Source organism: Yersinia kristensenii (assembly GCF_900460525.1).
Classification (GTDB): Bacteria; Pseudomonadota; Gammaproteobacteria; order Enterobacterales; family Enterobacteriaceae; genus Yersinia; species Yersinia kristensenii.
The window spans coordinates 3170140-3285482 of sequence record NZ_UHIY01000001.1 but is presented as its reverse complement, the minus strand read 5'-3'; the positions used below and the strand labels follow the sequence as shown (position 1 = coordinate 3285482).

The window sequence follows — 115343 nt, the reverse complement described above, 5'->3', positions numbered from 1 at the left end:
CAACCCCATCAGCCCTTTTATCTTGTCGAGGACCTGCCCTTCAGAGGCGGAAACCTTACGAATCGGCCTGATCTCAAGGCTCGGATATTGCTCGCGAAGATGGCTGGCAAAGGTTTCGACCTGCCCCACATCATTACTAACACTCAGTAATGCATTATTGATACGCCCCGGTTGATTCAGCCATTTCTGCGCCAGCTCAAGATTAATAATCAACATGTTATCGGTAGCGTCACCCGCTTCCACAATACCTTTAATTTGTAAACGCTGGCGCTCACTCCCATTAACCAAAGTGAGGGTATCGCCGACTTTGACGTGCAAGCGCTCGGCGAGTTTGACGCCAATCATGGCATTACGGTCATCAAAACTGACACCAATCCAGTTACCCGTCACTTGCCAATAAGGAACTAGCTGTTGTAAAGATTCAAACCACACCCCCATCAACACCACTTTTTCCAGCTCAGTGCGTGCCATCCCATAAATATAGGGGCTTGAGGCATTGATAAGCCCTTTCGGCGCAGCATCAATAATGGGCTGAAACTGATCTTGTTGAAGCACGTTACCGTGCCCTGGGCCGATATAGAAATTAGCACCGAATGTGCGTAATTCCTGGCTCATTTTGGCATTAATATCGAAATAAACTGCTGACATTGCCGTGACAATCGCTGCGCCAACAGTCAATGCAGCGAAGACTACACTGACCCGCTGCATACGCAGACGCAGTGCCCGTAACACTAAGCGCCAGAACATGCCATCCCGCCCTTTTGTGGCCCGATGATTAACGGCCATAGAGCACCTCCACCGGATAAAGACGAGCAATGCGCCGGGCGGGGAACCAGGTTCCAATCACTGCGATCAAAACGGAGATAACCAGCACGCAAGGCACCACCATCCAGGCAAAACTCAGTGGGGCACCAAACAGCATCAGGCCGATGGTTTTTGCTAACCCCCACCCAGCCAAACACCCTGCCAGGCCGCCAATCAAGCCGCTTATTGCCGCTTCAAGATAAAACAGCATCAAAATTTGCCACTGCCGAGCGCCCAAGGCTTTCATCAAACCGATCTCTTTGGCCCGTTCCATAATCGTGCTGGTCATCAGCGACGCTATCCCCATGGCGGCAGCAATCAGGGCCGCCAATGTAACCACCGCTAACAATAGCTGTATTTTCTCAATCACCAACCCTTCTGACGCGGCGACTTGCCAGATAGGCCGAACCACCGAGCCAGATATTGCCTCTTCTAATTGGTGTGCAATGGAAGAAACATAGGCAGTGCAATACCATAAGTCATATTCTTCGGCATTGAGAGCTTCAAGATTTTCGCGTGCTTTTCGCGATAATTCATTCTCTGGTACTGTCAGGGCCGAAACCCTGATAGCCTGAACCTTCCCCGGTAATCCAAGCAGCGATTGCACCGCAGCCAGCGGCAACACTACCCGGCCTTCTTCCTCCCCCCCACTGCTTAGCACGCCACTTATTTTTACTTTCAGCGGGCCAGAAGCACCGTTAAGATTTAACTCATCACCGATTTTCCAACCCGTTTGCTGTGCCAGTTGCTTACCCAATAAAGCCTGTACTTCTTTGGCATCAGGTTTGACCGGCTCTTGTGGCCAATCGCCAGTAACCTGCCAATAGGGGCTGATAATTTGCTGGCCAGTGTGATAATCCTCTTCATCAGGCACATCAACGGGTTGATTAAAATAAGTGCCTAATAACGGAATATCCTGGCCGTTGACGTCAGTTTCACCACTCAGTAATGGGGCGAAACCCACAATATTATTACGCCAAAAAATGTCTTTAATATTGGGTAATTCGGCTTGATCCAGAAAATCCTGTCCTGTGAGTGGGTTATTTTTCTCACCAAACAGTGAGGGTAATGCTACCTGACCGGCTGGTTCTATCAGGATATTCGCACCATACGACTTCAGTTCCCGGGACATTTTATCGCCAATGTCTATCGAAACCGCCAACAATGAAGAAATAAGCCCAGCGGCTAAAAACACCGTAAATACGGCCAGTGATTTACGCCGGACATTTCTGAACCAAGACTGCTTGAGCATTCTCCACAGCATAATTATGGGTTCTCCTGCGAATCATTGTCTTCAGCGTCGATAACTGGCGTGACAAATTGCTCCGGATGTGCGCGGAAACGGTTGTAATTAGCCTCGGATGAGAAAAAGTAGGTTTTATCCCCATAGCTATATTTGAATTCGGCCTTTTGGTTGGTCAGGTGAGTTTTATCCACCGGATCAATGACATCTAAGGTAACAACCGTCGTGAAATAATTGACACCCGCCTCAAGAGAAGCTTTGGGTATGACCAACTCTTTATCATCACTATTCCAATCTTCCAGTGGGATCGGGTTACATCCTCCCGCTTTGCCAATAGACGGGATGAAAATATGCACCGCACAAGCCACACAAATGACCTGATTACCCTCCATCACATAGCCCTGATCACCGCATAACAGGCAGGCATCAAAGACCACACTCAGGCGCAAACGGTCTGGATAGCGGTTGATAATAAAGAAACGAACGGCCTTACCATCATCAGCAACCCAGACAAAGCGGTGTAATTTACCATCCCGAACTTGCTCGACAGGAATATGCACTAAACCATCAGCGGCGAGTGTGACGGGTAAAGCTTCAGATAATTGAGGGGGTTGAGAGGCGACTTTATCCCAGTAAAGTTGGGCACCTGCGACTACAACCCAAGCCAGCAAGGCGAAAACAAAGACTCTGCGTAGGTTACGATAACGGGCCAGTGCTTTGCGGTGAGCAATAGGTTCCGAGTTTTCACGCACAACGTTGCCAGCATTCCGCAACGGCATTAAATAACACAGGGTCGTTATCGCCAATAACAGCGCACAAATGTAGCTCAACCAAGCATGTCCATTGGTGACTAAAGCAACATAACTGAGTAGTGATTTGGTTAACGGCAAGACCTGTAACTTCATCAACAGCAAGATTGCATCGCCGCTGAGTGGCAAAATCAGCAAGAACGTCAACAACATTAACAATGGCCAGCGACCACGTGGTAACTGCCTAATCATCATCAGCAATAATACCGCGCAGAAGATTACCCAAGTGAATGCCACCACAATGGCGGCCAGATTAAGCAGCAAATCGGTATTGATCACGTGAGTATTGGTAAAGGCCCCCAGATTAGGGTTATTCCCCCAATTAAAGGCGGCCCCTAATACCAGCAACGCTTGCCAGCAATAGCCGAATAATGAGCTGCGAGGCGTAAATTGACTTAATAAGAATAATAACAATGCGAGGAGTTGAACCCCTGCCAGAGCTAACTGCAATTGCTGCGATTTAGGGTAATGGGCACCGGCCCACATTCCCAAGACCACCATGAGTATTGTTATCCATACGACCCGATTTAGTGCAGGCGCGGGCCTAACCGCCCAACTTAGCCCCAGTAACATCGCCACGGGTAAAAAAGCTTGTAGTACGGAAACAAAAAAGTAACTCATTAGCACACCTTGGAGTGATCACAACACCTGCCAGTTATCACTGATCAACGTTACAGAAAACCGATAACATCCTTTACCTGACCGTTCACTATGAAGAAAAACCGCGATAACTGTTTTCATCATCGCGGTTATTGCTATCAATTCAGACCGGTATATTTAAAGTCGTAGCTCACATCAAAGGGTTTCCACCAGCGGCCAACACCGGTTTCGCTGTCAGTATGACGATGCAAACCTGCTTTGGATGGCTCGCTAATATGATAGGTGACTTTGTAATTGCCTACCCCCATCATTTTGATGTTAGCGCCATAGTGTGGGCCATCACTGGCCACCATTGGCATAAAAGTCCCTTCTTGTTTAGCACCAGTATCAGTATTTACCAGGGTATAAGCGATAGTCAGGTACGGCATCCATTCACCAGCACCAAAACCATTCTTATTACCTTCGGTGGCATGAATATCAGCTTCAAGGTGGATGTCGGCTTTCGCAGCTGGCAAGCCCATGCCGCGCGGTTCCATATCAATCGGCTGTAAGTAAACCGCGGCAATTTCCATATCATTAATCTTGATAGGTTCACCCGCTGGGTACTCTTTAAAGGCAAAGGCAGCCGGTGCTGCAAAAATGCTGGCAATGATGCTGCTGGCAATAATCGTTTTCTTCATAGTCATGTAGCACACCCTCAGGTATCAAATGATAAGTACATTTCGTTGTTTATACCGGCATCATGCCGGGCCACTATGTTTCGATATTACTAGTTGCGATATTCCTCAGCCGAGACGATCGCTAAACGGAAATATTACTGTGCCGAAATAGCGCGGCCACGCCGCTGCATGACATACAGAGCAACCAACGCGGCAATCAGCAGTATTCCTTGAGGAATCAAGGTTTCCAGATAGGGATAAATTCCCAACCAACTAATTTCTGGTACGCCAGGTAACAGGGTTGGCTCAAATAATTTGCCTTCAATCAATTCAAGAACACTCTTACCGGCGAACACAAATGCCATCAGGTACATAAAGCCGCCAGTAAACATAAAGAAAGGTTTAAGCGGTAACTTGACGACGGTAAAACGCATGACCAGATAAGCCACCAGCAAGATAACGCAGCCGACCCCAAAGCCTGCCAAAATCGATAAATGGCCGCTGGTAGTACTAGCATCACCCATCAGGGCCAGATAGAACAGGACGGTCTCCGCCCCTTCGCGATACACCGCCAGGAAACTGGTCAGCCACAACCCGACCATTGAACCACTGCTAAGTGATTTGGAGAATTTCCCTTCCAAATAAGCTTTCCACTGGCGCGCTTCTGTTTTGGATAGTAGCCAATAACTCATAGAGAACAGCATCACCACGGCGATCATCATGGTGAAACCTTCCAGTAATTCGCGACTTTGCCCTGAATTCGCAAATAGCCATTGGAAAACAAAGGCAGTTAACACACTGGCAATTAAGGCCACCACGACAGATTGGCGAATCAGTGGCAATTTATCGTGATGATTGTTTTTGACCAGATAGGCGATAATAGCGGCCACAATCAGCAAGGCTTCCAGCCCTTCCCGGACAATGATAAGCAGACTGTAAATGAACAGGCTCCAATCAGTTTCATCCCCGCCCCCGAGCATCTCGACCGCACTGGCTAAGTCTTTTTGCAAGGCCGCGGCTTCTGTTTGTAACTGTTCAACGGGTTGACCGGCTTTCATCAAACTGACCAAACGAGTGAAGTGGCCTTCTAATGTTGATTTAAACGCAGCATCGCGCGAGCCAACTTTGTTCTCCATGCCGCTGGCTTCGAATAAATCAAAATAAGTATCCTGAACCGCCATCATGGCTGGCGTGGTTTGCCCACTCTGGTACTGACTGATGGCTGCAAGAATGGCCTGATTTATTTTGCTCGAAACAGCCGCCCAATCGGCATTCACCTGCCCATCAGGATCGGCGCTTGATGCAGAAGATTGCCCTACAGCAGGTTGATCAGCGGTGATTTGTTGCTGTTCGCGCGTAGTTGGCAAGCCCGGTAACGTGTCTTCAATAGTTTGAAGTAACCCGGTGACACGATAAGCAACTTCTGTTATTTGGTCGGGTTTGCGGGTTAAATCGATGAGAGCCGTAAATTGTTGATTAATTGCTGCTGCTTGTTGCGCTGAGCGATTCCCGCGCACCGACATCTCCATTTCGGAGTTTTTAAACCCCTGATAGTGTGCCTGTTGCACACTTTGGCTGGCGGCGGCAAATTTGCCCTCTTGGTATTCACTAATAGCCTGCGCCAATAAGTCATCAATAATCTTGAAACTCTGCTGCCAGTAGAGCGCAATATCACTATTTTCATAGGCAGCATGTTGCTGCTCGGCGGTAAGTTTATGCCCATCAGTCAGGACTGGCAGCACGGCGGTTAACTCACTTTTCAGCCAGTTAATTTTATTATCAACCTCGGCTTGCGGTTTCCCCTCACCGATCATGCGCCGGATTTCACCAAAAGCGGCTTCCATTTGATAACTTTTCTGCGCCGAAATATTGATACGAATCGGCCCTTCCAGATTCTCAAACACTTCAAAATACGCCATCTGTACAGTAGCACGAGCTTCATCATTATTGTGCTGCTGGTACAACTGAGAGGTTTTATCGAGGCGGGATTGGATATCATTGACCCACTGCTGGTAATCTGGAGTCGCCCAAGCCATAGAAGTGGACAGCCACCAACAACAGCAAAGCAGAAAAAATTTGTACCAAATTCGCATAATGAGTAACGCACATGAAGTTGATAATGAGATTTATTAACATTAACACTAAACAACAGAAATGTGTCTTGATCCGTATCAAAAAACATTTAGTTTATTGAATTTTTGTTTAAAAAATGCGGCGCATCCCGCAAGATTAGACAGGGTTATGACAATGAACAAGGCGGTTTAGTGATGAATAACATTCAAACGGAATATGAACATATTCGCGCCACTATCGGTGGTAATCGTTTAATAACGTTGCTCTCTATTGACCATGAATCAACATCGGTGATCACCGATGATTCTGACATGATTGTCTCTAAACAGCTTCTTACTGTTGGCTCGAATAATGTTGCATTGAGCTATTTCAAACATACTCCCCCCACGGCAGATGAGATGGAAACTGCCATTATGGTGGTTGAAGATGAAGTGATTAGAATCAGTTCGGTTGTGAATAAAACCTCAAAATTGATTACTACCGACCATTATATGGCCGAAATTGCACTACTCGCGGGTTTACCTATGCAAACAGAAATAGTGATGTCACTGGAGTCGGTTGAGCGGATGTTTGATCGGCTGGCAACAGTTATGATGGGTAGACCAGCCGCTTCCGAGGGAATACCCGCAGACAATGAATTTGCTGCACGTTTGCTGATTTTACGCGAATTTATGCATCATTTGCAGTTTCCTTCAATCCGGATACTCACACTGGCACAATAAGTTCCCCACTATCTTGGCGCATAAGCGCCTTCCCCCTTAAACAGCCTTGCTCATCCATGTACGTCACGCACATCGATATTCTTGCTTTTCCTTTCATATATTTTATTTTCTTTTCCATTAGCGACAATAAAACAAAATCTGGCACAATGAATTGCTTGTTTTTCATACAACAAGAATAGTTCTCAATGCGATTTATTCACGCGATATTCAATAACACCTATGAATATTAACCATGGATTTGGCCAAAAATAAGCCTATAACGGATGGAGGCGATGATGAAAGGGCATTATTTTATTTTCATGACTATTTAAAATAATCACCCAGAATTTATCTTTTAAATATGCTAAAAGAACTTATTGAATCGTTAATCATTGATAATAAATTTTTCGCGCAATTAAAAACATCTTCGTGCTCACTTGAGGGAAATGAGGTTTTTTTTCACAGTTTGCCAAGAACAGAAGGAACCGTCATATCACCCACGTTATCTAAACCGGTGTCTATCGAATGGGATAAATTGGGTATCCCGACTATTTCCGGGGATAATATTGAGGATGTCAGCTATAGCCTGGGCTATATCCATGCACAAGAACGTTTTTTTCAAATGGATTTGTCACGGCGCCTTGCTGCCGGAGAACTGGCCGAACTATTAGGCAATGAAGAAAAGGTCATTGAAACCGATATCCAAAATCGTCGCTGGTTATTACGCTCACGGGCAATAAATACATTAAAAGACCTGTCGGTAGATGAAAGGAATATATTAGCGAAATATACCCAAGGTGTGAATGATGGCTTAAAGTCTAAAACAATAGTTTCATTTGAATATATTATTTTAATGACTGAAGCTACCCCATGGAAAGAAGAAGATTCTTTATTAGTCCTTTATGCGTTATCTTTGGAACTGCAACAGAAACAAATGGGCCGAGTTTATGCCCGAGGGTGGATTGAGGCACATACCAATCCAGCCCAGAAAGCGTTTCTATTGCCTGATAGCTCCTCTTGGGATACCCCTCTTTCTGGACAAGTTCCGCCTTCACCTCCGATTGCAAAAACTCCACCAGATTGGTGGGGGAAAGGCCATGAGAGTGCACGGGTACTGCCCTCCCAAGCCCCTTTTTATGGTAGTAACAGCTTTGCGATTGATGCCAAACACAGTAAAAATGGGCAAGCAATACTGGCAAATGATATGCATCTGTCGCTGATGTTACCGAATACCTGGTATCGCGCATCATTAAACTATCTGCTACAAGATAAAAAGGAAACACTCTCATTATCTGGCCTGACATTGCCGGGAGTGCCGGTCATTATCATTGGCTGCAATGAACATATCTCTTGGGGCTTTACACATTCCTATGCAGATACGCTGGATTGGGTAAAAACGCCCGAACCTTTATCACACTGGCCGGTAAAAACAGAATGTATTAAAGTTAAACGAGGTAAGGATATTAAAATTGATATCCACGTTAGCCCTTATGGCCCAGTGATATCAACCGCACAAGGTAATATGGCAATGCGATGGGCAATGCAATTACCCAATGCTATTGATCTACACTTTCTAACGATTAACCAAGCTATTACGGTTTCTCAGGCCATTGATATTGCGACAAACGCTGGTATGCCCGCGCTAAATATGTTTGTTGCTGATAAGAATGGTGATATTGGCTGGGCACTGGTGGGAACATTACCTGACCGTAATATAAAAGGTGACGTTAATACATTTCCCGTTGATGAAAGTAATCAATGGCAAGATGATGCTCTATCCGCCGCGCAGCACCCCCGTATTCTTAATCCTTCATCCGGCATCCTGTGGAATGCCAATAATCGCCAAAGTTTCAGTTCAGATTATGACAATATTGGTGACGGCGGTGCTGATATAGGTGTGCGAGCTTGGGAAATTAAACAGCGTCTTATTGAAGAAACCAAACTAAACGCTGATGATATGCGAGCAATACAGTTAGATAATACCGCCAATCTATTTATTGCTTGGCGAAGAACCATCTTGCCATTAATAACAGATGATTTCCTGATTAATCAGCCGCTACGTCGCCAGGCACTTGATTTAATATATCAATGGGGTGGGTGCGCGGATACCTCATCTGTCGGATATCGCATCATATCTGTGTGGCGAGATGCGATTTATAAAAATCTGTTCGGTAAGTTCGATAACCAGTTAGAGGCACAGTGGCCATCGGCAAATTATTTGACCGCCAATACTCGGTGGGACGAAACTGTCATGGCCTTAATTAATTCAGCGCAATATACGGAATGGGTGCCTCATGGGTTTAGCGGCTGGGATGATTTTATTATTAGCCAACTGGATACCGTGTTAACCGCACTGGTAACTCAAGAAGGTCAATTATTTGAAGCTACTTGGGGGAAAGCAAATAAGGCCGCTATCATGCACCCCTTTGCCAAAAACATCCCCGCATTAAGGCTGTTTTTAGCAGCACCTGCAGATGAACTTTCTGGTGATCACAATATGCCACATGTTTGCCGCCCTGATTTTGGTGCTTCATGCCGCCTTGTTGCCTATCCGGGTAATGCATCAAAAGGAACATTGACCATGCCTGGCGGCCAAAGTGGGCATCCCACTAGCCCGTGGTTTCTGGCCGGCCATAACTATTGGGTTCATGGATTATCTTTGCCCTTAGAACCGGGGCCAGTACAGAAAACGCTGACAATACAGCCACCGGAAAGTGATGCTGTTTAGTGAGCATTTTGGAGTTGGTCAATAAAAAAACTGACAGTGGCTGTATTCACAACACACTGTCAGTTTATAACAGATGAGCAGTCTCTTTTTACTGCCCGTTACTTCACTTTATCAACCGCTTATTTAGTGGGTTTTTTAACCAGATTATCCGCAGGTAATTCTCCTGGCAGATAATTAGGTAAACGGCCCGCAGGGAAGATAGCTAACAGTGATAATAACGCCATAATCAATAAGCCAAACTTCAGCGAACGAAGACGAGCTTCTTCATTGACTCGCACAGCTTCCGCAACCTGTTCAGGTGTCGCAGTGGTTTGCGCTAACACGCCTTGCAGGCGGTCATTACTCACGAAGTTAATGCTATCCATATTCACTTGCGCCTGAATTTCTGGCGTCAGGATAGGGGTTTCAGCCACACCGCGTATCACGTTGGCACTGAGCAAACCGACCAACAAAGCACCGGCTACTGCGGTACCGATGGCATTTGCCAAGTTGTTAGTGGTACCACGCAATGAACCGACATCGCCCGCTAATTCTTTCGGGGAAGCACTGACCAATACGTTGAACAGTAAAGTCACCAAAGCACCCTGAGCAAGGCCAAACACCACTAAGCCAAACAGTACCGCGAACTCACTCCAGTTATTGCGCACCACAAATGCCAGCCACAACAGAGCGATGGTACAGGTGATGAAACCATAACGACCAATTTTACGTGGTGTCAATTTCTTGTAGAAACGAACAATCAACATCGCGGAAAAGAACACCGACAAGTTAAATGGCATCATGGCAATGGCGGTCGCCATCGGCGTACTGCCCTGCACTATCTGGATATACAACGGAACCGAGAAGTTCAGCATAGCTTCCAACGCCACCACAGCGAACATAGCAAATACCGCGGCTTTTTCTGTCGGAGAGCTAAGCACTTCCAGTGCCAGCAACGGTGTTTTACCTTGTTCTTGACGACGGCGAGTCCAAACCACAAACGCCTGCCCCAGCACGATACCCAATACAATCATAAAGGGAGCCGGAGAGAAGCCCAGTAAATCAAATGGCGCACCGTCACGTACCAGACCGAAGCCCCAGCGGTTCAGGTTGTTAAAACCAAACGACAGCAAAATAATCGCCGATGCCGCCAGAATCACACCGAATATATCGATGCCCACTTCCGGACGACCTTGGTCAGATTTCAAACGGAAACTCAGCACAAAGATGATTGCAGATAACACAATCAAGATACCGAACGCCGGACGCCAGCCGATGTAAGTCCCCAGAACACCGCCGATCATGAATGCCGCTACACCCGCACCCGCACGGGCAGAACCCAAAGCGCCAAGTGCTGTAGCCTGTTGCGTGCCGCGGTAGTTTTCAGCAATCAAAGCCACCAACGCCGGCACCAAAGCTGCACCTGCCAGGCCACTGAGTGCCTGAGCACTGATCATCACGGTAACATTCGGGCTGAATGTCATCATGACCTGCGCGATACCAAATAACAGAACCGTGCTACGGAATACGACCAATGGCCCGAAGCGCTGGTTGAGTTTGGCACCCAACATAACGAAACCGGCAACAGAAAGTGAGTACATCACGATTGCGGTTGCAATCGTCGTCGGTGGCACATTAAAACTTTTGACCATTCCACCTAACGCTACCGGCAGGGAGGCAACGTTAAATGACATCAGAATCTGGGCCAGCGCGATGGTTATCATCGGTATCCAGGATTCTTTAACTTCCACACCTGCGCGGTGAGTTGATTGATTCGCCATAAATTCTTATATCCTTTTGAAAAACAATATTTTTTAAGCTCAATTCGGTTTCACAAAACACTTTCATATCAAATTAACCGGTTTTTTTGGGACTATACCTGACTGTTACGGCTCAACTTTTTTCGGTGTAAGGCTCAGAAACAAACATGTCCATCCCCAGACTGCGTGATAAGAACCGGGCAGCCAGTTGCCCCTTAACACTGTTACCCGCGCTATCCAATAACGGTGCAAAAGTTCCCAAGCCACCTTTACCCGGTGACACCGTCACAATTCCGCCACCAATACCGCTTTTCCCGGGAAGGCCAATGTCATAAAGCCAGTCCCCAGAAGTTTCGTACAACCCTGCAGTTACCATTACCGCTAATGCGTAATGGCAGACATCATTATCCACAACCCGCTCGCGAGTCAGTGGATTGACGCCCCCGTCAGCCAGTGTGGCACCCATGACAGCCAAATCACGCGCACTGACATTTAACGAACATTGGCGGGTATATAAATCGGTGGCGATGAGCGGATCACACCCCAGGCGGCCATAACCCTCTAAGACATTAGCAATGCCGCGGTTGCGGAAATTGGTTTCGCACGCCGATTGGTATACTTCTTCATTCAAGGTCAGTTCACGACCAGCAAAGCGGCATAAACCGTCATAAATGAATTTCCACTGCTCATCACTGGTCGCACCCGGTACCAAGCTAGTGGTGGCAATAGCGCCAGAGTTAACCATCGGATTGGTACGTCCATCAGGAGCGCGCTCAATAGCAGTCACTGAATTAAATGCCATACCTGTGCTGTTAACGCCCAGTTTTTCGCGCGCGACTTTCGCCCCAATGGCCTGACAGACCAAAGCAAAAACAAAAGGTTTGGAGACGCTCATGATGGTAAATTCATAATCTACATCGCCGGCTGAATGCACTTTACCGTTAGTGCCGACCATGCATACACCAAAGAGATTGGGAGGAATGCGTTCTAATGCTGGGTAAACCGTGGAAACTACACCGTCAGTATCAGTACCAAACCGCGTGTGGGCTTCTTGCACTAATTTAACCACAGTGTCTGGGTCCGGTAGATGCCCGGTTGATACATAGTTGATAATTCCATTTTTACTATCATCTGTAGGCATATCGTTATCTCCCGTTTGCCTTCTGTTTATTTTCTGTCTTTCTCTTGCCTCTATGGCTTATTTTAAGCGACAGAAATACCTCTACGTTTTAATTTATATGAAATAGTAATAATGATTTGTCGCTTCGTTGATCCTTAGCTTTATCAATTAACCATAAAATTCTTACAGTAAGATATCCTAGCTTAAGAAAGCTGTATATCAGTTGTTTTGAATAATGTGATTATGCTTATCGGGAGATAAAAAAACATCAGAACCATTGCAATATCATGACAATAAAGATAAGGGAGGTGGTTTTTTAACGGGGAGTATCTAATTGAAAACAGCAGATTGATATGTCAACTGGCATTAATTTGACATATTAGTCATTTATTATCGATAAAGAGTCCCGAATATCACTATACAGTGTATCTTGATACTCGGAACTGACCAGCAATTAACGACTTATGACTGAGTAGGGTTTTATCCAGCCCAACCCGGTAACGGTATCTGTACGGGGGTGATACTCGCAACCAATCCAGCCATTATAGTTAATTTCATCAAGTAGCCCGAATAAGTAAGTGTAATTAATCTCACCGTCATCTGGTTCATGTCGATTTGGTACGGATGCAATCTGAATATGACCATAACACCCCGCCAACGAGATAATTAAATGGCTGAGATTACCATCCACTATTTGTGCATGGAATAAATCTAACTGCATAAACACATTGGGTCGGTCGATGAGATTAACGCAATCCAACACGTCATACTGGCTAGAGAAAAGGTAATGAGGTTTTATATTCGGGTTTAATGCTTCAATCATGACATTAATATCATATTGGGCAAACCGGTCTGCGGCATAACGGATATTTTCAACAAATACCTGCTGATAATCTTCCCAAACGGCCCCCACAGGCACCACACCAGCCATAACATGAATAGACGGGCAGCCCAGAACCCGCGCATACTCTAACGCTAAATCAATATCGCGGCGGGCATCCTTTTCACGGCCTGGAAGTGCGGCCAACCCCCACTCGCCAGCATGCATATCGCCGGGAGAGGTATTAAACAACACCTGTTGCAAACTCTGGTCTTTCAGTTTCTCCGCCAATTGTTCGGCGGGATAATCATAGGGAAATAAAAACTCTACGGCAGAAAAACCCGCATTTTTCGCAGCCTGAAAACGCTCAAGGAAAGGCACTTCGGTAAACATCATGGATAGATTAGCGGCAAATTTAGGCATGACTAATTCCTTAATTCGGCAACTTCATTATCAGTCAGATAACGAATAGGCCGGTCGCTCAGGGTAAATACCAGACGCGCAGTTTCCTCTAATTCTTCCATATTATCCGCCGCCTCCCGCAAACTTGTCCCCACCACAACCGGGCCATGATTAGCTAATAAAAAAGCACGATATTGCGGGGCCAACTTTGCCAGCGCCTCACCTAACCGGCTATCTCCGGGGCGATAATAGGGCACCACTGGAACATCACCGACCCGCATCACCACGTAAGGTGTAAAGGGTTTAATGGCATTATGCTCATCCAGCCCTTGCAGACAAGAAAGTGCTGTTAGATAAAGAGAATGCAAATGAACGATGGCCCCACACGCGGAATTATTGAGATAAATGGCCCGATGAAAACTAATTTCTTTTGAGGGCTTATCACCGGAGATCCAATCACCCGCCAAACTAACCTTTGATAATCGCTCTGCATTCAGCTCACCTAAACAGGAGCCGGTCGGTGTGGCTAATAATGTACCGTCAGCCAGTTTTAATGACAGATTTCCGGCTGAACCGGTGGCGTAACCTCGCTGGAAAAAAGAGGCGCCCAACTTGACCATATCTTCCCGAGCCTGCTGCTCATTCATACTGCGAACTCCGTTTGTGCTCTGGCAAAAAAGTTTTCATCACCAAAATTACCCGACTTCAACGCCAGTGAAATGGCGTGATCGGTAGATTTTACCCAGGGAACCCCGGGGGAAATGGCAGGCCCAATATGGAAAGCCCGAATACCCAGCGATTGCGCGACCATACCCGACGTTTCGCCCCCCGCCACGATAAAACGTTGGACTCCCTGCTGCTGTAAAAGTCGTGCCAAAGTTCCGAACAGATGTTCAACAGCCTCACTACTGGCCGCCGCCCCCCATTGCTGCTGGATTTGCTGCAAGACCTCAGGTTCAGACGTGGCATATAATAAAGGAGCCAATGGCCCTGAGACATTTTCCATCACCCAGGCAGATAATGCTTTAGCATAAGATTCAGGGGCATTCAGGCTGCGGGCAATATCAATTGACTGACTAGGTGCCTGTTGAATATATCGAGCAACCTGTCGATTGGTCATCGCCGAACAAGAACCGGATAAAATAACACACAATTTACCTTGCGGAGCCCCGGCTAATGTCGCCGGTGAGGGATGTTGAATATCTTCCCTCCATTGCCGAGCCAGGCCGATGGCCAACCCCGAGCCGCCAGTCACCAACACCATATCGCGTACCGCTTCAGCCTGTATTAACAAGTGAGTCTCGTTTAAAGTGTCTAGCACCACATAGCGTACACCTTCATCTTTCAGGTTACGCAATTGTGATTTTACCGCCTCAACACCTTGATCCATCACGGTGTTGTTGATTAAACCACTACGTCCTCGGGCTTGTGTATCCATCATGCGCAAGAGGTTGCTGTCGGTCATTGGTGTCACCGGATGATGGCGCATCCCGGACTCAGACAATAATTGCCCCATTACAAATAAGTATCCTTGATATACCGTGCGGCCATTCACGGGCAGGGCTGGGCAAATAATGGTGTATTGCTGGTCGAGAGCATCCATTAATGCGTCAGTGACCGGGCCAATATTACCTTGCGCGGTACTGTCAAACGTCGAGCAATATTTAAAATAGAATTGTTGGCAGCCCTGAGTTTGTAACCACGCCAAAGCCGCCAGTGAGTCCGCTACAGCCTCTTCGGCTGGACAAGAGCGCGATTTCAAACTCACCACAACCGCATCTGCTTGCACCTGATAATCTGCATCAGGTACACCATTGATTTGCACCGTTGACATGCCATTCTCTACCAGAAAACTGGCGATATCCGTAGCACCGGTGAAATCATCTGCAATAACCCCTAATCGCATCCGATACTCTCCTATTTTTTATCAAGCCAGACCCAATAACACATACTGAGGGTGTTGCTGCGTAAGGCACACTTCGATGTGTTAATTTTAGTGACAATTTGATTTATTATGTTAATAGTAACAGATAAAACCTGATTAATTGTGAGTAAACCCACAAAAATCAACACAAATGAACTCTAAATCACATAAATTAACGTTATAATTAGCGGACTTATTAACATAATAAGCAGTGAAATGAATAAATTAGTGATTATTAGCGTTAAAATATGAGAAATATTCTCTAGCAGCTGGCGTATAATCACATTAATTACCATTGTCCCTGCAGCGAAAGAACTGGATAAGGAGCGAACGTGATACCCGTTGAACGTCACCAACAGATACTGGCACTGGTTGCCGAACGCGGGGTGGTCAGCATTACTGAACTGACTGAGCGGTTAGGCGTATCGCACATGACCATTCGGCGCGACGTGCAAAAACTAGAAGAGCAAGGTGCGGTGTTAGCTGTTTCCGGCGGGGTGAGATCAACTGAACGGCTGGCGGCTGAACCCTCCCATCAAGATAAAACTCAGATGTACAGCAGCCAGAAAAATGCCATTGGGATAGCGGCAGCACTGTATATTCCACGCAATAGCTGTATTTATCTCGATGCTGGCACCACCACACTGGCATTAGCTCGACAATTAGAGGCCAGAGATGATTTATTGGTGGTCACTAATGACTTTGTCATTGCTAATTTTCTGATTGAATCCTGCCAATGTAAAATGATCCATTCTGGTGGCACATTATGCCGAGATAACCGTTCTTGTGTCGGTGATGCGGCTGCTCGCTCACTGCGAAACCTATCTATCGATATCGCCTTTATCTCAGCATCCTGCTGGGGGCCGCGTGGCATATCGACACCGGACGAGGACAAAGTGGTGGTCAAACGGGCAGTCAGTGAGGTGAGCAGTAAGCGCGTGCTACTGGCTGATTCATCAAAATACGGCAAAATATCCACCTACTTAGCATTACCTCTTACCGATTTTGATGTGGTTATCACTGATGCCGGTTTGTCGTCGGTGGCCCGTGATGAACTGGCGACCAAAGAGATTGAATTGATTATCACCCAAGCCCCACGCCAATCTGATTAATTACAAATAGCCTAAGCCCCCTCATACACTGAGCGAATAGTCTCTCGAGGGGGTAAATTTGATAACTATATAAATCGTTATGTAGCTAAAGTAATTCTAAGTCTTAGCGCCCTCATAAATAAACAGCGTAAACTACCGGGTAATTTCGTTTGCATACTGATTTTTTTGCAACTATTTATACCGTCCCCCGGTCATCAATTTAGACGTCTGAAGATTACGCAGGCCGGTGTCCCTGGAGCATGACATGAACAACGCAACAACGGCTGGAAAGCAAAAAGTGCCGTTACGACTCAGTACGTCGATCACTCTCATGGTTTCAGGAGTTATTATTTCTGTGCTATTGGTGGTTCACTCGCTGTTTTTCATTCAACTCAGTCAGATGGCACAAGATGGTTTGCAAAACAAAGCAGTAGCCGTCGCACGGGCCTTATCATTTTCACCGACCATCATTAATGGATTAACTGATCCTGAAGCAGGCAGAAAAATTCAGGCTTATACCCGTGAAGTTCAACAGGCCAATGACCTGCTATTTATTGTTGTGACTAATATGGACGGCATTCGTTATTCACATCCTAATCCTGAGATGATCGGACAACATTTTATCGGCAATGATTTACAACCGGCTCTACAAGGCAAAGAAAATAGCGCGATAAACCGGGGTGTCCTGGAAAGAGCATTGCGTATCTTCATCCCTGTCTATGAGCCTCATGGAAAACAAATCGGCGTGGTGGCCATTGGGATTTCTCTTACCAGTATTGATTCGGTGGTGAGTGAAACCCGCTGGACTATCCCGTGGACCATATTATTTGGGGCGCTTATTGGCTCACTCGGCACCTGGTTTTTAGTGAAAGCCCTGAAAAGAATTATGTTGGGCTTCGAACCCTACGAGATATCTAACTTATTTGAACAGCGCAACGCTATGCTGCAATCGATTAAAGAAGGCGTCATCGCTGTTGATGCTAACTCACGTATTACTGTGGTTAATCACGAAGCCAGGCGTTTATTCAAGCAAAGTGGGCCAATGGAGAATTTACTACTCAGTAATGCCAGCAAATATTGGCCTGTACGTTTGTATTTGCAACAAGTTCTGGAAACCGGCATTGCCCGTCGTGATGAGGAAATAAACTTTAATGGCAGTATATTACTGACCAATACCGTTCCGGTGGTAGTGAAAGGTGATATTATTGGTGCCATCGCCACTTTCCGCGATAAAACTGAAGTCAGCCAATTGATGCAGCGCCTAACCGGTATGGTGCATTATGCCGATGCATTACGAGCCCAGTCGCACGAATTTATGAATAAGCTTCATGTGATTTTAGGCTTATTACATATGAAGTATTATCAACAACTTGAAGATTATATTGTTAAGACATCCAATAATTATCAGGCGGAAATCGGTTCGCTACTGCGCAAGATAAAATCCCCCGTGATTGCTGGTTTTTTACTGGGAAAAATCAATCGGGCGCGCGATTTGGGTATTACATTATCCATCAGTGACGATAGCCTGTTGCCGGATATTGATAATGAACAAATAACGACGACCTTAATTACAGTTTTAGGCAATCTGATTGAGAATGCCATGGAAGCCATTGGTAGCCAACCTCAACGGGAAATTAATGTCAGCTTCCATTATCAACATGGCCGGGTACATTGTGTTGTCAGTGATGATGGGCCGGGTATTGCAACAGAGCTACAAGGTAGTATTTTTGATAATGGTTTTTCCACCAAAGGGAATGAACACGGCATAGGTTTATGCCTGGTTCGGCAGAGTTTAGAAAGTATTGGCGGCAATATTGAGTTTGATTCTGAAGCTGGCGTTTTTACACAATTCTTTATTAGTCTTCCCTACGACATTACCTCGAATAACATGACTTCTAGTGACAATAATTTCAAACAACAGCGCGGTAAATCATGATTAATGTATTAATAGTGGATGATGACGCAATGGTCGCTGAGCTGAACAAATGTTATCTGAACCAGGTGGCAGGTTTCAACTGCTGTGGCTCGGTATCCAGTTTGCAGCAAGCCCGCGATCATTTAATGGCCGCAGAGCACCCCATTGACCTGGTGCTATTAGACGTTTTCATGCGCCAAGACAATGGACTAGACTTATTACCCGTCCTACGTGAATTCAGTGAACATACCGATGTTATTGTTATTTCATCTGCCACTGATGTAAATACTATCAAAAAAGCGCTGCAATATGGAGTTGTTGATTACTTAATTAAGCCATTCCAATTCTCGCGTTTTGAAGAAGCTCTATCGACTTATCGCGAAAAACAGAGTTTGCTGGGGCAACGCGAATATTGTGCCCAAGAAGATGTCGATTCCTTACTAAGACGGAGTAATGTCACCCCAGCCGAACGCAAAAAAATTGCCCAAAGGACTCACAATACAAACATTACGCACCGTTTGTGAATGGATTCAAGGAGTACAAGACGGAGAGTTTTCAACTGAACAGATGGCGAATGCAATTGGGATCTCACGTGTATCTTGCCGTAAGTATTTGATTTATTTATCTGATACTGAGGTTCTGAGCACTAAGGTATTGTATGGCGCAACAGGTCGCCCGGTTTATCTTTATAAACTCATGCCCAGCCAGCAGGAGGTATTGAAACAGTATTGCCAATAGTGTGGGGCTAAAACTCAATAACCAACGGCATCCGATAAGAAATACCGTTGGTTATATCATTCACGAAAAAGCTATTTACATTATCCAACCTAGCAGCAATGTAGCACCAATCACGGTGGATGCACCGCCGATACGGGTCGCTATCTGGGCAAAAGGCATCAATGACATCCGGTTAGATGCCGACAGAATCGCAACATCCCCCGTCCCCCCTAATCCACTGTGACAACTGGTCACGATGGAGGCCTCCACTGGATACATATTCAAATAAGGGGCGATAATAAAACTAACAGCAGCCATTGATAAAACGACAGAACCGCACACCACGACATAGCCAACGGAGAACACCGCGACAACACTTTCTAGCGGAACATACAGCATCCCAAGGCCAATCATCAGGGGCCAGACCAACGTAGCTGAGACAAACTTATACCAACTGTGTGCGCCCTGCTCCATTTTTGACGGAATAACTTGCGCATATTTACACATCACAGCAATCAAAATCATCAGTACCGGGCCGGGAATATGCACAATTTTTTCAAATAATCCGCCCACAATAAAGAAAGCGCAGGTCATCAATAATCCTCCGCCCATCAATTGGAAGTCAGCTTGTTTTGGCCCTTCTTGCGAAGTGAATATCGCATTGTCTTGTGCTGAACGAATTAACATTCCCTCGCCATTCAAATCTTTGCGCCAGAGACCAATACGGGCCAATATTCCCGCACAAATAATGGCAAAAATGTTACCCATTACCGCAGCTGGAGCCAATTGCGCGACATAAAGATCCGGGGTCTGTCCAAGAATGGCTGCATAGGCCAATGACAAAGGCAATATACCCTCACCAATACCTCCACCGATAATCGGTACGATAATAAAGAAAAAAGTGTGATAAAGGGTGAAACCGAATAACTTACCCACCAGCAAACCGGTTGCAACGGCCGTTAGGGTCCCCACCACCAGTGGAACAAACATTCGCGTCATCCCTTGAATAAGTACCACGCGATTCATACCAAGAATACTGCCAACCACCAGACTAGCAATGACGAAATAGAGTAAATTTGCTTCCTTCATCAGCAAGTGAACCGTCTCTAACGTATTGATTTGAAAAACACCAAAATAGACTAATACGGACGGCACCATGAGACACAATATAGCTGGGCCGCCAATATCTTTTAAGAGCGGTATATGGCGACCAATATGAGATAACACAAAACCCATCGTCATAATAACCGCCAAACCACCAATCATATTCTTGGGTAGGTAACTGGCATAAGCCGAAATAAACACAATGCCCGAAATGGTCATAAATAAGACCATCGGCATAGTATTGACATTCATTTGGTTTAAGCCAATGAACATTCTTTTGATAGCGGACTTATCCGCCATATCAACGTCTTCGATAGAGGTAAGCGTAATATCCTGATTTGTTTTTTTCATTTTGGACCTAATGTTGGGTAGCACCTAAGGAAATAGAGGTAATAACCTCGCCACTCTCGTTCAATAACTCGGCTAACCTGGCACGTAAAACTATTATCTATATCAACAATAGAGGATACAAATACACCTTCTAAAAATACCACCAAACCAGAGTGAAAGAATAGTAAACATATATATAATTATTGTATTTGTTAACAGCACTACAGGTTTATCTTAATTAACTTAACTCGGAGTTTTATAATTAAATAACTTGAATATATTAAATTTTTTTTGTTATGCTTTTTGTTTGGTAATCAGTAAATTACTATTTTAGTGTGGACATAAACATTTAAACATCCATTACCAACATCAATGAAAACACCGTTTAATGTAGAGCAAACCTACGAACAGTCTCAAAAGTTGTTCGTCAACCACTGTACTCCCCAGTTTTTATTCAATATCTGCTCCATATCGGGCGTAATCTATTATTGTCTTGATTTGTTACATATAATTTAATTATCATGTAAATACTATGGTTAACAATGTATTTTATGACAATATAAATAATTAATTTTAAAAAAAAGACACATTAAAACATTCATCCCACCCCACCGAGTTAAGACAAACTACAATTCAATGAAAACTATAATCACAACATATAAGATAAGTCTAAAAATAATTTTTATAACAAACATACGGAAGAGTTTTATAATTAAAAAACAAAGAATACCAAACTCACTTTATGTAACAAACAGTTACAAACTGCTCTTGATTTAATCAATATTAATAGTGAATGCGTCTATATAGAAGCATGTGACGTGATTATAAATTAATCTTAGCTATTCAATTACTGACTCCGGTAATACCATGAAAAAAATAATTTATATGTGAATATTATTTTGCCTCATCACGACAGAAACGATAGCATGCTCTCCCATAATTCAATAGTAGTGATATATACCATAACAAGTGAAGGCGCTAAGACGCTATTTATGCATTAACCTTTAGCAATCGGTTGCAGTAATACATTTACGATGATTGCACAACAGACAGGAAAATAGGGAATGTCTATGATGTCAGGAAAACACTCTGCAGAAACCAATCACGCAGCGAGAAAACGCTGGTTAGATTCTCATGATACGGGCTATCACAAAAGTATGGGCCGACGTCATATACAAATGATAGCGATCGGCGGTTCTATCGGCACTGGCTTATTTTTGGGCACCGGTGCTCGTTTACAAATGGCAGGCCCAGCATTAGCCTTGGTTTATTTGGTCTGTGGTCTTTTCTCTTTTCTCATTCTCAGAGCACTCGGTGAACTGATTTTACACCGCCCCTCAAGTGGCAGTTTTGTTTCTTATGCCCGCGAGTTTCTCGGTGAAAAAGCCTCATATGTGGCAGGATGGATGTATTTTCTCAACTGGGCAATGACTGGGATAGTCGATATCACCGCCGTTGCTCTTTATATGCATTATTGGGGGACTTTTTCTGATGTGCCCCAATGGTTATTTGCATTAGGCGCGCTTTCAATTGTCGCCACCATGAACATGATTGGCGTGAAATGGTTTGCAGAAATGGAGTTCTGGTTTGCATTGATCAAAGTCGCCGCCATTTCTATATTCTTGATCGTGGGTGTGGTGTTTCTCGGTACTGGCCAAAGTGTTGGCGGGCACCCATCGGGTATGCATCTGATTACTGATAATGGCGGGTTTTTCCCGCACGGATTACTCCCCGCACTGATATTAGTTCAAGGAGTCATATTTGCTTTTGCCGGTATCGAGTTAATTGGTACTGCCGCTGGGGAATGTAAAGACCCAGAAAAAATGCTCCCCAAAGCTATCAATAGCGTGATTTTACGCATTGGCCTGTTTTATGTCGGCTCTGTGGTGCTACTGGTATGCTTACTGCCGTGGAATGCCTATCAGGCGGGACAAAGCCCTTTCGTAACATTTTTCAGCAGCTTAGGAGTTCCTTACATTGGAACAATTATGAATATTGTGGTGCTCTCTGCCGCCCTTTCTAGCTTAAACTCAGGTCTTTATTCTACAGGGCGTATTCTGCGCTCATTATCGATGGGTGGCTCCGCACCGAAATTCATGTCGAAAATGAGCCCCCAATCTGTTCCTTATGCCGGGATACTGGTCACTGTTGGCATCTATGTCTTCGGTGTATTACTCAATTACCTTGTTCCCTCTCAAGTATTTGAAATTGTTTTGAATATTGCATCATTAGGGATTATTAGCTCATGGGCATTCATCATTGTGTGTCAGATGAAATTACGCCAAGCAGTTAAAAAAGGAACCGCCAAACCCGTCGCTTTCAAAATGCCCGGTGCTCCAGTGACTTCCTGGTTAACATTATTTTTTCTGGCAAGTGTATTAGTGATGATGGCGTTCGACTATCCGAATGGTACCTGGACCATTGCAGCTTTACCGGTGGTCGCTCTATTACTGGTCATTGGTTGGTTTAGTTTGCGTAAACGCGCCCGCGAAGTTGCCGCAGACCCGGTCGATACCTCTCTCAAAGAGGGTAAGGCGAAAATGATGCAGCCCACTGAGTTACATCAGCAAAAATCAGCAAGCTAGAGACTGATACTCAGTCCGTAATAAACCTACGGACTGAGTTTAATGCGAACACGATCAAACTTCGTATCAAGTATCCGCTGAAAACTGAGCAGTAAACTTATTTACATCCGTGGCAGCTTTCGTTCACTCTGCCCGGCCTCCGATTAAATCAATGACAGAGAGTAAATTCGTGAAAACTCGCCCCATGGGTGATAACCCACGCCGGTAAAGGTAAAACCATATTTTTCATAGAAACCAATATGGTCAGTACATAAATGCAATTCGTCAAAACCTAATTGTTTGGTCTCTTCAGCCAGGTGCTTTATTAGCAGCGCACCATAAGCATGGCCGCGAAAGTGTTCTTCAATATAAAGCGCACACAGCCAAGGGTATAAGTCCATGCGACTAATGAAATCATTAGTAATCAGGCCAGCACCGCCAATAACCTCTGAATTGAACTCCATTAAATACCATTGCGGTAACGGATTTTTTGCACTAATACATTGAGTAATGCAATCTTGATAAAGCATTTTGGTTTCATCCGTGGCCCACTTGCTTTGAAAATAATGAATAGCTTTATCTTTATATTCTGGCTGATTTCTCACCGAGATAATCTTTATCATAAATTTATCCCTATTATCGTTTTCACTTATCCCTATCCTCTACTTATCACCTACTATTTATCGCGTCGGTGATACTTTTAATATCCTATTTTACCAAGAGGTTAGCTGGTTACAGGTTCACAGCCCGTACAATATATGTTTTATTCATTCATTGATGTAATATTGCTATTTTTGGTAGAGATCCCAGCGGTTGCCGTAAATATCTTCAAATACGACCACCATGCCATAGGCTTCTTTGCGGGGTTCTTCACAGAAAGTCACCCCATTTGACTTCATTAATTCATAATCACGCCAGAAGTTCTCGGTCTCAAGGAAAAGGAATACCCTGCCACCGCACTGATTGCCAATAAATGTCGCTTGATGGTCATTAGATGCACGAGCCAACAATAAACGACATTCACTGTCTTCACTCGGCGAAACCGACACCCAGCGCTTACCCGGTTGTGGCTCATCTTCTATCAAAAAGAAGCCTAATTTTTCAGTATAATATTCGATCGCTTTATCGTAATCATCAACCACGATGGCAATGTACCCCATCCCTCTTTTTTTACTTGTCATACCTTACTCCTATCCACCGCCAGTTAATTTAGGTCAAACCCCACTGATATTGTATCTGTTACATGACAAATAAGGTTAGAGGTGAACGTAACAAAACGAAAAATGACTGAATGCCGTATCTCAACAAGACGATGGGATTACCGCAAAAAGCCAATCGCTATAACACAGAGTAAAACCATATAACTATTTCTTCATAAATACGAACATGTTATATTTAAATCAGTTAAATTATTGGTGAAAAAAATGACTACAGTGCTGATTAATACCACCAGACAGATGAAGAAAAAAAATATCATGCTGGTAACTAGCACATTAAAATCATTGGTATCTGCCACTAAAGGCGATATATCGGCTCAAACTGGATTAAGTTTGGCGACCTGCGGCACTATCCTAAATGAGCTATGTGCCGAGGGTGAGGTTATTGAAGAATCTCTTGATGAATCTCGTGGTGGACGGCCTGCTAAGCGCTATATATATAACTCCAATTACTTTAATATTTTAAGTGTTTATGCCGAAGGCACTGATGATGCAGGTGTCATTTCATCGTCAGTCACCTCTGCTGATGGCAAAAATATTGTGGAATATAATGAAATCTACAATAATCTGACTGTAGAGAAATTAATTAATCACATTCAAGAGGTTAAAGATAAACATCCTAATATCAAAGCATTAGGCCTTGGTCTTCCGGGCATTCTTGTTGATGGAAAAGTGCTAACTTGTGATATCACCCACTTTGAAGGACTGAATATTACTGAATTATTAAATAACCAATTTAGTATTTTTGTTCAAGTAGGTAATGATATGAATTACACTGCATTTGGCTTCTATCGGAATAATTGCCGCGATATTAATGACCCGATTGCTTACATTTTTATGCCCCCAAGACATTGCGCGGGTTGCGGTATCGTTATTTCGGGAAAAATGCTTCGTGGAGCGAGTCAATTTGCGGGTGAGGTGTCAAAACTCCCTTTCTATGATAATTTAACCACCGGCAAGAATACCCATCCTCATCATCCTCCTGAATTTGAAAAGCTTCTCCATATCACGTCATCTTTGATTCCGATTATTAACCCGGTCACCATAGCAATATCAGGTCATAATATCAGTGAGACGTGTATTGATGAATTATCCATTGAACTATTAAAAAGGTTTGATAGTAAACACATCCCACATTTTGTTTATCGGGATTGCATAAAAGCTGATTATCATAATGGCATATCAGAATATACCCTTGATGCCTATAATAATTTTAGAGTCTTTGACAGCTAACTCTCACCCATTGCAATGATGGTGGGGAACCCATTTTGATACTCGACTCTCACGTCAACCCTAGCCGTCTGAACCCCTAATCCATCCTCCTGAAAATATCTTTCCCAACAGAATACTCTTGACATGTTGAGTATTATCATATTATTTTATCACTTAATATAAGTCTTTTACTAAGTGGTTTTACATTGAAAATGCTCTTAGTTTCACCACAATTAACCAGAGTAAGGTAACTACTAAATGTCCAGCTATACACTCGATACCCCTCTGGATACTTACGCTAAGCGAGCATCTACCCGAGCTATTTTCTTTGTGGCTGGTTTTGCTATGGGGCTTTGGGCTGCACTAGTGCCCTACGCGCAAAATCGTCTGAATTTTGACGCAGGTTCATTAGGGTTGCTGTTACTTTGTCTGGGAACAGGTTCACTGCTTGCCATGCTGTTCTCAGGAAGACTTATCGGCCTTTTTGGCTGTAGAAGTATTATGTTATTAGGCATCGTTCTGACTTGTCTATTCCTGCCGACCTTGGCAATTATTGATCAATTTTCTTTTATGGCATTATGCCTATTCTTTTTTGGTGCGGGTATTGGCCTGGCGGATGTTGCAGTGAATGTCCAAGGTTCACTGGTTGAACAATCCTCGGATAAACCCTTAATGTCAGGTTTCCATTGCCTATTTAGTATTGGCTCAATTGCCGGTGCAGGCGGTGGTGCAATACTATTTACACTGGGTTTAATGCCTCTAACGGTAACATTCATTGCCATTGTGGTCATTGCCATTATTACCACCACGGTTTTCAATGAATTAATCCCCTTTGGTGATAATAAAGAACCTACTGAGCCGGTAATAACAAAACCGAGGCCCAATTTCCGGCTCATATTAATGGCTCTGATGTGCATGATTTGTTTTATGGCAGAAGGCGCAGTATTAGATTGGAGTGGCGTTTTTCTGACGAACGATCGGGGACTTGATATAAAACATGCTGGCTGGGGATTTGCAATTTTTGGTGGGACGATGTCAATCATGCGTTTCACTGGGGACAAAGTGGTTAGTCTCTTGGGGCGCAAGCGAATACTGATTCTTAGCAGTCTCATTGCGATGATCGGCTATGCCGTTGCGGTCATTATACCCGACTGGAAGTTCACACTGCTTGGTTTTGCACTGGTCGGAATTGGGGCCGCTAATATTGTTCCGGTTCTGATCACACTCGCGGGCCAGGAAAAAGTTATGCCGGTAAATATGTCCGTTGCCCTGGTTGCAACCCTGGGTTATTTCGGTGTACTGGGCGGGCCAGCACTGATTGGTTTTATTGCCCATTTAACGGATCTTTATACTGCATTTGCCATTGTCGCACTAACGTTTCTTGTCATTGCCATCGGTGCGTTTAAGCTGAAATATAATGGCGATGAGCCTCTGCCTTAAGAGGAAATATTCAGAATAGGTTATTTGTTAAAAAATTCTCGCAAGAGAAAAAGAGTGACTGAGTATGGTAATTTTACCAGCTAGCAAATTTTTGCTAGCTTTTTTTTAGATAAATGACGCTGAGATATTTTCTATCAAACTAATATCTTCGATATGTTAAAGAGGGAAACAAAATGAGCATTAAAATCGTTGCCGTTGATATGGATGGAACCTTTCTTAACGACCAGATGAATTTTGATAGGAAACGGTTTAGCACACAATATTTACAACTTAAAAATAACGGAATAAAATTTGTCGTTGCCAGTGGTAACCAATATTATCAGCTCATTTCCTTTTTCCCAGACATTGCCCATGAAATCGCATTTGTCGCTGAAAATGGTGCCTATGTCAGCAATGAAGATACAGAGATTTTTTGCGGGGCACTTTCGGAGGAAGGGTGTGACAAAGTTCTAAAAACAATATTACGCATACCCCATCTGGATATCATTGTGTGTGGAAAGAACGGCGCTTGTATGCTCAGCTCATCAGGTAATACATTTTTCACCACCATGAGCAAATATTACCATCGACTTAAGATTATTGATGACTTCAGCCAAGTCGAGGAACCTGCATTTAAGTTCGCAATCAGTTTACCCGATGAAGAATTGGCGGACTTTATGAAGTTCATTGAGGTTGAATTAGCCGGTATTGTCACTCCCGTGTCCAGTGGGCATGGTTCAGTTGACCTGATAATACCCGGTGTACACAAAGCCAATGGTATTAAAATACTCCAAAATATATGGGGTGTGAAAGATGAAGAAGTGGTGACTTTTGGTGATGGCGGCAATGATATAGAGATGTTACAACATGCCGGTTTTGGATTTGCCATGGCGAACGCGCCAGATCGTATTAAAAAAATAGCGAAATATCAGACTGATTCGAATAATGACTCAGGCGTATTAAATGTCATTGATAAAATTTTAAGAAAAGAACCTCCGTTTGCATAAAGTTTTGGGTTTACCGCAGCTCATAGTCATAACACCTGTTCGCGCTCATTACGAACAGGTGTTATGAATTATAAGCCCCGAAAGAGGCTAAGTAAGTCTATAGTTTCAGAGCCGAGGGGCTCTCATCGATGGTAATATCAGCTGCCAAAGAAGTACGAGCACTGCGGCCGCGGCAAGGGCGATGCCGGCAGGCGCGAGCGATGGCAGCCCCCAAATATGGATGACCATACTGCCAATACTGGAGCCGAGCACAACTCCGGCATTGAAAGCTGCGATATTCATTCCCGAAGCCACATCCATAGCATTTGGCTGATACCTTTTGGCCAACATTAGGATTCGAGATTGCAACGGCGGAATTGCACCATAAGTTGTGAGTGTAGCGGTCAACTAAAACCGGACACGGAGTTAGGCACATTGCTGTAGTCGACGTTCATATCCATCCGGCGATATATTTCCCAGCCGATAATGCCGATGCTTCAGATGATAAAAGCTGTCGATATCATCGATTGTGTCTACAATATCCTCATTAAAGCGCAGCCTGTTATCAGACTGCGCTTATATCCCTCAACGAAAGAGTTTGGGTGTGATTAGAAGTTAAACTTCCCACCCAGAGAAGCAGCAATATCGGAGTAGCTGTTACCGCCAATCTGCCCTGAAACGCCGCCCTGAATGCTCAGCCGCTCCGTCAGCTTAGCTTCCACCCCCGTTTTGAGTTCTCCGACATTACGCGCCCCTTTGATGTGGTCATCCACACCGTCAATTCGCACACCGTACTGGTTGGTATTATGTACCCAGTTAGCCTCTACATAAGGCTGGAACTTGCGCTCAGTATTCCGATCTAACTCACTTTTCCCATTCAGATAGGCACGCAGACCCAACTTGGTCTGCACGTTATTATTGCCCAGCCCCTCCACATACGAACCCTGATTTTCCGTATGACCGTCAGCCTTAACACCCATCCAGATTGCCTGAGCGTGCGGCTGCAACCAAAGGGTGTTTTGGATTCCGTGGGCCGTCGTCCAGCTATTGACCAACCAGTCATAGCCTGTTTCAAGTGATGCGGTCAGACCCCGGCTGTCATATTTTTCCTCTGCCATTTCCTGGCCATTCACCTGATTCCTGAACCAGTTGTATTGCAGCCAACTGTCAGTATACAAACCGCCTTTCACTTGGTCGTTTGCATACCAAGAGCTATAGATCCCCGTGCTGTAACCCGTTATGGTATTACGCGAGCTGTAGCCCTTCCGGCTGTTATAGGTCTGGCCTCTGGCATTAGCATACCCCGCCATCACCCCCAGATTGAATTTGCCCAATGGTTCGGATGATACCTGCAACACGTCACCACCCAGTTGCAATACATAACGGTTGGTGTTGGTATTGTTCTGACCATCCGTCATCGATACCTTACTGCGCCCACCTTCGTTACGCATCCACATTGAGGTTGAACGCGTTTCACCGGTAACCAGATCCTCGTACTGTGTTTCTCCCGCACGATCATGCAAGCTCAGCGTAAACAGCGTATTCGCCGCCTGAAGGTTAGCTGCGTAGCTGGCGGCTTCAGGCCTTATCTGGTTGGTATAGCTATCCAGATACCAGTCATTCTCTTTTTTCACAAGAGAGTAGTCATATAACCCGGCGGTGATCCTGTTACCCTGCGTAAAGACAGCATCCGAGGTCCCCTGTACAGTAATCAGCTTGAGACCCTGAAGAGTTTGCCCGCCGCGGCCTTTTTCATTGACCATGTAGAGTGTACTTGTGCCGGAGGAATTCCCCAGTATTGTCAACTGGTCGGTCAGCGAGTTATCGTCTGCCAGTACTGCGCCCAAGGAAAGTGAGCTGCCCTGCCCGCCCACGTAATCGCCGTTAATTGTCAGGTTATTCCCTGCGCTGGTTGATGAGGGATTAAGAACCAAACTGCCACGGTTAGTGAGGTTGCCGTCGATGAATGAGGTAACATATTGCTGGTTTGACAATGCCAAGACACCGCTATTGTCTGCGTTCCCTAACAACCTGCTCAAGTGACTGAGCACCAGGGTTCCTACGTTCGAAAAACCATTCCCGGCCTGCCACGCCTGAGAATCCAGCAGCGTCAGTTTACTGCCGGCGTCGATATTTACTGCGGACACTCGGGCCTCAGCATCAGCTCTGACCTCTGAACTACCAGAGAACGTGATGCTACCGGTCCCGTAGATGTTATGACTCAGTTCACCATTTGTGTTCCAAAAATGCATCTTATCATTGTTAGTGATATCTCCGGTTCCCGCCGCGTTCACTCCCTGCAGGATCAGTGTGCCCGAATTCACAACGGTACCACCAGAATAGGCGTTATTTCCTGTCAGGATCAGTACACCATTGCCAGCCTGAACCACAGAGCCTGAGCCGGATATCACACCGCTGTAGGTCAGTGCATCGCTGCGGTTAAATGACAGTGAGCCGTTGTTGATGATATTCCCGGCCATTGCCCCGGTGGTGCCGCCGTTACCGACTTGCAGAGTACCTGCGCTGATGGTGGTATCGCCGGTAAAGGTGTTGTTACCGGTCAGTGTCAGCACGTCGTTGCCAGCCTTAACCACAGAACCTGAACCGGATATCACACCGCTGTAGGTCAGTGCATCGCTGCGGTTAAATGACAGTGAGCCGTTGTTGATGATATTCCCGGCCATTGCCCCGGTGGTGCCACCGTTACCGACTTGCAGAGTACCTGCGCTGATGGTGGTATCGCCGGTAAAGGTGTTGTTACCGGTCAGTGTCAGCACGTCGTTGCCAGCCTTAACCACAGAACCTGAACCGGATATCACGCCACCGTAGGCCAGTGCATCGCTGCGGTTAAATGACAGCGCACTGTTGTTAATAATATCCCCGGCCACTGACCCGGTAGTACTGCCGTTGCCAATTTGCAGGGTACCCGCGCTGATGGTGGTGCCACCGGCGTAGGTGTTGTCACCGGTCAATGTCAGCACGTCATTGCCCGCCTGACTCAGAGAACCTGAGCCGGATATCACGCCGCTGTAGGTCAGTGCATCGCTGCGGTTAAACACCAGCGTACTGTTATTGATAATATTCCCTGCCACTGACCCGGTAGTACCGCCGTTACCGATTTGCAGAGTACCCGCGCTGATGGTAGTACCGCCGGTAAAGGTGTTGTCACCGGTCAGCGTCAGCACGCCGATAGCTGCCTGATTCAGAGAACCTGAGCCAGATATCACGCCGCCGTAGGTCAGTGCATCGCTGCGGTTAAACACCAGCGTACTGTTATTGATAATATTCCCTGCCACTGACCCGGTAGTACCGCCGTTGCCAATTTGCAGGGTACCCGCGCTGATGGTGGTGCCACCAGCGTAGGTGTTGTCACCAGTCAATGCCAGCACGTCATTGCCCGCCTGACTCAGAGAACCTGAGCCAGATATCACGCCGCTGTAGATCAGTGTATCGCTGCGGTTAAATGACAGTGCGCTGTTGTTGATGATATTCCCGGTCATTGCCCCAGTGGTGCCGCCGTTACCGACTTGCAGAGTACCTGCGCTGATGGTGGTATCGCCGGTAAAGGTATTGTCAGCGGTCAGTGTCAGCACGTCGTTGCCGGCCTTAACCACAGAACCTGAACCGGATATCGCACCACCGTAGGTCAGTGCATCGCTGCGATTAAATGACAGCGCACTGTTGTTGATGATATCCCCGGCCACTGACCCGGTAGTACCGCCGTTGCCAATTTGCAGGGCACCCGCGCTGATGGTAGTAGTGCCGGTAAAGGTGTTGTCACCGGTCAATGTCAGCACGTCGTTGCCAAACTTAACCAGAGAACCTGAGCCGGATATCACGCCGCCGTAGGTCAGTGCATCGCTGCGGTTAAACGACAGCGCACTGTTGTTGGTAATATCTCCAACCACTGATCCGGTGGTGCCGCCGTTACCGATTTGCAGAGTACCCGCGTTGATGGTGGTGCCACCGGCGTAAGTATTGTTATTCGTGAGGATAAGCCCTGCAGCGCCTGTTTTGACCAGCGAACCCAGACCTGAGATTTGCCCCGTCGCGGTTAAATTAGCGTCCGTCTTAAGTGTTCCACTGGTATTCAGCAGCATGTCTCGTGCCGTACTGATTACAGCGGTATTCTCTAGAGTACCGCTGCCGAAAGTCAGCGCGCGCTCTGCTGCCCCGAGGTTGCTATCACTCGACACTGATAGGGTGCCAGCATTGATGTTCCATGCTGTGGCTTCCGTGGTTGAACCGCTCAGTGTCCAAGTGCTGTTACCGGTTTTTACATAGTTGCTGAAGCCATAATATTGCACATCACCGGTCCATGAGGATGGTGATGACGCCGCGAGACTGGCGACAGAAAAACTGCTGTTGGTATCTCCGCCTAGCACCAGCGTGTCCCCACCACTGCTAATCACATTGCCAACAAAACTGTAGCCGGATTCAAGGGTCAGGGTGTTATTCCCGCCGGAAAGTTCAATCGCGTTAGCCTGCGTCTTTCTGTCGCCCGCGAGCCCCCCAGCGATAATATTCGATGTCGTGATGGTGCTTGAGCCAGTAGATATAACAGCGACCCCGCCAGCACCATAAGTTCCTGCAGTACCATCGGCACCCGCCTGTCCCGCTGCCCCCATAGTGCCTCCGGGCGCACCCGCAAGGTCTGTGCTACCCGCAGCCCCACCGGTCGCTAAACCGGCTCCCCCGCCATTTCCACCTCGGATAATACCCTGGCTGACCAGCTCGAAATGACTCCCTGTCACGGCAATGCCGCCCGCTGCCCCATTCCCGGCAATACCACCGGCAGTTCCATCACCCCCATCGCCGGAATGACCGAAATTGTTTGCACCTTGCCCTCCCCGGCCACCTGCACCGCCGAGAGCGTTACCACCAGCCCCCCCCGCCCCACCAAAGATTGAGCCGTCATTGTTTACGCTGAACCCGCTCCCCACAATCGCGTTGCCACCCATTCCGCCATTTTGGGCAACCCCAGACAAACCAGCATCGCCCCCATTTCCGCCGTTGGCGTTGCTTCCCTGTACAGGCCAGCCGCCGTTACCGCCGTTACCGCCATTGGCATTACCACCAGCCCCCCCCGCACCGCCCGCAAGTAAGCTACCTGTGGTGATATTGAGGGTACCACCTGTTGCGGCCACGTCACCTGCACCACCTGATGTTGCGGTATTGGTGGCATCTCCACCGTTATTACCATTAGTCCCGGCATTAGTTGGGTTTCCAGCCGTGTTACCATTACTCCCTGTAGTCCCCTCCGCGCCGGAGGCATTAATACCGGAAGTTCCTGCCTGACCCTGTATGCAGTTAGCGTAAGTGGTGCCGTTTACGCTGCAGTCAGCCGCACGCACGGGGAATGTGGTGGCTCCAAATGCCAATGCGGCAGCGCAAGCAAGCACCATCGGATGAAGTCGAAACTGAGATAGTGCCGGTAAAATATTAGGTTTTCCATTTAAAACAATAACGGGGGTGCTGTTCATGGTTTTCCTTCAAGTTCAAGAATGGTGATTCATCGGTTAGGGCTGAAATCGTTAAGGTGGCATAGGCATGGAAATGTCCATCATGAATCCCACTCCAATTACCTGAGTAATGACGTAAATAATGTTTTCTACCTTTATTTAGATCTTTATCGGCAGGGGAAAGGAAATATTTAAGTAGGAGAGCTAAGTTAGAGGTGAATATTCGTGCGCAAATGTATGAGAATGCCGACAATCCCCTGCCAGAATGACTGGCCGGTGAGGTTTTACCTCGAACTAACCAAAGCAATTGAAATGATGCGGACGATACGGACTCAACGTGGCCAGATGTCCGAGAGTTAGAACCTTTCAGGCCCGGTATCAGCGCCTGTCAATTATGAAAAATGACAAGAAGTGATCCTGATAGAATACCCACTCCACGGGAGTAGTCAGCTATAGTGGAACGAACAGATGGGCTGTCAGTACCACCTACATGATTAACGCAAATACGCCTCTCAAGGTATTGCGTAGAGCAGGATATCAGCAGTGTATACATCATCCGCCAACGAACAGAATTGCGGTATACACGCGACGGCTTTAATAGTCGCTGGCGCGAAGCCAAAGATAAAGATAAATACCCTGAATTAGAGTTTGACTTCACTTTCCACGACTTAAAGGTTAAAGGCATCTCTGGCTTGAGCGGCTCTCTTTACGATAAACAAGCAATTTCAGGACACAAGAACGCTGCTCAAACCGCTCGCTACGATAGAAAAATAGCAATAGTTCCAGCTGTGGGAGATCAGTAGAGCGGGGATAATATTATGAAAGTATATTATGAAGCGAGATTTCAGGCACAAAAAAACCGCCTCTCGGCGGTTAACGACATACTCATACTACTTTGTTTTACTTAGATTTGTTTCCATGGTGCCCGGGGCGGGACTTGAACCCGCACAGCCATAAGCCGAGGGATTTTAAATCCCTTGTGTCTACCGATTTCACCACCCGGGCTCTGGAAAACTGGAGGCGCGTCCCGGAGTCGAACCGAGGTAGACGGATTTGCAATCCGTAGCATGGCCACTCTGCCAACGCGCCTTATTCTTCTTTGCCTTACTACTGAGGTTCGCTTATAGCCAACCTACTAATTTGGAGCGGGAAACGAGACTCGAACTCGCGACCCCGACCTTGGCAAGGTCGTGCTCTACCAACTGAGCTATTCCCGCAACATCAGAACTTACTGATTCTTTTGCTATCTTTCGACATTTTGTTGCTGCCGTCTGATGCGATGCATTCTACTTACCTGACGCGATGAGTCAATAAAATTATCTGACTAATTCGTTCGTTTGCTGCTTTTTCCGGCGCTTCGATCAAGGTTCGAGCAAATCTTTCCAGGCAGCGTTTAAATATTGAAACATTGACCAAAATGTCAGTACCGCAGCAATGTAGAGTAGAACAATGCTCGCAAGTTCAATATTGTGGTCAGGACGCCAAAGTAGACCGACTAATGAACCCATTTGAGCGGTTGTTTTTACCTTACCAATCCATGAAACCGCAACACTGCTGCGTTTGCCAATTTCAGCCATCCATTCTCGGAGAGAGGAAATGATAATTTCACGGGCAATCATGGTCGCTGCCGGTAAAGTAATCCACCAGACATGGTAATATTCAGCAACCAGCACTAATGCGATGGCCACCATAACTTTATCCGCCACGGGATCAAGAAAAGCCCCAAAACGGGTTGTTTGCTTCCAGCGGCGGGCTAAAAAGCCATCAAACCAGTCGGTTGCTGCTGCAAACACGAAAATGATGGCACAAACCATCGGAGCCCAGACGAATGGCAGGTAAAACGCCAAAACGAAGAATGGGATGAGTACAACACGAAACAGGGTAAGCCAAGTCGGTATATTCAATTGCATAATGCTACGATAACTATCTGGCTGGTGTGGATATTATGAGTATGGTGCAACATTAGCCTCAGTGTTTCAATGCATTGTAGATTTTTTCTGCCAATGCTTGTGAAATACTCGGCACTTTTGCAATTTCCTCGACGCTAGCATTAAGTAAAGGTTGCAGTCCGCCCATATACTTCAGCAGTATTTGCCGCCGTTTAGGGCCAACTCCCTCTATCATTTCTAATGCGCTAGTATTTTTTACTTTTGAACGACGCTGCCTATGCCCAGTTATTGCATGATTGTGAGAATCGTCACGAATATGTTGAATCAAATGTAATGCAGGAGAGTCCGGCGGTAATGAAAAGCCCTCCCCTTCAGCAGCCAGGAACAATGTTTCCAACCCCGCTTTTCGGTCACTTCCTTTGGCAACCCCAACTAATAACGGCTTTTGCTTGTCCCACGAAACATTGAGTGAAGCAAAAACGTCAAAAGCTTGGGATAACTGACCTTTACCGCCATCAATAAAGATAACGTCAGGGATCTTTTTATCATCTAATGCTTTGCCGTATCGGCGTTTCAGCACTTGAGACATAGCCGCATAATCATCACCCGGAGTGATACCACTAATATTGTAGCGTCTATATTCCGAACGTACAGGGCCATTTGCATCAAATACTACGCAAGATGCTACCGTCTGCTCTCCCATCGTATGGCTGATATCAAAACATTCCATCCGATTTATCTCATCAAGATTAAGAATCTTAGCCAACTCTTTCATACGTTGATGGATAGTTGACTGCTGCGATAAACGTGTCACCAGTGCTGTTGAAGCATTCGTCCGAGCAAGCTTGAGGTAGCGAGCACGATCACCACGAGGACGACTTTGGATCTGGATTTTTCTTCCCGCCAGTTCAGAAAGAGAAGATGCCAACAGATCCTTTTCCTCAAGTGTGAAATCTAACAAAATTTCACCAGGGAGCGTACGCCCCTGGCTTCCTTGTAAATAAAACTGCCCGACGAATGTCTGAACAACTTCACTCAATTCAGTTCCAGCAGGGACTTTCGGGAAATAACTTCGGCTTCCCAGAACCTTTCCCTGCCGGATAAATAACACGTGTACACAAGCTAATCCGGCATCAAACGCCACACCTATCACATCAAGATCTTCACTGTCGCCGGAAACAAACTGCTGCTCAGTAACACGTCTTACCGCTTGTATTTGATCACGAATACGCGCCGCATCTTCAAAATGAAGCAGTCGACTGGCATCTTCCATACGTGAAATCAATTGCGTCAATACTTGTTGATCTTTGCCCGAGAGGAACAGACGCACATAATCGACCTGACGCTGATACTCCTCTTCAGTCACTAATCCGGTAACACAGGGCCCAGAACAACGGCCAATTTGGTATTGCAAACAAGGCCGTGAGCGATTGCGATAAACACTATTTTCACATTGCCTAACAGGAAAAAGCTTCTGTAATAATGCTAAGGTTTCGCGAACAGCATAGGAATTCGGGAATGGCCCAAAATATTCCCCTTTTTCATGCTTTGCACCACGATGAATCGCCAGACGAGGATGCTTATCTGCACTGAGGAAAATGAGTGGGTACGATTTATCATCCCGCAACAACACATTGTAACGGGGCTGATAAAGTTTGATGTAATTATGCTCAAGCAAGAGCGCTTCCGTCTCCGTATGAGTGACGGTTACATCAATCTGGGCAATATTCTTAACTAAGGTTTCCGTTTTACGGCTCGCAACCTGAGCACGGAAATAGCTGGTCAGGCGCTTCTTAAGATCTTTTGCTTTGCCGACATAAATAACTGTTCCCGCCTTATCATACATGCGGTAAACACCAGGTTGACTGGTGACAGTTTTCAAAAACTCTTTAGAATCAAAACAATCAGTCACTATTTGATAACATCTCCGCGTTAAACAGCCCATGGCGGATAGCCAAGTGGGTTAATTCAACGTCACCACTAATATTAAGCTTACTAAACATCCGGTAACGGTAACTGTTCACCGTTTTTGGGCTCAGATGAAGTTGCTCCGATATCTCATTCACCTTTTGGCCTTTTGTTATCATGAGCATAATTTGTAACTCACGCTCAGACAAACAACTAAAAGGTGTTTCCGTCGGGGGTTCCAACTGCCCTAGCGCCATTTGTTGTGCAATATCTGAAGCTATGTAACGTTGCCCTGAATGGACAGCACGGATAGCAGTAACAACATCCTGAGGTGCAGCACCTTTACTTAAGTACCCACTTGCACCCGCCTGCATAACTTTTGCAGGTAATGGATTCTCAGTATGAATAGTCAACATGATAACTTTAGTATCCGGAGAGAAGCGTAAAATTTTACGTGTGGCTTCCAACCCGCCGATACCGGGCATATTCATATCCATCAATACGATATCAACAATATGGCTACGGCACCATTTTACCGCATCTTCGCCACACTGCATCTCATCCGCTACTTTGATACCCTTGATGTCTTCAAGAATGCGTCGTATCCCTGCGCGCACCAGTTCGTGGTCATCAACAAGAAGAACGCTAATCAAAGAAAATTCCCCAAAAATAAGGGAGTAACCTAATCACGCTTTACTTACAGTAATGATATTACTTGTTTTCGGGCAAACAATGAATACAGAATAATTGCAAATTCACATCTATATTGTTTGACAGATATTGTTTTCATCAACATTTTTACTATGTACATAAATTTTCAGGTGTATAAATTAATAACAAGATAAAAAAGAAAAGTTTTTTTAAGATTTTTCTTGGAGTTAGCCATTTGTTCATAAAAAAAATAATTTTCACCCTCAGAAAAATTATTTTTATGCAATAAAACCCAACATATTGATACAACTAACAATCAGATAGCTTTGTTCTATTTTTAAGTATAGGAATTATTCTTATTTTTTTATTTATTACTGATCTCTTATTCACTATGAAAATGAGTGGTTTTTGACATAAATTACCCGTTATCAGAAAAACGTGGATATTATGAACAAAATTAACTTAATTAAGTTTATACAACCAGCGCGAATAGGGGCATAGATTAACCGTGGTATTGACATAAATACCCTCTTGGTTCGTGCTACTCATTAGAGATTGCGCACATGTTATCAAAGCTAATCATCAGTTTATGGTATAATGCAATAACTGTTTAATAATGCCGCTTATGTTCACTGTCGTGCGGGCCTATCTGCATCACCTTGTCCACAAGCAAGTGACTACTTCAGGAAAAAAAATGAGTAATCCAGACTTTACCACTTCTGCTGACCCAGAAACTTTAGCCAATGAAGTTGCATGTTTGAAAGCGACTGTAACCCTGCTGCTTAAAGCGATCGGCCAAGCCGATGCGGGGAAAGTAATCTTAAATATCGAACGTTCCATTGCCGATATCAAAGACACTGCTCAAGCTGAAGTTTTCGCCAATACACTGGCTCAAATTAAAAGCGGCTATCGTCAATAACCACAGGTGATAACCAGTAGTCTCCCTATTCTGTCATACTGCCGATATAGAAAATTCTTTTCTTTCATTGAAATATACTCTATCGGCAGCTTATTTTATGGTCGTTCGAGACAATGATGAGCCTGTTACTCAAAGCATTAATCGGTGCCAGCGTTGTGGTCTTAATTGGAATATTATCGAAAACGCGTAATTACTATATTGCGGGCTTAATCCCATTGTTTCCAACATTTGCACTTATTGCGCATTATATTGTCGGCAGTGAAAGGAGCATCCAAGCATTACGCGTAACAATTGTTTTTGGCTTATGGGCAATCATTCCTTACTTTATCTATCTGATATCACTTTATTTTTTTCTTGACCATCTACGTTTACCCATTGCGTTAAGTGCGGCTGTTTTATGTTGGATTATTGCCGCCTGGCTACTCATATCAGCTTGGAGTCAATGGCACAGTTAGAACCTCGACTAATCAGCGTAATAACAACAAAATAAGGGCATGAATAGCCAGCATTATCACAGAAAAAGTTAGATTCAGATTACTGATTGACTTTGATCTCACTTCATCAGACGGCTCATCACTGACCTGAATTCTTCTGATTTTGTAAATCCAGTACCCACCAATCGCCACAAAAATTAGTGCTAACGATAGCGCTAACAGAGGGTAATCCCATACCAAATACTCGCTTAACCCTGCAATAACAAACCAAATAATGACGAAGACCATGATTAATCACCTAACATTTTGGGGTATATAAGGTTAACTCACATCATATTATTGCAAAAACTCTTTTTGCACCCAAAGACTCACACTCCCCCGACTCACTGGGAATACTGCCTCGCCAGAATTATCTGTAGTAATAATAGCCGGGTGATTACCTAAAAAATCACCAAACTCTTTATTGGCTAAGTTTTCCCCAAGCATGATGACTTTTTCATTTTCCGCACCATTAGAAAGAATAACAATACAACCGGGGTTTTCCTCTGTGCCAGCTCGCACAAAAGCGATACAATTCTTATCATCAAAATAGTCACTTTGTGCACCATGCGCGAAGCGCTTTCTAGCTTGAATTAACTTTTCCAACTCCGTAATGATTGGCATTTCTATTTGATAAGTCCCGCCGTCATCCCCGGTATCTTCATAATTAGCGCCGAATAAATCAGGATAAAATACGCATGGTATCCCCTGCTCACGAATTAAAATTAATGCGTATGCTAGCGGTTTAAACCAAGGCTCGACTGGCGCTTCTAGCGATTGGAGTGGTTGAGTGTCATGATTTGCCACCATAGTGATTGTATGCATTGGATCGGCTTCAATTAATGTCCCACTGAACACTTGTGTAAGATCAAAATCCTCACCTTGATTTGAGGCTTCGTGAAACTTGTGGTGTAAAGCGACATCAAACAGCATGGCCAAACCGTCTACTCGTTCCAGATATTGTTGTAACTTTGCAATATCAGGCGACCAGTATTCCGCAATAATCAGCAAATCATGATCTGCTTTATTTTGTACGTGCTGAATCCATTGTCTAAAGAACCATGCAGGAATATGCTTCACTGCATCCAAACGGAAACCATCAATGGGGAGCATTTCTAACAACCATTCTCCCCAATAATTTAGCTCTCCTATCACTGCGGGGTTACGAAAATCGATATCGGCTCCCATTAGATAATCAAAATTACCTAACTCATCATCAACCTCGGTTCCCCAACCCTCATTGCTATAATCATTTATAATCTTAAAAATACCTTCACCTGTCGGATCTTCAATATGGTCAACCCCATTCATGCACTGCTTATCCCAGATAAAGGAAGAATATTTTTTATTGCGGCCCGGAAAAGTAAATCGAGTATAAGCCTGGGCATCGATAACCTCATCATCAATGTCAGTACGGTTTTCAAGATTGACGTTATGGACACTCACTGGTTCTTTTTCATCAGCCCCCATTTTATGATTGAATACAACATCAAAAAGGATTTTGATATCCATTTCCTTTAATCGATTTATCGCATTCACGAGCCCTTCTTTATTTCCGTATTTTGTCGCCTGAGTTCCCTTCTGATCAAACTCACCTAAATCAAATAAGTCATAGGTATCATATCCGACAGAATATCCACCAGAAGCTCCTTTATAGGCAGGAGGAAGCCAAACATAATTAATCCCCAGTTGGCTAATATGTTCTGCTCGCTCAGCGACTTCCTGCCATAACTTACCTCCATCAGGATAATACCAATGAAAGAACTGAAAAATAGTGGGGTTTTTCATAGGCTTGGTGACTCCAATTGACCGTTCTCTCATAGTATGGCCCACTTTATAAAATTTGGGCTGGCGATAAGGTAATAGACTGTGTATTTCTTTTATTAATCGTCTAATGTAGGTCCTATCTGCTGTCTATTGGTGAGCTTAAATGTATATAGAGGATATCCCATTCGGGATCACAAATTGGTCCGCTGTTGATAAAACTGAGCATAGCGGAGATCAGGGAATTGCATATTGGCAAACTCAGAACTTTGGCAGCATCCGGGTTCGGATGGTGGAATACAGTGCGGGATACATTGCCGATCATTGGTGTTCCAAAGGGCATATCTTATTGTGTCTCGACGGTGAATTAAGCACAGAACTTGATGATGGGCGCATTTTTACATTAAAAGCGGGTATGAGTTATCAAGTTGCGGACCATGCCGAAGCACATCGTTCATCAACCCTATCCGGTGCTAAGCTTTTTATTGTCGATTGATTTAGGAACATTCAGATTTCTATTATTCTCCTATAACAGTGAGTTGTTCGTTGAAAGCTCACTTTTTGCTTAACTCGCGATATTTTTATAGGACAATATAAATAACATTTAAAGAGGAAGATCAATGACTCAAAATATTTATGATAATCAGGACTTTTTTTCAGGCTACGCCAAACTTAGCCGTTCAGTTGATGGATTGGATGGTGCTCCGGAGTGGTCGGCTATTTGCAAAATCCTACCGCCTTTACCTGAGCGTAAAATCGTAGACTTGGGCTGTGGTTATGGTTGGTTTTGTCGCTACGCACGTCTACAAGGTGCAGCAGAGGTTTTAGGGCTGGATGTTTCAGCGAAAATGTTAAACCGCGCTAAAGAAATGACTGATGATGAAAACATTATTTATCGCCAAGAAGATTTAGAAACGCTTCAACTACCAAAAAAAATGTACCATTTGGCGTATAGTTCTTTGACATTACACTATATCGAAGCCCTACCGGAGTTATTCAACACGGTTTTTAATACTTTGCTTCCCGGTGGTAGTTTCGTTTTTTCTGCAGAACATCCCATCTACACCTCACCGCGAGAACCAGGCTGGCTCATTGCAGATGATGGGCAAAAATCATGGCCAGTAAATAGCTATCAAGCTGAAGGGAAACGGGTAACAGACTGGTTGGCCGAAGGGGTTATCAAGCAACATAGGACATTAGGAACTTATATTAATCTTCTGATTAAACATGGTTTTGTTATTACACATTTAGATGAATGGGGCCCAACAACACAACAAATTACAGATTGTCCTGCATTGGATGAGGAAAAAGAGCGCCCAATGATATTTTTACTCTCCGCACAAAAACCAGCATAAACACAAATTCAAGCATTAATAAATACTTCTAAATTAGTTATCCGCGATCAGGGAGGTAACTCCCCCTGCGGTCTATTTAAAAAAACATCCACGAACACATCCCTATATATATGCTCCAAAATGGTGCTCACTCCCCAATATAGTGCTTTATTTTAATAGATAAATTTAAAGTTTCTCATCTTATCAACCAGTTAGATATGGCCCCAAAATTGCTTATTAACTGTAATAATACCAAAAGGGGGTAAATATGAACACAATGTCTGCGTTCTACTTACAATACACCGTATTTTTATTATTGATTGCTGGATTTATCCATTTTATTTTTCATTAATCACGAAAAGAGCCTCACAAAGGTGTGGATCTTTTTAATATGTTAAAGAAGTCAAAATAAGGTTTAAAAACAACTTGGATATTATATTTTAGCTTTCATTGTGTAATGAGTAGCATGACAGTCTATTGAGCCACTTTAGACGACTTAGCCATAATAAAAAAACAAGGTGAAAATTAAGTTAAAATGATAATGAAATGATATTTATTATTTTAATCGACGATGAGAGATAACTAGAATAAATATTTAGTAATCACGCCAAAGCATATCCCATGAAATAGATTTCAAATTAGAGGTTAATACTAAGTGATTGATTTTGTTGGTGGGTCGTGCAGGGTTCGAACCTGCGACCAATTGATTAAGAGTAAATCCAACAGGTTTTCAAAATCAACAATTTACTTATAAATCAGTTAGATAAAAAACGACAAAGTTCGATAAACTATGAGTTTTGCGAAGCTCTGCCGCCATTTTGTCGCCACATGCTAAAGCTATTTGATACTAAGGTGATGTGCAAAAATCCCAACTATTGGTAATCCATTTGTTGCACCCTTTACTTCTTTATCTACATCGTTCCCAAAATGAAAATGGATTCTTCCACCATCATGTGCAGAATACTTGAAATGCCATTCACAGCAAACAGTTTTATTAGCAATAATAATATTCCTTTCTTGCATCATTCTTTTTGCTTTTCTTGTTTTTGTTGATTCCGGTGAGATGTTAAAACCTCTCTTTTGAGCCTCTATCATACAAGTACTTGGGTCACTTATATAATCATTCAGTGCATGATCATTTAAATATGAGAGTGAGTTTATAACCCACTTTATCGGACTATCTTTTAATTTGAAATTATCTAATTTTATTTTATTTGTCCAATTAAAATATAATTTCGGGAAAATAACACTTGTAATTAATTGAAAATCATCATCACTGATTGAATTTATTTTGACTATTATATCCCTTATGCATACAATAGAATTTAAGGATTTATTAAAAATATTCATAGCTGTGTCATCCCACCAATCACTTTCCCCATATACCTCTGAGGTAATAACTGAAACATATTTATGCTTCAAAAGAAAGCAATGGAAGTCCTCATAAGCACTTAGATCTTCATTATTTACAATGCAATCATTTTTATCATATTTTTTAAATTTCCTATTTTGATATAATACGAACTTCATTGCTTCATCTCGAGCTATGCCTGCTTGCGGATAGAACAACTCAACATTATCTACGCCATTGTACTTCTTAGAAAGTAAATTTCTTGTGATGAATACGTCTACATGCTTATCAGGTAAGTGTGAACATAAGTTAGAATACCATTTTATTTTCTCAATATTTTCTTGAGCATTTAGAAAAATACTCGATAAGTGAACTTCGTCAATTACGAATGAAAAATTCATAAAATTTCCTACATCGATAATCTTGATAAGTTTTTATACATTTGGTCAAAAAAACCGTCGGGCCAATTCTCAATGCTGCCATCTTTCATAATTTTTATATCAGTAACTTCAGAAATACCATATTTATTCTTATTAAAAAATTTAACATTTACATCTTGGCTGCTTATTTTTTCTTCTTTAATTGCTATTCTGATACCATCTAAGAAATGATCACTATGTGTCTCAACTATTACTTGCACACCAGAAGCTGCAGCTCTAGTCACTAACTCTCCCATAGCTGTTTGGCCTCTAGGATGTAGGTGTGCCTCAGGATTCTCGATCAAAATAATAGGTGAATTAATTATATTTTGCTGAATCCAATTAGCCACTCTAGTATTAGACAATGACTCAACAGGGCCTTTTGATGACATAACTAATAAACTTAGAATAATAGGCAATGAATAACTAATACCAAAACCAGTATTAGTAGCTCTAAATGAGTCAACTTCTAGATGTGAAATATCATGATTATCTAAACGGTCAAATATTAATTTAACTCCAGGTGATATCTCTCCCATCCATGCCATAAGTTGGTGTTCCAATTTCCGACTTGAAATTGAAGCATGTAGTAAAGAGTCATTAATAATAATATCCTCAAAGTATTTATAATAATCAGCCACATACTCTCCACGCTCTCCAATAGTAAAACCTACTGTCCCTTCACTCATGATAGGGAGGTATGTTTGGGGTCCTAATCTATCAGCGCTGACATATTCAGCATTTTTAACAATTTCTCCACCACTATAACGATAAGTATTTTTATCTATAATAAGGCGATATTCATCATTTGACTTTGTATTCAGTTGGATAACAATAGGATTGTCTAATAAAGCAACGTTCGATTTAAGATCAGAGTACCCACCAAAACCTTTTAAAAAAGGAGAGTTTCCTTCTGACGCAGATAAAGTCATTCTAATAGACTGTATAACTGAACTTTTTCCGCTGCCATTCAAGCCACTTAATATTGTAAGGGGGCCTAAAGATATCGAGTTTTCAACAAATGATTTAAATGCATTTAAATCTACAGATGTAAAATAGGGCATTATATAAACTCCATTACCAATTTTTTCAACACGCTATATCGGAAGTTGGCTCCCCATGGACTACCACCTCTACGACTAATCGAGTTACTGAAATCTACATCATGGAAAAGATCAGAATACTTTGCTAAAAAAAATTCACTTTGGCTTTCTAAACATTTAAATTCAGTTTCATCTAACTCGGAGAGTATAATTAACCAAACCTCAAATAGTGATTTATTTATAGAAGTTTTCTTCCTTGCTCCAGCAACAGACTTTCTAAACGCATGAGATGAAAATAGCAAGTAGCTACGATATAGACCTAATTCAAATCTATATTTAATACTCGACAATGAAGCACAATCAAGATCACTAAATTCAGCTTCATTATTTAAATGCAGCATTGTATTTGATAAAAAATCATCTATATCGCCAGTAAACTTATCCCTACCTAATAAGCTAAAAGCTAAATAGCGCAAAATTAACTCTCGTCCAGCCATACGATTATCCTTAATCGTTCCACCAGTTACTTCAGTATAATATTCATTATTGCTAAGAACGCGTAAAAACTTTGTGGCAATGCCTTGGTAAAGTGCATTTCTTATCTCTTGATCTGATAATCGCATTCCACCAGTATTTATTCGTTTAAAAATATTCCTTTTGACATTATCTGGAGTTCCAGGGTTAATTACCGTAAATAGAAGTTCGGTTTCCATTATATTATTCACAACTCTAGCTGCTTTTGAGTCAAATAATAATTTATAAAAAGTTTTACTATTCAGTGACTCACCCCAAAACTCTAAATCTTGTAATTTAAATCCTTTCCCATCACCATCCTCTCCAAGAATAAAGTCTCTAATAGTAGAAAGCCTTTGTAATCCGTCAACAACCTCCCAGACACCATCATTATCTTCAGATACATAAAACATAGGTAATGGTATCTTTAATATCATGGACTCAATTAATAGACTTTTTCTCTTTTTATCCCATACTTCTTCACGTTGGAATTCCGGCGATAGTACTATCGTCGTATTCTTTAGACGTCTCAAAACAGTATCGAGTGACACTACTTTAGTTGTTAAAGATATAGAATCAGGATCAAATGGAGTTTTATTAGCATATTCTGGCATTTCTGGCTCAGATTCGACACCAGACCCAATCCCCTCGCTAGCGAGGTCATCTTCTAAAATTGATACTCTTGGTTTCATCTTATAAGTACCTTGGAATTATTAGGTAACTAATGGATTATATTGTAGAGCTGATTCAAAATGCTCTGGTGAAAAGTGGGCATATCTCATTGTCATCTTAATATCTGTATGCCCCAAAATCCGCTGTAATACAAGGATATTACCACCTTTCATCATGAAATGGCTGGCAAAAGTGTGGCGTAGAACATGTGAACACTGTCTATCTGGTAGTTTTATGTTCGTTCTCTTCAGTGCAGTGCGGAAGGCGGAATAGCATGAGGGGAATAAACGACCGGTCTTTTTGGGTAAAGAGTTAAATAATTCTTCACTGATTGGGATGCTTCGGTTGCGCTTCCCTTTGGTTTTTGTGTAAGTGACTTTATAGGGCATTACTTGCGTATGAGTCAGGCTTTCCGCTTCTGACCAACGTGCACCAGTGGCCAGACACAACCGCACAACGGTAGCCAACTCCGGTACTGTGCTGTTTTCACATTCTTTCAGGAGGTTAACTATTTGCTCTTTGGTCAGGAACGCCATTTCTTGCTCATGGGTTCGATACTGGCGTACACCACGAAGGGGATTGTCGTAGCGCCACTCACTCAGGCGGGAGAGTTCATTAAACATCGCCCGCATGTATGCCAATTCGATATTTAGCGTACGCGGTGTTACGCCTTTGGTACGAGTGCCGCGTAATATTTTCCCATTGAGCCGTTGTTCACGGTACTGAGAAAATGTTTTTGCGGTAAAATCTATGGCACGCGGATCACCAAGGTCACGGCACATATTGAGCAAAACCTGATGACGAGATTTGCCATCGCTCAAAGTGATGCCATGCGCCCGATGCCAAATTTCGATCAGCTCTGATAACAACCGCGTGTCCTGCTTTTCACCTAACCAAGGTTTGTTGTCTACCAGCTCCATCGTGAAGCGCTCAAATGCCAGTGCTTCACCTTTCGTCGCAAACTGCTTTCTTACTCGCTTCCCTTCCCTACCTGCCGGATAACACTCACAAATCCATTTCCCGGTATTCAACTTTCTTACTGCCATACGACGTACTTACACCTTCCTTAAAACACTATCTACTCGGGCTAAAACAGTTATCTCGTTCAACGCGCATTCAAATGGTATCTTTATCTCTGTTCCACTGACTCTCACTTTACCGACAGGGATAAGTTCTAGATTCCGGATACTAACTTTGCCTTCGATTTCTACTAGCCATGTCCCATCTGAGATGTCTTCAAATGAATAATCAACTAAACTAATCGCTTCATCCGAGACAATAATTTTTGGTTCAGTAAGTTCAGGTGATAGTAGTGAGTTATCCAATACCAGATGCCCATCTTCAACCAATTTACCTTTGATAATCTTGTATCGGGTTAGTGAGGTTATGTCGCCTTTTGCGTCATCGTACATTGGCCCCACCCCTGTAGCCAGCCACCGCAGGGAAACTCCGGTTTCCAGCGAACACCAGATAATCACCTGCGCCGGATAATAATCTCTACTCCACCACGTCCCAAAGGTACTGTTTGTAATACCCGTATGCTGTGAAAGCTCTGTTCTGGTTTTGAATCCATATGCCTCCAGAACTCGAGTCAACGCTTCACGACCACCATGATTGGGGTTGAATTTATTCATATGCATAATTTATGAAGGATAGAGTTTTTAATATTATTTACTTGGCTTCACATTTTCTTTAACACGCTATCTACACGGGCTAAAACAGTAATATCTGCCAATGCACACTCAAATGGCATCTTTAGCTCATTGCTGCTGACCCTTACTTTACCAACAGGAATAAGCTCTAAGTTTCTGATACTTGCTTTATGCTCAATCTCAACTAACCACGTCCCATCCGAAATATCTTCAAATGAGCAATCAACCAAATTGGTCACACCATCCGAGATGATAACTTTAGGCCGAGCCATTCCAACCGATAATAAAGAGTTATCTAAAACCAAATATCCATCTTCAAACAATTTACCATTGATAATTTTATAGCGGGCAACTGAGGTTATCTCGCCTTTTGCATCGTCGTACATTGGCCCCTCACCGAGAGAGAGCCAACGTAGTGAAACACCCGTTTCTAAAGCACAACCAATCAATAAGTTAGCCGGGTAAAAATCCCTTTTCCACCAAGTGGTTATAGTAGCAATGCTGATCCCTGTTTTTTCTGAAAGCTCAGTTCTCTTATTTAAACCGTAGGCTTTAATTACCCTTTGAATTGCAGATCGCCCACCACGTTTTGGAGCAAATATATTGTCACTTGTATAATTAGTCATAATCTAATCGCCATAAGTTGTATCGATCTTATGACCATCGACGTCTCACTAACTTGCCTGCCATAAATCGATCACGCTTTACTAATAACTCGTTCCACAATGCCAATGATCTTTATATCTGCCAGAGCACACTCAAATGGGGGTTTGATTTCTCCGCCACTAATTCGGACGCGACCAACCGGTACTAACTCCAAATCGCGAATACTCTTCATTCCTTCAATTTCAACCAACCATTTACCATCTAGCACAGTTTGAAATGACTTATTTACGATATAGGTACTATCTCCGCTATTGACAGCAATGAGATCATTTTGAGATTGAAGCAATGACTTGTCGAATAAAACAGCGCCAGTATCACTAAGTATCCCTTTGTCTAAACTGAATAAATTAATTTTCTGAATTTGACTGTCCGTATCTTCAAACATCTGGCCTTCCCCTGTAGCCAGCCATTGCAATGATGCCCCCGTTTCAAGTGAGCACCACACCATAACTTGTGCGGGGTAAAAATCGCGACGCCACCATGTATTGAGAGTGCTGTTACTAATTCCTGTGTAATCAGATAGTTCGGTTCTCGTTTTAAATCCATAGGCTTCCATGATTCGCTTCATGGCTTCTTGGCCACCTGAATTCGGATCATATCTGTCAGCATTTTTTTTATTCATTTAAACGTTCACCTATTGACAATGTTTTATATAAACATCATCATTCTCAAAAGTGTTCAAATAAGTATTTTTGTCGATTATCGTTTATCGAAACCATTGGGGATAATGCCTTATGAAACCAGTGATCTCAATCAATCTTGTAATTCCTAACCCCTACCTCCCTATTGAAGAGTTCTGCCGCCAGACTGGCCACGCGAAAACGACTGTGGTTGATATGGTTAGAGACGGCAGAATCACTATCAAACGTAAAGCCGATACCATCAGTGAGAAAACCGGTAAGCCCAAAACCAAATCTAAAATTGAAATCAACATGGTCGAACTGACCTTACGCGCACTTGCTGAGTCCAATTTTGATGTTCGTTTGAACGATAAACCATTACGGTAATTCTCCTGAATTATTGAGGTTAGCGCCATGTTTGCAAATGGAACTGACAAACACCCTCATTGGGATTCAGCCTTGCGACGCTTTGCCGATACTGTCGAGATAAAGCAAGTCGCCGAAACCATTGGCATGAATCCCCAGACACTGCGCAATAAGTTGAATCCGGCACAGCCGCACGAACTGACAACCGTGGAATTGCTGCGTATTACCCACGCCACGCAGAATTACACCCTGTTGGATGGTGCGTTAGCTGAACTGGGTCGTTTACCTTCACTGCCATTGGAAAATCCACAGAAAGCCACTGATATTCCAACTCAGGCTCTCAAAATCAGTTCAGCCGCAGGAGAATTGGCTGGCGAATCACTGCAATTAATATCCGGCAGCCGACTCACTAAAAAACGCAAAGACGCTATTGTCAGCCGCGCTAATAAAGCGGTCCGTGATCTGATGCTCTTTGCGTATGCCATTGAAGAGCGCTTTCACTCAATACCGGTTTTAACTACTACGGTCGATTTGATCCAAACCGGAAGCTTTTCCGGTCTTTCGTAGAAGGTCTGTAATATGCAAAACCCAATCTCAATTGCTCCATTACTCTGGCGTCAACAAGGCCACAATGCTGGCCACGTTGAGATTAAACACGGTAAAGGTAAGCCAGGCATTATTATTCGCCCTGATGGTCACCGTTGGGCACCACCACAAGGCACTTTTACTGATTCTCATCGGAGGATGGGTAAATGAGCATTCGCTGCGCTTTCGGTCCAGAACACCTTCGCGCAATGCCACTTCCTTTGCGTGCCGTTATCGGTAAACACTTTGCTGGCTCTCGCTGGCGGGATACCTGCAACTTTTACGACTCGATGCCAGAACGTTACCGGGCAACCGTCTGTTTTCATGCTGAACTGAAAAAACGCCACGCCCTACTCCAACTGGCGGAAATGGATAATAACGAGCGGCAACGCATCGTCAGTGCGTTGGATGAATTACGACATCACTTTGCTAAATATCGCAAACACGCCATTAGTAATGTCGCCTTTATTCAACGACTGCCTATCAGCGTGCGTAAAACATTATTTCTTCATGCTGGATTAAGTCACAAAGAGTTTAATCAACCGGCCAGTTATCTAGAAGAAAACGCTTGCCCGTGGCGGGAAACTTTAATAGCAGCATTACGTGAATTACTTAATTTATTCGAGGATGCGCCGGATATTTTAACTGCGGTTAAACCTGACGCTTATTTCAACTAATCATCGTATTTAAATTAATTGGCGTATGACCCGCCGGGTTGCCTACGCCCTGAATAAGGCCATGACCATGCACATGTATAAAACCATAGGACAAGATATGCATACCCGCGCCCTTGAACAGGCGCGCCAACACCAACTGAATCAAGCACGTAAGGAGGCTAAAGCCGATGCAGCTATCAGTTTCTCTTCATATTTAGACCGTCTCGCTACCCATGCCGCCAATCAACAACTTTCCAGCAATGAAATTGTTGAGTTGCTGCGTCAGGAATCCGAACAATTTCAACAGCGTGGTTTTGAGTGCCACCAGAGTGATTTTTAAGGAGATCTGAAATGCCCGATATGTTCGATCACTCTCAAGAGCTGCAACAGCTCCAGTTGGAACACCAGATAGCGGCAGCCAGAACCAACACCCTGATGCCATCCGCTTTTATATGCGCCGACTGTGATTCTCCAATTCCAGAAGCACGACGCGCCGCATTGCCGGGTGTGCAGTGCTGTGTCCACTGCCAGCAGATCCGTGAACTTAAAGCAGCACATTATCGCTCTATATAAAAATGGCCTATTTATCTTTTATCTCAAACAACAGGCAGTTATGTGTTTTAGCTGAGGACGTTGCCTTTATCTATCCGTCAATCGTAGAGGATGGGACCACATTTATTACGCTAACCAACGGTAAACAATTTAGGGCAAGGAATATTCAAGAGATGAGTATATGGCCTCATCAAGGAGGCCATTTTAAACAAACAAATCAAATAAGCCCTGATAATAAGGTTCTTAATTGATGAATCATGTTGTTAGGGGGCGCTTTGCCCCCTCGCCACCACCGCCATTTACGGTAAGTTGCCGCGAGACTTTCGTCGGCGCTTATCCGTGGAATGCACCACGCAAAGCCATAGGTCGTGAAAGACAACTTACCCGTGAAGAATACCTTCAGGGGCAAGCTGTTTTAAATAAAATCAACAGCCTGCCGTATTTCCTGCGCTCACTGTTTATCAGCCGCCATGCCAATCTACAAAAGCACCAAGGCCAATTAGCTGCTAATAAATATCTGGTCCTCAGCTTTATGCAGCTTATTTGGCCACGCATTCAAACCGTAAACCAAAAGCATGGTTTAAAACACGATATCGCCCTTGGCTTTTTAAGCGAGGAAGAGACTTATTTAAGTCTGCCAGGCATGAATGATAAAGAACTGGTTAGATTTGCAGGCCGTATTTCTGCACAGTTATTTTCTGCCTATGAAGAACTCAGCGATGCCTATATTGCTGAACATAATGGCGATAAAACGGCAGTATTCAGCGATAGCGCACAAACCAAACTCTATGGCCATATTACTGGCATGGCGCGGTCATTAAATGTTACCCCGCTACACTGGCGTAAATATCGTAAAGGTAAGTTAACCATGCGCCACGCTTTCTCCGCTATTGCCCGATTGGTCAATGATGAATGGTGGACGCGTCAGCTTAAATCTCTGCGCACCCGTTGGCGGGAAGCACTCTTAATTGCCGTCGGCGAAGTGAATCGCCACAAATCCGGTTATGCCAGCAAGCAGGCAATTAAAGATATTCAATCGCGCCGTTTGTCTAATATGGAATTTCTGAAATGCTGCGAACTGGAAAATGTTGATACCGGTGAACGTATCGATCTGATCGATAAAGTGCTAGCCAGTATCTCTAATCCAGAAATCCGCCGCATGGAATTGATGAATACCATCGCCGGTATTGAGAAATATGCCGCTAATATGCAACACGTCGGCATGTTTACTACCATCACAACCCCTTCCAAGTACCACCCAACTCGCGTGGTAGAGAATAATGAAAAAGATAAAGTCCTGTTTAATCACAAATGGGATAAAGAGGCATTTACGCCCAAAGATGGTCAGCGTTACCTGTGCAAAATCTGGAGCAAGATGCGCACAGCGTTCAAAGATAACGACCTGAAAGTTTACGGCATGCGCGTGGTCGAGCCTCACCACGATGGCACCCCTCACTGGCATATGATGCTGTTTTGTGAGCGCCAGCAACGCCGACAGGTGATCGATATCATGCGCCGTTATTCTCTGATGGAAGACGGTGACGAACGTGGCGCAGAAAAAAATCGCTTTGAATGCAAGCACATGAAAAAAGGTGGTGCGGCTGGTTATATCGCGAAATACATTGCCAAGAATATCGACGGTTATGCACTGGATGGCGAGCTGGATCATGAAACTGGCCAGCCGCTAACTGAAACCGCTGCTGCCGTCACCGCTTGGGCGGCAACGTGGCGCATCCCTCAATTCCACCCAATTGGCATTCCAACGATGGGAGCTTATCGCGAATGCCGCCGCATTCGTGGCCTGAGTCTTGCAGAAAGATTCGATGATCAGGTTGAAGCGGTACGTGCTGCCGCTGATGCCGGTGATTTTGCCGCGTACATCACTCAACAAGGTGGGGCCAACGTACCGCGCGCTCAGCAAACCATTCGGGTAGCCCGCAAGGTGGCCGAAGAACTCAACGCCTATGACGAAGAAGTACAAAAGGTCATCGGCATTTATGCCCCTCATCTCGGCGAATCTAAGATTTATGAAACCCGTTCAACCCAATGGCGTATTGTCGCCAAGGCCGTTGACGTTGAGCTTTTGACTTTAAAAAGCGCCTCTGGCGCGCCTCGGAGTTCTGTCAATAACTGTGGGTTCGATGCTGAAGTAACCACCGTTGAACCGACAGAATTGCCGCCTGAAAACACCTATTCACCGGTGAATACACCAATAGATTGGGATGATGAAGGCAATGTGCTGCTGATTAAGTCAATTTTGCGCGGACAAACTCCCACTATTAACTATAAACAGCGCCCATATAATCTGTATCACTGCCGCGAGGCCGCGCCTTCTGCCCGCCTGACACAAGAAGAACGGGCACGTTTGCCCAAAATTCGAGCCGAACTGACCGCTAAAGGTATCCAGCCTACACGGTGGGAACTGGAGGCACTGACACGCGGAGCCAAAATCCACTTTGGCGATCTGGTATTTCACTATCCACCGTTAGATACATGGGGAGACATGACTAAAGATTTATAGCTAAGTCGCCATATCCAAACAAAGTCTCATAAAAACATTGATGTACTTGACTAACGAAATCGCCCGAAACAATAATACTGTATATTTATACAGTAAATAAGGAGAGATAAATATGGAACACATTGAACAAATCTATCTTGCCCTGTCACGTATACAATTCATCGCTGAGATTTCCCTCACCGCGTGCTGCAAGCATGAAGAAATGGAAATGGCACTCTACCTAATCTCTGATTTAGCGGACGAATGCTTGCCAAATAATGGGCATGAAGAAGTGTTCTATAAGGCTTCACCAGACTGCACACGATGATTAAAAAATGTTTATCAGGAGTGAATCCCGAACGTGAAACTGGCGATATTCCAATAGTAAATTCATGTTTGCTAATATGTGCCTGCATTTTTCATCAGCATACGCAGAAAGGAATACCATGAATAACGTAATCGCTTTTTTGTCTCTGTCGCTTTTATTGATGGCCACATTAAACCGCCACTAGACGTATTCCGGGCCAAAAACAGTGACAAAGACCCAATCGTTAGCTCCCTTGATGGGATATAGGCCAAGCTTCGGTAAGTAACATGGGTACTTTGTCACTTTTTATCATTCAACTCATGACGCTATACCATAGAAAGTGGGGATTGATATGCATCAACTGCCTAGGGACATTCCCTAGTAGTATACCTTCAGAGTTTAAAACCCTATTTGGACCACCATAAACTACAGGTGATATCATCAATCATCTATAAATCTTGAGAATATGCAGCCAAATGATTTCACAATATGAATACGTCGTTCGCCAATTAGCTAGGACTAAAAACAAAAAACACGAGCAATATGTCGTTACTGGCATTGTGCATAAGCTAAATCGCGATGACATAAAATTTGTTACTCAACAGTACGTGAAAAGAGAATCAGGGCGAGCACTGACCGATCTTTATTTCCCAGCCATCAACCTACATATTGAGATCGATGAACCATTCCATCTCAAACAAGCCGAACACGATAATCTCCGAGAAGCCGATATTATCGATGCTACTGGCCATGAGGTTATTCGCATCTCAGTTGATGGTTCATTACGTCAGATGAACGAACGTATTGACGATTGTGTTGCTGCAATCAAGTCTAAGATCAGTGCATTAGGCGATTGCTTTGAGCCTTGGGATATGGATAAAGAGCTATCTATCGAACCTCATATTCGCAGAGGCTATATCGATGTGAAAGATAACGTAGCATTCCGCAGGATTACTGATGCCTGTAACTGTTTCGGACATAACTACAAGTTTCTCCAGAAGGCTGGAGCCAAACACCCCTACCATGACGATATACTTATCTGGTTGCCCAAACTTTTTGATAATGAGCACTGGAGCAATCAGATCTCTAATGATGAAAACGTCATTACTGAAATACCTAAGTCCGAAGACGCCCAAGCGGCTCACTTTGATAAATGGATGGCAGAAACGAGAAATAAACGTCTGGTTTTTGCAAAAGCCAAAGATAATTTAGGAATGACTCTTTACCGCTTTAAAGGGCTTTATGAGTTAAACCCCAAGAAAAGCAATCGTACCATAGGCCTATATTGGCAACGTATTTCTACTAGGGTGAAAACCTATCCATCACCGGCAAGAAACCCTGATTGAAACGGTAGATGCTATTCGCAACCCATGCATGCATTTAGCGCATGAATTTGCATGACGATCCGCTGCCAGATTTGAGCGCACCAAGCCAGTACTGGCGCGGATCTACCACGATCACGCAACTGCATGAAAAGTGCCCTATAAAGCGGGCAGGCGTGGCGGGGATACGATTGCGCGCGATGGGTTCTGAACTATGTATTTGTATCGGAAATAACACCATGAATAATACAATGAAAATCGATGGACACACTGCGGTCATCACTTTTGACCCTGATATGGAAATGTTCCGAGGCGAATTTATCGGCCTTAATGGTGGCGCTGACTTCTACGGTAATAGCGTGGATGAACTAAAAATGGAAGGCTCACATTCCCTGTCGGTCTTTTTGGATGAGTGCAAAAGAGACGGAATCAAGTCTTATAAATCCTATAGTGGCAAAATCGTTGTCGAGATAACACCTGAACGCCATCATGCTCTTATCCTTACTGCACTTGCTAGCGGCCACTCAATTAATGATTTGCTGTGCCAAGGTGCAGATATGGTCGTACAGAAGTATTCTTGATTAGTTAATCCACCAGAGCGCAGAAACAGACTTGCATGTAAATCCATACAGTATTAGTCTGTCCTATAATCCTATAAAATCTCCACCATCTTGTAGTAGGCAATGGTATCCATAATGAAGAAAATCCAAAAATTCAAAGTGATAGACCTATTTTGTGGTGCTGGGGGACTATCTGCTGGTTTTCTGAAAGGAAAACAAGCTAATTACTTTGAAAGCATTTTGGCTATCGACAATGATACAGCCGCAATCAAAACCTATAACGCTAATTTCGGCAACCATGGCGTCACTGCTAACATTGATGAATGGATTGAAGAAAATGAAATCCCGCAAGCAGATTTAGTTATTGGTGGGCCACCATGCCAAGGCTTTAGCCTGCTCAATAAAAAACGAGCAGGAGATCATCGCCGTGCCTTATGGGAACCCTATATGGATATCATCGAACAATCCTCCGCTTCCATTTTTGTCATGGAAAATGTGCAAGGGTTATTAAACAGCGAAGAGTTCGCCGATATTACCGCCAGAGCGAATGAACTTGGGTTTATCTTGCTCAATCCATCCCTACTCAATACCGCTGACTACGGTGTTCCGCAGACTCGTAAGCGAGTCATCGCCATAGGAGTCAAAGCAGAGTTGTTTGATATCAACCAACTCCCTGCTTTCCCTCCAACACCAACTCACTGTTCGCCCGATAAAAATAGTGCCTTGCCAGCATGGGTTACAGTCAAAGATGCTATTTCTGATTTACCTGAGCCGGAAGGAACAGAGATAAGAGATATTCCTGCACCGCTTAACTTACATTTTGGGCGAAACCCAACAGCGCTTTCCCAAGAAAGATATCGTGTCGTTCCTCCCGGTGGTAACAGGTTCGATTTGCAAAAGCATCGCCCTGATATAACGCCGGCTTGTTGGATTAAAAAAGCCTCTGGTGGAACGGATCTTTTTGGCAGACTGTGGTGGGATAGGCCATCAGTAACAATCAGAACTGAGTTTTTCAAACCAGAAAAAGGGCGTTATCTTCATCCGGAGAAACATCGTCCAATAACTCATCGTGAAGCCGCTCGTTTAATGAGTTTCCCGGATGATTTTATTTTTATTGGTTCCAAAACCGAAGTAGCAAGGCAAATTGGTAATGCGGTCCCCCCCTTATTTGCCCAAAAAATTGCAAATTATGTCCAAAATTTAATGGAATTAAGAATAAAAAATGGCGAGAAGATCTCAGAAAAGTACGCCGGAAAAGCTGCGTAAAGAACTGCTTGAGCTTATTACTGATTTTGAACACAAGCTGCTGGATGAGTCCTTGCGGGAGCAAGTCCGGGCCTTAGTTCCTGCTAACCATCTTTTGCGAGATTTAGGAAGCTCATTGATTGTCGGTGAAGATAGCAACTCAGCCAGAGATCGTATTCTTTCCTATCTAATTAGATATCCAAGACAAATCATTCTTGGCGATGAACTGATGGTTGTCGCTGGAATCAGTGAGTACGCAAGAAGAATTAGAGAGTTACGCGTTGAATTTGGCTGGGCGGTGCTCAGTGGCAAAATGTTGAAAGAAATTGTAGAACAGCAAGAAGTAACACTTGAGGAACTAAACGCGACTTCTCTTCAGGCTCTTAAAACCGATGTTTATACCTTAATCAACACTGAACAAGATAGAGAAGCTGCATTACGTTGGAACGAGGCAAATGAACTTCGTAAAAGCAAGATCTCTGTTAAAGATAAGATCTTGTTGTACTTGAGAAAAAACGTTGGTCGGGCTGTTTCTGGTGAAGAACTACGTTATCTCGCAAACGATAGTAAAGAATGGGCCAGAAGAACCAGAGAATTACATACAGAAGACGGTTGGCCAATCGCCACTAAAAACTCCGGTCGACCGGAGTTATCTGTTGGCGCTTATCTTCTGGAGCAAGATCGACAAGCCAAGCCACATGACAGAAAAATCCCTGACCCTGTGCGTGTTAAAGTTCTCGAAAGAGACCATCATTCATGCAGAAATTGTGGCTGGCAATATCAGCTTAAAAAACCGAACGATCCGAGATCATTGCTTGAACTCCATCATATAGAGCACCATGTTGATGGCGGCGAAAATACCGTTGAAAACCTGCTTACTCTCTGTAATGTTTGCCATGATGAGGTTCATAAGTTACAGACTCCCCCATCAGAGCTTTTGGCCTTATTAAACAAGCCGTTAAAAGATTGATTATTCAGGCATATAGAGATTTTAGTGAAAGGTTATGCATTTAAGGATCTAAAAACTAGAGCACTCAGTAAGCCTGAAGTTACACAAGCCTTCAATGAAGCAGATTATGAACTGGGACTCTTTCAGTCTCTCTATGATAAGTAGCGCGTAGGATACAAACATTATGTGTTACTGCATTAATTACCTCTAAATCTACCCCAACTCATACCCCCTAAACCCCACAACCTCCTCCCCTACCCACTCATTCACTTCTTTCATTCGTTCCTGCAACGGCATTAGCTCGTTGCGCACAAACACCTGACTGGCCTTTTCTATATCGCCAAATCCGCCGGTGTTATTGGGGATGATACCCATCATCTGCGGTGGTACGCGGTGGGCGCTGAGTAGGTCGTCGCGGCTGGCGTTTTTGATATTAAAAAAATCGTCTTTGGTGGCCACCTCGCTGAGTGGGACGATCTTGATACCGTCAGGTTTGCCATTTGGAGCATAGAAGAACAAGTTTTTAAAATTCCCCAACCCTTTGGTGCTGCGCATGGCGTTGCGTAATGTTTCTACGTCGGTATTACTTTGGGCCGCATCGGTGACATACATGATATAACCGGCATGTGCGCCGTTCTGGAAATACTTGCGACGAAATAACGTGGCTGATTCGTTCAGCCATGCTGAGTTGAGTGAACTGAGATATTCCGGCAAGCCGTAAAGTTCCTGATTAATATCCGGTTCAATCAGGTGAAATACCGTGCCTGGCTCAAAGCGATGCGGTTCGCGGAAAGATTGCACGAACCAATACACATCATCTTCTACTCCACGGCGGGTATATTTGGCCGGTGAACATTCCAACCGCATTAACTTGCCTAAGCGATTGAAGCGCTTCTCCAAAAAGGCATTGCCGAATACTAAGAAATCCAGTGCAAAGCGGCTAAATTGTTGGGCGCTGAGCAGCGGATGTGGGATAAAAGTGCTGGTCAGAATATTACGTTTCACATAAATCGGGGAGCTGTGATGTACCGCCGCACGCAGACTTTTGGCCAACCCGGTGAAACTGATCGGGGGCTCAATCCATTTGCCGTTACCGATGCATTCGGCGTAATCCAGAATGTCGCGACGATCCAGCACTGCGGAAGGTTCGCCAAAGCTAAACACTTCCATTGGTTGCTGCAGTTGCCGAGTTAGATTGGTTGATTTTACTGCCTTGCGGCCTTTGCGTTTGCTCATCAGTTAAAATCCAGAATTGAAGATTGGGCATAACCGCTACCGGCGGTTAGCGGCTCGTTAATCATCGCGTGCATCGCCGCCCATGCGATATCTGCATGACTGGCGTCTTCGCTGCGGCTGGCTTGGTAAGTGGCACGGCCACCGCTGGCAGTCATGGTTTTGCGGATAGCCATAAAAGATTGGGTGATATCGGTGTGGCCGGAGTCATACTCCAGCCGCCCACTGGTGATCAGGTCTTTGGCTTTCAGCACCAGCGCGGTTTTAATCTCCGGGCTGTAACGAATTTCCTGCACCGCCGGAAAAAACTCCCGCACCAGTTGATAGACGCCCTGCCCAATGCCCGTGGCGTCGATACCGATATATTCCACGCAGTATTTTTCAGTTAGGGTTTTGATGGATTCAGCTTGAGTGGCGAAGTCCATTCCCTTCCATTGATGGCGTTCCAAAATGCGGAATTTGCCGCCGGGTACCAGCGGTGGAGCCAATACCACGCAACCCGCACTGTCACCGGTGTGAGACGGGTCATAACCCAACCAAACCGCCCGATAACCAAAAGGTCGATAGGCGTAAGGATTAAAATCATCCCACTCCTCCAGACTATCGACCATGCAGCCCTGCAACTCTTCGAACGGGAATACCGAGGTTTTATCATCGACGAATTCGCACATCAGCAGGTTTTGATATTCCGCTGGGCTGTATTCCAGCGCAAGTTGGTCGAGGTCAAACAAGTTACAGCCGCCCGCCAGCGCATCTTCAACAGTGACAATCTGCCGCCACTGACCGTCGCCACACAGCGCACCGTGCATCAAATGGCTATGGCTGAGATCAACATAAATATGTTGTTCTTTGTTTTTACGCCCTTTATTAAACAGTTCGCCAGACCAAAACGGATAAGCGCTGTGGGCCAGACTGGATGGCGTGGAAAAATAGGTGGTACGCCATTTTTTGTGTAATGACATACCCGAAGCCACTTTGCGCAACTCCTGAAACTTCGGTATCCAAAAGTATTCATCGAGATACAGGTTGCCGGTGTAGCTCTGAGCGGTGCGGATATTAGTGCCGAGAAAGAACAGCCGCGCACCGTTGGCCAGCACCATCGGATCGCCTTTCAGGTCAACTTCTACCTGTCGGGCAAAATCAATAATGTAGTTTTTGAATACATGCGCCTGTGCTTTACTGGCTGACAGAAAGATCTGATTGCGCCCAGTGGTTAGTGCATCTATTAGTGCTTCACGGGCAAAGTAGAAGGTCGCGCCAATTTGGCGCGATTTAAGAATATTGCGAATACGATGCTGCAAGCCAGCCCGATACCAACCTTTCTGATATTCAAACGTAGTTTCCAGAAAAATATCATTCAGCGCTTCAATAGCCGCGTCGCTAAACACATTTTTCTCAACCGACTTACGTTCCCCTTTATTGCGGTTACGTACCTTCGGATTCAGATCGGCTTCATTGCCGGTTTGGTTGTAGCGGTTAACTCGTGCCAATCGCTCAATCTGGCGGCCTAGCAGGTCAATCTCTTTGTAGTCGCAACCCTCCTTGTTGTTCTTCATGATCAGTTGAATCAACCGCGCTTCCAGACTGCTCTCCACACGCGATACCGGGGAAACATCCTCCCAGGCATCCCGCTGTTTCCAGCTCTGCACGGTTGGTGCTTTCTGGTTCAGCAGCTCGGCAATCTGGCGCACAGAAAAGCCCTGCCAGTAAAGCAAAGCCGCCTGCCGCCGTGGATCACTGATAAGGGTAGTTGGGGTCGTCATCATGAGCGCAAGGCTACGAAAACGAGTTTGATTCTTCCTCAACTCACTGTTGTGTCAGTGATTAAAGGATTTAGAGTGGTGGCAGTGGGGATTGGGAGTCAGGAAACTAGCGCTGATTTAACTGACCCATTCACGGACTCCCATTATGGCTAAGAAAATTTCTAAGTTTTTCCGTATCGGTGTCGAAGGTGATACTTGCGATGGTCGTATTATCGACGGTAATGACATTCAGCAAATGGCCGATACCTTTGATCCGCGCGTCTATGGCTGCCGCATTAATCTGGAACACATTAAAGGTTTACTGCCTGACAGCCCTTTCCGCCGTTATGGTGATGTGGTTGAACTAAAAGCCGAGAAAATCAACGATGATTCCGCGCTAAACGGTAAGTGGGCGTTATATGCCAAGGTGGTGCCGACCGACGATCTGGTAGCAATGGTGCAAGCTCGACAAAAGGTTTACACCTCAATGGAGATTCGCCCGAATTTCTCCAACAGCGGTAAATGCTATCTGATTGGTTTGGCGGTGACTGATGACCCAGCCAGCTTGGGTACTGAAATGTTGGAATTCTGCGCCCGCGCCAAAACTAATCCACTGGCTGGTAAGAAACTGGAACCCACCGATCTGTTCTCTGTTGCCGTTGAGGCCGCGATTGAATTTGAAGAAATTCCTGAACCCGGAATCAGTCTACTTAGCCGGGTAAAAGAGCTGTTTAATCGCAAGCAATCCTCTGACGATGCCCGTTTTACTGATATCCACGCCGCTGTGACCACCGTAGCCGAACAGCTGCAAGTTCAGGCTGATGCTAACGAGCAGCGTTTTCAACAAATTGAGCAACAGATTGAAGCCAATCAGCAGCAACTTTCCCACCTGCGCGCCAGCCTCGACCAGAGCGAAAGCCTGATCCAACTGCGTCGCCCGATGGCCAACGGCGGTAATGGTGATGAAACCTTTCTGACTAACTGTTAATAACCAGACTGAGAGAGCCTCATGCGACCTAATACCCGAATCAAATTCAACGCTTACCTGACTCAGGTTGCCAAATTGAATGGCATTGAGGTGAGCGATGTGGCGAAGAAATTCAGCGTCGAGCCGTCGGTTACCCAAACCCTGATGACCCGAGTGCAGGAGTCATCCGAGTTTCTCAGCCGTATCAATATGGTGCCGGTGGCCGAGTTAACGGGTGAGAAAATCGGTATCGGCGTCACCGGTTCTATTGCCAGCACTACCGATACCGCGACTGGCGGCGAGCGTGAAACCGCTGACTTTGCCGCTCTTGAAGCCCGCCGTTATCAGTGTGAACAGATGAACTTTGATTTTCATATCCGCTATAACACGCTGGATCTGTGGGCGCGGTATCAGGATTTTCAACTGCGGCTACGTGATGCCATCGCCAAGCGTCAGGCATTGGATTACATCATGGCGGGCTTTAACGGAGTGAAACGTGCGGCTACCTCCAATCGTCAGCAAAACCCAATGCTGCAAGATGTAGCCGTAGGCTGGTTGCAAAAATACCGCAACGAAGCACCGCAACGGGTGATGGATAAAGTGACCGGTAAAGAGGGTGCGATAATTTCCAGCGTGATTCGTGTCGGCGAAAATGGCGACTATAAAAACCTCGATGCGCTGGTATTTGATGCCACCAATACCATGATTGACCCTTGGCATCAGGAAGACCCCGATTTAGTGGTGATCTGTGGCCGTGAGTTGTTAGTCGATAAATATTTCCCACTGATTAACCAAAAACAACCCAATAGCGAAATGCTGGCAGCGGATGTGATTGTCAGTCAGAAACGTATCGGCAACTTGCCAGCGGTGCGCGTGCCCTATTTCCCTGCCAACGCCATGTTAGTGACTCGTCTGGACAACCTATCGATCTATTTTATGGACGACAGCCACCGCCGCCATATCGAAGAAGTTGCCCGCCGCGATCGCATCGAAAACTACGAATCCATCAAACAGGATTATGTAGTGGAGGAATACGGCTGTGGCTGCCTGATTGAAAATATCCAACTATTGACTGAAACAAAAAACGAACATTCAGAAACTGGAGCCTAAACCATGTTAAGCCCCGCCAGACGGCACATGATGCGAGTTTTAGCGGCGGAGGCGGCGCAGCAAATTGATGAGCCGCTGCGCCATGCCAATGGCTATGAACTGATGCTACTAAAACTGGCTGAAGATATTCGCGCTCTAAAAAATGTGCATTCAATGGAGCGCAAAGCTGAACGCAAACGGGAAATGCTGCCCTATTACGCCCCTTGGGTGAGCGGAGTATTGAGCGAAGGTCGAGGTGCACAAGATGCGGTATTGATGACGGTTATGGTGTGGAAGCTGGATATTGGCGATATTGCCGGTGCGCTGGAGATTGCCCACTATGCCTTGCACCATCGCCTCGTGATGCCAGATCGCTATAAACGTTCTACGCCTTACTTATTGGCTGAAGATGTGGCCGATGCTGCCACTCGCGCCCACAGTGCGGGCCAGCCCGTCAATATCGGCCACCTGCTGGCCACAATGGAACTGACCGATGCCGAAGATATGCCAGATCAAGTGCGCGCCAAGCTACACAAAATCGCCGGTATCGTCCTGCGGGACAGTGGTAAAACCGAATCAGCCTTGGTACATCTCAGGCGCGCGTTACAGCTCAATAACCATTGCGGTGTGAAAAAAGATATTGAACGGTTGGAGAGCCAACTACGCAAAGCCAGCCGCTAACCAAACGCGCCCCGCGCCGGGCGGCACGCAAGCCGCGACAACATGCCAGATCAACGTTTGCGTCCACCGCCCTCTATTTTGAGGTTGTCATGACGACAGTGATTATTTCCCCAAAAGATAAGCAGCCACATGGCGGTACCGTAGTCATTCCGCCATCTGCACATGACGAGCCACTGATAAAGAACACATTCTTCTTTCCCGATATTGATCCGAAGCACGTTCGTGACCTGATGCGCCTTGAGCAAACCATCGCCCCAGCCCGGTTACGGGAGGCCATTAAAACCGGTATGGCAGAAACCAATGCGGAGTTACACGATTTTCGCGAGCAGCAAGTCGCCGCTGGGTTTAACCGCCTTATAGATGTGCCGTCAGATGAGGTCGATGGGGAGAATATCCGTGTTTTACATTATGTGCGCGCCGTTTGTGCAATGGCGACCGCGACCTTGTATGAACGTTATCGCGGCGTGGATGCCAGTGCCAAAGGCGACAAAAAAGCTGACAGCATCGACAGCACTATTGATGAGTTGTGGCGGGATATGCGCTGGTCGGTCTCGCGCATCCAAGATAAACCACGCTGTATTGTGGGCCACATCTGATGCAAATCATTGCGCAACAAGGCGATACCCTTGACCTCATTTGCGATCGATATTACGGGCGCACAGAGGGGGTATTTGAAACGGTGCTCGCCGCTAATCCAGGGCTGGCAGAACTTGGGGCGGTGCTACCGCATGGTACTCCCGTTGAGTTGCCAGATATTCAAACCTCACCTGTCACAGAGACTGTAAACCTGTGGGACTGACAATGGAGAAGATCAGCACATTTATTACTTACTGGTTATCAGTAGCACTTGCATGGTTCGGCACACAGACGCCAGATAGGTTTGCGCTCTATATCGGTGGGAGCTGTGCCATTTTTACCGCGCTGGTTAATTTCTGGTATCGCCGTAAAACCTTTAATTACCTCAGATCTATGGGGCTTAATGAAGGGGTGACCCGTGAACTCAATCGTTAAACGTTGCAGTGTCGGTGTAGTGCTGGCGTTGACGATATTGATGCCCGATTTTCATTTACTACATACCTCGCCGGAAGGTCTTGCCCTGATCGCAGACCTTGAGGGATGCCGTCTACGGCCCTATCAATGCAGCGCGGGAGTGTGGACATCAGGTATTGGTCACACTGCTGGCGTTGTGCCTAAAAGAGAGATTACCGAGCGTGATGCGGCGGAAAACTTAGTCGCTGATGTTCTCCATGTTGAACAACAACTGGCGGCTTGTGTGCCGGTAGACATGCCGCAGCCGATTTACGATGCACTTGTCAGTTTCTCGTTTAACGTCGGCACGGCAGCCGCCTGTCGCTCGACGCTAGTTTCGTATCTAAAACACCGACAATGGGAACAGGCATGTAATCAACTCTCTCGCTGGGTATATGTCAATGGAGTCAAAAGTAAAGGGCTGGAGAATCGCCGCCAGCGTGAACGTGCTTATTGTCTTAAGGGAACGCAATGAAAACACTCATCGTGTTGCTAATTCTGGCCGTGTTCGGTGTGCTATGGCTGCGTGACGAGAACGACAAATTAAGCCGGTCGCTTGAGGGAGCTAATCGTGTCACTAACGAGCAAAAAAGTACGATTAGCATGCTAAAAAATCAACTTAACGTTGCTGCCAACCGAGCTGAGAAAAATGAGAGAGCACAGGTTGCCCTGCGTCGGAAGCTTGATGCCGCCGGAAAACTGGCAGCACAGCGTGAACAAACCATCACAAGATTACTCAATGAAAACGAAACCTTTCGCCGCTGGTACCGCACTGATTTGCCTGATGTTGTGCGCCGGATGCACCGACGCCCCGCCTGTGCATCCGCCAGTCATTGTTTACAGCGGATGCCCGAGAGTCAGCCTTTGCCCGATGCCCGGCAGCGACCCGACAACTAACGGCGATTTGAGTGCCGATATTCGTCAGCTTGAGCATGCACTCGAACGTTGTGCGTTACAGGTTGAAATTGTTAAACAATGTCAGGATGAATTAGATGCTGAAACCCGACAATTTGCGCAAGACTCTCACTGATGCAGTGCCGGTGCTGCGTACCAATCCCGACATGCTGCGTTTATTCGTGGATAATGGCAAAATTGCCGCCACACTGGCCGCATCACTGTCATTTGAAAAACAGTACACTCTCAATGTGGTGGTGACGGATTTCACTGGCGATATTGATTTACTGCTGGTGCCGATAATGGCATGGCTACGTGAAAATCAGCCCGACATTATGACCACCGATGAAGGCCAGAAAAAAGGCTTTACGTGGTATACCGATATCAATAACGACAATAGCATTGATGTCAGTATCAACCTGTTACTGACCGAGCGTACCCTTGTCAGGGAGGTCGACAGCGCGTTACATGTGCAAAACATACCGGAGCCATCGCGACCAGAACCGATAACGCGACCGGCAGAAATGTGGGTTAATGGTGAACCAGTGAGTCAGTGGAATGAATGAATTTAAACCATTTGAAGATAAGTTGGCTGGTCTGATTGCTGCGCTATCACCCGCAAGCCGTCGCAGTATGACTGTCGAAATTGCGAAGAAGCTACGCCAACGTCAGCAGCAGCGAATCAAATCCCAAAAATCGCCGGATGGCACTCCCTATGCTCCGCGAAAGCGCCAACCGATCAAAGCGAAGAAAGGCCGAATTAAGCGGGAAATGTTCACAAAACTGCGTACCAACCGCTTTATGAAAGCCAAAGGCGATGACAATGCTGCCGTGGTGGAGTTTACCAGCAAGGTACAGCGTATCGCGCGGGTGCATCATTATGGGCTAAAGGATAAACCGGGTCGCAACAGTATCGCAGTGGAATATCCCGAGCGTAAATTACTCGGGTTTAATAATGGTGATACCGAACTGATAGAGGATGAAGTAATTAGAATGTTAAGTTAGTGCTCATTCAAAACGTCTTTCCTCATTGTTTTTAAAATCAATAAACTTATTGTTAGTATCAAAGTAAATCACATAACCAAGAGTTAAAAATGACGTAATTATAAAGAGCAATACAATTAGTATCATCGCCGCAATGAATGACGAATTGTTATTTTCTATTGCGGTCATTAGTTCTCTTTTCTCTGCGGGATCTTTTGTAAGAAGGTAGCCACATGCTGATATTAGAATTCTCTTATTTGTAGCGGTTGTAAGTTCCCTGCATTGTTTCGCGTTGAAATATTCATTGCTTTCGGGGTCGTAAACATAGATTTCGGAGATAAGGGCGCGTTCACTGCCTGCATTAAACGAAGCATAATTATATTTGTATGTTCTTACCGAGTTGCAAACTATAAGAATGGATGCAAAAAAAAGTAAAACTAACGCTACATAGAGAACAATTTCAGCTTTGCCATGTTTGAATTTTCCTATTGGAGGAGCAAAGGAAAGAAATCTGAAGTTTTTTTCAGATAGAATTCCTTTGCTTATGGCTTTAGATACCAGCCTCGCGTCTTTCTTGTTGAGAACATTGATGCCGTGGTAAAGCCGAAGTAATTGCAAGTCTAGGAAGTCGCCATCCAGATTTTTTATAATTCTGTCAGTAAAGTCGACTTTAAGCGGTTTAGATATTAATCGGAGTAGATAGCCAATGCCTCCCGACACAACAAGATACAAAATAATAATCAACCAAAATATTTTATAAAGACCATCAATTCCACTGCCAATAAAATCAAACATTTTGGATTCCTTTTCAAATTATTCAGCTTTCAAAACGCCGTAACGACAACCTGTTGTGTAGTTTACTGCCCAATGGCATCACGTTGCCATCGAATGACCACACCGGCATCCTCTCCGTTATGAACACACTCGCAAATATTCAAGAACTTGCCCGCATGCTGCGCAATATGATCCGCACTGGCGTGATTGTCGAAACCGACCTGATTGCTGGCCGCTGCCGTGTGCAAACGGGGGGTATTTATACCGACTGGCTCCAGTGGCTGACTCACCGCGCTGGACGTTCTTGCACATGGTGGGCACCCTCGGTGGATGAGCAGGTATTAATTCTGGCGGTCGGTGGTGAGCTTGATACGGCTTTTGTGCTGCCGGGGATTTTTTCCGACGACCATCCTGCACCGTCTGCCTCGGCGGATGCCTATCACGTTACTTTTCCCGATGGTGCTGTGATTGAGTACGAACCGGAGAGCAGTGCGTTAACCGTCAGCGGCATTAAAACCGCCGATATCACCGCATCGCAAACTCTTATTGCCTCCGTGCCAGAGGTACGGGTTAGCGCATCAACCCGCATTACTCTCGACTCGCCCGAAGTAATTTGCACCAATACGCTGATTGCTGGCTCACTGGAGGTACAAAAAGGCTGCAAGATGAGCGGCAATATTGAACATAGCGGCGGTTCATTGTCGTCAAACGGCAAAGTGTTGCATACCCACCAACACCCAGGCGACAGCGGCGGCACAACAGGAGCGCCACTATGACTGCAGGTTACATCGGTATCAGTCGCACTACTGGTCGGGCGATTACCGATACGGAGCATATTCGTCAAAGTGTGAATGATATTTTGCTTACGCCCATTGGTTCGCGTGTGATGCGCCGTGATTATGGTTCGTTGCTGTCTTCAATGATTGACCAGCCACAAACTCCCGCCCTTGAACTGCAAATCAAGGTGGCTTGTTACATGGCGATCCTCAAATGGGAACCGCGCGTAAAGTTGACCTCGGTGACCACAGAACACCGGTTTAACGGTCAGATGGTGGTCAACTTGACTGGCCAACACGCTGAAACGGGCGAAAATCTTTTGTTAACCCTTCCTGTGAGTTGAAACCATGCCGATTATCGACCTGAACCAGCTCCCCGCGCCGGATGTGGTAGAGAAGCTTGATTTCGAAACCATCCTCACCGAGCGCAAAGCGACACTGATTTCTCTGTTCCCCGAAGAACAGCAGGAAGCCGTTGCACGCACGCTAGCACTGGAGTCAGAACCGCTGACCAAACTCCTTGAAGAAAATGCTTACCGTGAGGTTATCTGGCGTCAGCGAGTCAACGAAGCGGCCCGCGCCAATATGCTGGCCTATGCCGTTGGTCATGATCTTGACGTGATGGCGGCAAACAACAATACCGAGCGGCTTACTATCACCCCGGCAGATAACACCACAATTCCACCCACACCGGCAGTGATGGAGTCTGACACCGATTTGCGTCTGCGAGCACAGCAGGCATTCGAGGGGCTGAGTGTGGCGGGGCCGGTCGGGGCTTATGAGTATCATGGTCGCAGCGCTGACGGGCGTGTTGCGGATATTTCTGTCGTCAGTCCTACCCCTGCTTGTGTGACGATTACTGTGCTATCACGTGAGGGTGACGGCACCGCTAATTCTGATCTACTGGCTGCTGTAGAAAAATCGCTCAATGCTGATGACATGCGCCCGGTGGGCGACCGTGTAACAGTACAGAGCGCCAAGATTGTGCCATATCAGATTAATGCGACGTTATATTTTTACCCCGGCCCCGAGCAAGAACCCGTTATACAAGCGGCAGAACAGCAACTCAAAACCTATATCAGCTTGCAGCATCGGATCGGGAGGGATATTCGCCTGTCGGCCATCCATGCCGCACTTCACGTCGAAGGAGTGCAGCGTGTGGAACTGGCTTCGCCAGCCCATGACATGGTGCTCGATAAATACCAGGCATCTTATTGCACTGAATACACGATCACCGTAGGGGGGACGGATGAGTGATAATCGTTTGTTGCCCGTGGGCTCATCGGCGCTGGAAGTCGCCACCGTAATGGCTGCGGCTGAAATTACCCGAGTGCCAGTGCCACTACGTACATTGGGGGATCCGCAGCGATGTCCTGTCGCACTGTTATCTTATTTGGCGTGGGCGCTGTCGGTTGACCGGTGGGATTTTAACTGGCCGGAAGCGACTAAGCGCCATGTTATTGCATCCTCATTTTTTATCCATCAACACAAAGGCACTATCAGTGCATTGCGGCGGGCGGTGGAACCGCTTGGCTATCTGATTGAAGTTAAAGAGTGGTGGCAGCTTAACGAGGAACCCGGCACTTTTCGCCTCGTTATTGGAGTGCTCGACAGTGGTATTACTGACGAAATGTATCAGGTGCTCGAGCTTTTAATTAATGATGCCAAACCAGCAAGCCGCCACCTAATAGGCCTTAATATCAGTCTAAGTTCAAGCGGTAGCCTATTTGTCGGTGCAAGTTGTTATCACGGTGAAACGCTGACCATCTACCCCTATATAGCGGATGAAATCACCGTCGGGGGCGAGTTCTTCCCAGCTTCAGCTATACATTTAATTGACTCACTGAACGTGTAAACCAATGACTACGAAATATTTTGCAATTTTGACTAATCAGGGTGCGGCCCGGTTGGCCAATGCAGCAGCATTAGGGACAACGTTAAAAATTACCCATATGTCTGTCGGGGATGGTGGCGGAAAGGCTGTAACGCCAAATCCAGAACAAACAACGCTAATAAATGAAGTCAGGCGAGGCGTAGTTAATATGCTCTCAATTGACCCGCAAAATATAAATCAGATAATTGTCGAGCAGGTTATTCCCGAAAATGAGGGCGGCTGGTTTATTCGTGAAATCGGTCTGTTTGACAGTGAAGGATTGTTAATTGCCGTCGCAAACTGCCCTGAAACATACAAGCCATTGTTACAGGAGGGGAGTGGCCGAACTCAAACCATTCGAATGATTTTAATTGTTTCCAGCACCAGTGCGATGGAGTTAAAAGTTGATCCGTCAGTGGTGCTGGCAACTCGCCAATATGTTGATAATAAAATCATTGAAGTTAAACAGTACGCCGATACTTTACATCAAAAACATATTGATGCTGCTAATCCGCATAACCAATATGCATTCAAACACAGCCCAGCTTTGACGGGAAGACCAACAGCACCCACGCCAGAACAAGACAGCAATAATCAGCAAATAGCGACCACTGGATTTGTACGTACATGGATTAGCATTCTGAAAGGTAACGTTCCTGTTGAATTTGGCACCCTAAAGGCATTAGCGGACTCTCTTAGTACTAAGTTGGCAAAAGGCAGTAATGGCGCTGATATTCCCGATAAACCACGTTTTGTCGATAACCTTGGCTTGCGAGATACCGTCAATAAAGCGACAGGTGCACTGCAAAAAAGCCAGAACGGCGCTGATATCCCCAATAAACCATTGTTTACTCGTAATATTGGGGTTTACAACAAAGCTGAAAGTGATGCCCGTTATTTACGCGTGCCAGATAATTTACCTGTCGGTATTCCACTGCCGTGGCCGTTAGCTACACCGCCAACAGGTTGGATAATTTGTAATGGTCAGCCATTTGATAAAGCGCGATGCCCTCAATTGGCAAAGGCCTATCCAAACGGCGTATTGCCTGATTTGCGCGGCGTATTTATCCGTGGCTGGGACAATGGGCGAAACCTTGATGGTGGACGTACATTGCTCAGTTTTCAGGGAGATGCCATCAGGAACATTACTGGGTATTACGTTCAAAGGTTGGCCGGTAACTCATATTGGACTGACTGTGGGGGAGCGTTCTATCAGGAAGGTAAAGCTTTTGGACACAATGCTATTAATGATGGTGGTAATGGAGCAACAACCAAGAAATTTGACGCTTCCCGCGTCGTCCCAACAGCCAAAGAAAACCGTCCAGTTAATATGGCGTTTAACTACATTGTGAGGGCTGCATAATTATGGCTTTTGTCATGTCTGACAAAGAACAGATTGTTACTGTTTTTAATTATCATTATGAGACTAAAGAATTTGTTGGGGAAAGTGATTACTATATTGCTCCCTATACTGGGCTACCCGCATCCTGCACGGAGATAAAACCTTTGCTCGCCAGAAAGGGATATGCAGTTATTTTTAATGAAGAAACCCAGCGATGGGAATATGTCGAAGACCGTCGCGAAACCGAGGTTTACAACACGCAAACCGGTGAGCCACAAACCATCAATCAGCTTGGTTCGCTGCCAGAAAACACCACCCTACTGGCCCCCACCAGTCCATTTGACCGTTGGAATGGCACTAAATGGGTTAAAGACAGTGAGGCGGAAAAACAATATTACTTAGCCGAAGCAAGGCAAAGGAAAAGTATTTTGCTGGACGATGCCAATACTCAAATTGAAATTCTCAAAGACAGTATTGAGTTTGATATGTCCACCCCAACCGCCGAAACTGAGTTAGTAGCATGGCGTAAATATCGCGTTCAGCTTAATCAGCTAGATATATCAGCGGCACCGGGTATTGATTGGCCGAAAAAACCGGCGTAATTCAGGCGAGCGCTCGCCCGCTTACTCCTCTGACAAACTCACGTTTTATTGAGTTCTGTATTTTAGTACACAAAGGTTAAGATAACGATATGTTTATTTTAATAAGTTAATTATGACATAAGAGGAAATGAACCTGTAGCTTCGAAGAAGCTTTGGGGTATATAGTTATTTATTTTATTCTCATAACAATACTCGATTAGCTGTTTTTTACTGGTGACATTAATTTTCCCGTAAATATTCTGAATTATGTTACAGATTGTCCTCGGTGATAAATGTATTTTTTTTGATATCTCCTTGCTGGTAAATGATTGCATGATATAAAAAATAACTTCCCACTCTCGTTTTGAAAACAATTCAGATGGAGGTGTGAATACAAGTGAAGTTGGGATTTTTATTTTATACAAATTCTTTAGTAATAGATTATCGACCGGTCTTCCATGGAAAATCGTTCCTTGTGAAATGCCGTCTTTATCTATTAAAGGATACTTATCAAAAAACCAAGCTTGAAAATAGGTTTGCCCGTCAAAAGCATGTATTTCAATCGATGTTATACGGTCTTGCAATAGCTCGACTTTGCGATCATGCTGTTGAAAATCTGTTTGAAATTCAGCGGTAGGTGCTGGGAGTTCTCCATCAAATCGTCCTTCAACGCAAAATTTGTTTGGTAATGCCAATAAGGCTTTGTATTTATCATTTGCATAAATAAACTTTGATTGATTATCTTTTGCCCCCCAAGGCTCAGAACTGAGTTTCCAAAAATGTATTAATAACTTGAGTGAGTCGTATAGGGATTTATTCATTCAATTCACCTTTTAGTGTCGTAATTATATTTTAATTATTAATTAAATAGGTAATAATTCATCTTACTTCCATATTTAAGTCGTGATTGTTTAATTATTAAATAGCGGCTACCATCAGCTGTCTAGGTCATTTTTTACTCTACTAACAAAAAGGATTTTTAGCATGATAATTTTTTCAAATTTTGGTGGTAATAAAATAAAAGAAGACCACGTAGTGGGTATATCAATTATAGAAATGTTTAAGAAAAAGGGTTTACAGGCCTATGGTACAATAATTGATCAAGGAAAGTATGTCGGCTGCCATAGTCATACTGAGGGTGAAGAATGGTATATCATCCTTTCGGGAGAGGGCTCTATTTGGACAGCAGATGTTATAGAGGGTATTTTAAAAAATCACCGAGAGGATAAATTTAGCAAAGGTTCTGTATTTTGCATTTATCCCAATACTGCACATCAACTCACCGCGAAAACAACGGTAGAGTTCGTATTTTTATGCCCAGAATCGCATATTACCGATGACAGATATATGTTTGAAAATATTTTTAGGTAATAGGGGCGGAGGTCCACGCATAAAAACCCTTTCCGGATAAGTGCGGCTTCGACTTTGCATGTCTGATGATTTTGTCACTGCCTGCTGTTGTGCCAGACCTTAGCCAACCCGGATAAATAGCACCTTTTAAAGACTAACCGGACAATAACACTCATCTCTTAACCACGGAGTTAAACGGATGAGTGACTATCACCACGGCGTACAGGTCATCGAAATCAACGACGGTACCCGTGTCATTTCTACTGTCTCAACCGCGATTGTTGGTATGGTCTGCACGGCCAGCGATGCAGATGCAGCAACATTTCCCCTCAATGAGCCGGTGTTAATTACCAATGTACAGAGCGCCATCGCCAAAGCCGGTAAAAAAGGCACATTGGCCGCAGCATTACAGGCTATTGCCGATCAGTCGAAACCCGTCATTGTTGTTGTGCGTGTGGAGGAGGGTTCCGGCGATGATGAAGAAGCCAAACTCGCGCAGACAGTTTCCAACATCATTGGCACCACTGATGAAAACGGTAAATATACTGGCCTGAAAGCCCTGCTTACCGCCGAGGCAGTCACCGGTGTTAAGCCCCGCATTCTTGGGGTGCCGGGGCTGGACACCAAAGAGGTCGCCGTAGCACTTGCATCCACTTGCCAGAAGTTACGCGCATTTGGTTATGTCAGCGCGTGGGACTGTAAGACTGTTTCCGAAGCGAAAGCCTATCGCGAGAATTTCAGCCAGCGTGAGCTGATGGTGATCTGGCCGGATTTTCTGGCATGGAACACTGCGACTAACACGACAGCTATTGCCTACGCCACCGCTCGCGCACTCGGTCTGCGTGCCAAGATCGACCAAGAACAGGGCTGGCACAAAACGCTGTCTAACGTCGGCGTCAATGGCGTCACCGGTATCAGCGCCTCGGTATTCTGGGATTTACAAGAACCGGGTACTGATGCCGACCTGCTCAATGAATCCGGTATCACCACGCTAATCCGCAAAGATGGTTTCCGTTTTTGGGGTAACCGTACCTGCTCGGATGACCCGCTATTCCTGTTTGAGAACTATACCCGCACCGCACAGGTTATCGCCGATACCCTAGCCGAGGGGCATAGGTGGGCGGTGGATAAACCTGTCACCACCACACTAATTCGCGACATCGTGGATGGCATCAATGCCAAGTTTCGCGAGCTGAAAACTAACGGCTATATCGTCGATGCAAGCTGCTGGTTTGATGAAGATGCCAATAACGCCGAAACCCTGAAAGCCGGAAAACTGTATATCGATTATGACTATACGCCGGTACCGCCACTAGAAAACCTGACCTTACGCCAGCGTATCACCGATAAGTATCTGGCAAATCTGGTCTCCTCGGTTAACAGCAAGTAAGGAGCCTGAACAATGGCAATGCCACGCAAACTGAAAATGATGAATGTGTTCCTGAATGGCTACAATTATCAGGGCGTCGCCAAGTCAATTACATTACCCAAACTGACCCGTAAGCTCGAAAACTATCGCGGTGCGGGCATGAATGGCTGTGCTCCGGTCGATCTCGGTTTGGATGATGATGCTCTGTCAATGGAATGGTCGCTTGGTGGTTTCCCTGATGCGGTTATCTGGGAGTTGTATGCTGCCACTGGTATAAATGCGGTACCGATTCGTTTTTCTGGCTCTTACCAGCGCGATGATAGCGGCGAAACGGTGGCCGTCGAAGTCGTGATGCGGGGCCGCCAGAAAGAGATCGACACCGGCGAAGGCAAAGAGGGAGAGGATACTGAAGCGAAAATCTCGGTGGTCTGCACTTACTTCAAGCTGACGCTGGATGGTAAAGAATTGGTCGAAATAGACACCCTTAATCTGATTGAGAAGGTGAATGGCGTCGACCGCCTCGAGCAACATCGCCGCAATATCGGCCTGTAATCTTTACCCGGTCAGTCAGGCTGGTCGGTTTCCCCTGAAACTAAGTGAAACGAGAAAATTATGACGAAAGAAAACGAGAATATCGTCACTTTGGAAAGCCCAGTTAAACGTGGCGGGCAGGAAGTCGCGAGTATCACCCTGATCAAACCCAATGCCGGGACCCTGCGCGGTGTCAGTCTGGCGGCAGTAGCGAACTCTGAGGTTGACGCGCTGATTAAGGTGTTGCCGCGTATGACTTATCCGTCACTGACTGAACAGGAAGTCGCCGCATTAGAACTGCCCGACCTTGTGGCACTGGCTGGTAAGGTGGTGGGTTTTTTATCGCCGAATTCGGTGCAGTAGATTTCCCGAAGAAACTGTCGGTCGATGATTTGATGGCAGATATTGCCGTGATATTCCACTGGCCACCATCAGAGTTATATCCCCTGAGTCTGACCGAACTCATCACATGGCGCGAAAAAGCGCTCCAGCGAAGTGGAAATACCCATGAGTAACAACGTTAAGTTACAGGTATTACTCAAGGCTGTTGACCAAGCAACGCGCCCGTTTAAATCCATTCAGACAGCGAGTAAATCGCTGTCTGGGGATATTCGGGAAACGCAAAAATCATTACGCGAACTGAGCGGTCAGGCATCCCGTATTGAGGGATTCCGTAAGACCAGCGCGCAGCTTGCCGTCACCGGTCAGGAGCTGAAAAGAGCAAAAGAAGCAGCTCGCGCGTTAGCTATTCAGTTTAGAAACACCGAACAGCCGACCCGCGCACAGGCTCAGGCGATGGAGGCAGCCCGCAAAAATGCCGCCGCTCTTCAGTTCAAACATAATAGCTTACGACAGGCAGTACAGCGCCAGCGTCAGGAACTCAGTCAGGCGGGTATTAATACACGCACATTGGCGGCAGATGAGCGACGTCTGAAAAACGCCATCAGCGAAACCACGGCACAGCTCAATCGTCAGCGTGAAGCGTTGGCGCAGGTCAGTGCGCAACAGGCAAAACTCAACGCGGTAAAGCAGCGCTATCAGGCAGGTAAAGAGCTGGCGGGTAATGCAGCATCAATCGGGGCTGCTGGTGTAGGGATTGCAACTTCTGGCACGTTAGCCGGTGCTGCGCTGCTGAAATCCGGTTATGACTTTGCACAGAAGAACTCCGAGTTACAGGCGGTGCTCGGCGTGACAAAAGACTCTGCAGAAATGGCGGCATTACGCAAGCAGGCGCGCCAACTTGGCGATAATACCGCAGCCTCTGCCGACGATGCTGCGGGTGCGCAGATTATTATCGCTAAAGCGGGCGGTGATGTGGACGCCATTCAGGCTGCGACACCGGTCACGCTAAATATGGCTCTGGCGAATCGACGCACGATGGAGGAAAACGCCGGATTGCTGATGGGGATGAAATCAGCCTTTCAGCTTGCAAACAATAAGGTCGCGCATATAGGTGATGTGATCTCAATGGCCATGAATAAGACCGCCGCTAATTTTGATGGTCTCAGTGATGCATTAACCTACGCCGCCCCGGTGGCGAAAAATGCCGGTGTCAGTATTGAGGAAACCGCCGCTATGGTCGGCGCACTGCATGATGCAAAAATCACCGGTTCAATGGCGGGTACGGGAAGTCGTGCAGTATTGAGTCGCTTACAGGCTCCGACCGGTAAGGCGTGGGATGCAATAAAAGAGCTGGGAGTAAAAACTGCCGACCCCAAAGGCAACACGCGGCCAATTTTTACCATCCTGAAAGAGATGCAGGCCAGCTTTGAGCAAAATAAACTGGGTACTGCCCAACGCGCCGAATACATGAAAACCATTTTTGGCGAGGAAGCCAGTTCGGCCGCTGCAGTTTTAATGACCGCTGCGGTAACCGGTAAACTCGACCAGCTTACCGCTGCTTTTAAAGCTTCTGACGGCAAAACCGAGGAACTGGTCAACATTATGCAGGACAACCTCGGCGGCGACTTTAAAGCATTTCAGTCGGCATATCAGGCCGTGGGGACTGACCTGTATGACCAACAGGAGTCTTCACTGCGCAAACTGGTACACACGGCCACCCGATATGTGTTGAAACTGGATCTCTGGATCCAGAAAAACAAAGGATTGGCTCAGACATTAGGCACTATTGCTGCGGTGACCCTTGGCATTGTCGGCATAATTGGAGCCATTGGCCTCGTGGCGTGGCCGGTTATCACTGGTGTGAATGCCATTATTGCTGCGGCTGGCGCGCTAGGCACCGTGTTCACCTCGGTATGCGGCGCGATTATGACTGCCATTGGTGCGATCAGTTGGCCGGTGGTGGCTGTTGTAGCAGCCATTGCCGCCGGCGCGTTACTTATCCGTAAATACTGGCAACCTATCAGCGCATTTTTTGGTGGTGTAGTTGCTGGACTCAAGGCAGCATTTGCACCGATCGGTGGAATGTTCGCGCCGCTTAAGCCGATGTTTGATTCCCTCGGCGAAGGCCTGCAAAAGGTCTGGCAATGGTTTAAAGACCTCATTGCACCAGTGAAATCCAGTAAAGAAACACTCGACAGTTGCCGCAATGCAGGCGTGATATTTGGTCAGGCGCTGGCTGATGCGCTGATGCTGCCGCTCAATGCCTTTAACAAATTGCGCAGTGGTATTGATTGGGTGCTGGAAAAGCTAGGTATTATCAATAAGGAATCCAGCACACTTGACCAAACTGCGGCTAAAGCCAGTGCCGTGACCCAGAGCGGCTCCTACATTCCAGCGACCAGTACTTATGGTGGCTATCAGGCCTATCAGCCAGTTACCGCACCTGCGGGCCGCTCTTTCGTTGACCAGAGCAAAAACGATTACCACATCACGCTCTCTGGTGACGTCTCAACGAGTGACAATCTTAACCGCCAGCTTCGCGATGCTCTCGAACAATATGAACGGGAAAAGCGCGCCCGTATGCGTGCCAGCATGACATTCGATGGATAAGGAGATAACACACCATGATGCTCGCACTCGGTATGTTTGTTTTTATGCGGCAGACACTGCCCTACCAGAATTTTCAGCGTAATGCGGAGTATCGCTGGCCGTCTAATAGTCGGGTTGGTCAGCGTGATGCTTTTCAGTTTCTTGGGGTTGGCGAAGAGAAAATCACACTTGGGGGTGTGCTTTATCCCGAACTCACGGGCGGTAAAATGACTATGACCACACTTAGACTGATGGCGGAAGAAGGCCGCGCGTGGCCATTGCTGGATGGCACCGGCATGATTTACGGTATGTATGTCATTAACTCGGTGAATGAAACCGGTAGCGTGTTTTTTGCCGATGGTACTCCGCGCAAAATCGATTTTACGCTAACTCTCACCCGCGTGGATGAATCGCTTGCAGCGCTATATGGCGATATAGGTAAACAGAGCGAAACGTTCATCGGCAATAACGGCAATATGATCGCAAAACTGGCTGGCGCAGTGGGGGCGAGTTAATGTTAGATGTGCTGACAAAAGATGCGGGTAGTATCTTGATGCCGGATTTTATGTTAACGCTTGATAGTCATGATATTACCGGAAATATCAGCAACCGCTTGATAAATCTAACGCTGACTGATAATCGCGGCTTTGAAGCCGACCAGCTTGATATTGAGCTTGATGACGCCGACGGACGGGTTGAGTTGCCGCTACGCGGTGCTGTTTTGACGTTGTTTCTCGGCTGGAAAGGATTTGCGCTGATCGGTAAAGGCAGCTTTACCGTTGATGAAGTGGAACATCGCGGCGCACCGGATACCGTGACCATCCGTGCCAGAAGTGCAGATTTTCGTGGAACGCTAAATTCCAGACGCGAGGGATCATGGCATGACACCACGCTCGGCGCTATCGTTGAAGCCATCGCCACGCGGAACAAACTCATTGCCAGCGTAGCTCCGGCATTAGCCTCAATTAAAATTCCGCACATCGACCAGTCGCAGGAGTCCGACGCTAAATTCCTCACTCGCCTTGCAGAACGGAACGGAGGCGAAGTCTCCGTCAAAGCGGGGAAGCTGTTGTTTCTCATAGCTGGTCGCGGCGTAACGGCCAGTGGTCACCCCATTCCACCAGTCACTCTCACTCGCAGCGACGGCGATCGGCACCAATTTGCCATCGCTGATCGGGGCGCTTACACCGGCGTTACAGCTAAGTGGTTACACACCAAAGACCCGAAGCCGCAAAAGCAAAAAGTGAAGCTCCAGCGCAAACCCAAGGAACAGCATTTAAGGGCGTTACAACACCCCAAAGCGAAACCGGAAGCGAAGAAAAAAACCACTAAAGAGCAGGAAACTCGCGAGGGTGAATATATGGTGGGCGAAGCGGATAACACGTTTACCCTGACGACAACTTATGCCAGCAAAGCGCAAGCCATACGCGCTGCTCAGGCAAAATGGGATAAATTACAACGTGGTGTGGCGGAATTTTCTATTACTTTGGCCGTTGGCAGGCCAGAGCTATACCCGGAAACCCCTGTCAAAGTGAAAGGATTTAAGTCAGTGATCGATAACCAGCCGTGGATAATTACTAAAGTTATTCATTCGCTCAATAATAGCGGTTATACGACAAACCTCGAACTTGAAGTTCTATTATCAGATATAAGCTATGAAGCTATTGATGGATAACTTGTTGAATACAAACAGATGATTTATTCATTTGAATAATTTAAAATAGCCAATAAGCGCAAATGAACGTTGAGGTGTTTATTATGATGCGATGCCCTATTTGCCGTTGCACAGCACATACTCGATCCAGTCGTGAAATATCTGCCGAAACTAAAGAGAGATATAATCAGTGTACCAATATTAATTGCGGACACACCTTTATTACAATGGAGACATTTATTCGCTCTATTATGACGCCGGGTATTATTAATAAAGTTCCGCCACATTCAACGGCCCAAAGACAATCTACGCTCAATTTCTAATTATATTATTTGGCTAAAAAATAACCTGCGAACTGGCGGGTTTTTTAGCGTCAAAATATCGCCATTGCCACAGATTTCTGTCGCCATTTTGTCGCCACTACTTTTGGGAGTTTTAATTGAGGGTTTTGTAATTTATTGATATTTATGGGTTTGTTGGTGGGTCGTGCAGGGTTCGAACCTGCGACCAATTGATTAAGAGTCAACTGCTCTACCAACTGAGCTAACGACCCAACAGCGATAATTATTCTCCTGTTGGACTTGGCTGTCAAACACTTCATCAGATTTTTCTCTTTATACCGAGTGATATTCCTCTCTGTGGATTAATTATGCTTCTGGCGCTTGCGATTATTGTTAGTTATGTAACTTCATGTTGTAATTCCATGCGCTGTGATGAACTTAACAAAATTCAGTGTATGAAATATAAACACTGGAAAATGAGGCGCATTGTGTAATTATTGTTGCGGAATTATTAAATAATTCAAAAATTGTACTTAAAGCATTCAAAAAATCTAATAGACAGACAGGGTAAGACCAAAGAGCCAACATAGAGCTCAATAACTTCACAAATACAGGAAGAGGGAATGGGAAAGATGGTAGACCAATCCAAGATAGTGGCAAAACCGTTGCCGGAACCTGAAGAGCACCTTCAACGAAGTCTCTCAAACCGCCATATCCAGCTGATTGCCATTGGTGGTGCCATAGGTACTGGCTTGTTTATGGGATCGGGTAAAACCATCAGCCTTGCCGGGCCGTCAATCATTTTTGTTTATATGATAATCGGCTTTATGTTGTTCTTCGTGATGCGAGCAATGGGTGAATTGCTGCTGTCGAATCTGAAATATAAATCATTCAGTGATTTTGCCGCTGACCTACTCGGCCCATGGGCGGGGTTTTTCACTGACTGGACGTATTGGTTTTGTTGGGTGATAACCGGCATCGCGGATGTTGTCGCCATCACGGCTTATGCGCAATTCTGGTTCCCTGATTTCTCACAATGGGTCGCTTCATTATTAGTGGTTTTACTGCTGTTGTCGCTGAATCTGGCAACAGTAAAAATGTTTGGTGAGATGGAATTCTGGTTCGCTATGATCAAAATCGTGGCCATCGTGGCCTTGATTTTTGCTGGCCTGACCATGGTATTAATGAGCTATCAGTCCCCTTCTGGCACCACTGCATCATTTACCCATTTATGGAATGATGGCGGCATGTTCCCGAAAGGAATCAGTGGCTTCTTTGCCGGTTTCCAGATTGCCGTCTTTGCTTTTGTGGGTATTGAATTGGTTGGGACCACTGCCGCTGAAACCAAAGATCCAGAGGTGGTATTACCGCGCGCGATTAACTCCATTCCTATCCGCATCATCATGTTCTATGTTTTCTCATTGATTATGATTATGTCGGTGACGCCATGGAGTTCAGTGGTTGCCGATAAAAGCCCGTTTGTTGAGTTATTCGTTTTGGTCGGCCTACCCGCAGCTGCCAGTGTTATCAACTTTGTGGTGTTAACCTCTGCGGCATCGTCCGCCAATAGCGGCGTGTTCTCCACCAGCCGTATGCTATTCGGTTTAGCAAAAGAAGGTGATGCGCCCAAACAATTTGGTAAGTTATCGCGCCGTTCTGTTCCCGCCTCTGGCCTGACATTTTCTTGTATTTGCTTGTTAGGTGGCGTGGTGCTGATTTACCTTATTCCGAACGTCATGACCGTCTTTACTCTGGTCACCACGGTATCGGCAATTCTGTTTATGTTCGTCTGGACTATCATCCTGTGCTCTTACTTGGTGTATCGTAAAAGGCGTCCGGCGCTACATAAAAAGTCCATTTACAAAATGCCAGCTGGTATTTTCATGTCTTGGGTGTGCATGGCCTTCTTCGCCTTTGTATTGGTATTGTTGACGTTGGAAAGTGATACCCGTCAGGCACTGATTGTGACGCCACTGTGGTTTGTTATTCTGACCATCGGCTATATCATCTTGAAAAAGCGCAAAACTCACCTGTTCGACAGCAATAATAGTCACTAATCCTCAGTTATCTGGCACCCGCTCCCCTGGGTGCCAGCTCCCCCATTTAACTGGCTGAGAATAAGCCTTTTTCATTACATAACCGCTTAAGATGCGATTATCGCTTCGCGCAACCGACTAGGCGTTAAACCAAAATGTTGTTGAAAACGCGAAGTAAAACGAGATGCCGAAATATAACCGTGTCGCGCGGCAATTTCACCAATGGGCAGCGACGTAGTTTGTAACGCATGCAATGCACACCCCATTCGCACCTCTTCTAAAATGACGCGAAACTGGCGTTCCTCCTGCATCAACTTGCGCCGTAAAGTGGAATCCCCCATATGCAGGGTTTGTGCAACATCACTCACACTCCAGTCACGGGCAGGATCGAGCAGAATAATCTGTTGTACCTGCTCAGCCAGCTTATCTCGCCGATCGATTAATAACGATCCCGCCTGCCCGGCCAAGTGGAGGGCCAATAAAACCCCCATAGCAGCGTGCTGTGACAATGCATCCGGCGCATGGTTTTTCAGGTTGAGCAATAAACTATCCCAAGCCCGGCGGGTATTGGCATCCAAAGGAACACATAAAGAAGCCGTTGTAACCGGTGCGACGGCCAACGCACCGTACCATTGCCGGAACTGGCGCAACACACTTTGCGGCAGATAAACCATATCAGAGCAGTAATGACCACGATCCGGCATATTGGCAATACTGACTTCAGTACCAGCAGGGAACAAAATCAGGGTCGATTGCCCGGCACTGGCAGCCTGCGAACCCCATTGCACCAATTTACTGCCCTGCCGGACATGACAGAGCGCGGGAGAAAAGACAGTCACTCGATGCAGCGTATGTGCGCGACGGGCAACAATCTCAGCGCTCGATACAGCCATTTGACTGTGATTTATCTGCTGCATACTTTCCGCTCTTGGTTTCAAAGTTAACGACCATAGGTGGCAACCCATTCCGCTTTCGCAATAACATTACTGTTCAGCATAAAGCCGACCAGTGCGCCGCTGGCGTTGCTATCCAGCGGTAATTTATCTGTTTTCAATGCCCAGACAGTGAACTGGTAGCGGTGTGGCTTATCCCCAGCAGGAGGGCAGGCCCCGCCAAAGCCAGAATAACCAAAATCATTACGCCCCTGAATAGCCCCTGTTGGTAAGGTACCTTTAGTAGTGCTGGCGCTATCAGTGCGCTGCCCAGCATTGGTTGCCAACTGATGGGTACCTGCGGGAATGTTCACCACCGTCCAATGCCACCAACCACTGCCGGTTGGCGCATCAGGGTCATAGGCTGTTACGGCAAAGCTTTTCGTTCCGGCGGGAGCGCCCTGCCATGAAAGTTGTGGCGATTGGTTACCACCCTCACAGCCAAATCCGTTAAAAACCTGTTGGATTTGCAAGGTTTTCCCTTCAGGCATGTCGTTACTTATCACGCTGAAATTGCCCGCCTGCGCAGATAATGAAACCGCGATAATCGCCAGAGACAGTGTTGCTTTTTTCATGTCATTCTCCTGTAAGGTGAGTTTGTAGCTTACGCAAACAGGAGGGCTGATATTGTGCCATAACGCTCTTATATTATGCTCAAAAGCTCAATATAGAGCGTTATCATACTCGTCTCACTACTCAAGATGTAGTTTGCCACCTTGCCAAGAAAGTTGAGTCACTGCTGAGGTGGCAGCACCACCGCTTGTTTCCCCCCCAACTAAAATTACTTTATCTTTATCTTGAATGGATACACCGTAACCCAGTGGTTGGGGCAAATTCCCCACCACCCGCCATTGATTATCCACCCGCGCATAAATGGGTTGTTGCCACTGTTTTTTCAGCCCTTTATGGGCGTATAACTGACCTGTATTGAATTGTTTCCATGAACCGGGGAAATTGGCCCCACCGCCCACCAGAACCACATCATGGCTCACACCAGCAAAAGCCCCTGCCAGCCCTTCTTGGACTGTGCCTTTTTCAGCGCTAATCAAATCAGGCTGCCGTTGCCATTTGAGTTCTGTCCCCTGCTTTTTGCCCTGCCACACTGTCGCTGTACGCAAACCAGGTTTAATTTCACCATTTATTAATATCAAATCACCATTGATGGCTGTGATAGCTGATCCTGCCGTCCCCAGAAATGGTGTCTGCCCGCCACTTTTCCACTGATTTTTGACAGGGTCATACATCAGTACATCGCGATTATAGAAATAGTCCGCTGGAGCCTGTTCAAAATACGCATTTATAACTGCATTTTTCTGGGTTTCATCACTGCCCGCAGAGGACAAATCCGTGAAGTAACCATCGAAAATAGCCTTATTGACGCCCCCCAGCAGTAGCGCCTGAGATCCATTCAGGGTGGTGGCAGCTGTTCCAACCAAGCCTCGCGGTGCTCGCGTCGCCAGTGGCTGCCATTGATTAGTTTGCGGATCATATCGATAAACATCATTCAGTGCGCTTATCTGTGTATCACTAGCGGCATTTTTGCCTACCCCACCAAAAACATATAGTTTACCGTCTAATGCCACAGTGACGGCCTGTTCACGGGGTTGACCTGGAAAATCGGCTATTTTCTGCCAACCGTCACTGACTTTATCTGTATCAAGGCGATACCAGGATTGGCCAGCACTACCGAGACCAATATATAAATTGTTATTAATTCGAGTACCCGTTCCATATTTAAAAGGAACAGGTACATCGGGATAGCGCTCAGCATTAGCGTAAGATAAGGGGAGCGTGACCAGGAGAATAAGCGCACCCAATAGGATGACTTTTATGCTCAATTTTTTCTTATATTGATGATATATCTGAGTCATCAAGATGTTCCTCATTAATTAATCGTTATATTGGGCTGAATGGTGATGATAATAAAACTCCGAAAGTAATTTTACATTGGAGTTTTACTGTCATTAAAGATATTAATCGGATGTTACACTGTCAATGTAGATAGTCAGTAATTGTGATAACTCCCCCGGTGCAGGATGAGTACTTGAGTTGAATTAACGGGCTATTCTCGACTAAACCGGCAAAATTAAAGCCATTTCCTCATGGCAGAGAGATGGCGGGTTATTGTCTGGTTACTGTCGTGGTGGTATTGCGCACTTACGTTTAGGTTTGTAGCTATACTTTCAAACCTAGGGGAGTTAAAAATGAATCTTTACCGTATTCGTGAATTACGCCAGGCACGGGCCTGGTCACAAGAGCAATTAGCAGAACTTTGCAGCCTCAGTGTCCGCACTATTCAGCGAATCGAAAATGGCGAACAAGCCAGCCTCGAAACCTTAAGTGCCATTGCGGCGGTGATGGAATTGAAAGTCAGCGAACTCTATTCACTTGATGCTAATCAACCTCAAGATGGGCCTGGTGAAGCGGTTGACCAGCGAGTATTAGATGCACGTAAAGCCGTTGAAAATGAAATGTCTTTTTTGCGCCAATTATTGCGAGCCATTATTCTGTGCGCCATATTATTTGCCATTAACTGGTTTACTTTCCCCAGCTATATGTGGGCTTGGTGGGTGGTTTTGGGGTTAAGCATCCCATTAGTATTGAAAGCCATAAACCTCTTCTTATTAGGTAATTGGGTTGAACGCTGGCAGCAAAAGCGGTTACAAAAAAAATTGCGCAATTTGTAATCAAGCTGGGGAAATTAGTGTCTTCAGATAGGAGATTTCTTATTACAGTGACTTTCTGTGTGCCCAACATTGCAGCTTGAGCGTATTGGCGTATGGTTAATAAGTATCATAAGCAGCGACTATGATGACATCATCAGCAATATTCAATAAATATGATTGGAGTGAAGCGAGATGGCGAAAATTCTAGTGCTTTATTATTCCATGTATGGGCATATCGAAACACTTGCTGGCGCAATTGCCGAGGGTGCCCAAAAAGTCAGCGGCGTTGAAGTGACCATTAAGCGCGTGCCGGAAACTATGCCAGCCGATGTCATCGCCAAAGCGGGAGGGAACACCGCCCCAAAGGCCCCCGTAGCAACCCCGCAAGAGTTAGCAGATTACGATGGCATCATTTTCGGTACGCCAACTCGCTTTGGTAATATGGCGGGGCAAATGCGTACATTCCTTGATCAAACTGGGGGGTTGTGGGCGTCCGGTGCATTATACGGCAAAGTCGCCAGTGTATTTGCCTCTACCGGAACGGGTGGCGGGCAAGAACACACCATCACTTCAACCTGGACCACCTTAGCCCATCACGGCTTTATTATTGTCCCTATCGGCTATGGTGCCAAAGAGCTATTCGATGTTTCGCAGACCCGCGGCGGCACGCCTTATGGCGCAACCACTATTGCTGGTGGTGATGGTTCCCGCCAACCTAGCGCGGAGGAACTCGCTATCGCACGTTTCCAGGGCGAACATGTAGCGAAAATTACCGCTAAATTAGCGCGCTAAAAAGCCATGAAAGCACCGCTAAGGTGGTGCTTTATTTCAATATCAAGCTTCCAGTAGCCCTTGCGCCAGATAGTGATTAGCATCCGCCACCCCCGGCAAGACGAAGAAGTATCCTCCGCCAATCGGTTTTACATACTCTTCGAGCGCCTCTCCATTCAGCCGTTTTTGTACTGTCAAAAAAGCTTTTTCTAAATCAGACTGGTAGCAGACAAATAATAGCCCCATGTCTAATTGCCCCGAATTTGATACGCCCAGTGAATAGCTGTAGCCACGGCGCAGCATCAAGTTATTCTGAGTTTCCACCGTGCGCGGATTTGCCAGCCGAATATGCGCATCCATTGGGATGACTTTGCCGTCTGGGTCTTTGGTGTAATCCGGTTCATCATGCTCATGTACCATGCCCAAAGGCGCACCGCTGTGTTTATCACGGCCAAAAATAGTTTGCTGTTCTTGCAAGGGAGTCCGATCCCAGAATTCAACTTTGAAACGGATAATCCGTGCTGCCTGATAGCTACCACCGGTCGCCCAAGCAGGTTCTCCGGCGTTTTCCCGAACCCAGACCACCTGATTAATCAGCGGCTTATCACTGGTTTTCGGATTGGCGGTTCCGTCTTTAAAACCTAATAAATTGATCGGCGTTTCTTTACCTTTGCTGCGGGCGGCATGGGCAGAAATGAACCCTTCTCGCTTCCAGCGCACACTGAGAAGATCCGGCGAATGTTTGATAATATCGCGCAACGCATGGATCACGGTTTCATTGGTATTGGCGCAAATTTGCAGCAATATATCACCATGACACAAACCAGCATCCAGTGAATCATTAGGAAAGCGGGTCATTCTCTGAAGCCGCAGTGGTTTTTGCCCTTGCAAGCTAAAACGCTCATCAAACAACGAATCGCCGACAGAAACAGTGATCGTTAGATTATCGGGATAAATTTCCGGCCCCATAATCCCCGAATCCAATGGCGGCAGTTTCGCATTAACGGAAGGCGCATGTCCGCCCGTGGTCAAAAAAGCGATACGCTCAGTTAATAGCTTGAATAGCCGGGTCAATGCAGCTTTGTCTGTTGCCAGCACATCAAATGCCACCAGCATCATCGCCGCCTGCTGTGAGGTTAATATCCCCGATTGATGCTGACCGTAGAAAGGTTGCTTCTGCCAGCGTTCATCTTGTGCGGGAGCAGCCTCTGGTGCCGGGCAATCCGCAGCACGGGCTATTTTTGCCCCGCCGAGTGCCAATGCGCCACTCATCATACCCATGCCTAGCAATAAACGCCGACGAGACGGCAAAGCCGCCCCGTTATCTTGCTGAAACGGCCCGTGTTGCGGGCCGGCTTTTTTACTCATTTTCATCCTTAATCCAGACCCAATACGCCACGCAGTTGAGCAAGGTCTTCCGCCAGTGCAGTAATCGGCCCTTTCATCGCATTGCGATCAGCATCAGTTAACTTCTCGTAGGATTCGTAGCCATCTTTAGTGCGGTATTTCGCCAATATGCTATCAACAGTGGTGAAGTTGGCATCGATTTTATCCAATAGTGGCTTATCGGCTTTTTCCAGCAATGGCCGCAACAGATTCACAATTTTCTGTGCACCATCAACGTTTGCCTGGAAGTCCCACAAATCGGTGCGGCTGTAGCGATCTTCTTCGCCGCTGATTTTACTGGCGGCCACTTCTTCAATTAAACCTGCGGCCCCGCCCACCACTTTATTCGGCGCAAATGTCAGGCCGGTAATACGTTTTTGCAGTTCCAGCGTGTCTTGATACAGTTGGTCAGCAAATTTATCAGCCCCTTTGGTGGTATTGTCACCAAATAGGATTTTTTCTAAACGGTGGAAACCGGTGAATTTGGGATCAGCCGCTTTCTGTTCAAAATCGTCTTCACGGGCATCGATGCTGCCATCTAAATCAGAGAACAATTCAGCAATCGGCTCAATACGTTCATAATGCTGACGAGTCGGTGCGTAGAGCTTACGGGCTAAGGCCAAATCCCCTTTTTTCACGGCATCAGTGAAAGCTTTGGTTTGAGTGACTAACTGAGCCACTTCTTGGGTAACATACACTTTATACTCGGCAATCGGCCCCACCAATGCCATGGCATCCGGCTTGGTCGCCGTGTCAGAACCTGCGGTAACGGTCAATTTACCTTTAGGGTTACTGAGTAAACCGCAGGTCATATCGTATTCACCCGGTTCCAGATTGGCAGTCATTTTCTGAGTAAAACCGGGTGCGATATTCTCGCGCTCTTCAACCACCATGACCCCTTTCAGGATCTCCCACTCCAACCCTTTTTGGCTGGCATTGTGAACAATAAACTGGGTTTTGCCCGCGGGGATAGACAGCGCCATTGGCTCACATTGTTTATCAGTGACTGTGATTTTAACCTGAGGAATATCAGCAGCCTGTGCGCTAATGGCGAAAGCAGGCAGTGCCAGTAAAGCGGCATGTAAAGCTGTGCGACGGAAGAACCGGTTAGACATGTGATAAATCCCTGAATTATTGGTTAGTTTTCCGCGCAGCCGGTACGGTTGATGCTGCCGTGGCGCGTGGTGGAAGGAAAAAGAAAATCAATGCCGGAATCAAATAAATAAAGTAGACCGCGACTTCACTGACGGTAGGAGCTTCCTGATAACCCAACATGCCCTCAAGGAAAGTGCCCAGTAAAGAGTGAGTTGAAAGCACATTGGTCAGGTCAAAAGCAATATCTTGGAAATGGTTCCACAGGCCGGCTTCATGGAAGGCTCTTATCGCCCCGGCAGCAAGACCGGCGGCCACAAATAGAATAAACAGGCTGGTCCATTTGAAGAATTTAGCCAGATGTAATTTAACACCGCCCCAGTAGATGGCCATACCGACCAAAATAGCGCAGCTCAGGCCCAATATTGCGCCGATGGGTGCGCCAATGCCGACATCCTGCTGAAAAGCGGCTAACAAAAAGAACACTGACTCCAGACCTTCGCGCGCCACGGCAAAAAAGACCATTGCGACTAATGCCCACCCTTGGCCTCGGCCTTTTTTACTGTCAAATTTCAGGGCGTTATCAATCGCCCCCTCTAAATGAACTTTGACTGATTTGGATACTTTGCGCATCCAGAAAACCATATAGGTTAATATGCAAACCGCCACCACGGCGATAATCCCTTCGAACAACTCTTGTTGTTTTTGTGGAAACTCACCGGTGGTTTCATTAATAAATATACCGATAGCCAGGCAAAGTGCTGCGGCGGTGATAACCCCCACCCATACTGCCCCCATCCATTGACCGCGTTGAGTCCGTTTAAGATAACTGGCGATCAAACTGACAATCAGCGCTGCCTCCAGCCCTTCACGAAACATAATAAGAAATGGGACAAACATGCTAAACACCCCTGGGTGGGCAGTAAGGAAAATGTGCAATTAAGAACATCGTCAATAAACGTAAAGAAAAGTAAAACGATAGTGATTATCATTCTGGCAAAAAGAAATTCAAGAGGCTAAATAAGAATATTGTTAAGCAAACTGTGGCAAGTTGTTTCTGTCGGGTTAAATAGCACATGAATTCATTAGGATACAAATTAATGCAGCAATGAAGCCGAGGCGGTATTTTCTATAAAAAAGCCCCCTGATTTGCAGGAGGCTATGTGGATTAAAGATAAAAGCTATTTTTAGACTGTTTTAAACTCAGCTTCCGCCTGACGAAAACGTTCGGTAATCGCATTGCTCGGGCTTTTACCCAGCAAACTCACCACGACAATCGCAATACTGGCGAACAAGAAACCAGGGATGATTTCGTATAACCCCAACCAAGCATATTGCTTCCAGACAATCACCGTAATAGCACCAATCAGCATCCCCACCAGCGCACCATTGCGGGTCATCCGTGGCCACATGACTGAAATGAGAACCACTGGCCCAAAGGCAGCGCCGAAGCCCGCCCAAGCATAACTCACCAAACCAAGCACCCGGTTATCTGGGTCCGCTGCTAATGCGATGGCAATCAACGCCACCAACAACACCATGGCACGCCCCACCCAGACCAACTCTTTCTGGCTGGCTTTTTTACGCAGAAACGCTTTGTACAAATCTTCTGTTAATGCACTAGAGCACACCAGTAATTGGCAGCTTAACGTACTCATTACCGCAGCCAAAATTGCGGAGAGCAAAATACCGGCCATCCATGGATTAAACAGCAGTTTGGCTAATTCAATAAAGACGCGCTCACCATTTTGAGTCACACTTCCTGCGTATTGCGGATTGTTCTCGAAGTAGGCAATCCCGAAGAAACCCACGGCGATAGTGCCCGCCAAACATAGAATCATCCAGGTCATGCTGATACGGCGGGCGCTACGAATAGTGCGGTGAGAGTCTGCCGCCATAAAACGCGCCAGAATATGTGGCTGACCAAAATAGCCCAAGCCCCAACCCAGCAGAGAAAGGATAGCAACCAGATTCAACCCTTTGAACATATCAATATTGGCGGGATTTTTCGCGGCAATAACCATCATTGAGGTATCAATTCCCCCCACAGCCAGAATCACCATAATCGGGGTCAGGATCAGTGCGAAAATCATCAATGTCGCTTGTACGGTATCAGTCCAACTGACCGCCAGAAAACCACCAATAAAGGTATAAGCGATAGTGGCAGCAGCCCCTGCCCACAAGGCGGTGCTGTAACTCATGTCAAAAGTACTTTCGAATAACCGCGCTCCGGCAACAATTCCTGAAGCACAATAAATAGTAAAGAATACTAAAATAACTACGGCTGATATTACCCGCAACAGTTTGCTTTTATCCTCAAAACGGCTGGTGAAATAGTCCGGTAGGGTCAGGGCATTATTATTCGCTTCGGTATGAACCCGTAAACGGCCAGCCACTAATTTCCAGTTAAAATAAGCACCAATGGTCAAACCTATGGCTATCCAACTCTCGGATATACCCGACAAGAAAATAGCCCCCGGCAACCCCATTAATAGCCAGCCGCTCATATCGGAAGCCCCAGCAGATAATGCCGTCACCACACTTCCTAAACTTCGTCCACCCAGGATGTAGTCATCAAAACTTTTGGTCGCCCGATAGGCCACAAGACCAATGAGGATCATCCCAAAAATGTAAACTAAAAAAGTCACCAACATCGGTGTATTCATGGTCATGCTACATCTCCATTTCGTATATTATCGTTTTAATATCCCATGATATTGAGTGCTTACCCTGTAAGGCGGCACCATGTTTTCTCTCTGCATTGTCGGAACGTGACACTGAGTTGCACCAGAGATCAACACTACAAACCGAAATCAACTATTAGCACAACTATTCGCTGGCAAATGGCTTTCTTGTGGTTGCTATCCTAGTGGAGTCTTTTCTTGTGCTACAACAATTTAAACAAATTCATTACAAAAAATTCACCCTGCGTCACATTAAATCCTGTCGACAGTGGCACCCAACACGACAAAATGAGTAGCACCTAAGGTAAAACCACCAAAAACCCTACTATTATTAGTGTTAAATTCGCTTTCACACCATATTTGAAACCTATTTATCGCTTGATAATTGTTAAAAACCAGACTGAATTCACACTTCGATTATCCGCATGATTTAACACGGTTGCACAAAGTTGCAACATGCCTGATATTGTTTACATTAAAATGCTAACTCCCCTGATTAAGGAGCCTGACAGTATGGCTAGTACCACAATGGGCGTGAAACTCGATGAAGCGACACGCGACCGTATTAAGGCCGCCGCACAGCGTATTGACCGCACACCGCACTGGCTGATTAAACAGGCCATTTTTAACTATTTGGAACGGCTGGAAAATAACAGCGAATTACCGGAGCTCCCAACAGCGCAAGCGTCCTCTTCATCTGAAGCGGACGATATTATGCCGCAAGTGACTGAAAATAATCACCAACCATTCTTAGAATTCGCCGAGCAAGTGTTGCCACAATCGGTTACCCGTGCAGCCATTACAGCGGCCTACCGCCGCCCGGAAACAGAAGCCATTCCTATGTTATTGGAACAGGCCCGTCTACCCGAAAATTTGGCCCAAGCGGCACATAAACTGGCTTATTCAATTGCCGAAAAATTGCGCAATCAAAAAAGCGCCAATGGCCGCGCTGGTATAGTGCAAGGCTTGCTGCAAGAGTTCTCCCTGTCTTCCCAAGAGGGCGTGGCATTGATGTGCCTTGCGGAAGCACTGCTGCGTATTCCTGACAAACCGACTCGTGATGCGCTGATCCGCGATAAAATCAGCAATGGCAATTGGCACTCCCACTTGGGCCGTAGCCCCTCCATGTTTGTCAATGCGGCGACCTGGGGCTTACTGTTTACCGGCCGTTTGGTTTCTACCCACAATGAGGCCAAACTTTCCAGCTCATTGAATCGTATTATCGGCAAGGGGGGGGAACCGCTGATCCGCAAAGGCGTGGATATGGCAATGCGCCTAATGGGTGAACAATTCGTCACCGGCGAAACCATCGCCGAAGCCTTAGCCAATGCGCGCAAACTGGAAGATAAAGGGTTCCGTTATTCTTACGATATGTTGGGGGAAGCGGCGCTGACGGAAGCTGATGCTCAGGCTTATTTGCTCTCCTACCAGCAGGCTATTCATGCTATCGGCAAAGCCTCCAATGGCCGCGGTATCTATGAGGGGCCGGGGATTTCAATCAAACTGTCTGCCCTGCACCCACGCTATAGCCGTGCCCAGTATGAGCGCGTAATGGATGAGCTTTACCCACGATTGCTGTCTCTGACCTTACAAGCCCGCCAATATGACATTGGAATTAATATTGACGCAGAAGAAGCCGATCGTCTGGAAATCTCACTCGATCTGCTGGAAAAACTCTGCTTTGAGCCCAAATTAGCCGGTTGGAATGGTATCGGTTTTGTGATTCAGGCTTACCAGAAACGCTGCCCAGCCACCATTGATGCAGTGATTGAACTGGCGCAACGCAGCCGCCGCCGCCTGATGATTCGCCTGGTCAAAGGTGCATATTGGGATAGCGAAATAAAACGTGCTCAAGTGGATGGTTTGGAAGGTTATCCGGTTTATACCCGCAAGGTTTATACCGATGTTTCTTATCTGGCCTGCGCACGTAAATTATTAGCGGTTCCTAACCTGATTTACCCACAATTTGCCACACACAACGCACATACTTTGTCTGCGATTTACCATCTTGCCGGACAAAACTACTATCCCGGCCAGTACGAATTCCAATGTCTACATGGTATGGGTGAACCGCTGTATGAGCAGGTGGTGGGGAAAGTTGCTGAGGGCAAACTGAACCGACCATGCCGCATTTATGCCCCAGTAGGTACCCATGAAACCTTGCTGGCTTATCTGGTACGTCGCCTGTTGGAAAACGGCGCGAATACGTCATTTGTCAACCGTATTGCAGATGCCACACTGCCGCTGGATGAACTGGTTGCTGATCCAGTCAGTGCAGTAGAGGCAATTGCCGCCAGTGAAGGTCAACTCGGCTTACCGCATCCAAGAATTCCGCTGCCACGAGAGTTGTATGGCGAGGAACGAGCTAATTCCAGCGGTTTGGATCTGACAAACGAGCACCGCCTGGCTTCCCTTTCCAGCGCTCTGCTAACCAGCGCGAGCCAAGTGTGGCGGGCAGAACCACTAATTAATGCAGAACTTGATAACGCCGCGGAACTGGGTAATAAAATGGAACAGCCGGTTATCAACCCAGCAGAACCGGCAGATATCGTCGGCTACGTTCGCGAAGCAACCGAAACAGAAGTCAGCCGTGCATTGGATGCAGCCGCCAGTGCCGGGGCAATTTGGTTTGCCACTCCCCCTATCGAGCGCGCCGCTATTTTAGTGCGTGCTGCCGAGTTGATGGAAAATCAAATGCAAACACTGATGGGCATACTGGTGCGTGAAGCCGGTAAAACCTTCAGTAACGCGATTGCAGAAGTCCGTGAAGCTGTTGATTTCCTAAATTATTATGCTGGGATGGTGCGCGATAACTTTTCCAATGATAGCCACCGCCCACTCGGTCCAGTGGTTTGCATCAGTCCGTGGAACTTCCCGCTGGCGATATTTACCGGTCAGGTGGCTGCCGCATTAGCCGCCGGTAATAGTGTTTTGGCAAAGCCTGCTGAGCAAACCCCGCTGGTTGCTGCTCAAGCGGTGCGTATCTTGCTAGAGGCCGGCATCCCACAGGGTGTGCTCCAGTTGCTTCCCGGCCAAGGTGATAGTGTCGGCGCAGCCTTAGTTAATGATGCCCGCGTGCGCGGCGTGATGTTTACCGGTTCAACCGAAGTGGCCGCTATTTTACAGCGCAGCATCGCCGGCAGACTCGACCCGCAAGGCCGCCCAACCCCGCTGATTGCCGAAACCGGCGGTTTGAATGCCATGATTGTTGATTCCTCTGCGCTTACTGAGCAAGTTGTGACTGATGTTGTCGCCTCAGCCTTTGATAGCGCCGGTCAGCGCTGCTCGGCTTTACGGATCCTCTGTATTCAGGATGATGTTGCCGAGCACACGTTACAAATGCTGCGGGGTGCCATGGCAGAATGCCGCATGGGTAACCCAGAACGCCTATCTACAGATATCGGGCCAGTTATTGATACTCAAGCCAAAACCGCTATTGAGCGACATATTCAAGCAATGCGAGCTAAAGGACGCAAAGTGTATCAAGCCGCCAGAGCTAATAGTGTGGACGAAACAGAGTGGCAGCGAGGCACTTTTATCAAACCAACATTAATAGAACTGGATAGCTTTGATGAGCTACAAAAAGAAGTTTTCGGCCCAGTGCTCCACGTCGTGCGCTTCCAACGCCAAAATCTTAGTGCGCTAGTTGACCAAATTAATGCTTCTGGTTATGGCTTAACATTAGGTATTCACACCCGTATTGATGAAACCATTGCTCAGGTCACTGAAAAAGCCAAAGTGGGTAATCTCTACGTCAACCGCAATATGGTCGGGGCTGTAGTTGGCGTCCAACCTTTTGGCGGTGAAGGCCTCTCAGGTACTGGGCCTAAAGCCGGTGGCCCACTATATCTGTATCGCCTCCTGTGTAACCGGCCGGAAGATGCTGTAATAAACACACTTGTCCATCAGGAGCATGGGCAAGTGCAGAATATCTCAGGCCGTGAAGCACTACAAACGGCTCATCATGCTCTGACTAAATGGGCTAATGAGCACCAACATACTGCATTGGCTCAGTTGGCAGCACGTTATGGTGAGTTGGCACAAGGCGGCACTGTTCGGCTATTACCGGGGCCCACCGGTGAACGAAACACCTACGCTCTGTTGCCCCGTGAACGTATTCTGTGTCTGGCGGATACAAAGGCGGATGCACTGACACAACTGACTGCAGTTTTGGCCGTCGGGAGTGAAGTACTATGGTTGGAAAATACGCTACAAAGTGACTTATTCCGTACATTACCTGCGGTTGTGAAATCACGTATTACTCTCGCGAAAGATTGGCAAACAGCGAGTATTACCTTTGATGCCGTTATCTATCATGGAGATGCGGATCAACTGCGCACCTTATGCGAGCAGATAGCGCAGATTGATGGGCCGATTGTCTCAGTACAAGGTTTTGCACGCGGTGAAACCAATATCCTGCTGGAGCGCTTGCTCATCGAGCACTCACTGAGTGTCAATACTGCGGCGGCGGGTGGGAATGCCAGCTTGATGACTATAGGCTAAGCTTTCGGGTATATGAATATGTCTAAGTGAATCTCATCTGCCAAGGCCCTTCGGGGCCTTATTTTTTGACTTAAGCAATAACTCCAACGGCTGAATCTTTTTCGAGATGTCCCGCAATTTGGGATGCAAAACGGCAAGTTCTTCCTTCTTCTCCAGCAATATCCCGCATCATTGACTTAGCACCCTTGTATCCGTAGGGGAGCCTAACCCATTATTAATTAAAGCAAACCGCTGGGTAGCGCATACGCCTAGCTTTCTTCCTAGTGAAGATATTATGTACAACAACTTCCAGAGGTGATAGTTATATTCATGGCTGATAAAAAAATCATCAACGAAACACATCAAATTGCTAGCCGCCGGGGAAATGGTCAATTGCGCCGTGAAATATGGGTTGACCGTTTCGGCACCATCACCCGTTATAATTTGGCTTATATTAATCACTGTCTATCGCAAGGTGATAATGGTCGGGTCATCGGTTATGACAATGCTCACGGTTTTCATCACCGCCATTACCTGGGCGCAATTGAATCGGTTAATTTTGTCAGCTTTGAACAGATAGAAGATTGTTTTCAAAAGGATTGGACTTCACTAAGGAGAAATTAATGGACAAGCTAGTCATCAAAACAGCAACGGAAGATGATTTTTTTAAACGAGGCAAAAAACTCGCTACTCTTGCCGATACGGGGCAAACCTTACCGCAAGAGCACACCATTACGTTTGAAGATCCGTTAGAGATGGTACGGGTATTAAGTGCTGCACGGATTGTTCTGCTGCGAACAGTGAAAATGTATCCGGGTTCTATCACCTCGCTCTCCACTCGCCTAAAAAGGGATCGCAGTGCCGTCACTCGTGATGTAGCTATTCTGAAAAAAGCTGGGTTGGTCACTGTTGAACAAAAAGTGTTACCGGGCCATGGGCGGATGAAAGAAGTTAAAACAACAGCTTATCGCCTTAAACTCGAGGCATTTCTCTAGAATTCTTGCCAATAAAACAATAACGATAAAATTATCGCAAAACGGGGGCCAGATGATTGCCCCCACACTGACTTGCTGCACCTCACTGGAAATCAGGTTAATCAGCGATTATTCAAAAACTTATCAAGGAACTGCCGCGTACGCTCATGCTGTGGATGTGCAAACAACTCTTTTGCTGGGCCTTGCTCAACAATACGCCCGTGATCCATAAAGATAGCGCGGTCTGCCACATCACGAGCAAAGCTCATTTCATGAGTGACAATAACCATAGTGCGCTTTTCTTCCGCCAATGCACGAATAGTGCCTAATACCTCACCCACCAGCTCCGGATCCAATGCAGATGTCGGCTCATCAAACAGAATAACCTGAGGTCGCATCGCCAAGGCCCGTGCTATAGCCACTCGTTGTTGCTGCCCGCCGGATAAACGGCGAGGATAGGCGTCTTCCTTGCCACTTAACCCAACTTTTGCCAACAACTCACGCGCCCGTTTTTCAGCCTCTGCCCGTTTTTCACCTTTGACAATAACCGGCCCCTCAATAATATTTTCCAGTACCGAACGATGTGGAAATAAATTGAAGCTCTGGAAGACAAAACCGACTTGCTGCCGCAACGCCCGAATTTGCCGCTGCTGCTTGCTCATCGGGATGCTGCCATCAATCTCTATATCGCCGACGCGAATAATCCCAGAATCGGGGATCTCAAGCAGATTGATGCTACGCAACAAAGTTGTTTTACCTGACCCACTCGGGCCGATGATCGCCACCACTTCGCCACTATTCACTTCAAGTGAGATACCGTGCAGCACCTGTTGACCTTTAAACTGTTTGGTCAGTTTTTTAACGTCGATGGTACTCATGGCTACTCCTGATCCTGACGATTAACATGCGCTTCCAGGCGATTTTGTAATGCTGACAACACTGTCGCCATGATCCAATAAATCAGCGAGGCCGCCAAATACATAGTGAAAACTTCCAAGGTGCGGGAAGTCACCAATTGTGCCTGTCGGAAAAGTTCGGGGACCTGGATGGTCGCGGCAAGAGAAGTGTCTTTGACCAAACCGATAAAGCTGTTGCCCAGTGGGGGCAAAGCGGTACGGCCGGCTTGCGGTAATATCACCCGATAGAGGGTTTGCCACCGCGTCATCCCGATACTGGCAGCGGCTTCCCACTGCCCTTTCTCGATGGATGAAATAGCTGCTCGCAATGTTTCCGATGTATAAGCTGCGGTATTGAGTGATAAGCCAATCAAGGCCGCTGGCATAGGATCCAACTCAATTCCAAATTGCGGCAAACCGTAATAAATCATAAACAGTTGGGCAATTAATGGAGTACCACGGAAAATGGACACGTAAAAACGAGAGAGAAGTGAAAGGGGCAAGAAGCGAGATAACCGCATCATGGCTAACATAAAACCTAATGCCAAGCCAAAGAACATCCCCCCCAGACTAAGCTGGAGGGTAAACCAAGCGCCTTTCAATAAAAATGGTGCTGAATCCAGCACCAATTGAATACTTTCTTGCATTATTTAGTGACATCCGCGCCAAAATATTTTTCGGAAATCTTGGCCAAAGTGCCGTCTTCTTGCATTTCAGCAATGGCTTTGTTAATAGCCGCTAACAACTCAGGGTTGTTCTTGCGCAAAGCTATACCTGATTCCTGACGGGCAAATGCCGGGCCTGCAACCGCTAACGTATTATTGGTTTTCTTCACCAAATCCAATGCTGCAAGACGGTCAACTAAAATAGCATCGGTACGGCCTACACGAAGATCTTGATACTTGGTTGGGTCATCATCATAGGTGCGAATATCAACACCTTTCAGGTTTTCACGTAACCATTGCTCATAGTTACTACCCAGCCCGACACCCACTTTTTTGCCGACTAAATCTTCTGGCTTGCTGAAATTGCCTTCATTGCCTTTTTTGGTCAGAACCTGAATACCAGAGACTGTATAAGGCGTTGAAAAATCGTACTTTTTCTTGCGTTCATCTGAAATGGTTACTTGGTTAATCGCCACATCAATGCGCTTGGACTCCAGTGATGCCAGCATACCATCCCATTTGGTCGGGGTGATTTTTGCTTTGACGCCCATATGTTGTGCCAGTGCATTGGCGAAATCCACTTCAAAACCGGTCAGTTTACCATCTTCACCTTGGAAGCTGAACGGTGGATAAGTTCCTTCCAACCCGACAATCAGAGTTCCTCGCTCCTTAACCTGATCTAACAGGTCACTCGCAGCGTAAGATTTCACATTCAGGCCTATTGCCAGCGCAACCGCCACCATACCCAAGACCATCTGACGACGTACAATTGAAAAGCCCATATATACTCCAACTGTCATGTTTATTTTTGATATTCAACACTTTATCAGTGTTGTTAATGGAATAAAGGAATAAAAAATAATAACGATAGCTATAAATAGAATAAGCAATAACCAAAGACTACACCTGCGGATGATAAGCAAACAGTGCAGGTGCGCCGCCGGTATGGATAAACAGAATGGGGCCATCATCACAAAACTTGTTCTGCTCAAGGCCATCCAGTAAACCAGCCATCGCCTTGCCGGTATAAACCGGATCCAGCAATATCCCTTCCAGCCTTGCCAACAGCCCGATTGCCGCCAGCCCTTCTTCATTTGGCATGCCATATTGCGGCGCGAAATAATCATCCCACAAGGTGATGTCCTCCAGCGCGCCAGTGATCTCAAGGGATTTGGCGAGTGCTTTCTGGATATCAGTCACTTTCGGGCGCTGTTCTTGTGCTTTACGCGAGACGGTGACGCCAATCAGCTCTGTTTGTGGCAATAGTTGTTGTAAACCCACGGCCAGCCCAGCATGAGTACCCGCGCTGCCGGAGGCTACGACTACCGAACTAAAGGTGACATTCCCGGCCGACTGAGCCGCAATTTCCAATGCGCATTGCACATATCCCAAGGCACCTAAAGCATTAGAACCCCCGACCGGCACGACATACGGACGAAAACCCTGAGCCTCAATACGGGTTGTCAACTCAGCTAACTGCTGGTTTGGATCATGTAATCCATCACACATCACCACATCAACATTAAACAAATCCAACAGCAACCGATTGCCATTGGTCAGATAATTTTCCTGCGAGGTACCGATAGGATTCTCAAGTAATGCAACACAATGTAATCCCAATTTTGCGGCGACCGCCGCCGTTTGCCGCACATGGTTAGATTGGATCGCGCCTGCGGTAACCAGTGTATCCGCGCCCTGTCTCAGTGCATCTGCTGCCAAAAACTCCAATTTACGCAGCTTATTACCCCCGAGCGCCAACGGCGTGACATCATCGCGTTTGATATAAATTTCACGTCCCAGATAATCGGAGAGTCGCGATAGTTTTTCCAACGGCGTGGCATTACCGACCAGATCTAAACGCGGAAATTGCGCCAATTTGTGTTGAAGCGTCACAGGCCCCCCAAGAAATTAATCAGTTACTTTAACTCCGCCCCAAAGCAATTGGCGGTACAGACCAACAGTATGCAACTCTCAATAAACTGACATAAGTCAGTGATTCGGGTAAGTGGATGCTGCTAACCCTGCTACTTCAAGTACAAAATGGAAATATAGATTTATCAGAAGTAACGGTAATAATCACTGATTTTATTATAGATGTCGGCAAGCAATAATGCAGGGGAATGCGTGGGATAATAAAACGCCCAGTCAAGGAGAACCTTGCTGGGCGCGGAATCAATGAAGATATTAATTTAATAATTTTTCGTTATATTAGTGACAACCTCGGTGAAAATACGGAGTTTTCTCAGCTGAGGTCACACCTGCCATTAACCTTAGTAGCTTTTTTGCCAGGCCAAATATTGACCATATTTACGCAAAGCAATACGGTAATTGTTATGTGCGGCATTTGGCAGTTCATCAATAATACTTTGATGGAGAGTTTCACTGGCGCATGTTTCTCTGGTAAATGTTTCTGCTGGATAATTTTTTGCCACCAGCATTTCATCTAAGCGACGTAGACGCACAACATATTCGCGCACAGTGCTATGGCTCATTTCAGTTTGTTCAAATAAATACTGTTTGAACGCCATAATATCGAAATAACCCGGCGTACTATTGCAATATATCTCACTGCAAAAACGACACAATGCGGTTAATTCATGCTGAAGCTTTAACCAGACTTGATCATCAATCGGCTGATCCATTCCGGCAATCGCTTCTTTATTGATAATTTGTCCGCGAAAAACCAACGCCATACGATCAAGCTGTTTATGACAATGTGAACAATGAGTTTGACCGTGCTTATAATCTTTTAAATAACGGCTCAGCGGCCGCTTTTTTAACTGAAGTCCTGGCATGAGAAGACCTGCATTAATAAAGTTAAACACTGTGATATCACTGAGCGAAAGTGAATTAGGAGTCGTTATTCAGACGGCTGCGTAAGCGTTTTATCGCCTGGCTATGAAGCTGGCTGACGCGGGATTCTCCCACTTCCAGCACCGCCCCGATTTCTTTCAGGTTCAGCTCTTCCTGGTAATACAGCGTCAACACCATTTTTTCACGTTCCGGCAGGGCCTCGATCGCTTCAATGACACGTTGACGCAGATTTCCTTCCAATAAATGTTGCAGCGGGTTGGCATCCTCATGCCCTTCCAGCATGGGTTCGACACTTTCACCGTGTTCTTCCCGCCATTCGTCATAGGAAAAAAGCTGGCTGTTGTTGGTGTCCAACAAAATCTGACGGTACTCCGCCAAATCGATATCAAGAATTTGTGCCACTTCCTGCTCAGTCGCTGGACGCCCAAGCCGTTGTTCAACCTTCTGCATGGCGCTAGCCACTTCACGCGCATTGCGCCGCACACTGCGTGGTGCCCAATCGCGGCTGCGCAGTTCATCCAGCATCGCGCCACGTATGCGCTGTACCGCATAAGTAGTAAATGCGGTTCCTTGTAAAGCGTCGTATCGCTCGACAGCATTCAGCAGACCAATCCCCCCAGCCTGCAACAAATCATCCAATTCCACACTCGCAGGCAGGCGCACCTGCAAACGCAATGCCTCATGGCGCACCAGAGGAACATAACGTTGCCAGAGGGAATTTTTGTCCATCACGCCTTCGGCGGTATACAGATCGCTCACTAGACAGGCACCTAAGGGTAAGAGAGTCGTACCATTATCCTGTCCGGTCAGCTAGCCAATCGCCTGAATAGGCCTATAAAAAGGCGGCTATTTGACTTATGCCCATGACTTTTACTGTTAACCTATTGCAAGGATTGCAAAAACAGAGCGCTAAATAGCGACAAAAAACCCTAAAAATAAATAATTAGCGCCCAGTTTGTACCTATTCTCTTTGGAAATAATATTGTCGATTATTTCCAAAGAGAGCGGTGTCAATATCGATATAAAAACCCCGCCGAAAAGGCGGGGCTGAATAATGCAATGTTTCTGAGGAATTAACGCAGCAGAGACAATACAGTTTGTGGAACCTGGTTGGCTTGAGACAGTACAGAGGTCCCTGCTTGTTGCAGAATCTGTGCACGGCTCATGTTTGAAACTTCAGTCGCGTAATCAGCATCTTGGATGCGGCTGCGTGCTTCAGTCAGGTTGTTTACTGTGTTGTTCAGGTTGGTGATGGTAGAGTTGAAACGGTTTTGAATCGCACCCAATGAGCTACGCAGGGAGTCGATTTTATTGACCGCGCCATCCAAAGTTTCCAACGGATTAGCAGTTTTAGCGGTGGCAGTTTTAGCATCAGTGGTGATGGTGCCATCAGCTTGTTTAAATACTGCTTTACCTGAACCGTTAGTGACTGAACCATCCGCTTGCGCGAAATAGCTAACTTGGTTGTTAGTGGTTAAGGTGCCATCTTTGGCAACAAAGGTATTCGCTGCTTTACCGGCAGTATCAACAACAGTAGAGCCCGCAGTGAATGCAACACCCGTCGTTGCAGTGCCAAATGCTTCAGCACTCAATGCCCCGTCTACGGTGAATGTCCCAGCAGCACCACCAACGGTGGTCAGTGTTGCGCCACCTGCAGTAGTGATAGTTGCAGGGATAGCAGTACCACCACCGTTTTTCATTACACCATCAAGGGTAGCAAGAGCAGGGCCACCTGCGCTGTTTTTAGTCAGGTTACCAGTTGTATCCAGGTAAAGTGCCGCGCCATCATCTGCCGCAGTGATTGCCCCTGCTTTGTCGATAATAACGTCTTGTTTTGTGCCGCCAATATCAATTGTTGCTTTAGTGGTATCACCTGCTTTTGGATTCAGATAATTAATCGCATCTGCCGAAGCAACCGTTGCCACACTAAAGTCGAATGACTTGCTTGCTGAATTATAGGTGAATGCTGCGGTAGTAGACGCCCCCAAACCTACATCCGTAGCAGGAGTAGTCGTAACAGCTGTACCATTTGCCAAATTACCTAATACATCAGCACTGGTCGCACCTTTCAGGCCAGCTGAACCGCTATATTCATTAGTTCCACCAACTTGTGTAAAACCGGCAGTTTTCAAATCTGCTAAAGATGCTGCAGTATTGGCTACGCCGCCTTTACCATTGACGTTGAAACCATCCAGACCCAAGGTCTTAGAATTGATTTCTTTCAGATCCAGTGAGATAGTTTCGCCGTCGTTTGCGCCAACCTGAATTTTCAGGCTGTCAGTTGAAGCCAACACTTTAACGCCGTTAAATTGGGTTTGGCTGGATACACGGTCAATTTCATCTAAACGTTGTTGAATTTCGTCTTGGATTGAATCCAGGTCGGTTTGTTTGTTGCCTTCAGAAGAAGCCTGAACAGTCAGCTCACGAACACGTTGTAAGTTGTTGTTGATTTCGTTCAGTGCGCCTTCAGTAGTCTGAGCGATAGAAATACCATCGTTAGCGTTACGTGCCGCCTGAGTCAAACCACGGATGTTAGAAGTAAAACGGTTAGCGATCGCCTGACCAGCAGCATCGTCTTTCGCGCTATTAATACGCAGACCGGAAGACAAACGCTCAATGGCAGTGCCTAAAGAAGACTGGGATTTGTTCAGGTTGTTCTGAGTCAGCAAAGACAAGCTGTTAGTGTTAATTACCGCCATAGTGTTATTCCTTAAATGCTATTGGGTTATGGTTTGGGCATACTGCCCACGGCTTCATCACCGTCACAACTTGTATCGGCGCTCTTTAAAGAACCTTTAGTCATTCAGGGAAATAATTTTAAAAATCTCCGGAAATCCCCCCTTATCTCAGTCCTAATCGGTGATTTATTCAATGGGACAAATAGCGCCCTGTTATCCCCCGTTATTCCGCCCATCATAAATTCTGTTTTATGTGTAAACTTTTTGCCTCTCTGGCCGATAACCTGTTAACGACACTTGAATATTAAGGATTAGACATGGCAAGTATCAGTTCTCTGGGTAGTGGGTCAGGAATGAATTTAAACGAATTGTTGGATAAGTTAACCGCATCGGAAATGACTCGCTTAACCCCGCTGACTAACCAGCAGTCTAGCTATAAAAGCAAGCTCACTGCATTTAGCGTCCTGCAAAGTTCCTTGGCAAAACTAGAAACCGCATCGGCGACATTAAAAAAAGCGGACACATTAAACTCCACTGCGGTCAATAGCACGAATACTGCTTTTAGTGCCACGACCGACAGTAAAGCCACAGCGGGAAGCTATGTCATTGAAGTAACAAACCTGGCGAAAGCACAATCCTTATTATCTAAAGATGTCCCTAATGTGACAGATAAATTAGGCAATGATAATGCTACCCGCACTATTACTATTAGCCAACCGGGCCAAGAAAAACCGCTAGAGATTACATTAACTAATGAACAAACCTCTCTGGCAGATATCCGGGACGCAATTAATAAAAAAGAAGGTAATGTCAACGCCAGTATTATGAAAGCGGATGACAATACCTATTATCTAGCATTAACTTCTAGAGACACTGGCACAAAATCAGAAATGACCATCAGTGTTACTGGTGATGAAACTTTAAATGATTTTCTGAATTATACGTCAGGTAGCACTGGCGGCAGCGGTGCAATGACGCAGAAAGTCAAAGCGGAAGATGCGCAATTAACAGTCAATGGTGTCTCTATCACCCGCCAAAGTAATACCATTACGGATGCACCACAAGGCGTTACCATTAATCTGAAAGCAGAAACTAAAGCCGGTGCACCAGAACAACTGATAATAACCCGCGACAGTAGCGCGACAAAAGCAGCTATTCAGGGTTTTGTCGACGCCTATAATTCTTTGCAAACTACATTTGCGTCACTGACTAAATACACAGCGGTAACAGCAGGTAAAGATCAATCCAGCAGCAACGGGGCTTTAGTTGGTGATGGTACATTAAGAACGATTCAGACTCAGTTAAAAAGTCAATTAGCCTCTGCTCAATCCGGTGATTTGAAAACACTGGCTAGCATGGGGATTACTCAAGACCTGGACGGCAAGTTAGTCATAGACTCCACGAAACTAGATGCTGTACTAAAAGATAAACCTAATAGTGTGACCGCTTTCTTTGTCGGTGACGGCAAAGCGACGGGTTTTGCTACTCAAACTGATAATCTACTTAATGGTGCTTTGGATACCACAAAAGGCACATTAAAAGCTGTTACTGACGGCATTAATAAATCATTAAAAAGTCTTGATAACCAAGTTATATCCACAACTGACAGCATCAATGCCAATATTGAACGATACAAAGCACAATTCACACAGCTGGATAAAATGATGAGTTCATTAAATAACACTTCCAGCTTCTTAACGCAGCAGTTCTCTTAAAGGGATAGAGCATGTACAACCGATCAGGGAGTCAGGCCTACGCTCAGGTAGGATTAGAGAGCGGGGTAATGAGTGCCAGCCCCCATCAATTGATCGTGATGCTGTTCGACGGGGCGCAAAGCGCCCTGGTTCGTGCCCGCATCTTGATGAATCAAAAAGATATTCCTGCTAAAGGGGCCGCGATATCTAAAGCAATTGATATTATTAATAATGGCCTGAATGCCGGGCTGGATTTGGAAAAAGGCGGCGAAATGGCCGAGAATTTGTCGGCTTTATATGACTATATGTCGCGGCGTTTGCTGCATGCCAACTTGCATAATGACGAACAAGCTATTACTGAAGTACTCGCTTTGCTCGAAAATATTGCGGATGCCTGGCGGCAGATCGGCCCCAATTATCAACCAGATTAGGACCCCATTAAATGGAACGTCACCAGCACCTTTTGTCCGATTATCAACAAATCCTGACCCTCAGTGAGCAGATGTTAGCGCTGGCGACTGAGGGCAATTGGGATGCGCTGGTTGATCTCGAAATCACTTATCTCAAAACAGTTGAAAACACTGCTAATATCACTATTTCTTCATGCGCATCGTTAGTATTGCAAGAGTTATTGCGAGAAAAGTTAAAAGCCATATTAAATAATGAAATTGAAATTAAGCGTTTATTGCAGCTGCGCCTTGATGCATTAAGTGAGTTGATTGGACAATCCACCCGACAACAGGCGGTAAATAATACTTATGGTCAGTTTCCTGACCATGCATTACTGTTAGGTGAAACACAGTAATCTTCAGTTCGTAAAATCATAAAACATTGATGAGTTATTGAGCAATTGCATACAATTAAAATTATTAACATTACAATTGATTTTTAATATCATTATTTTTAACATGGGATTATATTGATAGTAACAATTACTCATGTCTACTGGCTATTATTCTCACTCCCAAAAACTTTTTGCTAAAATAGTCGGTTATTGTCATTTTTCTATTAAAATAAGTTGCCAGCCAGCTATTCAAAGCGTAAAGATATTCTCAGGCTAAAATTGTGAAATGAATATCGATGGAACGTACAATTAATTTTTGCCCTGGAGTGGGTAGCTCTGCACATGTTATTCAACACACAGAGCTACTGCTCACCTCTGTCTATATTGAGCACCCATTGCTCATTATGGTTAACCATGGACAAAAAATTATTCGTTGGGATAACCAAGAATGTATTATCCGATCGGGTGAAATAGTTGCCATCAGTAGCGGCCAGACAATTGATATAATAAATGGATTATCTGATAGTGGGTTATTTTTTAGCCACCAATTACGCTGTGACCCCCATTTGATAGCTACTTTTGCTAATCATCCTGCATCAACTGGCCTTGGGATTATTCCTGGCGTTATGCCAGTGCGTAATTTGGCAGCGGAATTTATAAATACCTTCGGGAGTACATTTAAAGCAATATCCGATATAGGCGATATTCCCCCTGCCATCATCAGGCATCGTATGCTTGAATTATTACTTTGGTTAGCTCAACGTGGTGTTAAATTTAGATTAAATGATAGCCAATCATTAAGTGAGAAGGTGCGCCGTTGTCTGGCAATTGACCCACACAAAATATGGTCAGCAGCTACAGTTGCCGACCATATGGCAATGAGTGAAGTGGTATTACGGCGAAAATTAGCGGCCGAAAATATACTCTTACGTGATTTGATGATTGATGTGCGCATGACCAGTGCTTTACGTTTGTTACAAGGGACTGATTGGCCAATTTCATTGATTGCTAATCAGGTAGGTTATGAGAGCGCATCACGTTTTGCCGAACGTTTTCGCAAGCGTTTTGGATTTGCGCCTACCGCTATACGTGGGCATCATCGTTTGCAACCTCCCAATAATGACCCACCAGAAGTCAATTATCATCGTTATTTAAACCTGATTTAAGGTCTCTAATTGCCATACTTTAAACTGTACTGTGCATTGGTCATCAACTCCTGCATCCGTATTTAGGTATTTACGCCTTTTTATCGATAATCATCCTGACTGCTAAATACTGCTTTTAGATATTCCGCACGTTAAAATCTTATTTTTGAATACCATCAGTAGATTTTTCTACCAAAAATATTGTATTGATATCAATAAAAATCTTTACAATCATACAATTAACTATAACTCACTGAAAAAATAGGAATATGCTAGTTAGACAGGTGCATTCTATGATTAGAGTTGATTAAATAATAAACTCTCGGGATGGGCATGATGGTCAGTAACCTGTTAAAACTAAAAAGCCGCTATCCTTTGCATATTCAGATCGCAGCCCTTTTCACTCTGCTGATTATCTCAATCGGTACTGTTATTATTATTTTTGGTTATAGCCAGCTGACTAAACTGACTGAAATCAGCACCAATAGACAATATCAAAAAACAGGAGAGGCTATTGCGGCAGAATTGGATGCAATAACACGACCAATGATGATGTCTGTAAACCTCCTCGCCAGCATGCAAATTACAGAATTACCGACACTTGAACAACGGATGGCTTTTGTTAGTAAATTAGTTGAAGTTCTGAAGCAGAATAACTACGCCAGTGCTGTGTATACCGCCTATCCTAATGGCGATTTATTTATGCTACGCCGCCTAACTGAGTCTAACCGTATATTATTCCATGCGCCAGAAAATGCCGAGTGGATGATTCAAAGTAATCGTTTTCTCGATAGCTTACCGGAAAAACGGTTTATTTATCTTAATGAAAAACAGCAAGTTATTGCAGTTATGCCACGCGATAATGATAACTATGATCCCCGGAGGCGAGATTGGTTTATTCTGGCCTCGGCTAGCCCTACGTTGGTCACCTCCCCTATTTATATGTTCAAAGGTACTGGTGAAGCTGGTTTTACCTATAGTCGCCGCTCTGAAAATAATCAATCAATCATTGGGTTAGATGTTTCCCTGGCGTCATTATCGCAATTTTTAATAAGACAGAATCTGCCACCTGGTAGCCAAGCCATTATTATCAATTCTCGCGGTGAGGTTATCGCGAGCCTACCTAAACTGCAAGAAAACACAACAAACTCGACGGATACGAATAAACAGATACCGGTATTACAAACATTGTTAAACGCTCAAAATAATAGTGTTGAACACAATAATCTGATAGGGAATGATAATAACCATAGCATCATGTTTGAAGCACAAGATAAGCGCTGGTTCGGCTCAATTATTGACGTTAATAATAGCGGTAATAAATATCAGTTGGTCATTGCCACGCCAGCAAGTTATCTTACGGCTGATGCGAACTCCATTCGTAACTATTCAACCTTTATTGCCTTTATCCTATTGTTACTCAGTTTACCCCTTGTTTGGTATTTCTCACGGAAAATATCCAACCCACTGATTCGTCTTCGTAAAGATGCTGATGCTATAAGCAACTTACATTTCGAAGAACATCAATCAGAGCATTCCATGATTGAAGAAGTCGATGAATTGCACAAATCAATGTCAAAAATGAAATTAACACTGAAGCAATTTATTTCAATGGGCAATATGTTGACGGCAGAAAACAGCTTCTTTCGACAAATGCAGGGGTTATTAACTGAAACGACTGAAATTGCAGCAATGACCGGGGGGATTATATTTCTTGCCGATAAAGATGAAGGGATATTCACACCAACGGCATTTCGCTGGAATAGCGAAAATATCCCAGTAGCCGAAATGACACCATTAGATATAAAAGAAAATAATTTCGCCACTTTCCAGCCAGTATTAGAAGGTCAAACTATCGCTGGAACCTTAAATAAAGATAATATATTTAGTCAATTACAAGACTTCCTGCAACCTTATTTACCACTACGTTTTGTTGCCGTACCTATGAAAACTCATGATAAACAACTCTTGGGTTTTTTGCTGCTATTTACCCCTTATCAATTAAATTCAGAGCGTGAACTTTCTAAAATTCAATTAGTTAATGCTCTGGTCGGTAGTTTATCTGTTTCAGTTGAAACGCAAAAGTTATTACAAGAACAAAAAAACCTGCTCAATGCATTTATTGAGCTCATTGCGGGTGCTATTGATGCCAAAAGTGCTTATACCGGCGGGCACTGCCAGCGAGTGCCCGAAATAACCAAAATGCTCGCCAGAGCCGCAGTGAATATCAAAGAAGGGCCTTTCGCTAACTTTAGTTTATCGGAAAATGAGTGGGAAGAACTGCATACAGCATGCTGGTTACATGACTGTGGCAAGATAACCACACCTGAATTTGTGGTGGATAAATCAACGAAACTGGAATTAATTTATGACCGTATCCATGAAATACGGATGAGATTTGAAGTCTTAAAATGTGAAAAAGAGATCAACTTCTTGCGCCGCCATACCACGGTAGATGCTAATGACATTGATCAGCAATTATTGGCGGCTGAATTGCGTCAGTTGGATGATGATTTTTACTTTATTGCGCACTGTAATATCGGTGGTGAATTTATGTCCGATGACGCCATAGCGCGTATTCAGCAAATTGCTGGGTATCACTGGACTCGTACATTAGATGATAATGCCGGTATTGCTCATGAAGAACGCGAGCGTAAAGCTCGACGGGCAGTTGCCTCACTACCCACACAAGAACCTATGCTGGCAGATAAGGAAGAACATCTTATTTACCGGGATAATAAAAACAAACGTCAGGAATATTATGATTTCAAAGTACCCGAACCCACTCTGCTCTATAACCGTGGTGAGATTTATAACCTCAGTATTCGGCGTGGAACCTTAACTGAAGAAGACCGTTATAAAATCAATGAACACATTATGCAAACTATTGTGATGCTCAAAAAATTGCCTTTCCCGCGCTCGATGGCAAATGTAGCCACTATTGCGGGTGGACATCATGAGCGTATGGATGGCAAAGGATATCCTTATCAACTCACTTATAAACAGATGAGCATTCCTGTGCGCATAATGGCTATTGCCGATGTATTTGAAGCTCTGACAGCCGCAGACCGCCCTTATAAGCCAGGAAAATTATTATCTGAGGCACTGAATATCATGCTGAATATGGTGAATGAAAATCACCTGGACAGAGATCTATTTATTTTATTCCTGCAATCAGGTATCTGGCAGGAATACGCCATCACTCACCTTCAAGCAGACAAAGTGGATAGTATTGATATTTCAGCTTTACTGCAAAAAATTGGCAGTCAGAACATTTATTTAGCTGAAAGTGCATAGATTCAGCTCCCCGCTAAGCGGTGAATGTTACTTTTTAATCCATTCACCGCTTTCTTCCTGACCCTTGTAATAGCTCTGCTTCACCGCCCCCCATGCCACTTTATGTGCAGTTTCTTCTCGCGAATCATCTTCTTGCCGTAATTTACTATCTTTATATTCTTCCCAAGCATTATTAAATGCAGCACGATATATATCTTGCGCATGAGTAGGCAATGCCTTCCTCACATTATCTGGCAATGTCTCATTTGATTTATAAGGCATAATTTATCCTTTCTATAAAATCACCAATACATAAATATATAACTGACTGCGAGTATTAAAATAATAATACCAATCACATAACCAATTTTAGTTGGGAAAGGTTTCTCACCCGTTTTCGATGAAGGATCACTATTTATTTTTCTGTTTTCTTCACTCATTTTTCTAACCCTCATAAGAGTTGACAATTAAAAATTTAAGTTTAAAAAGTAATGAATAATAAATATAGCAGTGATAGCGTCCGGATAAATCTTAAACTAGAAATTACGGGCAAGAAACGGAGTGTCTACTCCAAAGAATTAACGCTATGCTTTAGCTTTTCGCGCACACTACAAGGGAGATCGGGTATGTTCTACAACTACGGTGAAACAGAGATTAATCATCTTAAACAACGAGATAAAAAGATGGCTGTGGCTATTGAGCGGATCGGAATGATAGCCCGCCCATTATCACCAGATTTGTTTGCTGCATTAATCAGAAATATTGTCGACCAGCAAATATCAGTTAAAGCGGCGCTCACTGTTAATGCGCGGCTATTAACATTATTGGGCTCGGTGACACCGCTAACTGTTGCAGCAACCGCTATAGAAACGATTCAAGGTTGCGGAATGACCATGCGTAAAGCCGGATATATCAAGGGCGCAGCCGACGCGGCACTGAGTGGTTCATTGGATTTGTCCGCTATTTCTCAGTTACCCGATAATGAGGTTATTTCCCAGCTCTCAAACCTTAATGGTGTGGGTATCTGGACCGCAGAAATGCTGCTTATTTCTTCACTTTCTCGCCCAGATATTCTCAGTTGGGGGGATTTGGCCATCCGCCGCGGTATGATGAATTTATATCGCCACAAAACGCTACCGCGAGAACGTTTTGAAAGATATCGCCGCCGCTACGCGCCATATGGCACAACTGCATCATTGTATTTGTGGGCATTGTCACATGAAGAGATTGTATGACACAGTTTATCGTGGCTATTTATATCTTTCTCTATTCCTCAAGATACTGCTCCCCCATTCTGTCTAAAGCATTTGCCAGTCGTCTAATATTACTACATGACGGATTTGGGCCCCCAAATTTTGAAGCGCAGGCGCTTTTCATCTGTCCAACCCAATAAGCTTTAAGAATAGATACATCAACTAATTTCATACATGTAATCCGTTCTTTTGTCACATACCGATTACTGCAAACAGCTTCGGATACTTTCATGATTGCCGGGACGGGCAAGAAAGATTGCGGTTCGCCAGCACTGGCAAAGATAGGAAAAGAAACGAGGAATATGATCAAAAAACTTCTCATAGCAACCACCTATATAAATTAATTTAAAGGATAAATATCGCTTCAAATTGTTACATAAATGTTGATTGAGAATTTGTTATGAGGTGCGAAGTCAATTATCACAATACAATTATATTTCTTGGGCTGACATCTTATTGCTCAAAGCCCAAGTTAGTTTGTTCAGTTACCTGAAAGCAACTCACACGCCCATATTCATTACATCTTGATAAGCGGCTACCAGCTTATTACGCACCTGGATGCCGAGCTGCAAAGAGACAGATGACTTCTGCATATTGACCATCACATCATTAAGGCCAACACCGGGCACACCTAATTCAAAATTCTGCGCCAGAGTGCGGGCTGTCTGTTGGTTTTCACTGATTTTACCAATAGCCGCTTTTAATTCGCTGGCAAAACCGGCCTCAGCTGGCAGTGTTCTTACTGAACCCGATGCTTGCAATGCAGTCACCTGCAACTGCTGTAAAACCCCTTCAATACCTTGAACAGACATGCTCATCCCCAAAATGTGTCAGTAGGCCAATAACTGGATAGCAAATAGTTGCGTTAATGCAAATATTTGCCATCCAGCAGCTATTACTTTTTTCAGGATGACACCCTAACACATCATTTTTGCGCTAAAGCGGCTAAATAGACCCAAAAATACCGGCTTATTGAGCCATCAAATTTCCACTTACAGCAAATAATGACATGCCGATAAAAAGGGATATCAGCTATTGATGCGTTATCGCTCACAGCACTTGGGAGTCTGTTTTGTTCCAACACATTAGTTACATAAAAAATACTAACTCAAACGTTATTCAGCTTGGCCAAGGACGTGTATGAATGCCTCGATAACTGGCGGTGAAAATCGTGAGAATACCTTTACGACGACACTGGCACGCCTACGCGCGAATCCGAAAATCCCACTGTTGATTGCAGCGGCTGCGGCCATCGCTATTATTGTCGCGCTGATGTTATGGGCTAAAAGTCCTGATTATCGCGTCCTTTATAGCAACCTGAGTGATCGTGACGGCGGTGATATCGTCACACAATTGACGCAACTGAATATTCCCTATCGTTTCGCGGATAATGGCGGAGCATTGTTGATCCCGGCCGATAAAGTGCATGAAACCCGTTTGCGCCTGGCACAACAAGGTTTACCTAAGGGCGGTGCAGTCGGTTTTGAACTGCTCGACCAAGAAAAATTTGGCATTAGCCAATTCAGTGAGCAGGTCAACTACCAGCGAGCACTGGAAGGTGAGCTTGCCCGAACTATCAGCACACTTGGCCCGGTACTGAATGTCCGAGTACATTTAGCGATGCCGAAACCCTCGCTATTTGTTCGTGAGCAAAAATCGCCAACGGCCTCTGTCACTCTCGCCTTGCAACCTGGCCGCGCACTTGATGATGGTCAAATCAACGCCATCGTCTACATGGTTTCCAGCAGTGTGGCTGGCTTACCCCCTGCAAGTGTCACTGTAGTCGACCAAACTGGCCGTTTGCTGACGCAATCTGATAGCGCGGGCCGCGACTTAAATGCGGCACAACTTAAATTTACTAATGAAGTGGAAAACCGCTTCCAGCGCCGCATTGAAACTATCCTGGCACCGATGGTAGGTAGCGGTAATATTCATGCTCAAGTCACTGCGCAAGTTGATTTTTCCAGCCGTGAACAGACTGATGAAGAGTACAAACCGAATCAAGCCGCCAACCAAGGGGCAGTTCGCTCCCAGCAAGTCAGTACCAGCGAACAACTGGGCGGTACCAATGTCGGCGGTGTTCCGGGGGCGCTGTCCAATCAACCACCAGTGACCCCGGTAGCCCCGATTGAAGTGCCACCAGCAACCCCTGCGGCGGGTGCTGGTGCGCCTGCGAATACGGCCAATGCAGCGAACCGCCCGGCGGCGACCACGACTGCCGCCAGACAGACTGCGACGTCAAGTAATAGCCGCCACGACCAAACCACCAACTTCGAAGTTGACCGCACTATCCGCCACACCCAGCAACAAGCAGGTATGGTGCAGCGCCTCTCCGTTGCTGTAGTCGTCAATTACGGCACGGATAAAGCCGGCAAACCTATTGCACTGAGCAAAGAACAATTGGCGCAGGTGGAATCGCTGACGCGTGAGGCCATGGGCTTTTCCACTGACCGTGGTGACACCCTCAATGTGGTCAATA

Annotated in this window: 110 protein-coding genes, 4 tRNA genes and 2 pseudogenes (2 of these 116 only partly in view); 65 read left to right on the top strand and 51 right to left on the bottom strand. The window is 45.6% G+C overall.

The features are described 5' to 3' along the window. The 5 genes from DX162_RS15050 to DX162_RS15030 form a co-directional block, all read right to left on the bottom strand. Window positions 1-747: the 5' portion of an ABC transporter permease gene (locus DX162_RS15050; RefSeq protein ID WP_004390791.1), read on the bottom strand. The gene continues 366 nt to the left of window position 1, outside the view; 747 of the gene's 1113 nt are visible here — the first part of the coding sequence; it begins with the start codon at window positions 745-747; the stop codon falls past the left edge of the window. A gap of 28 nt (window positions 748-775) precedes the next feature. Then, complete coding sequence (locus DX162_RS15045) at window positions 776-2068, bottom strand: ABC transporter permease (RefSeq protein WP_032819913.1); 1293 nt, start codon at window positions 2066-2068, stop codon at window positions 776-778. A 2-nt stretch (window positions 2069-2070) separates the two neighbouring features. Further along, window positions 2071-3477, bottom strand: a complete 1407-nt coding sequence (locus DX162_RS15040; protein WP_032819914.1) for a Fe-S-containing protein — start codon at window positions 3475-3477, stop codon at window positions 2071-2073. Window positions 3478-3614: 137 nt separating this feature from the next. Further along, complete coding sequence (locus DX162_RS15035; RefSeq protein WP_004390794.1) at window positions 3615-4142, bottom strand: iron transporter; 528 nt, start codon at window positions 4140-4142, stop codon at window positions 3615-3617. A gap of 128 nt (window positions 4143-4270) precedes the next feature. Continuing rightward, window positions 4271-6208 (bottom strand): FTR1 family iron permease, encoded by a 1938-nt coding sequence (locus DX162_RS15030; protein WP_032819915.1) that lies wholly within the window; start codon window positions 6206-6208, stop codon window positions 4271-4273. A gap of 174 nt (window positions 6209-6382) precedes the next feature. On the opposite strand from DX162_RS15030, the gene DX162_RS15025 reads away from it, so the two are divergent. Both DX162_RS15025 and DX162_RS15015 read left to right on the top strand, forming a co-directional pair. Further along, window positions 6383-6910, top strand: a complete 528-nt coding sequence (locus tag DX162_RS15025; RefSeq protein ID WP_032819916.1) for a hypothetical protein — start codon at window positions 6383-6385, stop codon at window positions 6908-6910. 445 nt (window positions 6911-7355) lie between these two features. Next, entirely contained in the window at window positions 7356-9617 is a 2262-nt protein-coding gene (locus DX162_RS15015; protein WP_157132446.1) for a penicillin acylase family protein, read from the top strand. 119 nt (window positions 9618-9736) lie between these two features. Here DX162_RS15015 and DX162_RS15010 read toward each other — a convergent pair whose 3' ends face one another. From DX162_RS15010 to otnK, 5 genes are all read right to left on the bottom strand, one after another. Further along, the gene (locus tag DX162_RS15010) at window positions 9737-11377 is read right to left on the bottom strand and encodes an MFS transporter (protein WP_004390798.1); all 1641 of its coding nucleotides are present in this window, start codon (window positions 11375-11377) and stop codon (window positions 9737-9739) included. 112 nt (window positions 11378-11489) lie between these two features. Then, entirely contained in the window at window positions 11490-12497 is a 1008-nt protein-coding gene (gene glsA, locus DX162_RS15005; protein WP_004390799.1) for a glutaminase A, read from the bottom strand. A 433-nt stretch (window positions 12498-12930) separates the two neighbouring features. After that, window positions 12931-13719 (bottom strand): 2-oxo-tetronate isomerase, encoded by a 789-nt coding sequence (otnI, locus tag DX162_RS15000; RefSeq protein WP_004390801.1) that lies wholly within the window; start codon window positions 13717-13719, stop codon window positions 12931-12933. A gap of 2 nt (window positions 13720-13721) precedes the next feature. Further along, window positions 13722-14345, bottom strand: coding sequence for a 3-oxo-tetronate 4-phosphate decarboxylase (gene otnC / locus DX162_RS14995; protein WP_032819918.1), 624 nt, complete (start codon window positions 14343-14345; stop codon window positions 13722-13724). Then, entirely contained in the window at window positions 14342-15604 is a 1263-nt protein-coding gene (gene otnK, locus DX162_RS14990) for a 3-oxo-tetronate kinase (protein WP_004390803.1), read from the bottom strand. The genes otnC and otnK overlap by 4 nt, the downstream gene beginning before the upstream one ends. Window positions 15605-15954: 350 nt before the next feature. Between otnK and ygbI the strand changes: the two genes are divergently transcribed. The 3 genes and pseudogenes from ygbI (at window position 15955) to dcuR (ending at window position 19366) form a co-directional block, all read left to right on the top strand. Continuing rightward, window positions 15955-16734 (top strand): DNA-binding transcriptional repressor YgbI, encoded by a 780-nt coding sequence (gene ygbI / locus DX162_RS14985; protein WP_004390804.1) that lies wholly within the window; start codon window positions 15955-15957, stop codon window positions 16732-16734. A gap of 244 nt (window positions 16735-16978) precedes the next feature. Further along, window positions 16979-18649, top strand: coding sequence for a sensor histidine kinase (locus tag DX162_RS14980; RefSeq protein ID WP_050413805.1), 1671 nt, complete (start codon window positions 16979-16981; stop codon window positions 18647-18649). Next, window positions 18646-19366, top strand: a pseudogene (gene dcuR / locus DX162_RS14975) (two-component system response regulator DcuR). The gene DX162_RS14980 and the pseudogene dcuR overlap by 4 nt, the downstream one beginning before the upstream one ends. 75 nt (window positions 19367-19441) lie before the next feature. Here the strand turns inward: dcuR and DX162_RS14970 are convergent. Next, complete coding sequence (locus tag DX162_RS14970; RefSeq protein ID WP_004390808.1) at window positions 19442-20800, bottom strand: 2-hydroxycarboxylate transporter family protein; 1359 nt, start codon at window positions 20798-20800, stop codon at window positions 19442-19444. Window positions 20801-21849: 1049 nt separating this feature from the next. Here DX162_RS14970 and ansP point away from each other — a divergent pair. Next, a complete protein-coding gene (ansP, locus tag DX162_RS14965) occupies window positions 21850-23364 on the top strand; it encodes an L-asparagine permease (protein ID WP_032819931.1) in 1515 nt (504 codons plus the stop codon). 143 nt (window positions 23365-23507) lie between these two features. Here the strand turns inward: ansP and DX162_RS14960 are convergent, their stop codons facing one another. Then, window positions 23508-23966, bottom strand: a complete 459-nt coding sequence (locus DX162_RS14960; protein WP_004390810.1) for a GNAT family N-acetyltransferase — start codon at window positions 23964-23966, stop codon at window positions 23508-23510. A gap of 165 nt (window positions 23967-24131) precedes the next feature. Continuing rightward, complete coding sequence (locus DX162_RS14955; RefSeq protein WP_032819919.1) at window positions 24132-24524, bottom strand: VOC family protein; 393 nt, start codon at window positions 24522-24524, stop codon at window positions 24132-24134. 243 nt (window positions 24525-24767) lie between these two features. Between DX162_RS14955 and DX162_RS14950 the strand changes: the two genes are divergently transcribed. From DX162_RS14950 to DX162_RS14940, 3 genes are all read left to right on the top strand, one after another. Further along, complete coding sequence (locus tag DX162_RS14950; RefSeq protein WP_032819920.1) at window positions 24768-25793, top strand: ROK family protein; 1026 nt, start codon at window positions 24768-24770, stop codon at window positions 25791-25793. 237 nt (window positions 25794-26030) lie between these two features. Further along, the gene (locus tag DX162_RS14945) at window positions 26031-27212 is read left to right on the top strand and encodes an MFS transporter (RefSeq protein WP_098080822.1); all 1182 of its coding nucleotides are present in this window, start codon (window positions 26031-26033) and stop codon (window positions 27210-27212) included. Window positions 27213-27385: 173 nt separating this feature from the next. After that, the gene (locus DX162_RS14940) at window positions 27386-28198 is read left to right on the top strand and encodes a Cof-type HAD-IIB family hydrolase (protein ID WP_004390815.1); all 813 of its coding nucleotides are present in this window, start codon (window positions 27386-27388) and stop codon (window positions 28196-28198) included. Window positions 28199-28785: 587 nt separating this feature from the next. Here DX162_RS14940 and DX162_RS14930 read toward each other — a convergent pair. Then, window positions 28786-33660: an autotransporter outer membrane beta-barrel domain-containing protein gene (locus DX162_RS14930; RefSeq protein ID WP_098080820.1), complete on the bottom strand. Its 4875-nt coding sequence runs from the start codon at window positions 33658-33660 to the stop codon at window positions 28786-28788. 515 nt (window positions 33661-34175) lie between these two features. Here DX162_RS14930 and DX162_RS14920 point away from each other — a divergent pair. Then, window positions 34176-34442 (top strand): annotated as a pseudogene (locus DX162_RS14920) (site-specific integrase); the annotation flags it as partial. A 116-nt stretch (window positions 34443-34558) separates the two neighbouring features. Here DX162_RS14920 and DX162_RS14915 read toward each other — a convergent pair. From DX162_RS14915 to uvrY, 6 genes are all read right to left on the bottom strand, one after another. After that, window positions 34559-34644 (bottom strand) — tRNA-Leu (locus tag DX162_RS14915). Window positions 34645-34654: 10 nt separating this feature from the next. Next, window positions 34655-34728: transfer RNA gene (locus DX162_RS14910), tRNA-Cys, on the bottom strand. Between the two features lie 52 nt (window positions 34729-34780). After that, a tRNA-Gly gene (locus DX162_RS14905) sits at window positions 34781-34856 on the bottom strand. 144 nt (window positions 34857-35000) lie between these two features. After that, window positions 35001-35549 carry a CDP-diacylglycerol--glycerol-3-phosphate 3-phosphatidyltransferase gene (gene pgsA / locus DX162_RS14900; RefSeq protein WP_004392860.1) on the bottom strand — a complete coding sequence of 183 codons (549 nt, stop codon included), beginning with the start codon at window positions 35547-35549 and terminating at the stop codon, window positions 35001-35003. Window positions 35550-35607: 58 nt separating this feature from the next. Beyond that, window positions 35608-37440, bottom strand: coding sequence for an excinuclease ABC subunit UvrC (uvrC, locus tag DX162_RS14895; RefSeq protein WP_032821010.1), 1833 nt, complete (start codon window positions 37438-37440; stop codon window positions 35608-35610). After that, window positions 37433-38089: a UvrY/SirA/GacA family response regulator transcription factor gene (gene uvrY / locus DX162_RS14890; RefSeq protein WP_004392863.1), complete on the bottom strand. Its 657-nt coding sequence runs from the start codon at window positions 38087-38089 to the stop codon at window positions 37433-37435. Before uvrY ends, uvrC begins: the two co-directional genes overlap by 8 nt. 692 nt (window positions 38090-38781) lie before the next feature. On the opposite strand from uvrY, the gene DX162_RS14885 reads away from it, so the two are divergent. Continuing rightward, on the top strand, window positions 38782-39006 hold the full coding sequence (locus tag DX162_RS14885) for a DUF2594 family protein (RefSeq protein WP_004392865.1): 225 nt from the start codon (window positions 38782-38784) through the stop codon (window positions 39004-39006). A 116-nt stretch (window positions 39007-39122) separates the two neighbouring features. Continuing rightward, on the top strand, window positions 39123-39461 hold the full coding sequence (locus DX162_RS14880; protein ID WP_032821011.1) for a GlpM family protein: 339 nt from the start codon (window positions 39123-39125) through the stop codon (window positions 39459-39461). Between the two features lie 12 nt (window positions 39462-39473). Here the strand turns inward: DX162_RS14880 and DX162_RS14875 are convergent, their stop codons facing one another. After that, window positions 39474-39728 carry a hypothetical protein gene (locus DX162_RS14875; protein ID WP_004392867.1) on the bottom strand — a complete coding sequence of 85 codons (255 nt, stop codon included), beginning with the start codon at window positions 39726-39728 and terminating at the stop codon, window positions 39474-39476. A 48-nt stretch (window positions 39729-39776) separates the two neighbouring features. Then, the gene (gene amyA, locus DX162_RS14870; protein ID WP_004392868.1) at window positions 39777-41267 is read right to left on the bottom strand and encodes an alpha-amylase; all 1491 of its coding nucleotides are present in this window, start codon (window positions 41265-41267) and stop codon (window positions 39777-39779) included. A gap of 142 nt (window positions 41268-41409) precedes the next feature. On the opposite strand from amyA, the gene DX162_RS14865 reads away from it, so the two are divergent. Together DX162_RS14865 and DX162_RS14860 are read left to right on the top strand one after the other, a co-directional pair. Then, window positions 41410-41739, top strand: coding sequence for a DHCW motif cupin fold protein (locus tag DX162_RS14865; RefSeq protein WP_032821012.1), 330 nt, complete (start codon window positions 41410-41412; stop codon window positions 41737-41739). Window positions 41740-41863: 124 nt separating this feature from the next. Continuing rightward, window positions 41864-42598, top strand: a complete 735-nt coding sequence (locus DX162_RS14860; RefSeq protein WP_004392870.1) for a class I SAM-dependent methyltransferase — start codon at window positions 41864-41866, stop codon at window positions 42596-42598. Window positions 42599-43414: 816 nt separating this feature from the next. Here DX162_RS14860 and DX162_RS14855 read toward each other — a convergent pair. The 7 genes from DX162_RS14855 to DX162_RS14825 form a co-directional block, all read right to left on the bottom strand. Beyond that, window positions 43415-44329 (bottom strand): hypothetical protein, encoded by a 915-nt coding sequence (locus DX162_RS14855; RefSeq protein WP_004392871.1) that lies wholly within the window; start codon window positions 44327-44329, stop codon window positions 43415-43417. An 8-nt stretch (window positions 44330-44337) separates the two neighbouring features. Further along, window positions 44338-45411, bottom strand: a complete 1074-nt coding sequence (locus DX162_RS14850; RefSeq protein ID WP_032821013.1) for an AAA family ATPase — start codon at window positions 45409-45411, stop codon at window positions 44338-44340. Continuing rightward, window positions 45411-46595: a DUF262 domain-containing protein gene (locus tag DX162_RS14845; protein WP_004392872.1), complete on the bottom strand. Its 1185-nt coding sequence runs from the start codon at window positions 46593-46595 to the stop codon at window positions 45411-45413. Before DX162_RS14845 ends, DX162_RS14850 begins: the two co-directional genes overlap by 1 nt. Window positions 46596-46616: 21 nt before the next feature. Beyond that, a complete protein-coding gene (locus DX162_RS14840) occupies window positions 46617-47621 on the bottom strand; it encodes a phage integrase (protein ID WP_004392873.1) in 1005 nt (334 codons plus the stop codon). 9 nt (window positions 47622-47630) lie between these two features. Then, window positions 47631-48209, bottom strand: a complete 579-nt coding sequence (locus DX162_RS14835) for a phage repressor protein CI (RefSeq protein ID WP_032821043.1) — start codon at window positions 48207-48209, stop codon at window positions 47631-47633. 47 nt (window positions 48210-48256) lie between these two features. Beyond that, complete coding sequence (locus DX162_RS14830) at window positions 48257-48853, bottom strand: phage repressor protein CI (RefSeq protein ID WP_004392875.1); 597 nt, start codon at window positions 48851-48853, stop codon at window positions 48257-48259. 71 nt (window positions 48854-48924) lie between these two features. Continuing rightward, a complete protein-coding gene (locus DX162_RS14825) occupies window positions 48925-49515 on the bottom strand; it encodes a phage repressor protein CI (protein ID WP_004392876.1) in 591 nt (196 codons plus the stop codon). Window positions 49516-49627: 112 nt separating this feature from the next. Between DX162_RS14825 and DX162_RS14820 the strand changes: the two genes are divergently transcribed. The 12 genes from DX162_RS14820 to DX162_RS14765 all read left to right on the top strand — a co-directional run bounded on the left by DX162_RS14820 (window position 49628) and on the right by DX162_RS14765 (window position 58576). Beyond that, window positions 49628-49900 carry a hypothetical protein gene (locus DX162_RS14820; protein ID WP_071777710.1) on the top strand — a complete coding sequence of 91 codons (273 nt, stop codon included), beginning with the start codon at window positions 49628-49630 and terminating at the stop codon, window positions 49898-49900. 27 nt (window positions 49901-49927) lie between these two features. Then, window positions 49928-50446, top strand: coding sequence for a phage regulatory CII family protein (locus DX162_RS14815; RefSeq protein ID WP_004392878.1), 519 nt, complete (start codon window positions 49928-49930; stop codon window positions 50444-50446). 12 nt (window positions 50447-50458) lie between these two features. After that, window positions 50459-50635, top strand: a complete 177-nt coding sequence (locus tag DX162_RS22310; RefSeq protein WP_004392879.1) for a hypothetical protein — start codon at window positions 50459-50461, stop codon at window positions 50633-50635. After that, window positions 50632-51141 carry a replication protein B gene (locus tag DX162_RS14810; RefSeq protein WP_050413839.1) on the top strand — a complete coding sequence of 170 codons (510 nt, stop codon included), beginning with the start codon at window positions 50632-50634 and terminating at the stop codon, window positions 51139-51141. Before DX162_RS22310 ends, DX162_RS14810 begins: the two co-directional genes overlap by 4 nt. A gap of 73 nt (window positions 51142-51214) precedes the next feature. Beyond that, window positions 51215-51460 carry a DUF2732 family protein gene (locus DX162_RS14805; RefSeq protein WP_004708297.1) on the top strand — a complete coding sequence of 82 codons (246 nt, stop codon included), beginning with the start codon at window positions 51215-51217 and terminating at the stop codon, window positions 51458-51460. A gap of 11 nt (window positions 51461-51471) precedes the next feature. Further along, window positions 51472-51693 (top strand): TraR/DksA family transcriptional regulator, encoded by a 222-nt coding sequence (locus DX162_RS14800; protein WP_004392882.1) that lies wholly within the window; start codon window positions 51472-51474, stop codon window positions 51691-51693. A gap of 229 nt (window positions 51694-51922) precedes the next feature. Next, entirely contained in the window at window positions 51923-54193 is a 2271-nt protein-coding gene (locus DX162_RS14790; protein ID WP_004392883.1) for a replication endonuclease, read from the top strand. A 112-nt stretch (window positions 54194-54305) separates the two neighbouring features. Next, window positions 54306-54500, top strand: a complete 195-nt coding sequence (locus DX162_RS14785) for a hypothetical protein (protein WP_032821016.1) — start codon at window positions 54306-54308, stop codon at window positions 54498-54500. A gap of 455 nt (window positions 54501-54955) precedes the next feature. Beyond that, entirely contained in the window at window positions 54956-55825 is an 870-nt protein-coding gene (locus DX162_RS14780) for an AbaSI family restriction endonuclease (RefSeq protein ID WP_004392884.1), read from the top strand. Window positions 55826-55866: 41 nt separating this feature from the next. After that, entirely contained in the window at window positions 55867-56382 is a 516-nt protein-coding gene (locus DX162_RS14775) for a type II toxin-antitoxin system HicB family antitoxin (protein ID WP_004392885.1), read from the top strand. 114 nt (window positions 56383-56496) lie between these two features. Beyond that, window positions 56497-57627, top strand: a complete 1131-nt coding sequence (locus DX162_RS14770) for a DNA cytosine methyltransferase (protein WP_172460435.1) — start codon at window positions 56497-56499, stop codon at window positions 57625-57627. Further along, entirely contained in the window at window positions 57584-58576 is a 993-nt protein-coding gene (locus DX162_RS14765) for an HNH endonuclease (protein WP_004392887.1), read from the top strand. Before DX162_RS14770 ends, DX162_RS14765 begins: the two co-directional genes overlap by 44 nt. A 192-nt stretch (window positions 58577-58768) precedes the next feature. On the opposite strand, the gene DX162_RS14760 is transcribed toward DX162_RS14765, so the two are convergent. Together DX162_RS14760 and DX162_RS14755 are read right to left on the bottom strand one after the other, a co-directional pair. Next, window positions 58769-59791 (bottom strand): phage portal protein, encoded by a 1023-nt coding sequence (locus tag DX162_RS14760; protein ID WP_032821019.1) that lies wholly within the window; start codon window positions 59789-59791, stop codon window positions 58769-58771. Then, window positions 59791-61554, bottom strand: coding sequence for a terminase ATPase subunit family protein (locus DX162_RS14755; RefSeq protein ID WP_004392888.1), 1764 nt, complete (start codon window positions 61552-61554; stop codon window positions 59791-59793). Before DX162_RS14755 ends, DX162_RS14760 begins: the two co-directional genes overlap by 1 nt. Window positions 61555-61696: 142 nt before the next feature. Here DX162_RS14755 and DX162_RS14750 point away from each other — a divergent pair, with 142 nt between their 5' ends. From DX162_RS14750 to DX162_RS14700, 11 genes are all read left to right on the top strand, one after another. Next, window positions 61697-62518: a GPO family capsid scaffolding protein gene (locus DX162_RS14750; RefSeq protein WP_004392889.1), complete on the top strand. Its 822-nt coding sequence runs from the start codon at window positions 61697-61699 to the stop codon at window positions 62516-62518. A gap of 21 nt (window positions 62519-62539) precedes the next feature. Beyond that, complete coding sequence (locus DX162_RS14745) at window positions 62540-63607, top strand: phage major capsid protein, P2 family (protein ID WP_004392890.1); 1068 nt, start codon at window positions 62540-62542, stop codon at window positions 63605-63607. A 3-nt stretch (window positions 63608-63610) separates the two neighbouring features. After that, the gene (locus DX162_RS14740) at window positions 63611-64267 is read left to right on the top strand and encodes a phage terminase small subunit (protein ID WP_032821021.1); all 657 of its coding nucleotides are present in this window, start codon (window positions 63611-63613) and stop codon (window positions 64265-64267) included. An 89-nt stretch (window positions 64268-64356) separates the two neighbouring features. After that, complete coding sequence (locus DX162_RS14735) at window positions 64357-64863, top strand: head completion/stabilization protein (RefSeq protein WP_004392892.1); 507 nt, start codon at window positions 64357-64359, stop codon at window positions 64861-64863. Further along, a complete protein-coding gene (locus DX162_RS14730) occupies window positions 64863-65066 on the top strand; it encodes a tail protein X (protein ID WP_032821023.1) in 204 nt (67 codons plus the stop codon). The genes DX162_RS14735 and DX162_RS14730 overlap by 1 nt, the downstream gene beginning before the upstream one ends. Next, window positions 65057-65278, top strand: coding sequence for a phage holin family protein (locus DX162_RS14725; protein ID WP_032821025.1), 222 nt, complete (start codon window positions 65057-65059; stop codon window positions 65276-65278). The genes DX162_RS14730 and DX162_RS14725 overlap by 10 nt, the downstream gene beginning before the upstream one ends. Continuing rightward, window positions 65262-65771: a lysozyme gene (locus tag DX162_RS14720; RefSeq protein ID WP_032821027.1), complete on the top strand. Its 510-nt coding sequence runs from the start codon at window positions 65262-65264 to the stop codon at window positions 65769-65771. The genes DX162_RS14725 and DX162_RS14720 overlap by 17 nt, the downstream gene beginning before the upstream one ends. Then, complete coding sequence (gene lysB, locus DX162_RS22595) at window positions 65768-66193, top strand: Rz-like lysis system protein LysB (protein WP_032821029.1); 426 nt, start codon at window positions 65768-65770, stop codon at window positions 66191-66193. Before DX162_RS14720 ends, lysB begins: the two co-directional genes overlap by 4 nt. Then, the gene (gene lysC, locus DX162_RS14710) at window positions 66081-66326 is read left to right on the top strand and encodes an Rz1-like lysis system protein LysC (RefSeq protein WP_072099649.1); all 246 of its coding nucleotides are present in this window, start codon (window positions 66081-66083) and stop codon (window positions 66324-66326) included. Before lysB ends, lysC begins: the two co-directional genes overlap by 113 nt. Then, window positions 66289-66756: a phage tail protein gene (locus DX162_RS14705; protein WP_032821031.1), complete on the top strand. Its 468-nt coding sequence runs from the start codon at window positions 66289-66291 to the stop codon at window positions 66754-66756. Before lysC ends, DX162_RS14705 begins: the two co-directional genes overlap by 38 nt. Continuing rightward, window positions 66749-67195 carry a phage virion morphogenesis protein gene (locus DX162_RS14700; RefSeq protein ID WP_032821033.1) on the top strand — a complete coding sequence of 149 codons (447 nt, stop codon included), beginning with the start codon at window positions 66749-66751 and terminating at the stop codon, window positions 67193-67195. Before DX162_RS14705 ends, DX162_RS14700 begins: the two co-directional genes overlap by 8 nt. Before the next feature lie 3 nt (window positions 67196-67198). On the opposite strand, the gene DX162_RS14695 is transcribed toward DX162_RS14700, so the two are convergent. Next, window positions 67199-67969 carry a hypothetical protein gene (locus tag DX162_RS14695; protein ID WP_004392902.1) on the bottom strand — a complete coding sequence of 257 codons (771 nt, stop codon included), beginning with the start codon at window positions 67967-67969 and terminating at the stop codon, window positions 67199-67201. 119 nt (window positions 67970-68088) lie between these two features. On the opposite strand from DX162_RS14695, the gene DX162_RS14690 reads away from it, so the two are divergent. From DX162_RS14690 to DX162_RS14665, 6 genes are read left to right on the top strand one after another with little or no spacing between them, the layout of a single operon-like run. Continuing rightward, on the top strand, window positions 68089-68724 hold the full coding sequence (locus tag DX162_RS14690; protein WP_004392903.1) for a phage baseplate assembly protein V: 636 nt from the start codon (window positions 68089-68091) through the stop codon (window positions 68722-68724). Then, complete coding sequence (locus DX162_RS14685) at window positions 68721-69068, top strand: GPW/gp25 family protein (RefSeq protein ID WP_032821035.1); 348 nt, start codon at window positions 68721-68723, stop codon at window positions 69066-69068. The genes DX162_RS14690 and DX162_RS14685 overlap by 4 nt, the downstream gene beginning before the upstream one ends. A 4-nt stretch (window positions 69069-69072) precedes the next feature. Further along, window positions 69073-69981 (top strand): baseplate assembly protein, encoded by a 909-nt coding sequence (locus DX162_RS14680; protein WP_004392905.1) that lies wholly within the window; start codon window positions 69073-69075, stop codon window positions 69979-69981. After that, window positions 69974-70579, top strand: a complete 606-nt coding sequence (locus tag DX162_RS14675; protein WP_032821037.1) for a phage tail protein I — start codon at window positions 69974-69976, stop codon at window positions 70577-70579. The genes DX162_RS14680 and DX162_RS14675 overlap by 8 nt, the downstream gene beginning before the upstream one ends. A gap of 4 nt (window positions 70580-70583) precedes the next feature. Next, a complete protein-coding gene (locus tag DX162_RS14670) occupies window positions 70584-71960 on the top strand; it encodes a phage tail protein (protein ID WP_098080818.1) in 1377 nt (458 codons plus the stop codon). A gap of 14 nt (window positions 71961-71974) precedes the next feature. After that, window positions 71975-72541, top strand: a complete 567-nt coding sequence (locus DX162_RS14665; protein ID WP_227744175.1) for a tail fiber assembly protein — start codon at window positions 71975-71977, stop codon at window positions 72539-72541. A 110-nt stretch (window positions 72542-72651) separates the two neighbouring features. Here DX162_RS14665 and DX162_RS14660 read toward each other — a convergent pair whose 3' ends face one another. After that, entirely contained in the window at window positions 72652-73341 is a 690-nt protein-coding gene (locus tag DX162_RS14660; RefSeq protein ID WP_004392671.1) for a helix-turn-helix transcriptional regulator, read from the bottom strand. Between the two features lie 163 nt (window positions 73342-73504). Here DX162_RS14660 and DX162_RS14655 point away from each other — a divergent pair, with 163 nt between their 5' ends. The 9 genes from DX162_RS14655 to DX162_RS14615 all read left to right on the top strand — a co-directional run bounded on the left by DX162_RS14655 (window position 73505) and on the right by DX162_RS14615 (window position 80678). Then, window positions 73505-73891 (top strand): cupin domain-containing protein, encoded by a 387-nt coding sequence (locus tag DX162_RS14655; protein WP_005169975.1) that lies wholly within the window; start codon window positions 73505-73507, stop codon window positions 73889-73891. A 178-nt stretch (window positions 73892-74069) separates the two neighbouring features. Next, window positions 74070-75260: a phage tail sheath protein gene (locus DX162_RS14650; RefSeq protein ID WP_004392672.1), complete on the top strand. Its 1191-nt coding sequence runs from the start codon at window positions 74070-74072 to the stop codon at window positions 75258-75260. 12 nt (window positions 75261-75272) lie between these two features. After that, complete coding sequence (locus DX162_RS14645) at window positions 75273-75791, top strand: phage major tail tube protein (protein ID WP_004392673.1); 519 nt, start codon at window positions 75273-75275, stop codon at window positions 75789-75791. Window positions 75792-75851: 60 nt separating this feature from the next. Further along, complete coding sequence (locus DX162_RS14640; RefSeq protein ID WP_004392675.1) at window positions 75852-76133, top strand: phage tail assembly protein; 282 nt, start codon at window positions 75852-75854, stop codon at window positions 76131-76133. Window positions 76134-76165: 32 nt separating this feature from the next. Beyond that, complete coding sequence (locus tag DX162_RS14635; protein ID WP_071777697.1) at window positions 76166-76285, top strand: GpE family phage tail protein; 120 nt, start codon at window positions 76166-76168, stop codon at window positions 76283-76285. Further along, window positions 76278-78722: a phage tail tape measure protein gene (locus tag DX162_RS14630; protein WP_004392676.1), complete on the top strand. Its 2445-nt coding sequence runs from the start codon at window positions 76278-76280 to the stop codon at window positions 78720-78722. The genes DX162_RS14635 and DX162_RS14630 overlap by 8 nt, the downstream gene beginning before the upstream one ends. Window positions 78723-78736: 14 nt before the next feature. Beyond that, window positions 78737-79216 (top strand): phage tail protein, encoded by a 480-nt coding sequence (locus DX162_RS14625; protein ID WP_032820923.1) that lies wholly within the window; start codon window positions 78737-78739, stop codon window positions 79214-79216. Next, window positions 79216-80376 (top strand): phage late control D family protein, encoded by a 1161-nt coding sequence (locus tag DX162_RS14620; protein ID WP_004392677.1) that lies wholly within the window; start codon window positions 79216-79218, stop codon window positions 80374-80376. Before DX162_RS14625 ends, DX162_RS14620 begins: the two co-directional genes overlap by 1 nt. Before the next feature lie 83 nt (window positions 80377-80459). Next, window positions 80460-80678, top strand: coding sequence for an ogr/Delta-like zinc finger family protein (locus tag DX162_RS14615; protein ID WP_023517654.1), 219 nt, complete (start codon window positions 80460-80462; stop codon window positions 80676-80678). A gap of 154 nt (window positions 80679-80832) precedes the next feature. Here DX162_RS14615 and DX162_RS14610 read toward each other — a convergent pair. Next, window positions 80833-80908 (bottom strand) — tRNA-Lys (locus tag DX162_RS14610). A gap of 360 nt (window positions 80909-81268) precedes the next feature. Here DX162_RS14610 and cycA point away from each other — a divergent pair. Then, on the top strand, window positions 81269-82693 hold the full coding sequence (gene cycA / locus DX162_RS14605; RefSeq protein WP_174890838.1) for a D-serine/D-alanine/glycine transporter: 1425 nt from the start codon (window positions 81269-81271) through the stop codon (window positions 82691-82693). Between the two features lie 86 nt (window positions 82694-82779). Here the strand turns inward: cycA and DX162_RS14600 are convergent, their stop codons facing one another. The 3 genes from DX162_RS14600 to DX162_RS14590 all read right to left on the bottom strand — a co-directional run bounded on the left by DX162_RS14600 (window position 82780) and on the right by DX162_RS14590 (window position 85475). Then, complete coding sequence (locus DX162_RS14600; RefSeq protein ID WP_004392680.1) at window positions 82780-83589, bottom strand: helix-turn-helix transcriptional regulator; 810 nt, start codon at window positions 83587-83589, stop codon at window positions 82780-82782. A 23-nt stretch (window positions 83590-83612) separates the two neighbouring features. Then, window positions 83613-84179: a kinase inhibitor gene (locus DX162_RS14595; RefSeq protein ID WP_004392681.1), complete on the bottom strand. Its 567-nt coding sequence runs from the start codon at window positions 84177-84179 to the stop codon at window positions 83613-83615. Window positions 84180-84296: 117 nt separating this feature from the next. Beyond that, window positions 84297-85475: an N-acetylneuraminate epimerase gene (locus DX162_RS14590; protein ID WP_004392682.1), complete on the bottom strand. Its 1179-nt coding sequence runs from the start codon at window positions 85473-85475 to the stop codon at window positions 84297-84299. A 333-nt stretch (window positions 85476-85808) separates the two neighbouring features. On the opposite strand from DX162_RS14590, the gene DX162_RS14585 reads away from it, so the two are divergent. Together DX162_RS14585 and wrbA are read left to right on the top strand one after the other, a co-directional pair. Beyond that, window positions 85809-86291, top strand: coding sequence for a helix-turn-helix domain-containing protein (locus tag DX162_RS14585; RefSeq protein ID WP_049556537.1), 483 nt, complete (start codon window positions 85809-85811; stop codon window positions 86289-86291). 171 nt (window positions 86292-86462) lie between these two features. Then, entirely contained in the window at window positions 86463-87062 is a 600-nt protein-coding gene (gene wrbA, locus DX162_RS14580) for an NAD(P)H:quinone oxidoreductase (protein ID WP_032820926.1), read from the top strand. A gap of 42 nt (window positions 87063-87104) precedes the next feature. Here the strand turns inward: wrbA and efeB are convergent, their stop codons facing one another. The 4 genes from efeB to putP all read right to left on the bottom strand — a co-directional run bounded on the left by efeB (window position 87105) and on the right by putP (window position 92191). Next, the gene (gene efeB / locus DX162_RS14575) at window positions 87105-88409 is read right to left on the bottom strand and encodes an iron uptake transporter deferrochelatase/peroxidase subunit (protein ID WP_032820950.1); all 1305 of its coding nucleotides are present in this window, start codon (window positions 88407-88409) and stop codon (window positions 87105-87107) included. A gap of 8 nt (window positions 88410-88417) precedes the next feature. Then, window positions 88418-89542, bottom strand: coding sequence for an iron uptake system protein EfeO (gene efeO / locus DX162_RS14570; RefSeq protein WP_004392686.1), 1125 nt, complete (start codon window positions 89540-89542; stop codon window positions 88418-88420). A gap of 16 nt (window positions 89543-89558) precedes the next feature. Then, window positions 89559-90419 (bottom strand): iron uptake transporter permease EfeU, encoded by an 861-nt coding sequence (gene efeU / locus DX162_RS14565; RefSeq protein WP_032820928.1) that lies wholly within the window; start codon window positions 90417-90419, stop codon window positions 89559-89561. A gap of 287 nt (window positions 90420-90706) precedes the next feature. Further along, window positions 90707-92191 (bottom strand): sodium/proline symporter PutP, encoded by a 1485-nt coding sequence (gene putP, locus DX162_RS14560; protein WP_004392689.1) that lies wholly within the window; start codon window positions 92189-92191, stop codon window positions 90707-90709. 525 nt (window positions 92192-92716) lie between these two features. Between putP and putA the strand changes: the two genes are divergently transcribed. From putA to DX162_RS14545, 3 genes are all read left to right on the top strand, one after another. Beyond that, entirely contained in the window at window positions 92717-96706 is a 3990-nt protein-coding gene (gene putA, locus DX162_RS14555) for a trifunctional transcriptional regulator/proline dehydrogenase/L-glutamate gamma-semialdehyde dehydrogenase (protein WP_032820930.1), read from the top strand. 309 nt (window positions 96707-97015) lie between these two features. Next, the gene (locus DX162_RS14550; RefSeq protein ID WP_032820931.1) at window positions 97016-97309 is read left to right on the top strand and encodes a toxin-antitoxin system TumE family protein; all 294 of its coding nucleotides are present in this window, start codon (window positions 97016-97018) and stop codon (window positions 97307-97309) included. After that, on the top strand, window positions 97309-97680 hold the full coding sequence (locus DX162_RS14545; RefSeq protein ID WP_004392691.1) for an HVO_A0114 family putative DNA-binding protein: 372 nt from the start codon (window positions 97309-97311) through the stop codon (window positions 97678-97680). Before DX162_RS14550 ends, DX162_RS14545 begins: the two co-directional genes overlap by 1 nt. A gap of 101 nt (window positions 97681-97781) precedes the next feature. Here DX162_RS14545 and tcyN read toward each other — a convergent pair whose 3' ends face one another. From tcyN to DX162_RS14510, 7 genes are all read right to left on the bottom strand, one after another. Beyond that, complete coding sequence (tcyN, locus tag DX162_RS14540; RefSeq protein ID WP_004392694.1) at window positions 97782-98537, bottom strand: L-cystine ABC transporter ATP-binding protein TcyN; 756 nt, start codon at window positions 98535-98537, stop codon at window positions 97782-97784. A gap of 2 nt (window positions 98538-98539) precedes the next feature. After that, window positions 98540-99202 (bottom strand): cystine ABC transporter permease, encoded by a 663-nt coding sequence (gene tcyL, locus DX162_RS14535; protein WP_032820934.1) that lies wholly within the window; start codon window positions 99200-99202, stop codon window positions 98540-98542. Further along, window positions 99202-100002: a cystine ABC transporter substrate-binding protein gene (tcyJ, locus tag DX162_RS14530; protein ID WP_004392695.1), complete on the bottom strand. Its 801-nt coding sequence runs from the start codon at window positions 100000-100002 to the stop codon at window positions 99202-99204. Before tcyJ ends, tcyL begins: the two co-directional genes overlap by 1 nt. 118 nt (window positions 100003-100120) lie before the next feature. Continuing rightward, window positions 100121-101113, bottom strand: a complete 993-nt coding sequence (locus DX162_RS14525) for a D-cysteine desulfhydrase (protein WP_032820936.1) — start codon at window positions 101111-101113, stop codon at window positions 100121-100123. Between the two features lie 377 nt (window positions 101114-101490). Continuing rightward, the gene (fliZ, locus tag DX162_RS14520; protein WP_004392698.1) at window positions 101491-102015 is read right to left on the bottom strand and encodes a flagella biosynthesis regulatory protein FliZ; all 525 of its coding nucleotides are present in this window, start codon (window positions 102013-102015) and stop codon (window positions 101491-101493) included. Window positions 102016-102070: 55 nt separating this feature from the next. Next, on the bottom strand, window positions 102071-102793 hold the full coding sequence (locus tag DX162_RS14515; protein ID WP_004392699.1) for an RNA polymerase sigma factor FliA: 723 nt from the start codon (window positions 102791-102793) through the stop codon (window positions 102071-102073). A 314-nt stretch (window positions 102794-103107) separates the two neighbouring features. Continuing rightward, window positions 103108-104733 carry a FliC/FljB family flagellin gene (locus DX162_RS14510; RefSeq protein ID WP_004392700.1) on the bottom strand — a complete coding sequence of 542 codons (1626 nt, stop codon included), beginning with the start codon at window positions 104731-104733 and terminating at the stop codon, window positions 103108-103110. Window positions 104734-105029: 296 nt separating this feature from the next. Here DX162_RS14510 and fliD point away from each other — a divergent pair, with 296 nt between their 5' ends. The 5 genes from fliD to DX162_RS14480 all read left to right on the top strand — a co-directional run bounded on the left by fliD (window position 105030) and on the right by DX162_RS14480 (window position 111632). Continuing rightward, window positions 105030-106427 (top strand): flagellar filament capping protein FliD, encoded by a 1398-nt coding sequence (gene fliD, locus DX162_RS14500; protein WP_032820937.1) that lies wholly within the window; start codon window positions 105030-105032, stop codon window positions 106425-106427. Between the two features lie 11 nt (window positions 106428-106438). Continuing rightward, window positions 106439-106837 (top strand): flagellar export chaperone FliS, encoded by a 399-nt coding sequence (gene fliS / locus DX162_RS14495; protein WP_032820939.1) that lies wholly within the window; start codon window positions 106439-106441, stop codon window positions 106835-106837. 11 nt (window positions 106838-106848) lie between these two features. After that, on the top strand, window positions 106849-107211 hold the full coding sequence (fliT, locus tag DX162_RS14490) for a flagella biosynthesis regulatory protein FliT (RefSeq protein WP_004392705.1): 363 nt from the start codon (window positions 106849-106851) through the stop codon (window positions 107209-107211). Between the two features lie 275 nt (window positions 107212-107486). Next, a complete protein-coding gene (locus tag DX162_RS14485; protein WP_032820941.1) occupies window positions 107487-108356 on the top strand; it encodes a helix-turn-helix transcriptional regulator in 870 nt (289 codons plus the stop codon). A 315-nt stretch (window positions 108357-108671) separates the two neighbouring features. Further along, window positions 108672-111632, top strand: a complete 2961-nt coding sequence (locus DX162_RS14480; RefSeq protein ID WP_032820951.1) for an HD domain-containing phosphohydrolase — start codon at window positions 108672-108674, stop codon at window positions 111630-111632. 27 nt (window positions 111633-111659) lie between these two features. On the opposite strand, the gene DX162_RS14475 is transcribed toward DX162_RS14480, so the two are convergent. Together DX162_RS14475 and DX162_RS22305 are read right to left on the bottom strand one after the other, a co-directional pair. After that, window positions 111660-111893 (bottom strand): ChaB family protein, encoded by a 234-nt coding sequence (locus tag DX162_RS14475; RefSeq protein ID WP_004392708.1) that lies wholly within the window; start codon window positions 111891-111893, stop codon window positions 111660-111662. A gap of 20 nt (window positions 111894-111913) precedes the next feature. Beyond that, window positions 111914-112051, bottom strand: coding sequence for a hypothetical protein (locus DX162_RS22305; protein WP_004392709.1), 138 nt, complete (start codon window positions 112049-112051; stop codon window positions 111914-111916). A 186-nt stretch (window positions 112052-112237) separates the two neighbouring features. Between DX162_RS22305 and DX162_RS14470 the strand changes: the two genes are divergently transcribed. Next, the gene (locus DX162_RS14470; RefSeq protein ID WP_004392710.1) at window positions 112238-112846 is read left to right on the top strand and encodes a DNA-3-methyladenine glycosylase family protein; all 609 of its coding nucleotides are present in this window, start codon (window positions 112238-112240) and stop codon (window positions 112844-112846) included. Window positions 112847-113364: 518 nt separating this feature from the next. On the opposite strand, the gene fliE is transcribed toward DX162_RS14470, so the two are convergent. Then, window positions 113365-113676 (bottom strand): flagellar hook-basal body complex protein FliE, encoded by a 312-nt coding sequence (fliE, locus tag DX162_RS14460; RefSeq protein ID WP_004392712.1) that lies wholly within the window; start codon window positions 113674-113676, stop codon window positions 113365-113367. A gap of 328 nt (window positions 113677-114004) precedes the next feature. On the opposite strand from fliE, the gene fliF reads away from it, so the two are divergent. Next, window positions 114005-115343, top strand: the 5' portion of a protein-coding gene (gene fliF / locus DX162_RS14455) for a flagellar basal-body MS-ring/collar protein FliF (RefSeq protein WP_004392714.1). The gene runs 380 nt beyond the window's last position; the window shows 1339 of its 1719 coding nt (coding positions 1-1339); its start codon is at window positions 114005-114007; its stop codon lies off the right edge, out of view.

Coding starts and splice junctions, on each gene's coding strand:
- tcyL (WP_032820934.1), bottom strand. CDS start 99,202: ATGCAAGAAAGTATTCAATTGGTGCTGGATTCAGCACCATTTTTATTG.
- DX162_RS14810 (WP_050413839.1), top strand. CDS start 50,632: ATGAGCATTCGCTGCGCTTTCGGTCCAGAACACCTTCGCGCAATGCCA.
- DX162_RS14685 (WP_032821035.1), top strand. CDS start 68,721: ATGACTGCAGGTTACATCGGTATCAGTCGCACTACTGGTCGGGCGATT.
- DX162_RS14585 (WP_049556537.1), top strand. CDS start 85,809: ATGAATCTTTACCGTATTCGTGAATTACGCCAGGCACGGGCCTGGTCA.
- DX162_RS14850 (WP_032821013.1), bottom strand. CDS start 45,411: ATGCCCTATTTTACATCTGTAGATTTAAATGCATTTAAATCATTTGTT.
- DX162_RS15025 (WP_032819916.1), top strand. CDS start 6,383: ATGAATAACATTCAAACGGAATATGAACATATTCGCGCCACTATCGGT.
- DX162_RS14655 (WP_005169975.1), top strand. CDS start 73,505: ATGATAATTTTTTCAAATTTTGGTGGTAATAAAATAAAAGAAGACCAC.
- DX162_RS22310 (WP_004392879.1), top strand. CDS start 50,459: ATGCAAAACCCAATCTCAATTGCTCCATTACTCTGGCGTCAACAAGGC.
- DX162_RS14750 (WP_004392889.1), top strand. CDS start 61,697: ATGGCTAAGAAAATTTCTAAGTTTTTCCGTATCGGTGTCGAAGGTGAT.
- DX162_RS15010 (WP_004390798.1), bottom strand. CDS start 11,377: ATGGCGAATCAATCAACTCACCGCGCAGGTGTGGAAGTTAAAGAATCC.
- DX162_RS14805 (WP_004708297.1), top strand. CDS start 51,215: ATGTATAAAACCATAGGACAAGATATGCATACCCGCGCCCTTGAACAG.
- DX162_RS14980 (WP_050413805.1), top strand. CDS start 16,979: ATGAACAACGCAACAACGGCTGGAAAGCAAAAAGTGCCGTTACGACTC.
- DX162_RS14730 (WP_032821023.1), top strand. CDS start 64,863: ATGCAAATCATTGCGCAACAAGGCGATACCCTTGACCTCATTTGCGAT.
- otnC (WP_032819918.1), bottom strand. CDS start 14,345: ATGAATGAGCAGCAGGCTCGGGAAGATATGGTCAAGTTGGGCGCCTCT.
- tcyN (WP_004392694.1), bottom strand. CDS start 98,537: ATGAGTACCATCGACGTTAAAAAACTGACCAAACAGTTTAAAGGTCAA.
- DX162_RS14825 (WP_004392876.1), bottom strand. CDS start 49,515: ATGAATAAAAAAAATGCTGACAGATATGATCCGAATTCAGGTGGCCAA.
- DX162_RS14695 (WP_004392902.1), bottom strand. CDS start 67,969: ATGTTTGATTTTATTGGCAGTGGAATTGATGGTCTTTATAAAATATTT.
- fliS (WP_032820939.1), top strand. CDS start 106,439: ATGTACAACCGATCAGGGAGTCAGGCCTACGCTCAGGTAGGATTAGAG.
- cycA (WP_174890838.1), top strand. CDS start 81,269: ATGGTAGACCAATCCAAGATAGTGGCAAAACCGTTGCCGGAACCTGAA.
- ansP (WP_032819931.1), top strand. CDS start 21,850: ATGATGTCAGGAAAACACTCTGCAGAAACCAATCACGCAGCGAGAAAA.
- DX162_RS14860 (WP_004392870.1), top strand. CDS start 41,864: ATGACTCAAAATATTTATGATAATCAGGACTTTTTTTCAGGCTACGCC.
- DX162_RS14885 (WP_004392865.1), top strand. CDS start 38,782: ATGAGTAATCCAGACTTTACCACTTCTGCTGACCCAGAAACTTTAGCC.
- DX162_RS14645 (WP_004392673.1), top strand. CDS start 75,273: ATGGCAATGCCACGCAAACTGAAAATGATGAATGTGTTCCTGAATGGC.
- efeB (WP_032820950.1), bottom strand. CDS start 88,409: ATGAGTAAAAAAGCCGGCCCGCAACACGGGCCGTTTCAGCAAGATAAC.
- DX162_RS14675 (WP_032821037.1), top strand. CDS start 69,974: ATGAGTGATAATCGTTTGTTGCCCGTGGGCTCATCGGCGCTGGAAGTC.
- DX162_RS14550 (WP_032820931.1), top strand. CDS start 97,016: ATGGCTGATAAAAAAATCATCAACGAAACACATCAAATTGCTAGCCGC.
- DX162_RS14475 (WP_004392708.1), bottom strand. CDS start 111,893: ATGCCTTATAAATCAAATGAGACATTGCCAGATAATGTGAGGAAGGCA.
- DX162_RS14620 (WP_004392677.1), top strand. CDS start 79,216: ATGTTAGATGTGCTGACAAAAGATGCGGGTAGTATCTTGATGCCGGAT.
- DX162_RS15035 (WP_004390794.1), bottom strand. CDS start 4,142: ATGACTATGAAGAAAACGATTATTGCCAGCAGCATCATTGCCAGCATT.
- DX162_RS14635 (WP_071777697.1), top strand. CDS start 76,166: ATGGCAGATATTGCCGTGATATTCCACTGGCCACCATCAGAGTTATAT.
- DX162_RS14785 (WP_032821016.1), top strand. CDS start 54,306: ATGGAACACATTGAACAAATCTATCTTGCCCTGTCACGTATACAATTC.
- DX162_RS14775 (WP_004392885.1), top strand. CDS start 55,867: ATGAATTTGCATGACGATCCGCTGCCAGATTTGAGCGCACCAAGCCAG.
- otnI (WP_004390801.1), bottom strand. CDS start 13,719: ATGCCTAAATTTGCCGCTAATCTATCCATGATGTTTACCGAAGTGCCT.
- DX162_RS14680 (WP_004392905.1), top strand. CDS start 69,073: ATGCCGATTATCGACCTGAACCAGCTCCCCGCGCCGGATGTGGTAGAG.
- wrbA (WP_032820926.1), top strand. CDS start 86,463: ATGGCGAAAATTCTAGTGCTTTATTATTCCATGTATGGGCATATCGAA.
- DX162_RS14485 (WP_032820941.1), top strand. CDS start 107,487: ATGGAACGTACAATTAATTTTTGCCCTGGAGTGGGTAGCTCTGCACAT.
- pgsA (WP_004392860.1), bottom strand. CDS start 35,549: ATGCAATTGAATATACCGACTTGGCTTACCCTGTTTCGTGTTGTACTC.
- DX162_RS14770 (WP_172460435.1), top strand. CDS start 56,497: ATGAAGAAAATCCAAAAATTCAAAGTGATAGACCTATTTTGTGGTGCT.
- DX162_RS14840 (WP_004392873.1), bottom strand. CDS start 47,621: ATGGCAGTAAGAAAGTTGAATACCGGGAAATGGATTTGTGAGTGTTAT.
- fliT (WP_004392705.1), top strand. CDS start 106,849: ATGGAACGTCACCAGCACCTTTTGTCCGATTATCAACAAATCCTGACC.
- DX162_RS14600 (WP_004392680.1), bottom strand. CDS start 83,589: ATGCAGCAGATAAATCACAGTCAAATGGCTGTATCGAGCGCTGAGATT.
- DX162_RS14955 (WP_032819919.1), bottom strand. CDS start 24,524: ATGACAAGTAAAAAAAGAGGGATGGGGTACATTGCCATCGTGGTTGAT.
- DX162_RS14780 (WP_004392884.1), top strand. CDS start 54,956: ATGATTTCACAATATGAATACGTCGTTCGCCAATTAGCTAGGACTAAA.
- fliE (WP_004392712.1), bottom strand. CDS start 113,676: ATGTCTGTTCAAGGTATTGAAGGGGTTTTACAGCAGTTGCAGGTGACT.
- DX162_RS14830 (WP_004392875.1), bottom strand. CDS start 48,853: ATGACTAATTATACAAGTGACAATATATTTGCTCCAAAACGTGGTGGG.
- DX162_RS14880 (WP_032821011.1), top strand. CDS start 39,123: ATGAGCCTGTTACTCAAAGCATTAATCGGTGCCAGCGTTGTGGTCTTA.
- DX162_RS14660 (WP_004392671.1), bottom strand. CDS start 73,341: ATGAATAAATCCCTATACGACTCACTCAAGTTATTAATACATTTTTGG.
- DX162_RS14625 (WP_032820923.1), top strand. CDS start 78,737: ATGATGCTCGCACTCGGTATGTTTGTTTTTATGCGGCAGACACTGCCC.
- DX162_RS14735 (WP_004392892.1), top strand. CDS start 64,357: ATGACGACAGTGATTATTTCCCCAAAAGATAAGCAGCCACATGGCGGT.
- DX162_RS22305 (WP_004392709.1), bottom strand. CDS start 112,051: ATGAGTGAAGAAAACAGAAAAATAAATAGTGATCCTTCATCGAAAACG.
- DX162_RS14950 (WP_032819920.1), top strand. CDS start 24,768: ATGACTACAGTGCTGATTAATACCACCAGACAGATGAAGAAAAAAAAT.
- DX162_RS14815 (WP_004392878.1), top strand. CDS start 49,928: ATGTTTGCAAATGGAACTGACAAACACCCTCATTGGGATTCAGCCTTG.
- DX162_RS14470 (WP_004392710.1), top strand. CDS start 112,238: ATGTTCTACAACTACGGTGAAACAGAGATTAATCATCTTAAACAACGA.
- amyA (WP_004392868.1), bottom strand. CDS start 41,267: ATGAAAAACCCCACTATTTTTCAGTTCTTTCATTGGTATTATCCTGAT.
- tcyJ (WP_004392695.1), bottom strand. CDS start 100,002: ATGGGCTTTTCAATTGTACGTCGTCAGATGGTCTTGGGTATGGTGGCG.
- DX162_RS14820 (WP_071777710.1), top strand. CDS start 49,628: ATGAAACCAGTGATCTCAATCAATCTTGTAATTCCTAACCCCTACCTC.
- DX162_RS14615 (WP_023517654.1), top strand. CDS start 80,460: ATGATGCGATGCCCTATTTGCCGTTGCACAGCACATACTCGATCCAGT.
- DX162_RS14665 (WP_227744175.1), top strand. CDS start 71,975: ATGTCTGACAAAGAACAGATTGTTACTGTTTTTAATTATCATTATGAG.
- DX162_RS14630 (WP_004392676.1), top strand. CDS start 76,278: ATGAGTAACAACGTTAAGTTACAGGTATTACTCAAGGCTGTTGACCAA.
- DX162_RS14640 (WP_004392675.1), top strand. CDS start 75,852: ATGACGAAAGAAAACGAGAATATCGTCACTTTGGAAAGCCCAGTTAAA.
- DX162_RS14590 (WP_004392682.1), bottom strand. CDS start 85,475: ATGACTCAGATATATCATCAATATAAGAAAAAATTGAGCATAAAAGTC.
- DX162_RS14835 (WP_032821043.1), bottom strand. CDS start 48,209: ATGAATAAATTCAACCCCAATCATGGTGGTCGTGAAGCGTTGACTCGA.
- DX162_RS14740 (WP_032821021.1), top strand. CDS start 63,611: ATGTTAAGCCCCGCCAGACGGCACATGATGCGAGTTTTAGCGGCGGAG.
- DX162_RS15040 (WP_032819914.1), bottom strand. CDS start 3,477: ATGAGTTACTTTTTTGTTTCCGTACTACAAGCTTTTTTACCCGTGGCG.
- otnK (WP_004390803.1), bottom strand. CDS start 15,604: ATGCGATTAGGGGTTATTGCAGATGATTTCACCGGTGCTACGGATATC.
- DX162_RS14690 (WP_004392903.1), top strand. CDS start 68,089: ATGAACACACTCGCAAATATTCAAGAACTTGCCCGCATGCTGCGCAAT.
- DX162_RS14480 (WP_032820951.1), top strand. CDS start 108,672: ATGGTCAGTAACCTGTTAAAACTAAAAAGCCGCTATCCTTTGCATATT.
- fliD (WP_032820937.1), top strand. CDS start 105,030: ATGGCAAGTATCAGTTCTCTGGGTAGTGGGTCAGGAATGAATTTAAAC.
- DX162_RS14510 (WP_004392700.1), bottom strand. CDS start 104,733: ATGGCGGTAATTAACACTAACAGCTTGTCTTTGCTGACTCAGAACAAC.
- glsA (WP_004390799.1), bottom strand. CDS start 12,497: ATGCCTACAGATGATAGTAAAAATGGAATTATCAACTATGTATCAACC.
- DX162_RS14745 (WP_004392890.1), top strand. CDS start 62,540: ATGCGACCTAATACCCGAATCAAATTCAACGCTTACCTGACTCAGGTT.
- putA (WP_032820930.1), top strand. CDS start 92,717: ATGGCTAGTACCACAATGGGCGTGAAACTCGATGAAGCGACACGCGAC.
- putP (WP_004392689.1), bottom strand. CDS start 92,191: ATGACCATGAATACACCGATGTTGGTGACTTTTTTAGTTTACATTTTT.
- DX162_RS15045 (WP_032819913.1), bottom strand. CDS start 2,068: ATGCTGTGGAGAATGCTCAAGCAGTCTTGGTTCAGAAATGTCCGGCGT.
- lysB (WP_032821029.1), top strand. CDS start 65,768: ATGAAAACACTCATCGTGTTGCTAATTCTGGCCGTGTTCGGTGTGCTA.
- fliZ (WP_004392698.1), bottom strand. CDS start 102,015: ATGCCAGGACTTCAGTTAAAAAAGCGGCCGCTGAGCCGTTATTTAAAA.
- DX162_RS14930 (WP_098080820.1), bottom strand. CDS start 33,660: ATGAACAGCACCCCCGTTATTGTTTTAAATGGAAAACCTAATATTTTA.
- DX162_RS14800 (WP_004392882.1), top strand. CDS start 51,472: ATGCCCGATATGTTCGATCACTCTCAAGAGCTGCAACAGCTCCAGTTG.
- DX162_RS14765 (WP_004392887.1), top strand. CDS start 57,584: ATGGCGAGAAGATCTCAGAAAAGTACGCCGGAAAAGCTGCGTAAAGAA.
- DX162_RS14760 (WP_032821019.1), bottom strand. CDS start 59,791: ATGAGCAAACGCAAAGGCCGCAAGGCAGTAAAATCAACCAATCTAACT.
- efeU (WP_032820928.1), bottom strand. CDS start 90,419: ATGTTTGTCCCATTTCTTATTATGTTTCGTGAAGGGCTGGAGGCAGCG.
- DX162_RS14700 (WP_032821033.1), top strand. CDS start 66,749: ATGAATGAATTTAAACCATTTGAAGATAAGTTGGCTGGTCTGATTGCT.
- DX162_RS14790 (WP_004392883.1), top strand. CDS start 51,923: ATGAATCATGTTGTTAGGGGGCGCTTTGCCCCCTCGCCACCACCGCCA.
- DX162_RS14960 (WP_004390810.1), bottom strand. CDS start 23,966: ATGATAAAGATTATCTCGGTGAGAAATCAGCCAGAATATAAAGATAAA.
- DX162_RS14650 (WP_004392672.1), top strand. CDS start 74,070: ATGAGTGACTATCACCACGGCGTACAGGTCATCGAAATCAACGACGGT.
- DX162_RS14875 (WP_004392867.1), bottom strand. CDS start 39,728: ATGGTCTTCGTCATTATTTGGTTTGTTATTGCAGGGTTAAGCGAGTAT.
- DX162_RS14595 (WP_004392681.1), bottom strand. CDS start 84,179: ATGAAAAAAGCAACACTGTCTCTGGCGATTATCGCGGTTTCATTATCT.
- DX162_RS14845 (WP_004392872.1), bottom strand. CDS start 46,595: ATGAAACCAAGAGTATCAATTTTAGAAGATGACCTCGCTAGCGAGGGG.
- DX162_RS14755 (WP_004392888.1), bottom strand. CDS start 61,554: ATGATGACGACCCCAACTACCCTTATCAGTGATCCACGGCGGCAGGCG.
- DX162_RS14865 (WP_032821012.1), top strand. CDS start 41,410: ATGTATATAGAGGATATCCCATTCGGGATCACAAATTGGTCCGCTGTT.
- DX162_RS15030 (WP_032819915.1), bottom strand. CDS start 6,208: ATGCGAATTTGGTACAAATTTTTTCTGCTTTGCTGTTGTTGGTGGCTG.
- DX162_RS14705 (WP_032821031.1), top strand. CDS start 66,289: ATGCTGAAACCCGACAATTTGCGCAAGACTCTCACTGATGCAGTGCCG.
- efeO (WP_004392686.1), bottom strand. CDS start 89,542: ATGTCTAACCGGTTCTTCCGTCGCACAGCTTTACATGCCGCTTTACTG.
- DX162_RS14855 (WP_004392871.1), bottom strand. CDS start 44,329: ATGAATTTTTCATTCGTAATTGACGAAGTTCACTTATCGAGTATTTTT.
- DX162_RS14670 (WP_098080818.1), top strand. CDS start 70,584: ATGACTACGAAATATTTTGCAATTTTGACTAATCAGGGTGCGGCCCGG.
- lysC (WP_072099649.1), top strand. CDS start 66,081: ATGTTGTGCGCCGGATGCACCGACGCCCCGCCTGTGCATCCGCCAGTC.
- DX162_RS14940 (WP_004390815.1), top strand. CDS start 27,386: ATGAGCATTAAAATCGTTGCCGTTGATATGGATGGAACCTTTCTTAAC.
- DX162_RS14970 (WP_004390808.1), bottom strand. CDS start 20,800: ATGAAAAAAACAAATCAGGATATTACGCTTACCTCTATCGAAGACGTT.
- DX162_RS14945 (WP_098080822.1), top strand. CDS start 26,031: ATGTCCAGCTATACACTCGATACCCCTCTGGATACTTACGCTAAGCGA.
- DX162_RS14545 (WP_004392691.1), top strand. CDS start 97,309: ATGGACAAGCTAGTCATCAAAACAGCAACGGAAGATGATTTTTTTAAA.